Source organism: Phycisphaerae bacterium, assembly GCA_035275405.1.
GTDB lineage: Bacteria > Planctomycetota > Phycisphaerae > UBA1845 > UTPLA1 > DATEMU01.
Genome location: DATEMU010000007.1, coordinates 346,027 through 459,279, shown reverse-complemented (window position 1 = coordinate 459,279; position 113,253 = coordinate 346,027). Strand labels below are relative to the sequence as shown.

Annotated in this window: 104 protein-coding genes and 2 tRNA genes (1 of these 106 only partly in view); 37 read left to right on the top strand and 69 right to left on the bottom strand. The window is 60.0% G+C overall.

Features of this window, described 5'->3' with window-relative positions:
* Together VJZ71_11160 and VJZ71_11155 are read right to left on the bottom strand one after the other, a co-directional pair.
* Nucleotides 1-961, bottom strand: a 961-nt coding sequence (locus VJZ71_11160; GenBank protein HKQ48619.1) for a hypothetical protein, incomplete at its 3' end; no start/stop codon positions are given.
* Nucleotides 951-1,187 carry a hypothetical protein gene (locus VJZ71_11155; GenBank protein HKQ48618.1) on the bottom strand — a complete coding sequence of 79 codons (237 nt, stop codon included), beginning with the start codon at nucleotides 1,185-1,187 and terminating at the stop codon, nucleotides 951-953. The genes VJZ71_11155 and VJZ71_11160, both read right to left, overlap by 11 nt.
* Before the next feature lie 204 nt (nucleotides 1,188-1,391).
* Between VJZ71_11155 and VJZ71_11150 the strand changes: the two genes are divergently transcribed.
* The 5 genes from VJZ71_11150 to VJZ71_11130 all read left to right on the top strand — a co-directional run bounded on the left by VJZ71_11150 (nucleotide 1,392) and on the right by VJZ71_11130 (nucleotide 3,370).
* The gene (locus VJZ71_11150) at nucleotides 1,392-1,577 is read left to right on the top strand and encodes a hypothetical protein (GenBank protein ID HKQ48617.1); all 186 of its coding nucleotides are present in this window, start codon (nucleotides 1,392-1,394) and stop codon (nucleotides 1,575-1,577) included.
* Nucleotides 1,578-1,588: 11 nt separating this feature from the next.
* Nucleotides 1,589-1,939 carry a hypothetical protein gene (locus VJZ71_11145; GenBank protein ID HKQ48616.1) on the top strand — a complete coding sequence of 117 codons (351 nt, stop codon included), beginning with the start codon at nucleotides 1,589-1,591 and terminating at the stop codon, nucleotides 1,937-1,939.
* A gap of 24 nt (nucleotides 1,940-1,963) precedes the next feature.
* Complete coding sequence (locus tag VJZ71_11140; protein HKQ48615.1) at nucleotides 1,964-2,191, top strand: hypothetical protein; 228 nt, start codon at nucleotides 1,964-1,966, stop codon at nucleotides 2,189-2,191.
* A 57-nt stretch (nucleotides 2,192-2,248) separates the two neighbouring features.
* Nucleotides 2,249-2,587, top strand: a complete 339-nt coding sequence (locus VJZ71_11135) for a winged helix-turn-helix domain-containing protein (GenBank protein ID HKQ48614.1) — start codon at nucleotides 2,249-2,251, stop codon at nucleotides 2,585-2,587.
* A 144-nt stretch (nucleotides 2,588-2,731) separates the two neighbouring features.
* On the top strand, nucleotides 2,732-3,370 hold the full coding sequence (locus VJZ71_11130) for a DUF998 domain-containing protein (GenBank protein HKQ48613.1): 639 nt from the start codon (nucleotides 2,732-2,734) through the stop codon (nucleotides 3,368-3,370).
* On the opposite strand, the gene VJZ71_11125 is transcribed toward VJZ71_11130, so the two are convergent.
* The 5 genes from VJZ71_11125 to VJZ71_11105 all read right to left on the bottom strand — a co-directional run bounded on the left by VJZ71_11125 (nucleotide 3,280) and on the right by VJZ71_11105 (nucleotide 8,853).
* Nucleotides 3,280-4,704 (bottom strand): DNA modification methylase, encoded by a 1,425-nt coding sequence (locus tag VJZ71_11125; protein ID HKQ48612.1) that lies wholly within the window; start codon nucleotides 4,702-4,704, stop codon nucleotides 3,280-3,282. The genes VJZ71_11130 and VJZ71_11125 overlap by 91 nt on opposite strands.
* 26 nt (nucleotides 4,705-4,730) lie before the next feature.
* A complete protein-coding gene (locus VJZ71_11120) occupies nucleotides 4,731-5,303 on the bottom strand; it encodes a hypothetical protein (GenBank protein HKQ48611.1) in 573 nt (190 codons plus the stop codon).
* A gap of 404 nt (nucleotides 5,304-5,707) precedes the next feature.
* The gene (locus VJZ71_11115; GenBank protein ID HKQ48610.1) at nucleotides 5,708-5,947 is read right to left on the bottom strand and encodes a hypothetical protein; all 240 of its coding nucleotides are present in this window, start codon (nucleotides 5,945-5,947) and stop codon (nucleotides 5,708-5,710) included.
* Nucleotides 5,938-8,397 carry a bifunctional DNA primase/polymerase gene (locus VJZ71_11110; GenBank protein ID HKQ48609.1) on the bottom strand — a complete coding sequence of 820 codons (2,460 nt, stop codon included), beginning with the start codon at nucleotides 8,395-8,397 and terminating at the stop codon, nucleotides 5,938-5,940. The genes VJZ71_11115 and VJZ71_11110 overlap by 10 nt, the downstream gene beginning before the upstream one ends.
* A gap of 120 nt (nucleotides 8,398-8,517) precedes the next feature.
* Nucleotides 8,518-8,853: a DUF1580 domain-containing protein gene (locus VJZ71_11105; GenBank protein HKQ48608.1), complete on the bottom strand. Its 336-nt coding sequence runs from the start codon at nucleotides 8,851-8,853 to the stop codon at nucleotides 8,518-8,520.
* 776 nt (nucleotides 8,854-9,629) lie between these two features.
* On the opposite strand from VJZ71_11105, the gene VJZ71_11100 reads away from it, so the two are divergent.
* From VJZ71_11100 to VJZ71_11090, 3 genes are all read left to right on the top strand, one after another.
* Nucleotides 9,630-10,040, top strand: a complete 411-nt coding sequence (locus VJZ71_11100) for a hypothetical protein (GenBank protein ID HKQ48607.1) — start codon at nucleotides 9,630-9,632, stop codon at nucleotides 10,038-10,040.
* Between the two features lie 273 nt (nucleotides 10,041-10,313).
* Complete coding sequence (locus VJZ71_11095) at nucleotides 10,314-11,030, top strand: DUF3800 domain-containing protein (GenBank protein HKQ48606.1); 717 nt, start codon at nucleotides 10,314-10,316, stop codon at nucleotides 11,028-11,030.
* A gap of 291 nt (nucleotides 11,031-11,321) precedes the next feature.
* Nucleotides 11,322-11,525, top strand: a complete 204-nt coding sequence (locus VJZ71_11090; GenBank protein HKQ48605.1) for a hypothetical protein — start codon at nucleotides 11,322-11,324, stop codon at nucleotides 11,523-11,525.
* Between the two features lies 1 nt (nucleotide 11,526).
* Here the strand turns inward: VJZ71_11090 and VJZ71_11085 are convergent, their stop codons facing one another.
* The 8 genes from VJZ71_11085 to VJZ71_11050 form a co-directional block, all read right to left on the bottom strand.
* Complete coding sequence (locus VJZ71_11085) at nucleotides 11,527-12,708, bottom strand: site-specific integrase (GenBank protein HKQ48604.1); 1,182 nt, start codon at nucleotides 12,706-12,708, stop codon at nucleotides 11,527-11,529.
* A gap of 538 nt (nucleotides 12,709-13,246) precedes the next feature.
* Entirely contained in the window at nucleotides 13,247-15,367 is a 2,121-nt protein-coding gene (locus VJZ71_11080; protein ID HKQ48603.1) for a hypothetical protein, read from the bottom strand.
* Nucleotides 15,368-15,410: 43 nt separating this feature from the next.
* Nucleotides 15,411-18,398, bottom strand: a complete 2,988-nt coding sequence (locus VJZ71_11075) for a DEAD/DEAH box helicase family protein (protein ID HKQ48602.1) — start codon at nucleotides 18,396-18,398, stop codon at nucleotides 15,411-15,413.
* A gap of 213 nt (nucleotides 18,399-18,611) precedes the next feature.
* Complete coding sequence (locus tag VJZ71_11070) at nucleotides 18,612-19,712, bottom strand: toll/interleukin-1 receptor domain-containing protein (GenBank protein HKQ48601.1); 1,101 nt, start codon at nucleotides 19,710-19,712, stop codon at nucleotides 18,612-18,614.
* Between the two features lie 16 nt (nucleotides 19,713-19,728).
* Nucleotides 19,729-21,609, bottom strand: a complete 1,881-nt coding sequence (locus tag VJZ71_11065; GenBank protein ID HKQ48600.1) for a site-specific DNA-methyltransferase — start codon at nucleotides 21,607-21,609, stop codon at nucleotides 19,729-19,731.
* Between the two features lie 48 nt (nucleotides 21,610-21,657).
* On the bottom strand, nucleotides 21,658-22,725 hold the full coding sequence (locus VJZ71_11060) for a DUF3644 domain-containing protein (protein ID HKQ48599.1): 1,068 nt from the start codon (nucleotides 22,723-22,725) through the stop codon (nucleotides 21,658-21,660).
* Nucleotides 22,722-25,595, bottom strand: a complete 2,874-nt coding sequence (locus VJZ71_11055; protein ID HKQ48598.1) for an SNF2-related protein — start codon at nucleotides 25,593-25,595, stop codon at nucleotides 22,722-22,724. Before VJZ71_11055 ends, VJZ71_11060 begins: the two co-directional genes overlap by 4 nt.
* Nucleotides 25,592-25,879 carry an HTH domain-containing protein gene (locus tag VJZ71_11050; GenBank protein HKQ48597.1) on the bottom strand — a complete coding sequence of 96 codons (288 nt, stop codon included), beginning with the start codon at nucleotides 25,877-25,879 and terminating at the stop codon, nucleotides 25,592-25,594. The genes VJZ71_11055 and VJZ71_11050 overlap by 4 nt, the downstream gene beginning before the upstream one ends.
* Nucleotides 25,880-26,341: 462 nt before the next feature.
* Here VJZ71_11050 and VJZ71_11045 point away from each other — a divergent pair, with 462 nt between their 5' ends.
* Nucleotides 26,342-27,010 carry a hypothetical protein gene (locus VJZ71_11045; GenBank protein HKQ48596.1) on the top strand — a complete coding sequence of 223 codons (669 nt, stop codon included), beginning with the start codon at nucleotides 26,342-26,344 and terminating at the stop codon, nucleotides 27,008-27,010.
* Nucleotides 27,007-28,626 carry a hypothetical protein gene (locus tag VJZ71_11040; GenBank protein HKQ48595.1) on the top strand — a complete coding sequence of 540 codons (1,620 nt, stop codon included), beginning with the start codon at nucleotides 27,007-27,009 and terminating at the stop codon, nucleotides 28,624-28,626. Before VJZ71_11045 ends, VJZ71_11040 begins: the two co-directional genes overlap by 4 nt.
* 16 nt (nucleotides 28,627-28,642) lie before the next feature.
* Here the strand turns inward: VJZ71_11040 and VJZ71_11035 are convergent, their stop codons facing one another.
* From VJZ71_11035 to VJZ71_11020, 4 genes are all read right to left on the bottom strand, one after another.
* Nucleotides 28,643-29,008: a hypothetical protein gene (locus VJZ71_11035; GenBank protein ID HKQ48594.1), complete on the bottom strand. Its 366-nt coding sequence runs from the start codon at nucleotides 29,006-29,008 to the stop codon at nucleotides 28,643-28,645.
* A 1-nt stretch (nucleotide 29,009) separates the two neighbouring features.
* Nucleotides 29,010-29,684: a hypothetical protein gene (locus VJZ71_11030; protein HKQ48593.1), complete on the bottom strand. Its 675-nt coding sequence runs from the start codon at nucleotides 29,682-29,684 to the stop codon at nucleotides 29,010-29,012.
* Between the two features lie 26 nt (nucleotides 29,685-29,710).
* Nucleotides 29,711-30,511: a thymidylate kinase gene (locus VJZ71_11025; protein ID HKQ48592.1), complete on the bottom strand. Its 801-nt coding sequence runs from the start codon at nucleotides 30,509-30,511 to the stop codon at nucleotides 29,711-29,713.
* A gap of 605 nt (nucleotides 30,512-31,116) precedes the next feature.
* A complete protein-coding gene (locus VJZ71_11020) occupies nucleotides 31,117-31,329 on the bottom strand; it encodes a helix-turn-helix transcriptional regulator (GenBank protein HKQ48591.1) in 213 nt (70 codons plus the stop codon).
* Nucleotides 31,330-31,472: 143 nt separating this feature from the next.
* Between VJZ71_11020 and VJZ71_11015 the strand changes: the two genes are divergently transcribed.
* Nucleotides 31,473-33,527, top strand: coding sequence for a hypothetical protein (locus tag VJZ71_11015; protein HKQ48590.1), 2,055 nt, complete (start codon nucleotides 31,473-31,475; stop codon nucleotides 33,525-33,527).
* Between the two features lie 157 nt (nucleotides 33,528-33,684).
* Here the strand turns inward: VJZ71_11015 and VJZ71_11010 are convergent, their stop codons facing one another.
* Nucleotides 33,685-38,673: a DEAD/DEAH box helicase family protein gene (locus VJZ71_11010; protein HKQ48589.1), complete on the bottom strand. Its 4,989-nt coding sequence runs from the start codon at nucleotides 38,671-38,673 to the stop codon at nucleotides 33,685-33,687.
* Nucleotides 38,674-38,792: 119 nt separating this feature from the next.
* A complete protein-coding gene (locus VJZ71_11005) occupies nucleotides 38,793-39,080 on the bottom strand; it encodes a hypothetical protein (GenBank protein ID HKQ48588.1) in 288 nt (95 codons plus the stop codon).
* Nucleotides 39,081-39,822: 742 nt separating this feature from the next.
* On the opposite strand from VJZ71_11005, the gene VJZ71_11000 reads away from it, so the two are divergent.
* The gene (locus VJZ71_11000) at nucleotides 39,823-40,473 is read left to right on the top strand and encodes a replication/maintenance protein RepL (GenBank protein ID HKQ48587.1); all 651 of its coding nucleotides are present in this window, start codon (nucleotides 39,823-39,825) and stop codon (nucleotides 40,471-40,473) included.
* On the opposite strand, the gene VJZ71_10995 is transcribed toward VJZ71_11000, so the two are convergent.
* From VJZ71_10995 to VJZ71_10970, 6 genes are all read right to left on the bottom strand, one after another.
* The gene (locus VJZ71_10995) at nucleotides 40,461-40,760 is read right to left on the bottom strand and encodes a hypothetical protein (protein ID HKQ48586.1); all 300 of its coding nucleotides are present in this window, start codon (nucleotides 40,758-40,760) and stop codon (nucleotides 40,461-40,463) included. The two genes, VJZ71_11000 and VJZ71_10995, sit on opposite strands and share 13 nt — an antisense overlap.
* A 12-nt stretch (nucleotides 40,761-40,772) precedes the next feature.
* Nucleotides 40,773-41,423 carry a division plane positioning ATPase MipZ gene (locus VJZ71_10990; GenBank protein HKQ48585.1) on the bottom strand — a complete coding sequence of 217 codons (651 nt, stop codon included), beginning with the start codon at nucleotides 41,421-41,423 and terminating at the stop codon, nucleotides 40,773-40,775.
* 656 nt (nucleotides 41,424-42,079) lie between these two features.
* Nucleotides 42,080-42,304 (bottom strand): hypothetical protein, encoded by a 225-nt coding sequence (locus tag VJZ71_10985; GenBank protein ID HKQ48584.1) that lies wholly within the window; start codon nucleotides 42,302-42,304, stop codon nucleotides 42,080-42,082.
* A 4-nt stretch (nucleotides 42,305-42,308) separates the two neighbouring features.
* The gene (locus VJZ71_10980; protein HKQ48583.1) at nucleotides 42,309-43,031 is read right to left on the bottom strand and encodes a hypothetical protein; all 723 of its coding nucleotides are present in this window, start codon (nucleotides 43,029-43,031) and stop codon (nucleotides 42,309-42,311) included.
* A gap of 10 nt (nucleotides 43,032-43,041) precedes the next feature.
* Nucleotides 43,042-43,662, bottom strand: a complete 621-nt coding sequence (locus VJZ71_10975) for a hypothetical protein (protein HKQ48582.1) — start codon at nucleotides 43,660-43,662, stop codon at nucleotides 43,042-43,044.
* A gap of 60 nt (nucleotides 43,663-43,722) precedes the next feature.
* Nucleotides 43,723-43,935, bottom strand: a complete 213-nt coding sequence (locus VJZ71_10970) for a hypothetical protein (GenBank protein ID HKQ48581.1) — start codon at nucleotides 43,933-43,935, stop codon at nucleotides 43,723-43,725.
* A gap of 531 nt (nucleotides 43,936-44,466) precedes the next feature.
* Here VJZ71_10970 and mobF point away from each other — a divergent pair.
* Together mobF and VJZ71_10960 are read left to right on the top strand one after the other, a co-directional pair.
* Nucleotides 44,467-47,109 (top strand): MobF family relaxase, encoded by a 2,643-nt coding sequence (gene mobF, locus VJZ71_10965; protein ID HKQ48580.1) that lies wholly within the window; start codon nucleotides 44,467-44,469, stop codon nucleotides 47,107-47,109.
* A complete protein-coding gene (locus VJZ71_10960; GenBank protein ID HKQ48579.1) occupies nucleotides 47,099-47,515 on the top strand; it encodes a hypothetical protein in 417 nt (138 codons plus the stop codon). The genes mobF and VJZ71_10960 overlap by 11 nt, the downstream gene beginning before the upstream one ends.
* Before the next feature lie 37 nt (nucleotides 47,516-47,552).
* On the opposite strand, the gene VJZ71_10955 is transcribed toward VJZ71_10960, so the two are convergent.
* The 3 genes from VJZ71_10955 to VJZ71_10945 form a co-directional block, all read right to left on the bottom strand.
* On the bottom strand, nucleotides 47,553-49,034 hold the full coding sequence (locus VJZ71_10955; protein HKQ48578.1) for a hypothetical protein: 1,482 nt from the start codon (nucleotides 49,032-49,034) through the stop codon (nucleotides 47,553-47,555).
* A gap of 298 nt (nucleotides 49,035-49,332) precedes the next feature.
* On the bottom strand, nucleotides 49,333-49,545 hold the full coding sequence (locus VJZ71_10950) for a hypothetical protein (GenBank protein HKQ48577.1): 213 nt from the start codon (nucleotides 49,543-49,545) through the stop codon (nucleotides 49,333-49,335).
* Nucleotides 49,546-49,667: 122 nt separating this feature from the next.
* Nucleotides 49,668-50,657: a tyrosine-type recombinase/integrase gene (locus VJZ71_10945; GenBank protein ID HKQ48576.1), complete on the bottom strand. Its 990-nt coding sequence runs from the start codon at nucleotides 50,655-50,657 to the stop codon at nucleotides 49,668-49,670.
* Nucleotides 50,658-50,858: 201 nt separating this feature from the next.
* On the opposite strand from VJZ71_10945, the gene VJZ71_10940 reads away from it, so the two are divergent.
* The 12 genes from VJZ71_10940 (at nucleotide 50,859) to VJZ71_10885 (ending at nucleotide 61,593) form a co-directional block, all read left to right on the top strand.
* On the top strand, nucleotides 50,859-51,770 hold the full coding sequence (locus VJZ71_10940) for a hypothetical protein (protein HKQ48575.1): 912 nt from the start codon (nucleotides 50,859-50,861) through the stop codon (nucleotides 51,768-51,770).
* Between the two features lie 83 nt (nucleotides 51,771-51,853).
* Nucleotides 51,854-52,510: a hypothetical protein gene (locus tag VJZ71_10935; GenBank protein ID HKQ48574.1), complete on the top strand. Its 657-nt coding sequence runs from the start codon at nucleotides 51,854-51,856 to the stop codon at nucleotides 52,508-52,510.
* Between the two features lie 13 nt (nucleotides 52,511-52,523).
* A complete protein-coding gene (locus VJZ71_10930) occupies nucleotides 52,524-53,363 on the top strand; it encodes a ParB/RepB/Spo0J family partition protein (protein ID HKQ48573.1) in 840 nt (279 codons plus the stop codon).
* Nucleotides 53,364-53,539: 176 nt separating this feature from the next.
* Nucleotides 53,540-55,048 carry a TraM recognition domain-containing protein gene (locus VJZ71_10925; GenBank protein ID HKQ48572.1) on the top strand — a complete coding sequence of 503 codons (1,509 nt, stop codon included), beginning with the start codon at nucleotides 53,540-53,542 and terminating at the stop codon, nucleotides 55,046-55,048.
* Nucleotides 55,049-55,062: 14 nt separating this feature from the next.
* Nucleotides 55,063-55,653 (top strand): hypothetical protein, encoded by a 591-nt coding sequence (locus VJZ71_10920; protein ID HKQ48571.1) that lies wholly within the window; start codon nucleotides 55,063-55,065, stop codon nucleotides 55,651-55,653.
* Between the two features lie 22 nt (nucleotides 55,654-55,675).
* Nucleotides 55,676-55,972, top strand: coding sequence for a hypothetical protein (locus VJZ71_10915; protein HKQ48570.1), 297 nt, complete (start codon nucleotides 55,676-55,678; stop codon nucleotides 55,970-55,972).
* A gap of 55 nt (nucleotides 55,973-56,027) precedes the next feature.
* On the top strand, nucleotides 56,028-57,056 hold the full coding sequence (locus VJZ71_10910; GenBank protein ID HKQ48569.1) for a TerB family tellurite resistance protein: 1,029 nt from the start codon (nucleotides 56,028-56,030) through the stop codon (nucleotides 57,054-57,056).
* Nucleotides 57,057-57,118: 62 nt separating this feature from the next.
* Nucleotides 57,119-57,358, top strand: coding sequence for a hypothetical protein (locus VJZ71_10905; protein ID HKQ48568.1), 240 nt, complete (start codon nucleotides 57,119-57,121; stop codon nucleotides 57,356-57,358).
* A complete protein-coding gene (locus tag VJZ71_10900; protein ID HKQ48567.1) occupies nucleotides 57,351-57,698 on the top strand; it encodes a DUF1580 domain-containing protein in 348 nt (115 codons plus the stop codon). The genes VJZ71_10905 and VJZ71_10900 overlap by 8 nt, the downstream gene beginning before the upstream one ends.
* A gap of 724 nt (nucleotides 57,699-58,422) precedes the next feature.
* Nucleotides 58,423-59,799 (top strand): 7-cyano-7-deazaguanine synthase, encoded by a 1,377-nt coding sequence (locus VJZ71_10895; GenBank protein HKQ48566.1) that lies wholly within the window; start codon nucleotides 58,423-58,425, stop codon nucleotides 59,797-59,799.
* Nucleotides 59,799-60,983, top strand: a complete 1,185-nt coding sequence (locus VJZ71_10890) for an XRE family transcriptional regulator (GenBank protein ID HKQ48565.1) — start codon at nucleotides 59,799-59,801, stop codon at nucleotides 60,981-60,983. The genes VJZ71_10895 and VJZ71_10890 overlap by 1 nt, the downstream gene beginning before the upstream one ends.
* On the top strand, nucleotides 60,958-61,593 hold the full coding sequence (locus tag VJZ71_10885; protein ID HKQ48564.1) for a hypothetical protein: 636 nt from the start codon (nucleotides 60,958-60,960) through the stop codon (nucleotides 61,591-61,593). Before VJZ71_10890 ends, VJZ71_10885 begins: the two co-directional genes overlap by 26 nt.
* Before the next feature lie 96 nt (nucleotides 61,594-61,689).
* Here VJZ71_10885 and VJZ71_10880 read toward each other — a convergent pair whose 3' ends face one another.
* From VJZ71_10880 to VJZ71_10855, 6 genes are all read right to left on the bottom strand, one after another.
* Entirely contained in the window at nucleotides 61,690-62,862 is a 1,173-nt protein-coding gene (locus tag VJZ71_10880) for a site-specific integrase (protein HKQ48563.1), read from the bottom strand.
* Nucleotides 62,863-62,984: 122 nt separating this feature from the next.
* Nucleotides 62,985-63,056, bottom strand: a tRNA-Gly gene (locus VJZ71_10875).
* A gap of 241 nt (nucleotides 63,057-63,297) precedes the next feature.
* Nucleotides 63,298-63,489, bottom strand: a complete 192-nt coding sequence (locus VJZ71_10870; GenBank protein HKQ48562.1) for a hypothetical protein — start codon at nucleotides 63,487-63,489, stop codon at nucleotides 63,298-63,300.
* 3 nt (nucleotides 63,490-63,492) lie between these two features.
* The gene (locus tag VJZ71_10865) at nucleotides 63,493-63,942 is read right to left on the bottom strand and encodes a hypothetical protein (GenBank protein HKQ48561.1); all 450 of its coding nucleotides are present in this window, start codon (nucleotides 63,940-63,942) and stop codon (nucleotides 63,493-63,495) included.
* Entirely contained in the window at nucleotides 63,939-64,211 is a 273-nt protein-coding gene (locus tag VJZ71_10860; protein HKQ48560.1) for a hypothetical protein, read from the bottom strand. The genes VJZ71_10865 and VJZ71_10860 overlap by 4 nt, the downstream gene beginning before the upstream one ends.
* Entirely contained in the window at nucleotides 64,211-64,774 is a 564-nt protein-coding gene (locus tag VJZ71_10855) for an isochorismatase family protein (protein ID HKQ48559.1), read from the bottom strand. The genes VJZ71_10860 and VJZ71_10855 overlap by 1 nt, the downstream gene beginning before the upstream one ends.
* A gap of 172 nt (nucleotides 64,775-64,946) precedes the next feature.
* Here VJZ71_10855 and VJZ71_10850 point away from each other — a divergent pair, with 172 nt between their 5' ends.
* Complete coding sequence (locus tag VJZ71_10850; protein HKQ48558.1) at nucleotides 64,947-65,636, top strand: SDR family NAD(P)-dependent oxidoreductase; 690 nt, start codon at nucleotides 64,947-64,949, stop codon at nucleotides 65,634-65,636.
* A 45-nt stretch (nucleotides 65,637-65,681) separates the two neighbouring features.
* Here VJZ71_10850 and iscX read toward each other — a convergent pair whose 3' ends face one another.
* The 9 genes from iscX to VJZ71_10805 all read right to left on the bottom strand — a co-directional run bounded on the left by iscX (nucleotide 65,682) and on the right by VJZ71_10805 (nucleotide 73,170).
* Nucleotides 65,682-65,897: a Fe-S cluster assembly protein IscX gene (gene iscX / locus VJZ71_10845; protein HKQ48557.1), complete on the bottom strand. Its 216-nt coding sequence runs from the start codon at nucleotides 65,895-65,897 to the stop codon at nucleotides 65,682-65,684.
* Nucleotides 65,898-66,010: 113 nt separating this feature from the next.
* Complete coding sequence (locus VJZ71_10840) at nucleotides 66,011-66,454, bottom strand: 2Fe-2S iron-sulfur cluster-binding protein (protein HKQ48556.1); 444 nt, start codon at nucleotides 66,452-66,454, stop codon at nucleotides 66,011-66,013.
* A 22-nt stretch (nucleotides 66,455-66,476) separates the two neighbouring features.
* Nucleotides 66,477-68,387: a Fe-S protein assembly chaperone HscA gene (gene hscA / locus VJZ71_10835; GenBank protein ID HKQ48555.1), complete on the bottom strand. Its 1,911-nt coding sequence runs from the start codon at nucleotides 68,385-68,387 to the stop codon at nucleotides 66,477-66,479.
* Entirely contained in the window at nucleotides 68,384-69,025 is a 642-nt protein-coding gene (gene hscB, locus VJZ71_10830; protein ID HKQ48554.1) for a Fe-S protein assembly co-chaperone HscB, read from the bottom strand. The genes hscA and hscB overlap by 4 nt, the downstream gene beginning before the upstream one ends.
* Nucleotides 69,026-69,068: 43 nt before the next feature.
* Nucleotides 69,069-69,401 carry an iron-sulfur cluster assembly accessory protein gene (locus tag VJZ71_10825; GenBank protein HKQ48553.1) on the bottom strand — a complete coding sequence of 111 codons (333 nt, stop codon included), beginning with the start codon at nucleotides 69,399-69,401 and terminating at the stop codon, nucleotides 69,069-69,071.
* A gap of 65 nt (nucleotides 69,402-69,466) precedes the next feature.
* On the bottom strand, nucleotides 69,467-69,874 hold the full coding sequence (iscU, locus tag VJZ71_10820) for a Fe-S cluster assembly scaffold IscU (protein ID HKQ48552.1): 408 nt from the start codon (nucleotides 69,872-69,874) through the stop codon (nucleotides 69,467-69,469).
* 65 nt (nucleotides 69,875-69,939) lie between these two features.
* Nucleotides 69,940-71,154 carry an IscS subfamily cysteine desulfurase gene (locus VJZ71_10815; protein ID HKQ48551.1) on the bottom strand — a complete coding sequence of 405 codons (1,215 nt, stop codon included), beginning with the start codon at nucleotides 71,152-71,154 and terminating at the stop codon, nucleotides 69,940-69,942.
* A complete protein-coding gene (locus VJZ71_10810) occupies nucleotides 71,151-71,633 on the bottom strand; it encodes an Rrf2 family transcriptional regulator (GenBank protein ID HKQ48550.1) in 483 nt (160 codons plus the stop codon). The genes VJZ71_10815 and VJZ71_10810 overlap by 4 nt, the downstream gene beginning before the upstream one ends.
* A 148-nt stretch (nucleotides 71,634-71,781) precedes the next feature.
* The gene (locus VJZ71_10805; protein HKQ48549.1) at nucleotides 71,782-73,170 is read right to left on the bottom strand and encodes a family 1 glycosylhydrolase; all 1,389 of its coding nucleotides are present in this window, start codon (nucleotides 73,168-73,170) and stop codon (nucleotides 71,782-71,784) included.
* 296 nt (nucleotides 73,171-73,466) lie between these two features.
* Between VJZ71_10805 and VJZ71_10800 the strand changes: the two genes are divergently transcribed.
* On the top strand, nucleotides 73,467-74,018 hold the full coding sequence (locus tag VJZ71_10800; GenBank protein HKQ48548.1) for a hypothetical protein: 552 nt from the start codon (nucleotides 73,467-73,469) through the stop codon (nucleotides 74,016-74,018).
* A 69-nt stretch (nucleotides 74,019-74,087) separates the two neighbouring features.
* On the opposite strand, the gene VJZ71_10795 is transcribed toward VJZ71_10800, so the two are convergent.
* Nucleotides 74,088-74,573 carry a DUF1801 domain-containing protein gene (locus tag VJZ71_10795; protein HKQ48547.1) on the bottom strand — a complete coding sequence of 162 codons (486 nt, stop codon included), beginning with the start codon at nucleotides 74,571-74,573 and terminating at the stop codon, nucleotides 74,088-74,090.
* A gap of 253 nt (nucleotides 74,574-74,826) precedes the next feature.
* On the opposite strand from VJZ71_10795, the gene VJZ71_10790 reads away from it, so the two are divergent.
* Both VJZ71_10790 and VJZ71_10785 read left to right on the top strand, forming a co-directional pair.
* A tRNA-Met gene (locus VJZ71_10790) sits at nucleotides 74,827-74,899 on the top strand.
* A gap of 384 nt (nucleotides 74,900-75,283) precedes the next feature.
* Nucleotides 75,284-76,204, top strand: a complete 921-nt coding sequence (locus tag VJZ71_10785) for a hypothetical protein (protein HKQ48546.1) — start codon at nucleotides 75,284-75,286, stop codon at nucleotides 76,202-76,204.
* A 162-nt stretch (nucleotides 76,205-76,366) separates the two neighbouring features.
* Here VJZ71_10785 and VJZ71_10780 read toward each other — a convergent pair whose 3' ends face one another.
* The 9 genes from VJZ71_10780 to VJZ71_10740 all read right to left on the bottom strand — a co-directional run bounded on the left by VJZ71_10780 (nucleotide 76,367) and on the right by VJZ71_10740 (nucleotide 82,569).
* Nucleotides 76,367-76,684 carry a hypothetical protein gene (locus VJZ71_10780; protein ID HKQ48545.1) on the bottom strand — a complete coding sequence of 106 codons (318 nt, stop codon included), beginning with the start codon at nucleotides 76,682-76,684 and terminating at the stop codon, nucleotides 76,367-76,369.
* Nucleotides 76,685-76,714: 30 nt separating this feature from the next.
* Nucleotides 76,715-77,200 (bottom strand): hypothetical protein, encoded by a 486-nt coding sequence (locus VJZ71_10775; protein HKQ48544.1) that lies wholly within the window; start codon nucleotides 77,198-77,200, stop codon nucleotides 76,715-76,717.
* Nucleotides 77,201-77,475: 275 nt separating this feature from the next.
* Nucleotides 77,476-77,718 carry a hypothetical protein gene (locus VJZ71_10770; GenBank protein HKQ48543.1) on the bottom strand — a complete coding sequence of 81 codons (243 nt, stop codon included), beginning with the start codon at nucleotides 77,716-77,718 and terminating at the stop codon, nucleotides 77,476-77,478.
* A 67-nt stretch (nucleotides 77,719-77,785) separates the two neighbouring features.
* Nucleotides 77,786-78,130 carry a hypothetical protein gene (locus tag VJZ71_10765; GenBank protein ID HKQ48542.1) on the bottom strand — a complete coding sequence of 115 codons (345 nt, stop codon included), beginning with the start codon at nucleotides 78,128-78,130 and terminating at the stop codon, nucleotides 77,786-77,788.
* 29 nt (nucleotides 78,131-78,159) lie between these two features.
* On the bottom strand, nucleotides 78,160-78,825 hold the full coding sequence (locus VJZ71_10760; GenBank protein HKQ48541.1) for a hypothetical protein: 666 nt from the start codon (nucleotides 78,823-78,825) through the stop codon (nucleotides 78,160-78,162).
* Between the two features lie 464 nt (nucleotides 78,826-79,289).
* Nucleotides 79,290-80,255, bottom strand: a complete 966-nt coding sequence (locus VJZ71_10755) for a hypothetical protein (protein HKQ48540.1) — start codon at nucleotides 80,253-80,255, stop codon at nucleotides 79,290-79,292.
* Nucleotides 80,256-80,359: 104 nt separating this feature from the next.
* Nucleotides 80,360-81,220, bottom strand: a complete 861-nt coding sequence (locus tag VJZ71_10750; protein ID HKQ48539.1) for a hypothetical protein — start codon at nucleotides 81,218-81,220, stop codon at nucleotides 80,360-80,362.
* A 36-nt stretch (nucleotides 81,221-81,256) separates the two neighbouring features.
* On the bottom strand, nucleotides 81,257-82,093 hold the full coding sequence (locus VJZ71_10745) for an adenylate/guanylate cyclase domain-containing protein (protein ID HKQ48538.1): 837 nt from the start codon (nucleotides 82,091-82,093) through the stop codon (nucleotides 81,257-81,259).
* A 20-nt stretch (nucleotides 82,094-82,113) separates the two neighbouring features.
* Nucleotides 82,114-82,569 carry a phage protease gene (locus VJZ71_10740; GenBank protein HKQ48537.1) on the bottom strand — a complete coding sequence of 152 codons (456 nt, stop codon included), beginning with the start codon at nucleotides 82,567-82,569 and terminating at the stop codon, nucleotides 82,114-82,116.
* 174 nt (nucleotides 82,570-82,743) lie between these two features.
* On the opposite strand from VJZ71_10740, the gene VJZ71_10735 reads away from it, so the two are divergent.
* A complete protein-coding gene (locus VJZ71_10735) occupies nucleotides 82,744-82,962 on the top strand; it encodes a hypothetical protein (GenBank protein HKQ48536.1) in 219 nt (72 codons plus the stop codon).
* A gap of 89 nt (nucleotides 82,963-83,051) precedes the next feature.
* Here the strand turns inward: VJZ71_10735 and VJZ71_10730 are convergent, their stop codons facing one another.
* From VJZ71_10730 to VJZ71_10705, 6 genes are all read right to left on the bottom strand, one after another.
* Nucleotides 83,052-84,017: a hypothetical protein gene (locus VJZ71_10730; GenBank protein HKQ48535.1), complete on the bottom strand. Its 966-nt coding sequence runs from the start codon at nucleotides 84,015-84,017 to the stop codon at nucleotides 83,052-83,054.
* Between the two features lie 37 nt (nucleotides 84,018-84,054).
* Nucleotides 84,055-85,386, bottom strand: coding sequence for a hypothetical protein (locus tag VJZ71_10725; protein HKQ48534.1), 1,332 nt, complete (start codon nucleotides 85,384-85,386; stop codon nucleotides 84,055-84,057).
* A gap of 77 nt (nucleotides 85,387-85,463) precedes the next feature.
* Nucleotides 85,464-86,813 (bottom strand): aspartate aminotransferase family protein, encoded by a 1,350-nt coding sequence (locus VJZ71_10720; protein HKQ48533.1) that lies wholly within the window; start codon nucleotides 86,811-86,813, stop codon nucleotides 85,464-85,466.
* A 572-nt stretch (nucleotides 86,814-87,385) separates the two neighbouring features.
* The gene (locus VJZ71_10715; GenBank protein HKQ48532.1) at nucleotides 87,386-88,462 is read right to left on the bottom strand and encodes a hypothetical protein; all 1,077 of its coding nucleotides are present in this window, start codon (nucleotides 88,460-88,462) and stop codon (nucleotides 87,386-87,388) included.
* A 319-nt stretch (nucleotides 88,463-88,781) separates the two neighbouring features.
* Entirely contained in the window at nucleotides 88,782-89,609 is an 828-nt protein-coding gene (locus VJZ71_10710) for a hypothetical protein (protein ID HKQ48531.1), read from the bottom strand.
* Nucleotides 89,606-90,256 (bottom strand): RNA polymerase sigma factor, encoded by a 651-nt coding sequence (locus tag VJZ71_10705; GenBank protein HKQ48530.1) that lies wholly within the window; start codon nucleotides 90,254-90,256, stop codon nucleotides 89,606-89,608. Before VJZ71_10705 ends, VJZ71_10710 begins: the two co-directional genes overlap by 4 nt.
* 139 nt (nucleotides 90,257-90,395) lie before the next feature.
* Here VJZ71_10705 and VJZ71_10700 point away from each other — a divergent pair, with 139 nt between their 5' ends.
* Both VJZ71_10700 and VJZ71_10695 read left to right on the top strand, forming a co-directional pair.
* A complete protein-coding gene (locus tag VJZ71_10700; protein HKQ48529.1) occupies nucleotides 90,396-93,956 on the top strand; it encodes a TIM-barrel domain-containing protein in 3,561 nt (1,186 codons plus the stop codon).
* A gap of 204 nt (nucleotides 93,957-94,160) precedes the next feature.
* Nucleotides 94,161-95,213, top strand: coding sequence for an NAD-dependent epimerase/dehydratase family protein (locus tag VJZ71_10695; protein HKQ48528.1), 1,053 nt, complete (start codon nucleotides 94,161-94,163; stop codon nucleotides 95,211-95,213).
* Between the two features lie 189 nt (nucleotides 95,214-95,402).
* Here the strand turns inward: VJZ71_10695 and VJZ71_10690 are convergent, their stop codons facing one another.
* The 3 genes from VJZ71_10690 to VJZ71_10680 all read right to left on the bottom strand — a co-directional run bounded on the left by VJZ71_10690 (nucleotide 95,403) and on the right by VJZ71_10680 (nucleotide 101,603).
* Entirely contained in the window at nucleotides 95,403-95,783 is a 381-nt protein-coding gene (locus tag VJZ71_10690) for a hypothetical protein (protein ID HKQ48527.1), read from the bottom strand.
* A gap of 867 nt (nucleotides 95,784-96,650) precedes the next feature.
* Complete coding sequence (locus tag VJZ71_10685; protein ID HKQ48526.1) at nucleotides 96,651-98,564, bottom strand: AAA family ATPase; 1,914 nt, start codon at nucleotides 98,562-98,564, stop codon at nucleotides 96,651-96,653.
* Nucleotides 98,565-100,673: 2,109 nt separating this feature from the next.
* Nucleotides 100,674-101,603 carry a hypothetical protein gene (locus VJZ71_10680; protein HKQ48525.1) on the bottom strand — a complete coding sequence of 310 codons (930 nt, stop codon included), beginning with the start codon at nucleotides 101,601-101,603 and terminating at the stop codon, nucleotides 100,674-100,676.
* Between the two features lie 343 nt (nucleotides 101,604-101,946).
* On the opposite strand from VJZ71_10680, the gene VJZ71_10675 reads away from it, so the two are divergent.
* Entirely contained in the window at nucleotides 101,947-102,321 is a 375-nt protein-coding gene (locus tag VJZ71_10675; protein ID HKQ48524.1) for a hypothetical protein, read from the top strand.
* Between the two features lie 11 nt (nucleotides 102,322-102,332).
* Here VJZ71_10675 and VJZ71_10670 read toward each other — a convergent pair whose 3' ends face one another.
* Nucleotides 102,333-105,173, bottom strand: coding sequence for a pitrilysin family protein (locus VJZ71_10670; GenBank protein ID HKQ48523.1), 2,841 nt, complete (start codon nucleotides 105,171-105,173; stop codon nucleotides 102,333-102,335).
* A gap of 1,023 nt (nucleotides 105,174-106,196) precedes the next feature.
* Here VJZ71_10670 and VJZ71_10665 point away from each other — a divergent pair.
* Complete coding sequence (locus tag VJZ71_10665) at nucleotides 106,197-107,474, top strand: MFS transporter (GenBank protein ID HKQ48522.1); 1,278 nt, start codon at nucleotides 106,197-106,199, stop codon at nucleotides 107,472-107,474.
* Between the two features lie 198 nt (nucleotides 107,475-107,672).
* Here VJZ71_10665 and VJZ71_10660 read toward each other — a convergent pair whose 3' ends face one another.
* Both VJZ71_10660 and VJZ71_10655 read right to left on the bottom strand, forming a co-directional pair.
* Complete coding sequence (locus VJZ71_10660) at nucleotides 107,673-108,887, bottom strand: ABC transporter permease (GenBank protein HKQ48521.1); 1,215 nt, start codon at nucleotides 108,885-108,887, stop codon at nucleotides 107,673-107,675.
* Between the two features lie 4 nt (nucleotides 108,888-108,891).
* Nucleotides 108,892-109,824: an ABC transporter ATP-binding protein gene (locus VJZ71_10655; GenBank protein HKQ48520.1), complete on the bottom strand. Its 933-nt coding sequence runs from the start codon at nucleotides 109,822-109,824 to the stop codon at nucleotides 108,892-108,894.
* An 85-nt stretch (nucleotides 109,825-109,909) separates the two neighbouring features.
* Between VJZ71_10655 and VJZ71_10650 the strand changes: the two genes are divergently transcribed.
* Nucleotides 109,910-111,616 carry a hypothetical protein gene (locus VJZ71_10650; GenBank protein HKQ48519.1) on the top strand — a complete coding sequence of 569 codons (1,707 nt, stop codon included), beginning with the start codon at nucleotides 109,910-109,912 and terminating at the stop codon, nucleotides 111,614-111,616.
* Here VJZ71_10650 and VJZ71_10645 read toward each other — a convergent pair.
* Nucleotides 111,606-111,866: a hypothetical protein gene (locus VJZ71_10645; GenBank protein ID HKQ48518.1), complete on the bottom strand. Its 261-nt coding sequence runs from the start codon at nucleotides 111,864-111,866 to the stop codon at nucleotides 111,606-111,608. The two genes, VJZ71_10650 and VJZ71_10645, sit on opposite strands and share 11 nt — an antisense overlap.
* Nucleotides 111,867-112,132: 266 nt before the next feature.
* On the opposite strand from VJZ71_10645, the gene VJZ71_10640 reads away from it, so the two are divergent.
* Nucleotides 112,133-112,753: a hypothetical protein gene (locus VJZ71_10640; GenBank protein ID HKQ48517.1), complete on the top strand. Its 621-nt coding sequence runs from the start codon at nucleotides 112,133-112,135 to the stop codon at nucleotides 112,751-112,753.
* A 75-nt stretch (nucleotides 112,754-112,828) separates the two neighbouring features.
* Here VJZ71_10640 and VJZ71_10635 read toward each other — a convergent pair whose 3' ends face one another.
* Nucleotides 112,829-113,253: the 3' end of a nucleotide sugar dehydrogenase gene (locus tag VJZ71_10635; GenBank protein ID HKQ48516.1), read on the bottom strand. The gene runs 922 nt beyond the window's last position; 425 of the gene's 1,347 nt are visible here — the last part of the coding sequence; its start codon lies beyond the right edge, outside the window; the stop codon is at nucleotides 112,829-112,831.

The window sequence follows — 113,253 nt, the reverse complement described above, 5'->3', positions numbered from 1 at the left end:
TGGCCCCGGCGAGGATGCGCTCTCGCGTGGCGCACTGGGAGGGTGACTTCGCCGATTCATCCGTCTGCGGGTCATCGATCAGGACCAGGGAGGGCCGAATCGCCGCGCCATCCACCCGCTTGTGTTTCATCCCGCGGATCCTGCCCGTGATGCCGGCGACGCTGATGGAGGCGCCCGAGGCCGGGGAGTCCGGCATCGTCGGCAACACGACCTGGCGTGCGGTCCAGCCGATGTGGGTGGGTTTGCCCACGTAGAGTTGGCCCCCGGCACGCTGGTGGATGCCCTCGAGGCAGCGGATGGGAAAGACGACCTCGGGGAAATCCTCGAGCAGCAGGTCGTTGTTCTCCAATTCGGATTTGATGGAATCCAGCATTTTTGCGGCATGCGCTTCATCCGCGCCGATGAGGGCCACGAACTCCCGGTGTCCATAGACCAGGGCCCAGAGGCAGGCCATCTCGCACATGGAGGTCTTGCCGCTCCCCCGCGGCATGGCCATCGCAAAGAGGCCGCCCAAGAGCACCGCCAACTCAATCTTGCGGACCACCTTGAGGTGATCCGGCGACCAAGACAGGTAGAAGGTCTGGGGCAGGTACTGTTCACAGAAGAATTGGAAGTTCCGGGACGCTTTTTCCCTCCGCTCGGCGTTCACCACAGCAGGCAGGTCGCCGATGTTCCGGCCGGAGAGGGACAGTTCGAGGTTGCGCTGCCGGACGCGGTCGCGATGGGCCTCGTAGCCGGTCAGGCCCGGGGGCTCGGGCCGGGGCCGGTGGCGCTCGAGGACCAGCCAGGCCAGATACCGCAGTAGATCGACCTTGGACGAATCACCGGCAGCGACGATCCGCAGACCAGCCCGCTGGCGGTGGTTGTACAACTGCCGGTCGCCGATGACCTCTCCCAGCGGCGTCGAGTTGAGCAGCTTCACGAGCTGCGTCGGGCGCAGGCACCGGGGATCAATCGTCACCGCCGGCCATCTCCTTCACCTGCCAAGCCGTGTAATGCACGAGATTGAGGGTGCCGTCGCCGTTAACGGGCGCGCCGGCGGCGATGTCGGCCTGGATCATCTCTGCCGTGATGAGTTGGCCGCCCGCAGCGCTGAGCAGGCGCGCGGCATCGGCGATGGACAGCGCGTTGGGATTCAGCGCTGGCTTGGCCGGTGGGGCAGGCGGGCTAAGGACATGTCCTGACATTACGCCGCCTCCAACGCCGGGGCGCGTGGCCAACGGCCGCAGCCATGCAATCCGCGCGCCTGACGGCTAGGCGTTTGGCGTAAATAACTGGAAAAGATTGTTGGAATTCCGGCCGGAATGATGGCCCCCGGGCCTTGCTTTCGGTCGCCGAACTTGCCCTCATGTGGATGTACGCATGGGGCGTACGCCGTAGGAGACGCGAACATGAAAACGACGAACGCCAACGACTCGAAACCGATCGCCCTCGACCGCGACCTGCGGGCGTTCTTACGCGAATGCCTATCGTGCCAGAGCCTGGCGATCGGCGCATGGGCCAGCCGCATTCTGCGGGCCGGCACGATGACGCTGAAGGACCTCGAGCGATGCCTGAACCTCGGATTCGAATTTTGAAGGAGCCAACCATGACCGCAGAAAACATCGACACGACCGAACACGAAGACGACGCCCTCGACCTGATGGACTCGCTGGCGCTCAAAAAGATCGCTCGCCGCACCAACGCGGGCGGCGCATGGGTCTCGGGAACGATCGGCGGACACTGCTTCGAGGCCCTCGTATTCGCCGAGCATGCGGAGAACCCCGCCTACGAGATCGACGACAGCCGCATCTCGAAGTTGTGGCTGCGGCGGAGCGAGGACCGAGTGACGGTTTTCAATTGGGACAGGGGCGCGGACATCCCCGCCGCCACGCCGGTCGCCCAGAAGATCGTCGACCTCTTGGCGGCGGGGCTGGCGGAGTTCGTTTTCGGCTCGTAGGCCACGCGAAACGGAGAGACGACCATGACCCTTGAATTTGAAGCCATCGAATTTGACACAGCCGACGAGGCCCTCCAGCACTTTTGCGCCAGCGGCTACGGCGATGCCGTGATCACGCTGAGCGGCAAGTCCTACGTGATCCGCCAGGCCGAGGCCGATCGCCTCGCCGCCGCCGGGTGCGAGTTCGCCTACCTGTGCGACCACGAGATGCCCGACGGCACCTTCCGGATCATGACCGTGCCGGTGAACTGAATGTGAACAACGCCGCGCCGCGTAGGCGTGGCAAAACCTTTTGTAAGGAGTAGATCGATGAGTACGAGCAAGAAAAACAAGAGCACGAAGAAGGCAACCACCAAGCCCAAGGACACCAGCGCCCCCAAGGGCAAGGTGAAGAAGGTCAACGCCGCGCCCAAGCCCAAGCGCGTCAGCGCCCTGGACGCCGCCGCGACGGTTCTGGCCAAGGCGAGCAAGCCGATGCGCAGCGTCGACCTGATCACGGCGATGGCCGAGAAGGGCCTGTGGAAGAGCCCGGGCGGCAAGACGCCGCACGCCACGCTCTACGCCGCGATCCTGCGGGAGATCAACGCCAAGGGCAAAGAGGCCCGGTTCAAGAAGGTCGAGCGGGGGCAGTTCGCGTACGCAGGCTAGACACATCTTCAATCACTTCTCCAACGCCTCGGCCCCGACCGGGGCGTTGCTCCGGTGTGAGCACCAACCAAGCAGACTTCCTAAACCAAACTTGGCGCTTCTCGACTCTTGCGCGTAGAATGCCGCTGGTCCCGAGATCCGATCATGGTCGCACGGCACTCTAGGAAGACGCCCCGCTTCACGTCCAGGTTTTTCGCGACCACGGCCATCGCCTGCTTCGCGTACGCCCTTTTCGCCCTGCTCCTGCTGCATGTTCTCCGGCCCGACTTTGCGCCGGCCAGCCACATGATCAGTGAATACGCCATCGGTCGGTACGGCTGGGTCATGACCACCTGCTTCCTGGCCATGAGCTGCGGCTGCATGATGCTGCTGCTGGGACTGGCCCGCAGCGGCCCCGGTTCGGTTGTCGCTTGGGTCGGCACAATTCTGCTGGGGATTCCCGCGATTGGCCTGGTGGTCTCGGCGTTCTTCCCGATGGACAGTCCGGGTGCGCCATCGACCCGCTCGGGGGAAATCCACGACAACAGCTTTTTCGTGAACGTGATTACCATCTTTCTCGTAACGGTGCTCCTGTCCGTCGGTTTCGGGAGGCACCCGCGCTGGCGCACCTTCCAGCGCACCGCCGTCCTCATGTCCGCCCTGATCGTCGTCGCATTCGTCCTTCAGTTCCTCACGCTTCACCGGGGGATGCCCTATGGTCTGGCCAACCGGTTCTTCTTCTTGGTGCTCACCGTTTGGTTCTTTGCGACAGCGCTTCGGCTGCGCGCGCTGGCGAGCGAGTGAGGCGAAGACGCGGGACACTTCGGATGCACCGGACCGTCATCTAGTCGCAGAGGCATGGACTGCCCGCACTGAGCATCCGCCGTCGTGCATTTGTTCCCAATTCCGGGTAAGAGAGCCCTCTCCGCCTTTCGTCCCGTGAAATTCTCCCACCGCTCCACGCACACATGAACGTAAATCGGGCTGATCTCGATGGCGAAGCAGCGTCGGCTGGCCTGCTCGGCGGCGATGATCTGCGAACCGCTTCCGGCAAAGGGCTCGTAACAGATATCACCGGCCTTCGTGTGTTGGCAAATCGGGATGGCAAACAACTCCACCGGCTTAGACGTCGGATGATCTGTTTTCGCTCCAGGCGGAATCGTCGGAACATTCCATACCGAATGCGGGTGGTCCTTGGCGAAGCGCTTGGGCTTGTTCGGGCGCACCCAGCCGAAAAAGCACGGTTCGTGCTGCCACATGTACCACGACCGGGTGAGGATCGGTCGGTCCTTCGCCCAGATGATTTGCTGGTGGACGAACGCGCCGTGCTTTTCCCACACCGCTTCAAGCATGGCCTGTCTACGCGAGGCGTGCCAGCAATACCACGCCGCGTTCGGTAGGATCGCGTCAGCCACGGCGGCGGCGACAAACTTCTCATAGAGTTCCGGGTTGGCAGCGGCCTCATCCCAGGTCGCGCCGTAGGACTCGGACCAATCCTTGTTTTTGTCCGGCTCGCCCCATTTGTGGGGATGGTTCGTGCCGTCGTAGTCGACGAGGTAGGGCGGGTCGGTCGCGAAAAGCGCGGCGCGCTGACCGTCCATCACGCGGCGTACGTGTTCGGGGTTCGTGCAGTCGCCGCATAAAAGGCGGTGATCCCCCAAAATCCAGATGTCACCAGGTTTTGTCGTCGCCTCGTCGGGCGGCGCGGGCACGTCGTCAGCATCGCAGAGTCCCTGTTTCACGCCGGGGTCGAGCAAGGTCGCCAATTCATCGACGTTGAAACCGAGCAGCGACCAGTCGATGCCGGCGTTCTTCAATTCGCCGATCTCCGCAGCCAACAGTTCGAGGTTCCACTCCGCCAATTCGGCCGTCTTATTGTCAGCGATGCGGTACGCCCGGATCTGTTCCGGCGTCAGGTCCTTGGCGATGTGAACCGGCACTTTCACGAGGCCGAGCTTCTGCGCAGCTCGGTAGCGGGTATGACCGCATACGATGAGGCCGTCGTCATCGACCACGATGGGTTGGCGGAACCCGAACTGCTTGATCGACGCGGCGACGGCATCGACCGCCGAATCGTTCAGGCGCGGGTTGTTCTCGTACGGTTTGATGCGGTCCAGCGGCCGCTGCTCGATCTTCATCGTCCGACCTCCCTGTCAGTCGTGCGCTATCTCCGCCGTCCCCTTTGCCGTCGCCTTCGGGCGGCGTACAGGAGCAAGGCCGCTGCTTGCCCCGTCGAGACGTTGGGCCTGGGAACCGCCTCGATGATCAGCTGCGGCTCGTCCAGCGTGCATTGCCGGGTGCCGGCGCCAAACTGGTAACTCCAACCCAACCCTATCGATCCCCCGGCTTGAGCCGAAATCTGGAGGACGTCGATCACGGGGGACAAATCCGTGCCCTGTGGGCCAACGACCGGAAGGTCGGCAGCGAGGGGTGTCGCGTTCCCGATGGCCGCAAACAGCGTGGCATCCGGTGCCAATAGCACTTCACTGATCACCCCGACCTGCATTACGCCGCCGGCGTTGGAGATGCTGGCGATTCCCCATGCCAGGTAGGCTGATTGGATTTGAAAGTTCCGCAGGGGTTCGAGGGAGAAATAGGAAAAGGCATGGATCACCAACTGGCCCGAACGCCGGACCAAGATGGGCGCGGTCACATTGCGGAGGTAAAAACCAAACTCGTTCGAGATGTGCCCAAATCCCGCCGTCGTGGGCGGCAGGTTGAAAACCTCAGGGTTCATGTTCGTCACTCCCTTGTCGGCCCCTCAGGGCTCGCCCTACCGCCGCCAACTCTCGCCCCCAACGCCCACGTTCGCCCCCGTTGCGACCGGGCGACCTGGGCGACGTTGGGCACGCCCTGCCGCGCCGGGTCGCCCACGGCCCAACGGGCCGCGTCGGGGGCCGACCCCAAAAAACCGGCCAGGACCGGAGGCCCAAATCGCACGCAAGTCGCGATGGCGGCGCGGTTTGTAAAAAACCGGCTAGACGAAAGAATGTGTGTCCATTCCCTCGGCTATTCCCACGGGCATCGAGCGCGCATCTTCGCCGGGAAGGAACCATAGAACTCCCAGGTGCCATGCATGCGGCACTCCGCGCGGTCCTCGGCGGCCGTATCGGCCAGGTAGGACTACGGCCAAGCGTGAGATCAGGCATGCGCCTCTCCATTTGCACTTGCCACGGCCTGGCGCAGTTCGCGGAAGGCGACTCGCTCCGCATCAGCCCGGCTCAGGCCGCCGTCGTATTCCGCGACCGCTGCCCGATGCTCGAAAAGCTCCCGCAACTCCGCCCGTTGGTCCGAGTCCGTTTGTTGCTTGATCAAGACGATTGCCGCGCGAAACCAAAGGTCCGGCGGGATGACTTCCTTGCTGATCGCAATCATTTCCATGGCCCCCGATTCGTGGGATTGATTCCTGACAACGTCTCACCCAAGAGTGCCTTCGCCACGGACGCATCCTCAATCAGATCCGGGTCCAACTCCGCGGGGACCGCTGATTCCGACGAATCCGGCGTGGTGATACTTTTTTCGCTTATTTCGCTTTCTTCGCACCCCATGGACGTGGCTTTTTGGGGTTCCTGATTAAGTCCATGTGAAGAGTTCTTAGGTAATGTCCCCTCCATCTGGATGTTCGCGTCTGCTGGTTGCCGTGCCATGGGTGGCGAATTAAGCGAATTATGCGAATTAAGCGCCGCCGACTCGGGACTTATTTCGCTTTTTTCGCTTTGTTCGCACGGGGCAGCCGTGGCAATCCAGAGTTCGGCTGGCCGGCCGCCAGTGTGCCGTTGGACACATCGGGCCATTCCGGACTGGAGAAGGACTCCCAGCGCCCGATCGATCTCCCCCGCCCGGCGATGCCGTCCAAACAGCTCGTGGATTTGCCGTCGTTCCAATCCACTCGGGTTTTGGCGAAGCGCCCCCAGAATCGTGTCCGCCACGGGATCGCCCAAGGCGTCGCCGAAGGTGTATTCCGCAGACCGCTCGCAGAACTCCCAAAGGGCAAGGGCCGCTTCAAGATGCTCTCGTCGGATTACTTCCGATTGGTCCTCGAGGGCATAAAGCACGGACAACCGCATGACCTGTGCCTCGGCCCTGGACAGCGCCGCACCGAGGAGCCCTGGACGTCCTTCCGATAGAGCGGGGTAAACTTCGTGCCAGAGCTTCCGCGCGTTGTCGTCCCGCCGGACCTCGTCCACATTGCGGGCAAACTCGATAGCCTGACGCAGCTCGCCGACCACCCGCTCGACACCGGACATCGCGCCGCCGCCATCGGGCAGGCACTTGGATCGCCGGACGACGACCCACAGAAAACGATTGCCGAGCCCATTCAGAATCTCCGTGTCGTCCAGATGCCGGAGGAGTTCGTCCTTGGTGATGTGCCCGACAATACTGATGTGAGCGCCTGTCGACGTTGCCGGCGAATTTTTAGTGATCGACTTCAGAATATGTGCACCGTCCCAGGCTCGCCGCATGACCGGCGACAGCGTATTTCCTTCGCGCGACATGACTTTGAGCACTCCGCCAAATTCGGATTCGACGATCAGCAGCCGTTTGTCCGGTTCTCCCGCATCAATCTCGACGTCGTCGTAGCGGACGATCCGGCGTTTGGCCCCGCTCCCTTCACGAACCGGTTCGCGCTTTTGGATTGGATCGCGGACCGCCCAGATCAATCCTTCGCCCGACGACATGCCGCCAGCGGCAACCCGGTTTTCCCGCCAGGCGTTATCAATCGATCCGAAAAGTGCAAACGTCCGTCCGGCGCTGGTTCCTTTGCGGCCCTTCGAGGTCGGCCCCACAAGCACAGCGTACATCGTGGTAAAATGCTGATCCCCCTCGACGCGGAAATGGGCGCTCCGGCCGATGACGCTACCGAAGGCCACGTGAAACTGAACCAGGATCGCCGCCGGGTCCGCCTCGGTGTGCGGCTCGACCATTCGCACGATCTTTCCGGCGAGACCGTAATACGCGGCGGCCCCGGGAGGCTTCGGCCATGCCCTTTGCCGCGTGGCAAGCACCGGAGATCTGGCTTCCGCCGGCACGGCCGGCGTGCGATGTTTACCAAAGGCTGACGCGACGGTGTTTTTGAATTCCTTTTGGTCCGTTAGGGGTGGACTACACGCAGCGCAGCCGGTTAGAAGCTTCTCTGTTGCTTCCTCAAGGGTCCAACCGCACCCCGCCATGTCGGCGGCTGCGCGGAATAACTCGTCGTTGCGCTTCCCCTCGGCAGCACCGTTGACGATGAAATCGAGTGTTCGTTTGGACAGTGCAGCGACTGGGCGGCCGTTCTTCTTCGAGTCGGCTGACGTCACAGGCAAAGGTTCGGCGAGTAGATTCACCCACGCAGGGGGGAGGTCGGCGAGGTTCGGCTCTTCGCTGCACCATTCATAGCGTCCCCCATTTGGATGAAGCGATGGCGGGGCGACAACGTATCCGCCGTCGCCCCGGATATCGACGCCCGAGGCCCCCGCCAGTCCAGCCTTGTTGCGAATGGCCGCGTCCTTCGGATACTTGAAGTAACGATGTAGCCCGCCACCAGGCGTCTTCACCATGACGGTTGGAGGCAAAGTTCCGTAGCGCTCTTCAAGTACGACGAGGCCGGCGTCGCCGCCATGACGTGGGTCTGTATCGATGACGACGAGGTCCGAGGCTGCGCCGCAGGCGATCCCGATTCCACCTTGACGGTACGCCTTGGCCCACCATTCCCGAACTTGCTCGGTGTCAGTAGTCGCGGCCGTGGGCCACGCCTTGACGAGCGGCTTCTTGTCGCGCCCGACCGGAAACACGCGCCAGCCGCGTTCTGCGAGAGCGAGGGCATGGGGCAACGTTTCGTCGATCGTCATGATCCAACCTCATTCAGCGTGATTAGTTACGTCCTTCACTTCGCCCATCTGTCACTCTGCCGTGCTTGGGCCGTCAACCTCAAAGCTGTTTCTGCTGCGTTATTCGTGGCTGTGGCCATATCAGATGCGTGCCCGCTCAAGGATGCGATCTGCATCGTCGAGCATTCGCTGCCGGGCGCGCGGTGCCGGCGCCAGGGTCTCTCGAACTCGTTCAAGCTGCGGTTGTTCCGGGGGTACGTCTGCGGCCGCCAAGGCATTGACGAATCGGTTTAACGCTTCTCGGCTCGTGGCGATGTTGCGGCCGACGCGGACGTATTCGAGCTGCACCCCGCCCAGGCCCTTACGGCACCACCGCCAAAGCGTGGCGATAGCCGGCCGCTTGCCGTTGACGGGCGGGAGGACCTTCGTCGCCTCGGTCAGGCTAAGGAGCGTTTCGTTTGTGATGTCGATTGGCATGGCCTGTTGCTCCGTTTCGTTCTGAAGCAACTATGCCACACGATTTCATTGCTAGGGGGCGCGCAAGGGGCGCTTAAGGGTCGACTAAGGGCCGTGTAATGCTCTATTCGGGTTGAGGCTTGCCGGCTCCGCAAAGTGGAAGCGACCGCTGCCACGTCCAGCTTGACGGCGTGGGCTCGCCTCCCAGCCTCGCACCCGTTCGGGCTTGGAGGAAAGCTGCTGGGGTGGCAAGCACGCAGAGTAAATGCCGATTCGAGGTCTACCCGTGTTTGAGTTGTCGGCGGACTGAAATTGGCTCTGGCGTATGTAGTTGCGTCCGGACGCCGAGATCCCCCGTTCAAGCGTGGCACCCGCAGCGCGATCCACCCCGTAGTCACGGGGCACTAGGTCCGACGGAATTATGCACGTCACTAACCACACCGACGGTCCAAATCGCGCTAAGTTTTGATTAAGAACATCGACGACGGGGCGGCCCTACGTGCGACGCTTCGCTCTGCGCCGTCGCGGTCTCTGCGGTTTCTTCGTGATCTGGAATGAAGCCCGCAGGATGTCGTCGAGTGACGTCCTGGTGGTCCTGATGATGCCGGTATTCACAGGCCTTCGTGGTTTTTTCCGCTTTGCCATACCCCCAAGCCTATCTTTAAGCCCCAAAATGGCAAGAAAAACTCTTGTTTTGTAGATATCTACAGGGCTTGACATACATTCACAGAAACGATTGTATACGTCGGCGGTTTCCGTGAATCGCGGGTTTACCGTGTAAAAAGAAGCGAGGATTTATGAAAGTTAAGATCGGCAACATTGAATTTAGCGATTTGACCCCTGAAGAATTGGATGAAATCGTTGCTCGCTACGGCTCTATTGAATTAGCAAGCGCGGCTACGTCCAACCTAGATTCTTCGCGATCCGGCTCAGGGCGATTGACCGGCGCTGGTCACGCCGATACAGTGTTGTTGCATAAGTTTGTCGAGTCTGCGACGACAGGGCTTTCGACCAATGAAATAGCCGAAATGCTCCAACGTCGCGGACGCGCGCTACCCAAGGCTGTAGAGGCATGGGCGCGGCGCGTCGGACTAAAGGAAGGAACCTTAGACCCCTTCGAGTATTGCCGCGTAGGGACGAAGCGGCACATCCGTATCAAACAATCCGTCCTAGAGGTCGCCAAGCGCCTAGCGGCGCACAACAGATAGGAAAGGTGGTGGTGCTAATGCGATGGCAACCAACATGAGCGAGGGCCGTAACTGATCGGCCCAGAAAAAAGAAGCCCCGGCTAGACTCTTGCGGAGGGCTGCCGGGGCTTCAATCAGTCATTGTGGGCGTGGCGAAAAGAAACGCGCTGAAGTTGGCCTTCGGTGGGGTGCTCGCGCACCCTTTGCGGGTATCAAATCCCGTCGCCCACATCTCATTATAAACATCGACAATTGGCCTGTAAAGTCGGCATTTTCTTGTGGTTTCGGTGGGCTATGGCTGTTCTACACGCATTCTGCGACGAGAGTAGAGACTTCACTTGTGAGTACATGGTCTACGGAGGAACTAGGCTGTCGGATGTCGATCTCGTTTTGTTTTTGGATCGGATGCGTGAGTGGCGAGAAGAAAACAACATGACCGCCGAGTTGAAGTGGAAAAAAGTATCTGCCTGCAAGTTGCCGCAATACAAATCTCTGGTTGACTTGTTTTTTGAGCTTGCCAGCAGCCACAAAATATACTTCAAGTCGCTTGTCGTTAACACTAGCGAAATCGACTTTAACACCTATCACGAGGGGGATAGGGAGTTAGGATTCTACAAGCTCTATTATCAGCTCCTGCTGCACAAGTTCGTCAAATTCGTTCAACCAGGTACGGGGCTTATTGTTCACCTAGACCAGCGACCGCGCGCCCCGTCCTACGAAGAATTCAAAACGATTCTCAACCGTGGTGCTCTTGCAAGGTTTGGAATGTACAATCCGGTTAGAAATGTTGAGGCGATCCGGTCTCACGATTCGGATTGCATTCAAATCGCCGATGTGCTTATGGGGGCAATTGGCTGGGAGTGGAATTCCTTAGGCGCTCGTCCTGACGCGCGGCCAGCGAAAAAAGAATTGGCTGCCTATATAGCAAGGAAGGCTGGTTTGCTTTCACTAAGACAAGCAACTCCCTACAGGATGAGAATATTCGATATCTGGAAAATGAAATTCTATTGAAAAAAAATGAGCGCCCTACTGCCTACACCCCCGAAGGGGTACACCCCGCCTTCGCGGGGGTCTCCGTGACTCATCACGGTCTTCGGCGAGTAACGCGCTCGGTAAGATGATAGCATGCAAGTTGTGGCCCCGTCAAACACCCCATAAATCAAGCCTTTTAAGCTGTTTTTAAGCCTGTTTGTACATTAGCCGCGTCCCTGGCGCGCATCGCAAGGCCGCTTCCGTCCGCTCTGAGTCCGATACCTTGTGGTGGGTGAACCGCCAAGCGAACTCATCGCAGTAGCGGTTTAGGTGTTGCTTGCCGACGTGGTGAAACGTCCCGTGGATTCCTCTATTGAAAAGGGCGAAGAGCGACTCGGTCGTGTTGCAATGCGCATCACCGCGAGCTTACTCTCCGTCGCTGTGGTTCACCGAATGATGCCTGCCCTTGAACCGCTTGGCGATCTTGCGATACGCCTGTATCTCATCGGTCATGAGCGCAACGTCCGGCGATAACCTAACCAGCCCTTCCCATAGCTTCAATGGCCTTCTGCTGATCAGCCTCGGCATAAATCGTCGTGATCGCCGCGCTGCGGTGACCGAGGATGATACGGGCGGTCTCCAAGCCGAACTCCTTTCGCAGGAAGGTCGCGGCGTTGTGGCGAAGTTGGTGCGGGTGCCAGGAGGGAACGCCTGCGCGTTTGCAGGCCCGCTCTATTGCGCGCCGATAGACGCTCACACGGTACATCTTTCCAGGAGTTCGCTTCGGCCTCTGACTGCGGTTCGTGCCCGGTCGATTGCCGCACGACATCGGAGTCTTCCGTATCGAGTGCAGGTCGGCGCGCCTTGCTTGATCTGCTTCGGCCGGGGAGAAGCAGTAGGCGTCGACACGGCGCTTTAGGAACGGGCGAAGCACCGCCTGCCCTCGTGGGCCGATGTACACCCTTCGCTCATGCCCGTGGTGGGCCGTCTTGTGGCTGGCGGGGGCGTAAACCCAGATCCGGCCACCCATGTCGATTTCGACCGGGCGCAGGGTCGCGATCTCGCCGGAGCGAGCCGCCGTGAGCAACTGGAGCTGCACCATCGCCCACACTTGTTGGCTCACGAAGGGACGGATTGCGTCGATGTGCTCCTGTGCTGCGGGCCGGACGGGCTTGCTTTCCTTTGCCTCGCAGCGACCGCGTCGAAGCCCGTCGACGGCCAGCAATGCGTGGAACGCCTCACCAGGAATCAACTCCTCGCTTGCGGCCCATTTGAAAACCCGCCTGATCCGGCTGATTCGACAGTTGATGTTCCGCCGGCACAGCTTCGCCTCGATCATTTTCTGACGGATGGTGCGCAGGGCTCGTGGTCCGAATTCGACGGCGCGAGCCATTCCATAGAGCTCCTTCACCTGCCTGAGGGCGTCGCGAATATTGTCCAACTCGCGAGAAAGCTGCCCTTCTGAATTGCGGTAATACCTCTCCGCGTGCAACCAGTAGCGCGCGATCAACTCCTTGACCGTAATCTGGTCTTGGGCTACGCGCAGCTGCCGCCCGTTGGCCATCCATTCAGCGACCATCGCGTGGTACTTCCGTTTCGCCTCCGGCGCCTCGTGGAAGCCGAGGTAGAAGCGCTTGCCGGACAACTCGACATACGCCTGCTGGGTGGCTTTGTGGATTCGGAACTTGGGGACTCGTTGAGATGCTTGGGCCTTCACGACCGTGCTCCTTGGGTGCCGCGTGTACACTACACGCGTCTTGCCTCGGGTTACGGCCGCTCCGCCCAATAGGCGGGTCCTCGCAACTAGCGAGGTCGGCGTTATTTACGAGTATAGCGGGCGATGGGATTCGAACCCACGACGTCCAGCTTGGGAAAATCCTGGGAATCCCGTGGCGGAAATCCCGAAAGTTCTTTTCTGCCAGCAGCTTAGCAACCTGATTCGCGTTTCGCAATCCTTCGCACGGCATCGCGTTTTTTCGCGTGAGAACGCGGTATCGAAAGCTAAAAGCGGTATAAAAACGGTAGAGCCTTTTGGGTGCAAAACCGACAGGTCACGGACGCTGATCCGCGTCACGGCGGGAGCCGTCTAGCCAACAGCTTCTGACGGCGTCGATGAGCAGCCGGCTCCCGCAGGTCCCTTCGGGTTGATAAACGCTCGGGCGAATGCCCCGAGCCGGAGCGGTCTGCATCCCGAAAAGGCTGCCCGGCGCTTTGCGCTGACAGAGTGAGCCATCTACTCAGGGTGAATTTGCCGCTCATACATCGACTACGGAACTATCCGCGCTTTGGTCGGCAGGCACAACTCGATGTTGAGTGTCGCTCGTTTCAGTCTCCGTCGGCGCCGGCTTCTTCAGATCTGGCGGAAGTCCGAGCTTGTGAAACAGGATGGCGTTCCGTTTGCGCGCGTCGGATATCGCTTTTTGATACGAGATCACCTCAAGGTACACCTCATGGGTCGTATTGAAGCCGATGAATCCTTCGTCATCGGGAGTGACTTTCAAGCCGGCATCCTCAGCGTATTCTCGCATTCTTGCTGTGAGATCACACAGAATGTAAGCGTAGAAGGGTGTCCCTGGTTTCACTTTGAGCGTGCGGCCGTCCTTCGTCACGGTTCCGGTGCGGATTGTTCGGACATAGCCGAACACTTGACGAATTGGGTCGCGATCATCGGTCATCGGCCGTTTGAACTCGATGATTACTGCAGCTCCAATATCGACGTCCCCTTCACCAAAGAAGAATGGCCGATCGAAAATAAGCAAATCCAGCTCCTTGCCGCTGTCGATCGTGATGGGGTCGATAGACTTCAACGGTTTGTCGGACGCTAGGTAGTAGTGGAACGCCAGCCGCTCATCAATGATCCAGAGGTTCATGCGATCAGGCTCCACGTCGTCTGACGTGGCGCGCATCGGAAAAATGACCTGGTGGATGTCCTTCTCGAAATGATGTTTCCCATCGGCCCGCAGCCTAAGTCGGTCAAATAGAAACGAGAGGATTGCCTTTCGATGCGCTACGTACTTCGCGAGTTGATCCCGGCCAACATCACCGAACTGCTCAAGGAATTGATCCAACTTCTTACGGTAGTCGTCAGGATCGTCGGCGGCCTCGCCAGCCTGGAGCAACTCACTTGCCTGTCTACGTAATTCAAATTCGATGGCTTTGGATCCCTGATATAGGGCGATGTCAATGTCGTTGGAAGATGCGCCGGGCGGTATTGCCGCGACGACTTCGGGCTTCTGTGTGACAACATGCCGATACCAAGGGGCCTGCGTTTGCACATATTCTGTCACGCGGCGGTCCTTCTCGGCCCTGATCGTCTGCGTGTAGGGATCAAGAAACTTGGCCGCCTCCGCGACGGAATGATCCACGATTGCGTTCCACGGAATTGCGCCGGAATGCGGGAGTGTGCTGTCCGCGATTTTGTCGAAATCTGTTCGTTCGGGGTTCACAGACTCATCGAGGGTAGAACTTGAAATATATCCGTGGTAAATAACGGCGGTGCCTGCCTCAGAAAGTGGCGAGCGCAGATCGGGAAGACGAGCATCCAGTGCCTCAGTTGCAACCGCTTGCTTATGAGCGCAAAAATGGAGTTCGTGCTTAAGGTCGCCTTGTTTCTTAAGAAGCAGGTGATTCAATTCGAAGTCGTTGTCATTGACCCTGAAGTGCGTGTGTTCGTTCTTGAGCTTGAGGTTGTCGAACCAATCATTCAGGACGATCTGAAAGCTCGTGTCGTCGTCTGTAAGCAACATCGTGGGCGACGTTGGAAGCGCTAGATACTGCACGAAGCGTCGAACTATGTGTCCGGCAATTGCTTCGGTGTGTTTGGGGCAATGATCCTTGAAGGGCGAGAGCATCCGCTCCAGCCTGACGACGGTCTTTCGGTGTGATCCCTTAGCCGACGTTGGAGTCTTGCCACCTGTACAGCCATCCTTCAATGTAAATGTGAACTTGCGATGTGCTTGTTCGCCATCATGGGAAAAGATACTGTCCACATGTGCGCGAGCGAAGACCTTTAACCACATGAAGCGGCCACGTCCTTTGGCACCCAAATGGCGTTTCAATTGTGAGAATGCGGTCTTGAATGAGTCGAAATTAGCTGTGTCGAAACCAATTCCGTTGTCAATAATCGTGAACCCTTCGATTGGGTGAAGATCGATTTTCTGCTCATCCTTGTGCCGTAACACTCCTTGGCTCTTGTCCCGGTGAATCATGATCTCGATCCGGCCCCTGACTTGACGATTGTCTTTGTGAAGCGTATGGATGCTGTGGATCGAATTGCTGATGGCCTCGTACAGAGGCAGCAGGCATTTTTGGGGCGGCGTAGGAGCTAGGGGAACGCTTCCCTGTACGAATCCCTCAAGGTCCATCTCCATCGACATACCTCGTCTCCCACGATTTCGGAGAATCCACAGCGAGCCTTACCTATACGTCGTCCGCCGATACGACCACGTTAAACGGCACGCCGAGCGTCTCGAAGTGCTTCTGCCCACAGCGGACTTTGTCGGCCTCGCTGGTGCGGAGTTTCAGGAAGTCCTTGGTTCCCTTGGTCTCGCGCACGAGGTACAGGGCCTGGCCGTCGTGCTTCACGATGGCCCAGTCGGGATTGTACTTGCCGACGGGCGTGTCAATCTCGAACCAGTTGGGGAGCTTGACGAACACCTTGATGTCCTCGCGCTGGTCCAGCTTGCGGGCGAATTCCCTTTCGACTTCAGAATCATAGACGACGTACTCGTACACCGAGTGCTGGACCTGAAGCGCCGTGAGGTAGTTGATTAGCTCCTCGTTCTTGAAAAGCAACATCTCCCACTCGGCGTCCGGACCTTGCCCGCCGATTTTCTCGTATTTGATGCCGTCCACAAGCAGTCGGTGAAGTTCGTGCTTGAGGATGCCGGCGACGGCGTCCATGAAGCGCTGCGGGTCCACGAAGAATTCAGACAGCCGGCCGGATTCTTTGAGAATCCGGACAAGCGACGAGCGGGTCAATTCCGTCTCGTTCTGGAGGTACGCGAGCACGTCCGGCACTGGCCGGTTGCCAAATGCGACCTGCTCCTCGGCGGCGCTGATGGCAGTCGCAGTCACGCCGCCCCGCACAACGCCCACCTGCCCGGCCGTCACACGGATTCTCGCCGCCTCGATCCTGGGCATCTTCTTGATCGTGGCGACGGCGGCGCCGACAAGCTCGTCGGTCTTGAACTCAACACGGTACATCGTCTTGGGCTTGATTCGATCCCACAACGCCTTGAATTCCGGGCTGATTTGCACTTCCTTGCGAAGCCGGTTGGGGCCTTCCTGCTTCTCGCGGCGGATGTGCCGCTCGATCTGGTAGCTCGCGAGCAGGTCCACGACAGCGGGGGCAAGTTCCTTGTGCGGCGCGGGCAGTTCGATCTTGAAATCCGGCCGCTTGGGGTCGAATGCCGGCTGCAAGCGCCCTTCCCCGTCGATCATCTTCTGCCCGACGAGCGACTTCTTGATCGCCTCGGCGGCCTCTCGGCCGATGGGCTTTTCTTCGCCTTCGATGACCTGAGTCAACCGGGCGATGGCGGTAATCGGCACCTTGCCAAACGTAACGCCGCAATCGTCCTCGTATTCTGTCTGGAGCGCCTTCGCGAAGTCCTCATAGCTCTCGTTCGCCATGACGAACAGTTTGTTGATCGAATCGTCGAACACACGCTGCCCGTGTTGGTTGACCGGCAGGCGCAGGCCGCGGCCGATCTCTTGTCGCTTCTTGAGCGCGGAGCGCGTCTCATTCAGCGTGCAAATCTGAAAGACGTTGGGATTATCCCAGCCCTCGCGAAGCGCCGAATGGCTGAAAATGAAGCGCAGCGGCTCTTCTTCTGCGAGTAGCCGCTCCTTGTCCTTCATGATGAGGTTGTAAACCTCGTCGTCGGCTTGGGTATCGCCGCGCGTGTCTTTCAGCACGCCCTTCTTGTCCTGGGCGAAGTAGCCGTCATGCAGCTTTTCGACAGCGTGCTTGAACAGCGGCAGTCCCTTGTAGCGTTCCTCCTTGGCGAATTCGGCGAGCGCCGCTTCAAACGCCTCGGCAAACTTTCCCATCACCGGCTTGCCGTCTCCGTTGTAATCGCGGTAGTTGGCGACTCGGTCGATGAAGAACAGGCTCAGCACTTTGACGCCGCGGTCGCGTAGTTGAAGTTCCTTCTCCAGGTGCTTCTTAATCGTGTGCTTGATCTGTGCCCGCCATACGTCGTCGCGGAGGCCGCCGATTTCTTCGCCGAGCCGCATTACGCGGCCGCTGGTGAAGCGGATGTACTCGCTGCCCGGTTCGGCGTTGATCTCGGCAATCTCGAATCCCTGCCGATAGGCGGCGCGCTCCTCGGACACCGAAAACAGGTCGGCTCCGTTCTTCACCGTGACCGACTTTTCCTTCGGGCCGTCTGCCGACTGGACGTGGATGCGGAGCTTGGCCTTGATGCCGGGCTTGTAGTCAATCTTCTCGACCCGGACGAAGGCATCGTTGGCGCCGCCGTCGGCAACGGCGCTGCCGACCACGATCTGCTTTACGAGCCGAAGCTCGAAGGCCCGCACAGGGTCGAGCCGGTACACAAGGTTGTACGGATTGCGGTGGGTCGCAGAGTAGCGGAGCGTGCAAAGCGGATTCAGCGCCCGGATGGCCTCCTGCGCCTTCTCGGTCGAATCGACGCTTTGCGGCTCGTCGATGATGACGATGGGCCGTGCCGCCTGGACGAACTCGATCGGCTGCCGGCCGGAAAGCCGGTCGCTTTCCTTGTAAATGACGTTGCTCTTCTGCTCGGCTTCGGTACCGGTGAAGTTCTTGCGAAAGGCGTCGATGTTGATGACGAGAATCTGGAGCGTGTTGCTGATGGCAAACTGCCGTAGCTTATTGACTTTCTTGGCATCGTAAACGAAGTGCTCGAAGGGCAGATTGTTGTAGATCGCCCGGAAGTGCTCGGCGGTAATCTCGATGTTCTTGAGCACTCCCTCGCGGATCGCCACACTGGGCACGACGATGATGAACTTCTGGAAGCCGTAGCGGCGGGAAAGCTCGAACACCGTGCGGAGATAGACGTATGTCTTGCCGGTGCCGGTCTCCATTTCGACCGAGAAGTGCGGACAGGCCCTGGCGGCATTTGCCGGGCCGTCAAACAAGTCCCACGCCTCCAGGGGCGCAGCCGTGTCAGGCACCTCGATATCGTTGCGGGCTTGTATGGTGCGGACGTTTTGCAGCAGCTTGTCGGCCGACAGGAGCATCTGGTTTCCGACGCCAAGCTCGGTCCGCTCCTGGCCGGCAAGCAGGTCGCCCGCCGCGCCCCAATCGCCCATGTTGATGACGGCGTATTCCGGCGCGCCCTGCGGCTGGCCGTCAAACACGTCGGTGAGCGCGGCAATCGCGTCAAGCTGGAACGGCTGGTTGGCGTCGAATTGCAGTTTCATGGGCTTCAGCTACCAGTTTTCTGAGGCAATGGCCAGTTCGGCGTCGAACTTGAACTCTCCAATTTTCTCGGAGAGTTGGCGAAGCGCCATGCTCCTCGAACTATTCGAATTCTTCGAATAGTTGCCCTTGGCCTCAATCGAGCTTCCCTGAGATTGTCGAATTCGGGCATCGGGTCCTCGCGGGTCACTTGTGAATAATCATGCAGTGAGCCATCAGAATGGAATCTCCGTCTCGGCAGGCTGCGGCAATACCAGCTCGTTGTCGCTTACGATCCAATCTTTCCCAGTCCATTGCTTCAGGAGCGGACGTAGCAAGTCCATTCCATCAAATGAGTATTTGTTTTGGGGGTTCGCGCGATATGCGGCGAGCAGCCGATCAACCTGAGTTGCGGAAAGCTCCCGAAACGTTGCAAGCAGATGCTTGATACTCCACGCCGATTCTGCCCAACTACGCGATTGAGAATAGGCAGCAATGGCGCACTCGAACAAACGCGATTGGTCCGAGAGGCGCTTGCCGAGCAAGTCAAACACCTTGAGCGCAATCGCGTCGGTCTCCTTCCAGGAACAGCCGCCAAGTCCTTGTCCCTTTCCCATGAGTCCGTACGGGTCCAGGCCAAGTCTCACGGCGATGAGGGGAACGCCGCGGCCGATTGCGACTCCCACCTCCTGATCGGTCCAGTTGCTGTCGTGGAAATCGGCGGACAACAGGGCTACATGGGCATCCATGCTGAATAGCGCTCGCTCAATCTCCTTTTGCCATTCCTGCGTCGGCTCGATGTCCTCATGCGCTACAAAGGCGCCGATCCCGCATTGGGCAAGGGATTGTTTCAATTGAGAGGTCTCAACCTTGACGGTCGCCTTGTGGCTCAGAAATACGCGCACGTGATACGGCCCCCAAATGCGCTTGAGCGCGTCTGCTGGCACAGAGTGTGAAGCCATCGGCGGCCGATAGACTCCCGACTCCTCCCGCCATCGATCCTGCTCAGCGGTGCTCATCTCGATGAACACCTGGCTCACATGCTCATTCCGGGTGTTGTCGAGCTTGTTCAGGTCTGACGCGATCCGCGACTGAGCCTCGTCCTTCGTATCAATGAGGCGCAGGAAAATATCCTCGGGAACGGTAAGAGTGACGGCATGGCCGTAAGTGCCGCCATCCCAGTTGTCATAGTCCCAGCCTTCATGAATTGACAGGACACCGTTTACGACGATCTCGCGCAATAGCGGCTCATTGGCGCGCTCGTATAGCCTATTCAGAGTTGCAAGATATGCATCCACGCGGCCTGGAAGGTCGAATTTGGGTTGCTCTTGTGCCATTATCAACGCGCCCCTCCTACACGGTCTTGAAGCTGGTGACGCCCTTGGTCTTGAACGTCTGGACGGCGTTGGCCTTCAACTGGTCGTTGCCGGCGAAGCCGGCGTCCAAGCAGACGACGCGCTCGGGCTTGGCGTCGGCGATGGCGCGGATCAGTTCGAGCGTGAGCGCCTGCTCCAGGCAGATAATCAGCGCGCCGCCGGCGACGATGTAGACGGACTTGCCGGCAATCGCCTTCTTCTCGACCGGCGTCGTCAGCGGGAAGCCGCTCTTCAGCAATAGTTCATACAGAATGTCGTCCCCAGTGCGCCCATCCCGAATGTGCTCGACGTGAAGTTCAAGTTGTTCTTGAAGTGCTTCGGCCTCGTGCTGAACGCGGGCATCCCATTCGGTGAAGCTCGATTCCGCCAGCTTGAAGATACGGAATCCAAGATCTGGCTTTGTGCCGGCGTCCATAGCAAGTCTACCGGCGTTCTCGTCGCTCACCTTCTTGATGACACGCTGAACGCGCTCTTTGCACATGTCGGCGATAGTTTTCAACGTAGGCTCTGGTGTCGGGAGCGGCTCGGGGAGTTGCACCAGGATGAACTGGCGATTGCCACCGTCTTCTCGATTCTGCTCAATGACCGCTTGGCCGGTGGGTCCGCTGCCGGCGAAGAAGTCAAGAACGATATCGGGTTCTGATGTGCTGGTTGCGATCTTGATGGCCTGCCGCAGGAGTCTGGACGGCTTAACTGAGTTGAGGACGTTTTCGCTGTGTTCGAACTTGACCAGGCTGAGCAGTTCTTCCTTCGCTTCCTGCGTATGTCCAACTAGCTTGTAGTCCCAGAGCGTTTGCGGGACGACCCCTTCCTTTACTTCAGTAAGAAACCTCTTCAATCGTGGGACGTTATCGCCGGACTCGCCCCACCAAATCCGTTTGTCACGATTCAGTTCATCAAAACGCTCACGCGAAAACCGCCAATATGTCCCTTTCGGATTCGAGAACTTCTTTCCGGTCGGGCTAACAACCTCGTACTCGCCTTTGCTGTAATAGTTGCGGGCCTGCAACGCCCCCGAGAGCCACGGCCCACGCGGATCGTTGTCGGGGTTCATGTACCGTGCTTTGATCTCCTCAGATCGTGGCAACAGGCTTGGCTCCCATGAGTCCTTTGACCGTGCGTAGACGACAATGTAGTCATGGTCTTCCGAGAAATAGGCTGCGGTGTTTTTGGGGGAGAACATCTTCTGCCAAATGACCGTCGCCAGGAAATTTTCCTCACCGAACACTTCATTACATAGCTTGCGAAGATTGTCGTATTCCTGGTCAGCGATACTGATGAAGATTGCGCCGTCATCGCGAAGCAGATTCCGGGCGAGATATAGCCGCGGATACATCATGTTCATCCACTTTGAATGGAAACGTCCATCCGTGTCGCTATTTGTCCCGAACTTGCGGCCCTCCGTATCGACCTGACCTGTGAATTCGAGGTACGTCCGGAGCGATTCCGAGAAGTCATCTGGGTAAATGAAGTCGTTGCCGGTGTTGTACGGCGGGTCGATGTAGATCATCTTGACCTTGCCGAGATACGACTTCTGCAAGAGCTTGAGGACCTCCAGATTGTCGCCTTCGATGATAAGGTTCTCGCTCGTCTCGAAGTTGACGCTCTCCTCCGGGCACGGGCGAAGCGCGGCGACGCTCGGCGTCTGAATGGTCTTGAAGCAGTCGGCTTTGCCCGGCCAGTTCATGCCGTAGCGCTCTTTGCCCACGTCCACGCTTTGGCCAAGGGCGAGCTTGAGCCGCTCGAAGTCGAGCTTGCCGCCCTCGGTGCGTACTTCCGGGAAGAGCCGCAGCAGTTCGGCAATCTTCTCGCCCGCGATGTCGTGCGAGCGGAGGTCGAGTTTTTCCGGTTCGGTCATTTCCCAGTGTCCCCTGTCATTGTCGTTCTCACTTGTGGCTACCATACATCATGCGCGCTTGCGCGGTCGGTGCTTCTTCCATACGTCATCAATGGAAATCTGTGGAAGAGCATCGAGAACCCGCTTGATAGCCTTTTGCGAATAGCGCTTAAACGTTGACTTGCCAATGGTGATTTGCTTAAAGCACTCAGCGTCACTTTGGAGGTCAAGCTCTCGGATCACCGCGGTAGTCTTGGGCGCTGATAGCCCGACACTCGCTGCAAGTTGGTCCAGCCCGAGATTATAAAACCCGAGTTCATCCACGCGCTTGACAGCGACGACGGACGCGCCTGGCGTTCCCTCTGGAACCAGCTGAACAGGTATTCCTTGCTTTTTCGACAAGCGCAATGAAAGGGTTGGGCCATTGCCAGTCGCCGAGAGCTGCACGGCTGCCGCTCCATGAAAGACCTGCTGCCAATTGGCAGCGCGTGACAAATCTCTTCCCAGCTTCCGCAGGTCTGACGGCGATGGCTGGCTCTTCTCGCCTTTAATTGTCGCGTCAAGAATGGCCAATGGTCGAAGACGAGCCTGTGCCTCAATGCCTCGACGACTGTGTGGGCCAAGGAGCTTCTTGATTTCCGCGATTTCAGAATCAAATAGCGCCGTTAAATCAGTCGGTGGGGATGTAGATACGGGGAGCACTCGTTCAGGAAGACAATCGCGTAATTCTTGCTCAAAGACTGCCTTCAGTAGATCGCGAAATAGGGTCACGCCGGCCTGTGCGTGCATGTAGAGCTGGCCTTCGGAAACGTCCAACAAATGATGTTGGGCTGCATCACGGAGCCCATTGATGGTTTGCAGCACAAGGGCTTGCTCATCGGAAAGAAACTTGATATCGCCATCGCTGAGACCTCGGCGCACGCAAGCATCGAAACCTATCGTCTCTCGTGCACGCTTATCCCGAATGCGACCACCTTGCCGCAGGATGCTTGCCTTCAATAGCATTTCAAATGCGTGGTCCAACAGGATCAATACCGCTTCAGTTCGGCCACGATCGTGCGGCCTGTTGAAGAATTCAATGCTCAGCAAGAGAGAGTCACAAGCCTTTCCGAGCAATAATGAAGCCTCCCGTTTCATAGAATCCTCCAGCGGAGCGAGAACAACTCGGCGCATTCGGTCTTCTGCTCCAGCCGCCGGCCGATTTCGTCGAGCAAGCCGTCCTTCTGTCGGTCCACCTCCCGGCTGGCGGCGTCGTACGCGCGCCACGCTTCGTCGCGTTTGGTCTCCAGGCCACGGAGCTTGCGCTGAAGTTCGAGCTTTTCCGGCAGGTTGGGCGCAAGCCGCGCCGACTTCTTGGCTTCCTTGATGCCTTCGTCGAGTTCGTCCAGTTCCGCCTTAAGCGCCGTCCGGCGATCCTCGGCCCAGCGATCGAGCTTGTCCATTTCTGCGTCAAACCACTCGCCACTTTTGGCGGCGAGGCTTGAGAGAAGTTCGTTTTGCCGGCGAGCGACGGCATCGGCCAAGGCAGCCTGCGTCTTGGAAGGGACTGCCACGGCGCTGCCCGCTCGGCCCGGCAGGTCGAACAGCCGCCGGCATTGGCCGTCATCGAGCGACTCGCCCGCCTCGGTGAATCCGGCGAGTATCAGGTGCTCCTCGCTGTCGAGCGAACTGACGCTGAGACGCGAGCAGGTGAGCCAACCTGTCGTACCGACTAACGGGGTGAGGACGGCGATGTTTTTTCCGCCATTCGTCAGGTCGAACGTCACCTCGGCCGGCGCGACGGCAAGGGCCTTCGCCTGGGCAAGGATGCGCTGTGCGAGCGGATGGCCTATGCGGTAGGTGTTGGCATCTTCGACATGCTTGCCGAGTCGATAGGGACCGGGGTGGATGGTTTCACCGGGGAACGGGTTCTTCGTCAAAAAAAAGCTGTACTCGTTTCCGTCGAAGCGGGCGAAGCCGTCCAGCAAGTGCTGCGTCAGAATCCAAAGTCGTTCGTTGAAGCGGTTCAGCAAGCCGCTGCTTTGGATGCGGACCTTTTCGACGACTTCCTGGTCGAAGTTGTCGAGCAGTTTCTCGCGGGCATCCTGCTGGCCGGCGGCGATTTCGGTATCAAGCTCCTGTTGTAGCTGGTCAAACTCGAATTGAATCTGCATCGGCGTGCGGCATTTCTGATAGATGCCAGCGATGCGTTTCTCGAAGTCCACGCCGGATTCGACGGCGCCGAGCACTTCGTCGCTGGCGCCGAACACGCCGCTGAACAGGCGGAATTTCGTGTCGAGCAACTCGTACACGCGTTGATCGGCGGCGTTGTTCTTATTCAGGAAGTTGACGACCACCACGTCGAATTTCTGGCCATATCGGTGGCAGCGGCCGATGCGTTGCTCGATGCGCTGCGGGTTCCAGGGCAGGTCATAATTGACGACGAGATTGCAGAACTGGAGGTTTATGCCCTCGGCCGCGGCCTCGGTGGCGATCATGATCGATGCTTCGTCGCGGAAGTGGTCCACGAGTGCGGCCCGCAAGTCGGACGCAGGGGAACCGGATACGCGGTCGGTCCCTGTGTGGCGATCAAGCCAACGACGGTAAATCTCCTTGGAGCCGGGGTCGCTGTTCGTGCCGTTGAAGACCATCACCTTGCCGGCGAATTCCGTTTCTTCCAGGATTCGGAACAAGTATTCCTGCGTGCGCCGCGATTCGGTGAAGATAAGGGCCTTTTGCTGGATCGCGGCGTCGCCCTCTTGCGCTTTGGCGGCGGCAGCGAAACCTCGGCGCAGCGCCGTGAGCAGCACTTCGCCCTTGGAATTCTTGGCAATCGACTTGGCTAGCGCGTGAAACTCTCGGAGTTTCGCGGTTTCTTTGCGCATTTCGTCCAATTGGGCCGACGTGTATTTCGGCTTGTCGGGCTGCGGTTCTTCGTCTTCGTCCGGCTCCCATTCGTCGGCCAGTTCGTCGATTTCCTCCCAATCGTCAACCAGTTGCTCCGGCGGCGCTTCGACGGCTTCGGCATCTCGCGCCGCCGTTTCCAGCTTGAACGCTAGGCCGCTCAGCGTGTCGGAAATGGCGTAGGTCGAAGAGGCCAGCAGCTTCCGTAGGATCAGCGTCATGAGCGTTCGCTGGCTGGCCGGCAGCGCGTAGAGCGCAGGCTGCTGGAGGTATTGCGTGACAAGATCGTAGAGCCGTTGCTCCTCGGGCGTGGGCACGAATTCCTGCACGAGCGCGTGCCGGTTCGTGTACTTGACGTATTCGAGAACCTGCTTGCGGAGCGTGCGCTTGCAGATTGGCTTTAGGCGTTCCTTCAGGTTGGCGAAATCCTCATCATTGCCGAGCCGCGTGAAGCGCGTGCGGTACGTCTTGATATCGCCGAAGGAATACTCGTCGATGATGCTGACCAGGCCGTAAAGCTCCAGCAGGGAGTTTTGCAGCGGCGTCGCGGTCAACAGCACCTTGCGGAACGGTAACAGGGATTGCTTGATGGCGTTTGCGATCTTATTTGTCGGCTTGTAAACGTTGCGGAGCCGATGGGCCTCGTCGATCACGACAAGGTCCCATTGCGTCTGCCGAACATACGGCTCCATCTTGCGGGCGAATTGATAAGAACAGATTACGACGGCATCCTGTTGAAACGGATTGAGATTTCCGGCGCGGATGCACTCGTTGAACGTGCGGGCCTCGAGGATCATGGAAGGCAGGAAGAACTTGTCGGCAAGCTCCTGGCTCCACTGCTTGCGGAGATTGGCCGGCGCGATGACGAGCAAGCGGCGGCGCAGCTCGGCCCACTTCTGTGCGATTAGCAGGCCGGCTTCAATGGTTTTGCCGAGTCCAACTTCGTCGGCGAGTATCGCTCCGCGCGAGAGCGGATTGCGAAAGGCGAATAGCGCCGCCTCGATCTGGTGGGGATTCAGGTCCACCTGGGCGTCGGAAAGCACGGCCGTGAGCTTCTCCACGCTGTCGGAAGCGCAGCGGCGGGTCAACTCGTGGGCGATGTACTTGGCGTGGAAGTTGGTCATGCGCGGTGCGCCTCCGCGGCCGTGTGGCCAGTGCCGCGCTGCTTCCGCGCCTTCTTCCGTTCGCTGGTCGCTGATTCCTCAAGCCAATACCGCCAGCCGTCACCACCACGCTCGGAGCGAATTTCGTGCCCACGCTGGCGGAGTGCCGTCACGTCACGGGAAATCGTGGGTATCGAGACGCCGATCTCCTTGGCAATCTTTGGCGTCGAGAACTTGCCTTTGCGGATCAGGCGAAGCACAGCCTCAAGTCGTCGTTCGATTTCATAGGATCGCTGATAGAACACCCTGCCGGCCTCCTGCTCCAGAATCTATCTATCGGAGCATGATAGACATGTCAACCGCCGCCTTGAATCGGGATTCACGCGATGTTCGTAGCGCTGCCCCAGCACGAAGAAACCCCGGCGGGTGCGAGCCGCCGGGGTGCGGTAAAGAATCAAGCGGCGTGCGCCTGCTGTTCGGGCGCGTGCAGCGCCGCGATAATGTCGGTGGCGGTGCGCTGTATGCGGTCGATCGATGCGGCCAGCGTGTCTGTATTGCCGTCCCAGACCTGGATGAGTGCCTCTACCGAGTTGAACGTCGCTAGTGAGCTTGTGAGCTAACCGGTAAGACCAGTTGGTAAGAATCGCGGTCGAATCGCCCTTGAGAAATGTTTTGGCTAGAACCACAATGCAGCGCAATCCGCGCGGTCCGTCAAGACGTTTCGCAACTGGCGATCGTGGGTTGAGGCCATCTGGGACAACGGAATCATGATAGCGCCTGACTCCCGTAGCGGTGGACGCCTTCTTGCCTTCATGGGTCTGCCCGGATCTGGGAAATCAACTACCGCCGCGGCGCTGGCGCGACTGATTCGTGGATCAACACTGTACCTTGAGCCGGAGGAGCCTTCCTGGCCCACGGCGGTCATGCGACGCGATGTACTCGGCTGCTTCTCGGCCATAACGTGGTTTCGGGCCATGCGGGTTCCCCAATTGTATACTGCCGCCACTGATAGACGAGATGGTAAGTTTGCGATTGTAGATTCCTACTACGATAAGCTGATCTCCTATTACATTGAACACCCCCATCTGAAGTGGCTTATTCCTCCTACGGAGCCCTACTTGCGTGTACTGAAAGAGATGAGCGCCATCGACTCCCAACTTCTGCCGGATGCGGACTGTATTATATTCTTGCAAGTGACACTCGATCAATGGAAGGCGCGACTACGACAACGCGGGAGAGAGATGGATTCCGATGCGTTGTTCCTCTCGAGCTTTCCCACTCAAGAGGCGTTTCTCGCGGCATCAAGGACCTTTTCGGTGAACTCTGGGGCATCGCTAGTGCTAGTTGACGAGGGGCTGGATTCACCAGAGACCACGGCCATCCATATTATTTCGCAACTGCGTCGCCTCAAGCTTGTGGAGGACGCGGGTTCATGAACTCCCAATGGATCATGGATGCCTATCAGGAATTAGATTCCCTAGGCGAGCTATCGCCACAAACAACCGATGCATTTACGGATACGTGGATTTCCGACGCACAGTGCATGACTCTTTGCGTGAAGCTTCTCCGCAAGAATCGCACAGTTAACGAGGATCGGCTGTTCCAGCGTCTGATGGCGCAGTACGATTTTGTTAGACATTGCCTTTGCTTCGCTTATCCAGAACTACTATCGCCATCACATGATGCTCCCACACTTCCCGTGTTGAGCGCTTTGGTCCGCCCGAATGAACTTGATCTCCTCAAACGTCTTGTACTTCATTTGGAAATCGGCCACACCTGCTTTTCTACGTTCTTGCATGGGTTTCTGAACGGCAATACTCCACCGTCTGTCGTTTCTCTGGTTCTTGCGTTGATTTGCGTTGAAGGACTTTCTGATAGCGACACGGCTGCTCTAACGCTGGCGATGACGGGTACAGGTCTTGTTTTCGACGCGCGACCATTTGCGGAGCGCGCTCGCACTCGAATAATACGTAGATATCCCACGGGAGGGATCTCTGAAAAGGTGTCATTGATACTGCCGAGCCTGCTTGCCGCATCACAGGAGAGATTCCCCGTAATGACTTCAACGCTTGTGGGGCGATCATTAGGCCACACAGGGGGGACATGGGACAAACTGAGCGTGATTCCCGGCTTTTCGTTTGCGAGCCCCGGTGACGATATGGAACGGCTACTCCAAGAGTGCGGGGTAGCAATGTGCACTACTGGACCTAGGGTGTGCCCGGCAGATCGCGAGCTTTACCTGCTGCGCGGCGAAACGGGAACGGTGGCCTCAAAGCCGCTTATTGTCTCAAGCATAGCAAGTAAACATCTTGCGTTACCCGTTCATCGAATATTGTTTGACGTAAGGTTCGGCGCGGGGGCATTTGTTGGTCCAGAACGGGAAGCAGTGTCGATCGGGGATAGTTTGGCGCAAGTCTGCTCGAATTCGGGAATGGCCATTGACATCAAGTGCTACTCTAATGACCAGCTGACAGGTTCGGGGGTTGGGAATTCCGTTGAACTTTGTGAAGCACTTGTACTAATGGGTAGTCAAGGGGACGATTTATTCGACGGCGAGTTGCTCGAAGTGCAACGACAAAGAGTGCTGGACCAGGCGACATTGCTGCTACATGCGGAGTGGCCTAGTGTCAGCGCACCCGACACAAGGGATTATCTCAATTCGCTCATACGCGATGGAGCCCCACTTCGGGCGTTTCATCGGCTTATGATGGCTCACGGAGTTAGTTGCTCGAATGCTGATAGGATTTGTGCCAACCCGCGATCGCTTTTGGAAGGCCTCGAATTTCGTGAAGTATCGGCGCGACTAAGTGGAACGATCGGCGTCATCGATCAAGTCAAATTAGGGAATGTCGTGAATTTTGGCTTTCGCGAAACTCCCATAGCGGGCGAGGCAGGCTCCAATCGGGGAGGCGCTGTCTTGAGAAAGAGGGTAGGGAGCACGGTCACCAAAGGCGAAACGATTTGTTTGGCGCTGGTTCCGCCCTCAACACTCGGTCAGAGCTCGCCCGAGCAAGCCCAAGAGGCTCTGGCTGATTGCTTTGTGGTGAAGTAGTCGCAGAGGTCCAAACTCATATGCTCCCGACTTCGAAAAGCACATGCGTTAAGCGATCTTCATATACTGTCAGTCTTGTGGCCTCTTCATAACGAATTCCAAGCTCATGACATGCGGCCCGGAGATTCTTCAACTGTATTGGCTTCTGACTGGGGTCGTGTAAAGAAACGTTCGTTGCGACGATTGCCATCAATGCTGTACGCAGCAACCTAATGTCAGCGGCTGGGCCGCTTTGGATTTGACTGAGGGTGTCGCAATTGACAATATTCCGAAGGTCGCTTATTCGCTCTCGAATCTGAGCCTCGATTGATTTGATCGTGACAATAATTTGCGCGGGATCAGCATTCACTAATCGGCGGAGTTGGTCAAGTACATCGCTCATTTCAGGCTCCTCTCTTCTCATGCAAGACGCGCGGGTTCCACAGTGCATCGAATTCTCGCTCATACGCGTGAAAAAGCCATGCATTCTTTCCCTTTTGCATCTCAAACGTCGGTGTGGCTTTACTTGGAAGGGATTGAAACTGCGGCCCGACAAACATCACATCGTCAATGCGGAAGACCATGGTTGTAAAATCCTCTTCCAGTAGGCGGATTTCAATGTTGGCGACCTTATTGTATTTCACTTTCATCGCTTCGATTGCCGTCGCAAAGGTACCAGCTGCGTGGCCTTCCGCTGCTTCCTTGGCTTTCGATTGTGCGGTGGCTGGGTTTACAACTAGAATTCGTACGCAGATTTTGCTATCTGCCTGCGCGCGATCAAGGAGCGTCTGTCCAAAACTCTCATAGAAGTTTCTCAAGGAGTATCCCAAGATGTCAAGCCTTTGCCATCGCTCGTGCATGAGCGTGTGGTAACGATCAAGGTCGCGGTGATCGAAGATAGAAAAAAGACCAGCCGCGGTCATAGCGTCGGTTCGGCGAGTGTCCTCGCGCACGACATATCGATAAACTAGCTCGAGGAACCCAACAAATCCGCTGGCAAGCAACGATGTTCCGATCGCGGGCTTAACCTGACCGCCAAGCAGAACGAAAATGGTTCCCGCTGCAAGAATTACGATCACGATTAAGCCAAACACTAAATGTCTGCTCAGAGGCATGATTCGGCCTGTGTTTTGAGAATCTGTGAATCGATCAGTAACGTAAGCACATCTTGGTGAATCTCTGCTGGGCTGCGCATTGCGCCGTTTGCCCCCATGCAAGTTATGGTACAAAATGCCTTTTCGCGAACGCTAAGAGTGTGGTACTCCGCTGCCACCATGGCTTGCAGATCAGTGGCAGATTCGTGTATATCTGTCATGCCGTTTAAGTACGAACGATCTTCGCCTCGCCGAGCATCGAGATTTCGACGCACAAACTCGAATGGAACGTCGAAGAAGACTGTTAGGTCGGGAACTGGAAGCTTGTTACACTCCCACTCAATGTACGAAATCCACTCCCGAAATCGATCCCTTGCAGTCGGGTCGCGGAGCTTCGCGGCTTGGAACGCAAGATTCGAGTACACGTACCTATCGATAACGACGAGCTTTCCAAAAGCCAACGAGCGATCAATGTGTCGTTTGGCTTCAAGCCGGTCGCCGGCAAAAAGCGCGGCGATCAAATATGGATGCACGGATTCGACGGTACCGAATTCGCCGCGCAGGAACATTGCTATCGCCTCGCCGTAGCCGCGTTCGTCGGTCCGAGGAAAGCTGAAGAAGTCATGCGGAGTGGTTCGGGAGTTCAGTGCGCGCAACAGCATCTTGACCTGCGTTGACTTGCCCGAAGCGTCAATGCCTTCGAATACCACTAGCTTGCCGCGCCGAAGGCAGTTTTCACTATCGCTTTCCATGGAATTACGATCTCCGACGATGAGTCCCTGCAATGTCCCAAGACCGGCCTTGATCATCATAGCAGCGTCCCAAGCGAGCCCTTCTGCTGCCGCCCAAAGGCGTTCGCTGCTCCCCGTGCAGCGTACGTTGCTGATGCCCTAACCGCAAGTCATGACTGCCCTTAGAACGATGTTGATTCCCTGCATGTAGTGCGATGCGGGCGTTCCAATCGCTATTGTTCTGATGGTGATGATGATGCGAGCGGACGGTCCATTGCGATCCTTTGCCCTGCTTCGTCAGCGTTAAGCCAGATTGCGGGTTTCCTCCCTTGGGTGGCCACCGCCACCCCGCACCAAACTGCGAGCTCTGCCGGGTCGATGCGGCAGGTGCCGATCCCTGACCCGGAGGCAAGGATGCTGGAAACCCAAGATTATCACGGGAGATTGTTTTGCGAAATGCCCCGTCAGCAAAGCGCGGGGGCTGTTGAATTCTGCCCGCACCGCTTAGTGAAAAGACGAAGCAGGCGCCACATCAGGGCATCACCCCGACCGACCATTTCGCCGGAGTCGGCCCCATTTGCGCGGCGTCAGTCCAAAAATCCGACTGGGTCGAATCGGCGATCACTTCTAAAAAATTGCCTGCTGGAAATAGGTGGCGGGTTCCGGCAAGCGCGGAAACGGGGCCGCTACAACCCGTCGCGCGGCTCGACGCGGGCGATCAGGGCGGACGGCCGGACGCTGAGGACGCGGCAGAGCCGGAAGAGCATCTGGACCGTTGGCGACTTCTCGTTCAACTCCAGCAGGCTCACGTAGTTGCGCGAGACCTTGGCCCTGGCGGCAAGCTCTTCCTGCGTCAGTTTCGCCTTCAGCCGTTCCTTGCGTAATTCATCGCCTAGCACATTGTAAAGGCTACGACTTGCATCCGGGGCGGTCTGCCAACTATAGTTGGAATACAGGCCTGTGCTTTCGGGTCCGGTCGATGATTCCGGTGATGGGAAACGGCCTCCTTCGGCCCCGCGGCACGCTGACGAAGGGTCTCCCCATGAATAAACCCGGCTTGAGCCTCCTTGGCGTCCTGATCGCTTCAACCATCGCTCCGTCTCTCTCGCTCGCTCAGCAAGGGGACTGGGTCCAGAGAATGCCCGTCCGCCGCGAAGGCTGCGCGCTGGCCTATGACAGCGCTCGCGGCGTCACGATCCTGTTTGGCGGGTTCACAACCGACGGGCTTGGGACCATCGGATATTTGCACGACACCTGGGAATGGAACGGCAGCCGGTGGACCGAGCTTCATCCGGCTTCGAGTCCTCCCGAACGCGCATATCACGCGATGGCTTACGACTCCGCGCGGGGCGTTGTCGTGCTGTGTGGCGGGCGTCAGGGCGGCGCCGGCTACTTCGGCGACACCTGGGAATGGAATGGCTCGACGTGGACGCAGCGAAATTCCGCGAGCAATCCGTCGGCACGCGCCAACCATGCGATGAGTTTCGATCTCGCCCGCGGCGTGACGGTCCTGCATGGCGGCGGGACATTCTCCTCCGCGCTGAACGACACATGGGAGTGGGACGGAACCGCATGGTCGCAGCGCGCTCCTGCGACGAATCCGCCGGCTCGGACAAATCACGCACTGGTCTTTGATCCGACGCGAAACGTCTCCGTCATGTATGGCGGGCTTGATCCCGGCACATCGTCGTATTTCGGGGATACGTGGGAGTGGAACGGAAGCACATGGACGCAGCGCTTCCCGCCGAACAGTCCTCCGGGAAGAGCGTTCCATGCGATGATCTTCGATAGCGTCCGCAACGTCACGACGGTTGTCGCGGGCAGGAACAGCGCGGGATATCTGAATGAAGCCTGGGAGTGGAACGGCTCGACATGGACGATGCGCAATCCGTCCACGCTTCCGGTCGCAAGAGGCTATGGCGCGATGGCGTTTGACTCGTCGCGCGGCGCCGGGGTTCTTTTCGGCGGGTACAAAGACATTCAGTTCACCGTGCACATCATGCTGTCCGACACCTGGGAATGGAACGGCAGCGATTGGGCGCTCAGAGTGCCGGATGCACCCCCGGCACGGTCGCAGCACTCGATGGCCTACGATGACGCCCGCGGGCGCGGTGTGCTTTTCGGCGGCTACAACATCAATACCGGTGTCATATTCTCGGATACATGGGAATGGGATGGGCGCATATGGACTCTTCGCGTTCCCGCTGCGAGTCCATCCGCGCGCCGATGGTCAGCGATGGCCTTTGACAGCGCCCGGAATGTCGTTGTGCTCTTCGGAGGTGGAGGGATTGGAGGCGGGAATAACGAAACATGGGAGTGGAACGGAACAAACTGGACGCTGCGAACTCCCGCGGTGAAGCCGTCCGCGAGATGGCTTCATGCGATGGCATTCGATTCAGCAAGAAACGTTACCGTGCTTTTTGGTGGCGGCGGGAATGGGAGCCCAGTACTTGACGACACCTGGGAATGGAACGGCACGACGTGGACACAGCGAAGCCCTGCGAACAAGCCTCCTTCCAGAGGGGGGCACAGCCTTGCCTTCGATAGTGCTCGCGGCGTCACAGTGCTGTTTGGAGGCGAGGCTGCAACATACTTTGGCGATACCTGGGAGTGGGACGGAACCAATTGGATACTGCGCGGCCCCGCGATTAGCCCCTCCGCTCGCTCTCGCCAAGCGATGGTTTATGACGCTTTTCGAGAAGGCACAAGGCTATTCGGAGGAGTCGGAGCTTCCGGTCTGCTGTCCGACACGTGGGAGTGGGACGGCATCATCTGGACAAATGTCTCGTCCAGCGAAGCGCCTCGCGCTCGCAATGGGCACGTTATGGCTTACGACAGTACTCGGCTGAATACAATCGCCTTCGGCGGGTGGACAGGCGGGAATTCCAGCGACACATGGACGTTTCCGTTGCACCTCCCGGACGGGGACATGGATGGCAACGGTGAAGTCGATGGTCTTGATATTTCGCCCTTTGTAGCCGCACTGTTCGCGGGCTCGAGCACGCCAAGTGACCTCTACTACGCCGACTTTTCTTCAAACGGAATCATTGACGTTGGCGACATCGAGGGCTTCGTGCAGGGGCTATTGAATCCCTGATTTTGAATAGGATGGCTCAGGAAGGCATCGAAAATGGATTCATGCTCCTTGGCACGCTGAACATAGCTTCTCCGCCTATACGGGCTTCCTATTGCGAATGAAAATGGTCTGGTGGGTTCTCTCCCCATCAACCGGTGTTTCACGCTTCCTTGAGGCCTCAAAACCCGATTGAAGGGGCATTCGCCTTCGGCGTGTGGAGTCTGCCCTGGAACGTGCTGTGCGACTTCTCATCCGCAATCGCGGTCGCGTCCGCTGCATGGCGGCGGCGGATGCGGGCGGTGACGGGTTCCTCGGCATCGAACCGGCGAAGGCCGGTGCGCTCCGGCGCGGCTTCAACGTTGTTCGAATCGGTAAGCATCTGGATTTTCTCGGCAATCTCGGCGGCGGACGGGGGCGCGGCTGTCCCCGGTTCCGCGGCGATCCCTGCGAGGGACGCCTTGAGCTGGTCGCGGAGCGCGGTCAGTTCGGCCTGGTATTTCTCGTGTGCAAACGGCTTTCCGATGCGTGCCTGATAGTCGCGGAGCTGCGACTCGGCGATTGAATGGTCCTGCTTCACACCGGCAATCTCGTTGCCGTAGGCGTTGCACAGCCGCTCCAGCGCGTTAAGTACAGCGCGCGGGCCGTGGCTGCCGCGAATGAGTCGGTCGTAGCGCGTTGTCTCCCCTTCAATGTACGCATCGGGCGGGAAGTCCCGATGCAGCACGAGTCCGAAGCGCATGCCGCGATACGTGCCGATCGGGAATCGCTGCTCTTCTCGCACGTCGCGCGGCAGCCTGTCCAGTTGAGCGCCGAGCGCGGCGACGGCCTCGTCCTTCGCATATTCTCGCCTGTAGATCGTGACCGGGTCGCGCGCGTGCGCAGTCACTCTCGTTTGATCGGCCGTCAAACTGGACAACCGGTTATTCAGCCGGGTGATTTTCTCGGGCAGGTCCTTCACGCTGCGGCGGGCAACGTACTGCTCATCGACGTGGTTTTTCTTGAGCAATGCCAGCCGCTGCAATTCAGCGTCGGCCTCGGCGAGCGTCAGCACCGCCGGGTTGCCGGAGGCAATGGCCTTGACCTCGGCGTAGGACAGTTCCTGGCCGCCGACATCCTCGGCGCGGCGGGCGGCGTTGTCGCCAGTGATGACCTGGCCGATGAATCGTGCCTTGGTTTCAAGGGCCTGCCACATGTAGGCGTCGAACGATCCTTCGGTGACGTAGCGATAGACGGCGACTTCCTCGTTCGTGTTGCCCTGGCGAAGTATGCGGCCTTCTCTCTGCTCAACTTCCGCCGGCTTCCATGGGGCGTCGAGGTGATGCAGGGCAGTCAATCGCTGCTGCACGTTCGTGCCCGTGCCCATCTTCTGCGTGCTGCCGATCAGGACGCGCACCGAGCCGTTGCGGACCTTTTCGAAGAGCGCCTGTTTCTTGGCATCGGAATCGGCTTCGCCGATGGCGGCAATCTGTGAACGGGGTATGCCGGCCTTGACGAGTTTCTCGGTCACGTCGTTGTAGGCGGAATAGCCCCACGGGGTCTTATGGACGCCCATGTCGCAGAAGATCATCTGTGTGCCGCGCTTTGCGGCGGTGCGCTCCCAGATGGTATGGACGTTCTCGACCAGGCGGTTCACCTTCGAGCCGGGGAAATCGGCCACGGCAGCGGAAAGCAATCGTGCGTCGGTGGCGAGCTTGCGGCCGTCGGTCGTGATGTTGAGCGCGTTGTCCTCGCGCGGGTCCACCTTTTCCTTTCGCAGGCGTTCGTAGCGTTTGACCAACTCGTCCTGCAGCGCGTGCTGCTCGGCGGACATCGGACATGCGACGATGATCGCCTTTCCCGTCTCCAGCCTCGGCGTCGGGAGTTTGAGCATTTCGGCCGTCTGCACGTCGGAGAATGCCCGGAACATCTGCTGCAATTCCGGGAGGTTGGTGAATTTCGCAAAGCGGCTGCGCGGGCGGAGCGATGCCCCGTCGGGCGAAATCTCCATCGTGTCGATGACTTCGCCGAAGGTCGCCGCCCAGGCGTCGAAGTGTTCGAGGCCGCGGCTCCTGAGTCCGGCCGGATCGAGGAACCGCTGCATCGTGTACATCTCGACCATCGTGTTTGACACGGGCGTGCCGGTGGCGAACGTGACGCCGTGGCCGGCGTGCTGCTCGCCCAGGTAGTTGGCTTTCATGAACACGTCGAAGGCGCGTTCGCTGCCGCCGGTCTGAATGCCGGCGACGCGGTCCATCTTGGTCGGCGTCTCCAGATTCTTGAAATAGTGCGCTTCGTCAATGAACACGTGATCGACGCCGAGCTCGTCGAATACGAGACCGTCGTCTTTCTTCTCCTCGGCGAGCAGGTTCTTGAGCCGTTCCGCCCTCGCGGCCTTCTGTTTCTCGATCTGCTTGATGATGTTCCGGTTCGATCCTTTCGCGCCGGCGTGCTCCAGCAGCAGGTCGTCATACTCGGCGATCTGCTCGGTCAGGAATCTCTCCTGGTATTTGCGGGACATGCCGATCCGCTCGAACGAGGAATGCGTGACGAGGATGCCGTCCCAGTTGCCGCTGGCGATCTTGGCGGTCAGCAGTTTGCGGCGGTCGCGCGAGAGGTCCTCCTTGCTGGCGACCAACAGTTTCGCGTTGGGATACAACTGCATGAATTCACGAGCGAATTGCTCCAGCAGGTGATTGGGCACCACGTACATCGGCTTCTTGATGAGTCCGGCCTGCTTCATCTTCATGCCGGTCGCCGCCATCGTAAACGTCTTGCCGGCGCCGACGCAGTGCGCCAGCAGCGTGTTGCCGGCGCTCATGCCGCGCCACACGGCGGCCGTCTGATGCGGCCGGAGCTTCACGGTTTGGTTCATGCCGGGGAAGTCGAGGTGCGATCCATCGAATATGCGGGGACGGAGGTTGTTGTAGGTGTCGTTGTAGATGCGGACGAGGCGCTCCGTGCGCTCAGGGTCGGTGAAGACCCATGCGCGGAACCGCTCCTTGATGAGCTTCTGCTTTTCCTTGGCGGCGAGCGTCTCCTCCTGGTTGACGACACGCTCTTCCTTGTCGCCGCGGTCGATCACGTCGTAAATGACCGGCGACTTCATGTTGAGCGCCAGTTCGAGCAGCGTCGTGCCGTTGGCGCGGGCGGTGCCGTAATCGGAAGTCGCGGCGACCGATTGCCTGGCTGCGTAGCCGGCGTCGAGGCTCCACACTGCGTCCTTTTCCAGATGGGAAACCGGTACGGCCTCGGGCGGAACCTGGAACAGCTCGGCGGCAAAGCGTTGCACGTCGGATGCGGGAATCCACGGCGCGCCGAGATTGGCGTCGATATCGCCGGGCAGCACGTCCTCGGGTTGCACCCGGCGCAGGGCCTCGGCGTTGCGGGCGTATTTCGGGCCGGCCTTCTCGGCGCGGGCGAGCCTGGCGCGGACGTTGCCGGAGAGGTAATCGTCCGCCGTCTTCCACTCCTTCGATTCGGGGTCTTGGTAGATCAGGTCGCCCAGTTCGGCGATGACCGACTTCTCGGGCTTGCCGTACAGTTCGGCGATAACCGGCAGGTCCACCCTGCCCTTCTGATTCAAGGCCACGAGCAGTCCTTCCTCGGCGCTTCGGACCACGGTGACGGGCGGCGTCCGGCCGACCACGTCCCGGCTCATGATCGCGGCCTTCGCCGCTTTCTCCGTCACCTCGTCGTAGTCTTCGAGGGACATCACCAGCATGGCATCGGGGTCTTCGATAAACTTGACCAGGTTGGGCCGGCGGCGGACGACGCTGCCGTCTTTGGTTTCACTGAAGCTGGTCTTGTTGATCGGGCCGTAGGCTCGGACGAACCGGTCATACACGCGGTTCAAGTCGCGCCGCGCCTCGTCGCGGTGTTCGCACGGCCAGTCTTCATTCTGCGATTGCAGCACGCGGCGGGCACAGTCGCGCAGTCCGATCAGCCCGGCCATCCGTCTGCCGGTCATCGTCCCGTCGGCCTTGAGCGCGGTGCCGCCGTACACCACCGGCACCGGCTTACCGCTTATCAGCTGATGGATGCCCTGGTTCTTTCCGACGAAGAAGCTCCCCTCGCCGACGTGCTTTTCGAGCGGCGGCGGCGTGAATGCCGGCGCGTCCGTCCCGGCTGCCCTGGTTGACTGTGCCGGCGAGAACTCCGGCAGTCGGCCGATTGCATCCTTCAGTTTCGCGGACAGATCTCCGTCGCCCTGGAGGCTGTAGCCTTCTCCACCGTAGAGCGTGTCCTTGCGGCTCCACCGACCGAGCACCATTTCCGGGTGATTGAGGAAGTAGCGATTGACCGGAACTTCGACGCCTTCGATTGCAAGCGGGGCGACGCGAAGCCAGTCGGTATCCGCGTGATGTTCCGGCTCGCCGGGAGCGCGTTTGCGCAGAAAGATGATGTCGGTAACGACCGCCGTACCTTCACGCTTGAAGGCGTCGGACGGCAGGCGTATCGCCCCGACGAAGTCGGCCTTGGAGGCGAGATACTCGCGGACGGCAGCGTTCTGCTTGTCGAGGGTGAAGTGCGACGTGACCATCGCCATGACGCCGCCTGGCTTCAGCGCATCGACGGATTTGGCGAGGAAGTAATCGTGCAGCGCGAGCTTCTGTCCCTGGTAATCGAGACGCAGGTCGGCGAACGGCACGTTGCCGACGACGGCGTCGATTCCGTCCGGCAGCTTCGTGTCGCGGAAGCTCTCGATGCGGATGTCCTGATCGGGATGCAGCGCCCTGGCGATGCGCCCGGAGATCGAGTCCAGCTCGACGCCGATGAAGCGATGGCGGCTGCTCCCCTGGCCAATGAAGTTGCCGATGCCGCAGCCGGGTTCGAGGATCAGCCCGTCCTGCGGCGCTCCGAGCCGCGTGATGGCGTCATGAATAGCGCCGATGACGATCGGGGATGTGTAGAAGGCGTTGAATGTCGTCCGCTTTGCACTGTCGTACTCAGAAGGCGTCAGCAGCGTTTTCAGTTCATTGCCGAGTTTTTCCCAGCCGGCATCCTTGTAGCGGCCCTTCAGAGGGTCGGGGAATATCGACAGCGCCACGGGACCGAAGCCGGCGAACCGCGCCATCCCGTTTTTTTCGTCGGGCGTGGCGGGCCGCGCTTCCCGCTCGACGGTCTGAAGCGTTCGGATTGCCGCGATCAGGTCGCGGGCCTTCTCCTTCTCGCCGCTTGCTATCTGCACCGGCGCCAGACGTTCGGCCGGTTCTGTTGCCGGGGTTTGCGGATCGGCCTTTGGCGTCGGATGCGGCGTTTCAGTCGAAGTTGGAGACAGGTCGAAAAGCGTCGCCTCTCGAACCCACTTCAGCCGCGCCGCGTGCGTTTGCGGACGCGCGGTCTGCGCGCCTGCGACATGAGCCGTAAACGATGCTCGACTTCCTTCAAGCCGATCTCCAGCGCCGCGCCCGGCGCCTGCACCGGATCGATGCCGACCCGGCCCATCGTCAGCGTCGTCGTCAGTTCCTCGTGGCGAGCCTTCAGGTCGCCGGCGAGGCGATTCACCTCGGCCAGCAACTGGTGTTTGCGGCGGAGCCGGGCGTGAAGCCTGGGTCGCTGGCGGATGAGTTCGAGGACGATCGTTTTGTACTGCATCGTGATCTCCTTTGGATTTTGGGGGTTCTTCGAGGGCAGCGGGCGGGTCGTCGGACGACGGGAACGGCAGGAGCGGACCTTGTGGGGGACGCGGCCGGCGGGCCATGCCTACGGCCGTTCCTGGCAGCGGGGTTGATTTGCCATGCTCTGGCAGGCTCGCGTCATGCGTGTTCCCGAATCGTGAATACTCAACTGTCGGATAACACGCTCCGCGAATCAGCGCAATTGAAAAGCGACAACGGTATTCGTCACCGCAGATATCGCTGATTGGGTCTTTCGCGTCTGTACGGGCTTCCTATTGCGAATGAAGGTGGTTCGGCTGGCTCGAACCTTCTCCTGAATGCCCAAACGGCCTTTCCGCAAGCTCGAAGTCACGGCTCCTGTGTCAATCGCGCAACACCTGTCATATCGGTGTCGCCTTCTCGTTGCGATCTGGCCTCTTATTCACTGAGTTATCCACAGGTTCGTCCTGTTTCGGGGCGGTTCTTGTCATGGTTGCAGCGGGCCGCCGCCGTCGCCAGCGCTTTGGGGGCGCGCGCCGTCGGCGGCTCATGTGCCCTATTTAGTAGTAAGAAAGAGCAAGGGCGCAAGTCGTTGATTTTCCTGAATCGGAAACGTCACGAATTGACGGGCGACCGTCACGATCGGACGGTGAACCGTCAAAAAGCACTTGCGCTTCTGTCGCTAATCTGCCAGTGTGCTGTCTGTTTACAGACAAATATGGAGGCTGAAAATGACGGAAGTGCGACAGATTGCGGCCCTGCCGGATAACCAGGTGAGCACCAAGCGTGGATTCCCGGTCTACCGGACGAATCCAAGTGTGCCGACGACCAATGGCATCACGACTCGGACCAAACGGTTTCAGGTGCCGGGTGGCAGGGGTTCGGTCATCGTTGATAACAGTAGCGGCGAGATCAAAGGCATCGGCGGCATGGGCTTCTGGTGGGAAGAGGAAGTGGACAGCAGCCGATTCGTAAAGATGTTCCTCGATGGCATCAAGCAAGCGGCGGACCTGTCGAAGACTGGTTTGCAGGTGTTCGAACTCGTCTATCACGAAATGCGCGCCAATCCGGGATCTGATGAAATCAAGCTGAATCAGTACGTCGCCAAGGATCACGGGATCAGCGATCGCACCTATCAGCGGGGTGTGCGGGAACTTCTTGAAAAGGAATTCCTGTACCGCAGCCCTTCCGACGGCGTGTTCTTCGTCAACATCCGCTTCATGTTCAATGGGGACCGGCTCGCATTCGTGCGGACATATCATCTGAAGGGTGCGAGTCGGCAACAGGAGCTTCAACTCGGGGATACGGCCGCCCTGCCCTCGCCTGTTACGGAAGCTGCGGATGCGCCTGTCATCGTGGGTCCTGTGATCGACGGCGATCAAGACAGGTAGCCGTTCGCCTTGAGCCACGGCTCGATGGCTTCTTCGAGAATATCCTGAAGCGTGTTCGGCTCCCTGCCCTCAAGCTGCCGCTCCAGCGATGCGCGCTTCAGCGCCCGCGCGAAGTCGTCGCGGATGCGCGTGCTGATCGGCACGCGATTGAGTGTCGCCGCGGCAACGACGGGCGCGGCCGGCTTGGGTTGTTCCTTCTCGCCGAAGACGAATGCCTTCTCCTTGGCCGTGTCGATCGGCGGCGGCGTTTCCTTGAGTCCTTGCGTGAGCGTGCGTCGTTCGGCCATGGCGATCACGTCCTATGCCTTCACGGCCTGGCGTGCTGCCGGCGCGACGGCGTCCGGCAGAATCTCGCGGAAGAGCGCTTCGGCCTCGTGCGCCGCCTCGCGGGCGCGGGAGCCGAGATTCCATACGACGGACCCCTGCCCCGGCGCGTCGGCGTAAATCTGGCGGAGTGTCATCGCCGTCGTTGCCATCGGCAGCGACAGTGCGGCGGCGGCATCCTTCATGTCCTGCGTCAGCCGGTAGTTCTTTCCGACCATGCTGAGGACGATCACGGCCTTCGGGATTCCGCCGCGAATGTCCTGGGCCTGGCGCAAGACTTCGGTCGCTTTAGCAAGCGCCCGGACCTCTAACATGCTGGCTTTGCAGGGAACAATCGCAAGATCGCCGCGCAGCAACAACGCGCGGCTCGTCTCGGTCTGGCTGCCCGGTCCATCGGCCACGACGTAGTCGGCATCCTGGGCAAGAATCGGCAGTTCATTCAAGATGATGTCGGGGTTGTCGAGGCGGACGGCTTTGATGTCCGGTATCGCCTCGCGTATCCATTCGGAAGATGACTGCTGCGTGTCGCAGTCGGCAAGCGTCACTCGATGGCCCTGCTCATGGAGCCACGCGGCAAGGTGAACGGCGAGCGTCGATTTCCCGACACCGCCTTTGGAATTCGCCACGACGATAATCATGTAAGACGGATAGCATGATTTCATGCAGGCTGGCAAGCACTATTTGCTGCCGGCATGCAAGCTCGCCGTCCTGCAAGCAACCTGTCAGGATTACCTGCCTGCAATCAGGCAACCTGACATGCCTGTCTGCTTACATTCAAGCAATCAAGACAGGTTGCTTTCCATGCGGCTTGCACGCCTGCCGTCCTTCCTGCTGTCATGCCAGCATGATGGCAAGCTGACATGCTTTCATGCAGGCTTTCACGGTGAAAGATTGCCGTAGCAGTGCTACGGGGAGACGTCTGACAACATTTTTTCGTGCGGTCTTATTCGGTGTACCACGTTCTTTAGCGCTTGAAAACGGATTCGATTCGAGCGTGATTTCAGGCGGTTCGTAGGCAGGGATTGCCGGGTGGTCGTTCCGTTTCGGAACATGGGGAAGGGCCGGATTGACTGCCGTATAAGGCCGTCGCCGTCGGGTTCTCACCGGCGGCTGGGACCCGACGCGACCGGCCGGGAGGCGAGGCGCTTGGTCACGCCTTCGCCGCACCCATCTGCCGGTCAGGCTCCGAGCCGGAGGGATTCTCTTTGTATTTCAAGGGCAAGCGGCGTGACAGGCGCGGTCACGCCTGGCGCGACCGTTGCGATCCGCACGGATGGTCCGATCAGGATTTGTCGGCGAGTCTTTCGGCGCAATTCTGCTGTCGCATGGCAGCCTCATCGATAATGGCCTGCATCAGGTCGAGATATGCCTCACCCTCCGGGCCGCCGAGTTCTTCGGCGTCCTGCATTGCGGCGAGCACTTCGTTGAAGACAAACCTCGCGGCGGGTGTCAGCTCGCGGGCACGCACCTGCGTACAGTAGGAAATCCGTTCTTTGTTGTCGGTCATAGGCTTACCTCTGAAACACCATGCACACGTCGTGCAGGCCGGGAATGAAGGATGATCGGTACACCTTCCGGCTGCTCGACGCCCCGTGGCTGAAACGGATGATGTCGGTGCAACACTGCCGCAAGCCCGCGTCGAAGGCAAGTCGTTTCGTGTGATAGACGAGGGACACGAACCCGGCCTGGCGGTCGCAGTAGTCGCCCATCAAGACGGCGAGTTTTCCGTTGGGCGTCAATGCGTTGGCGCAGTTGGCGATCACCGCCGCGTAGCGTTCGAGGAACGCATCGAGCGTCGGCGTGCGCGACAGGTCGCGCGAATCCGCCGCGTAGAGCTTCTGCCGCCAGTACGGCGGATGAATCCACACGAAGTCGAAGCGCTCGGCCGATAGCTGTGTCGGGTCGGCGGCATCGAATCCGCCGTGGATGTCCCTGGAATCGCACGGGATTTCCAGTTCTCGACACACGTCGCGGCAGGTGCCGCTGCCGCTCATCGGGTCGAAGACGGTTCGCGGCCGGAAGTAGAGCAGCAGGTCGCGAATCAAGTTGCCGCCGCAGTTGCCGGGATAGCCGCGGTCGCCGTATTCGCCGGCGCGGTCGAAGTGATACAGGCTTGTGAGCCTGGGCACCGGACTGCGGTTGACCGGAGCGAGCGGGAGTTTCGCATAGCGAGGCGGGGCGACTCGCGGCACGGATGCCGGAATTCGACGGGAGTAGAAGGGGTTGATCGTCATGTCGGCCTCCCTAAATGTGTGCATCGACGATGACGACGCGGCAGTCGGAATGGCACTCGAAGATGGCGCGGGCCTGGTCGTCCCAGTTCTCGTTTTCGGTCAACAGGATGGCCCACCAGCCCATGCGGCCGCGCTCGTGCCACGTTCCTTCGGGTGTGATGATGGCGTGCGGTATCTTGCCGCGCTCGATGGCCTGCTGCGTCGTGGCCGTGTTGTCCTCGACGCGCTCGCCGCCGGTCTCGATGTCGTTGATCCAGCCGTCCCATCGGCCGCCGATGACGTACCAGTCCCATTTGCTGTCCGGGTTGTACGTCGATAGCGGCTCGCCCTGGGCGTTGAAACGCTCGTGGACCTTCAGCCGCTCGCGGTAGCGCTCCTCGGGCGTCGTGCGACGCAGGTCTTCGATTTCCTGGCGGCACTTGTCGAGGTCGTAGTGCGGCTCCTTTCGGCTGACGATCAGTTCCAGCCGGCGGATGGTGTCGGCAATCTCGGTCGCGGCTTCCTGCGGCGAGTAGCAGACGTACGGGGGGACTTCGATGTGCTCGCAGAAGCGGTGCATCTGGCGTTCGATGAAAGCGGGAATGTCGGCCACGAACTGCGGCACGAGTATCGCTACGGTGTAATGGGTCATGTGAGAATCCTTTCTCGAAAAAGGGGGCGGGCCGCGAAGCCCGCCCCGGTTGAACAGCGGTTATTCCTTGTTTTCCGAAACGACACGCAGGGTGATGCGTCCGTCGAGCGGCACGGCCTCGATCTGAAGGTTGAAGCCCTTGCCGTCGGCGTGCGCCCAGGCGGCGCCGATGCGGGTCCAGATGGCCTTTGCGCCTTCGCGGTCGCGCACCTGGTACGCAACGTGCGTCGGGGTCTTGGACGGTTGTCCGGAAGTGTTCTTGGCGTCAGTCATGATTCGTCTCCTTTTCAAAGTGTCCGGCCGCGCCCATCGCGGCCTGATGGCACTGCAAAGAAAGCCGCGACAGTCCGGGGGCCTCGGCCAAGCGCAGCGCACCGGTCACAGCGGAAAATGGTGGGACCCTTCAGGGGAAACGATTTTCTGCTTGACCGGCCCGGCGGCGGCTTTAAGTGCCCATCAGCAAGGCCGCGCGGCGGGGCTGGCACGAAAAGGAAAAGACGAAGCCCTGATGACAAGGCACGACGGCAGTTCCAAGCGAAGCCCGATGCACGCTACAGGTGCAAAGCGAATGACAGGCGTCTGGACTCGCTCGCGGTGAGCCATGCGTCCCGCGCAGGCAGGGGTTGCAACCGGCGCATGCCGTGCATCAATGCGGGACGGACGCGCCTGCCTGTTAACGGGAAACGAGTGCTGTTCACCGTGGGCGGCCGCGGCTTGACACCTCTCGCGTGAAAGCCGTGAAAGAAACGCGCGACTCGTGCAGGAAGTAACTAATTCTCAACCATTGCGAAGTAGAATTGAGGCATGCTTCGCATCAATCAGAACACCGCGCCCGATGGCGCGAAGAGCTACTATTCGACCGCCGACTATTACTCGGAAGGTCAGGAGCTTACCGGGCACTGGCGCGGAGAAGGGGCGAAGCGCCTTGGGCTGTCCGGCGCAGTCGAGCAAAAAGACTGGGATGCGCTCTGCGACAACATCGACCCGAATACCGGCAACGCACTGACGCCGCGGCAGAATTACGGGCGGCGCGTCGGGTACGACTTCAACTTCCACGTGCCGAAAAGCGTGTCGGTGCTCTACGGTCTCACGAAAGACGAGCGAATCCTCGAAGCGTTCCGCGAGTCGGTCGATGCGACCATGCACGACATCGAAACGGAAATGAAAACCCGCGTGCGGCTTGCCGGCAGGAACGAGGACCGCACGACCGGCAACATGGTGTGGGGAGAGTTCATCCACACGACGGCGCGGCCGGTGGACGGCGTGCCGGACCCGCACCTGCACGCGCACTGCTTCGTGTTCAACACGACCTGGGACGGCATCGAAGAGCGGTGGAAGGCGGGCCAGTTCGCGGGCCTCAAGCGGGATGCGCCGTTCTTCGAGGCGGTGTTTCATTCGCGGCTGGCGCGGCGCATGGAGGAACTGGGCCTTCCCGTGCAACGGACTCGGCACGGCTGGGAGCTGGCCGGCGTGCCGAAGGCGGCGCTTTCCAAGTTCTCGCGGCGAACGGCGCTCATCGAAGAACAGGCGCGGGAGAGGGGCATCACCGATGCCGAAACCAAAGGCGAGCTTGGGGCGAAGACTCGCGAGCGCAAGCGCAAGGATCTGACCTTCGATGAACTCGGCCGCGAATGGAAGTCGCGGCTCACGCCGGAGGAACTGGCGGCGCTTGAAGGGATCAAGGCACGCGTTGGGATGGACAGCATCGCGGAGGATGACCGCGCCGCGGGCGACGCCGTCGCCAAAGCAATCGAGCATTCCTTCGAGCGCAGCTCGGTGCTGTCTGAACGCAAACTCGTGACGGCGGCGCTCAAACGCTCGTACGGCGCGGCCTCGGCCAGGACCGTCCTGCAGAAGCTCGGCGGCGCGAACCTGGTGCGCGGCGAACGTGACGGGGAGCAGCTCGTCACGACCGGCGACGTGGTCGCCGAAGAGCGGCGCATTATCGACTTCGCGCGTCAGGGCAGGGGCACTTGCCGCAAGCTCGGCAAGGGCGAGCACGTCTTCACGCGCGAATGGCTCAACGCCGACCAGCGAAGCGCCGTGCTGCACGTCCTCAACTCGCCCGACCGCGTCATGCTCATTCGCGGCGGCGCGGGCACCGGCAAGACTTCGATGATGTCGGAAGCCGTTGAAGCGATTGAGAAAAGCGGCAAACACGTCTTCACGTTTGCGCCTTCGGCCGACGCCAGCCGCGGCGTGCTCAGGGATCAGGGCTTCGCCGACGCGGAAACCGTGGCGCGGCTGCTCGTCGATGGCGAGTTGCAGGCGCGGGCCAGGGGGCAGGTGCTGTGGATCGACGAGGCGGGACTTCTCGGTACAAAGACAATGGGCCATGTGTTTGAACTTGCGAAGCAAATCGACGCCCGCGTGATTCTATCCGGGGACCGAAGGCAGCACGGGTCGGTCGAGCGCGGCGCGGCACTCCGGCTGCTCGAAGAACAGGCCGGCTTGGTGCCGGCGGAAATCCGCGAGATTCAGCGGCAGAGCGGCGCCTACAAGGAAGCGGTCAAGTCGCTGTCGCAGGGCCGGACGGAAGAGGGGCTTCATGCGCTCGACCGGCTGGGTTGGGTGCGCGAAGTCACGGATACCGATCGATACAAGATGATGGCAGAGGATTACGTCGCGACGCTGAAGAAGGGCAAGACAGCGCTCGTCGTAAGCCCGACGCACCGCGAGGGCGACTGGATCACCGATGAAATCCGCTCGAAGCTCAAGCAGACCAAGCGTCTGTCCGGCCGCGAGCGGCAGGTGCTGACGCTCCACAACACCCACTACACCGAAGCCGAGCGTGGCGACCCGATCAATCTCGAAGCCGGCGACGTGCTGGAGTTCCACCAGAACGCGAAGGGTTATGGCAAGGGCGAGCGCGTCATAATCGGCGATGAACCGCCGCCGATGGACGAAGCCGCAAAATACACGCTTTACAAACCCGGGCTGATGCCGATCGCACCGGGCGAGCTGATCCGCATTACGCGGAACGGAAAGACTGCCGACGGTCTGCACAGGCTCAACAACGGCGCGACCTACACGGTGAAGGGCTTCGACGGAAACGGAAATATCATCCTCGCGAACGGATGGAGGGTTGCGAAGGACTACGGGCATCTGAAGCATGGGTATGTTGTGACGAGCCATGCTGCACAGTCGCGCACGGTCCAGCGCGTCCTGATCGGCGAATCGGCGACCAGTCTCCCGGCGGCGTCCCGCGAGCAATTCTACGTCTCCGTCTCCCGCGGCCGCGAGCGGGCGACGATCTACACCGACGATAAGGCGGCGCTCAAGGCGGCGGTCAGCCGCTCGGACGCGCGGCTGTCGGCCACGGAACTGGTGAACGACCGCTCAACGAGGCAGCGTGCGATGACGATGGAGCGGCTGGAGCAACTGCATCCGGCCGTCGCCACAAGCGAAGCACAGCGGCAACAGGAAAGGCAGGATTATGAGCGGTAACGGTAGGCTTCTCGAAAAATACGTCGGCCGCGCCAACGGCAACGTCGATGCGGCGATCTCGCCCGACGAACCCGGAATCGACGACCTGGGCTGCTTCGGCTGGCTTCGCGGCATCCGCGACCGCGCGCTTGCTGTCGAGCTGCGGCAGGCGAACGGCAACATCGTCGCCATTCCGTATCACGGCATCGAGCGATTTGCGTTCGATCCGTCGGAAGGCATCGTGCTCACGGTGTCAGGCGGTAAAGTGCAAGTCAAGGGCCGGAACCTCAACGCCGAAGTGCAGCCGACAATTCGCCTCTTTGAGGGCCTCGCCCGTCACCGCGTGCCGTGGATTCGGGAAGTGCCGGATAGCGAGAGCCTTACGGCGGCGGGAAATGCGACGGTCGTCGATTCAATTCAGTGGTAAGTCTCGGTCAGCGATGCCGGTCGCGGTCTTCGCCCATTCACAACGAATGCTCCGGCTGCGCCTTTGCACCCCATAGCTGACACAATAAGGCGAGCAGCAATGGGACCGCCGAGGCGAAGATGACGTACATGAAATAGATGAGGTCAATGGCCGTGTGGATGCGTGTCCAGGCAATGATGTGCGGGACGAGCGCACACAGGAAATAGCCCGCATGCAGCAACGGAAAGAGCAGCGCATTGCGCCAAACATCGCGGCTCAACTGACACAGGACAAGCGCCATGCATGCAATGGCCTGCAACAGAATATAGTAAGGAATCCGGTCGCGCGGGGATTCGATATTGATGTTCAATGCGTCTTTCAGGGTGGGAATGATATGTTGCGGCTTGTAGTAGAAGAACGCCTCAAATGTTTCCTTCGGGTATTCGCTGGCGATATATAAGAACGCATTGCGCAACTGCCGCTCATACTCGGTGTGGAACAGCTCCCTTCCCACCTCATGTTCGGGGCGGTTTCTGTTTTCGGGCAGGCTGACCCAGACGCAATGGCCGTTACGGTCGCCGCCGTGCTGGTGCAGGCCCTCCTTGAAGATGTGCGTACAGTCGTACTTCTCGGCAAGGCCGGGATAGACCCATTTGGGATGCGCGCTCTGACTGATGAACACGCGATGCCAGAACCCGCCGTTGAGCTGCCCGGTCCAAATGTAGCTGAAGGGCATGGAAGCCACCCAGATCAGATTGGAAGCGACATAGAGTCCGACGATCATGGCGCCGAACCGGAGTATCAGGCGCTTTTGGACCGAGTCCCTGCGATTGGTCCACCACAGGAGCGCGAGGCCGAACCATACGGGCCAGAGCAGATACGCCGGCGTGCCGCGCACGTAAATGGCTAGCACCAGCAGCAGCATTTGAAAACCTGACAACGCGATGGCACGGCGGTCGATAGTTCGCCGTTTCGAGAAGGAGAGCAGCTCATAAAAGAGATGGATACCCGGTATGATGCCCAGTATGAAGAAATAGCGAAGCCCGCCGATCGACACCTGACCTACAACACTCTCCGTAGAGGTAAGCGGCGTCAGCAACATGATGGTAAGCGCGATCAGGGTAAGCTGGATTCCAATCAGCCGCCGGTCAGGGAATCGCAGCGCAAACGCCAGCGTGGAAATCCCCATCAACAACAGCATTCCGTAATGCAGCGATTTGAGGTCGGTTCCAAACAAGGCGAAGGAAAGGCTGGCAAAGATTGGGCAACCGATTCCGTTGCCGTCCGTTGTGGTCCGCAACATGTCGCCAGGCGGCAGGTGTTCTTTCAGAATCTGCTTTATCACATCCTGCGGCTTGGCGCCGGGCGTGCGGATCATGGCATAAGGCGTGACATTGACCCTCCCCAAACGCGTGCCGTAATGGGCGAAGGAAATGCCAGCCGCGATGCAGTCCGTTTCGGGGTAATAAGGCGCGTATTCGTATTGCTTCAACGAAAGCACTGAAAGGCAATAGCCCAGGAACACCAGAATGGTTGTCAAGTGCGCAATTCTGTGAACCACGGTGAGCCGCATCAATGGAGATAGAAGATGCCGAGGTGAAAATAGAGGAGGAGCATTTCCGCCATAACGAATACAGCAAGTCCAATTACAAGATATAGAAAGCGCACGGCGTCCTCAGATGTTAGCGTGTGAGGTGTACATTAATTGTGACAATCGCGCGGCGCAAGAAGTATTGTGGGAAGGGCACTCCGTCAATCTGCACGTCGTGAGAATGGTCCTCGCGACGCCAGGCCAGCTCGAAAGGGAAGCCAATCTGTGAGCGATGGGTGCGGTTGTGCTAGCGGTGCCGGCCGTGGTGGGAATCGCGCTCCGTGTCTTTCTTCAGCAGGTCGCGCAGAAGCGGGTGCAGCATCTGCACGACCGATGATGCGGCCATGACGCCCATACAGACCATCGCGATCTTGTGGAAAGCAGTGGCATCGCCGGCCGGCGCGTTGCGCGCCATATTCTGCGCCGAGTTGGCAAGGTGAAGCGGGTTCGGGTTGGTCATGAAGCCTCCAAATGGTTCGTCAAGCACTGGATCTGATCGTACCACAAGAGTGTGACAGTTTGATGACAAACATGTGTTTTAAGTGGGCCTTCGGCAGCCGTACCGTAGCAACCTGTTGTGAATCAAATGGAAATCCTTTCGACGACGTTCCGTGTTACGGTGCGATCCCGACGATCGTAGAGCCGCGTCGTGCGGGGATCGGCGTGACCGAGCAGTTCCTGCACGTCCTCCAGCGGGACGCCCTGTTCAAGCAAATCTGTCGCTGTCGTCGCACGGAAACTATGACAAGTGAGGATTGAAGGAAGCCCGGCGCCTTTTAGCCGGCGTTTGACCATGCGATGGATGTCCTTAGCCTGAAGCGGACGCTGGCCGATTTTGAGCGTCCGGCCGAGCGCGGCGCGAAAGAGCGGCGCGTCAGAGCCGCAGGGCGCGGCCGCGATGAACTCCTCGATGTAGCCCTGCAAGTCATGCCGGCACGGAATCTGCCGATCCGCGCCACCCTTCTCGTCGAATCGCAGGTAGTACTGACGGCCGTCGGAGTAGAAGTCGCGAAGCCGCAGCTTCGAGACCGCGCCGGCCCGGCAGGCCGTGTACATTAAGATGGCGAGAATTGTACGATCGCGCAGACCGATCACGTCGGACGTGTCGATGGAATGCAGCAAGGTGCGGGCCTGGGCGGGGTCGGTCGCCGGCGTCTTACCAGTGACGTTTCGCACGACCGGGCCGCGAACCGTTGATGCTGGATTTATCGCGACGGCGTGTCGCTGCACAAGGGTGTCGAAGAATTTGCGGATGGCGGCCAAGTGGAGCTTGCGCGTCGGTTTCGACGCCGGCCTGCCGTCACAGGTCGTCAGCGTCCTGATGTAGTGGCCGACGCCGCCCGGCGGGATACGGGCAAGCTCAAGCCCTTCGCCCTCGCACCACAGCAGGAAACGGTGGACGGCGTGGCGATAGGCCCTGCGGGTATAATCGCTGGCGATCTGGTCGCCGAAGAATTCGGCGTAGGCGAAGCGGGCGTTGCCGCCAGCTTCGGTGACGATGACGGGAACCTCGACGCGATCAAGGGGCGTCAACTCGCGAGCTGGTTGAAGAAGTATGGAAGTTTCACTCAAGCGACCTCCGAGACTCGAATCGTTGACGAAGCGTTAACAGGCGACGTGGGCATTAACTCGTGGGATATAACTACTTTTGTGTACCATATGAACACGGCATGGGCAATTAGAAAGTTTGCAGACAACAGACATTGACCCGTGAGGATCGTCAGTTTCAGGCGTAGGTGACCAATCGGTCATGGATAGGACGGCGAAGAGCAAATGAACGAGAAAGGTGACCGCACCCACAGTCGGCGCAATTGGCCAGGCCGACAATCGTCGGCAAAGCGCGTTAGCGCCATTGTGGAAGTCGCCCCGAATCACTTCGGCGACGTGGCGTATTCCTCGCCGACGCCGGTAGTGGTTGAGCAGCTTGTCTCTGAAGCAATGAGCGACCTGCCGGTTGATCGTTCAGGTTTTGTCGCTATCGCGCTGGCGTCCAAGCAAGGGCTTTCCGGCGTATTGGAATCGCGGTTTTATCAGGTGCGAACATCGCTCCGGAACCGTTTGTGGGACGCGCTACGGGATACGCAAGGCTCGACTCAATCGAGTATCAGTTGGCGAGATCTTTGGATTGACGTTTCTCTCCAATCAGACTACTTGTCAGCGGAACGTCGCGCGGCAAATACAGAAAGTCAATTCAGTGACGCCATATTCCGAGCGACGAAGAAGCTAAGGGAACAGGAAGTCTTCAGCTTCGGGCCTTATGAAATAAGACTACAGCTACCGGACAATGTGAAGGAAGAGAGTCGTAAGGAATACGAACAAGCGCGAAACCGTGCCGTGGCCATGTGCGACAAGGTGAGGATTGATGCCGCCCGGCTTCTTGAGCCAGCTCTGGCCGCTGAAGCTTCGCGACAGCCGCAGAGAACTTATGACGAAAAAAAGACTCTTGCAAAGTGGGTCAACGCGGAGTTGCGTCGAATCGGCCTAGCGATTCGCTGTCCCCGTACCGGCCGTCCGAGTTTGCTTCTCGCCAATGCCGGCGGGCAGCCAGGTATCGGGCGGTTTCATCTTGAGCACACAGACGCGGAGGGCCGCCGGCATCGATCCGTTACCTCGGTGGCCTTGCCTGAATTGAAGCTCATGCCTGACGAATTGACGCGCGCCCCGTACGGGGAACGTACTCGCTGAAGAATGGTAAAAAAAAATCGGCTTCGCGCGCTTGACTTCCACCCCGACGGTACACATAATGTGTACGTACGAGGGATGGGATCATGGCGCAGAGTGGTAATCAGGAGATTCGACAGGTCGGCGGAGCCAGCGGTAGCGATGTCTATCGGAGTATTGCGCAACATCAAGAAACCGAAAACTGGTTCGGCCGTGAACTTTCGGGAGTGCTCCAATCGTGGGCGGAGCGATTCATTGGTGAGTTTAAACTGGAAGTTCCTGAAGTAAGCCTCTGCATCGAAGAGCTTCCATTCTCCCGCTACGCGCATTTTCGTTACGGACACAACGGATTCGGCCTGAAGGGGGAAATCGCGTTCAACACGCGATACCTGCAAGGCCAACGGGAACAATGGCAGGTGCTGGGGACGCTCCTTCACGAGCTCCTGCACGGCTGGCAGCAGGCCCACGGCACGCCCGGCAAGGGCAACTATCACAATCGCGAATTCCGGCGAAAGGCTGCCAGCCTGGGCCTCATCATTGATACGCGAGGGGCGACGGGGTACGCGGCAGACAGCCTGTTCAAGGAAATCCTTCGCCGTTACCACGTCGAAGTTCCGACCGTCGAGACTCCGGCGGTGACGCGCCGCCATCGCGGCAATTCAAAGATGAAAAAGTGGAGCTGCGGATGCACCAACGTGCGGTGTGCTGTGACGCTGCACGCTCAGTGCCTTCAGTGTGTGCAAGTGTACCGGCTTTGCGAATAGGGAGCGGTGAGACGTGGTATCCAATCTCGATCAACACATAGCGATCAGTCGAATCGAAGTCCGCTCAAACGTCCGCGACCGAGTCGTCGAGGAAGAGCAAATCGCGCTTGCCCAGAGCATTCGTGCCAACGGAATCCTCGTGCCGCTGCTCGGCCACCGCGAAGGTGATGCGGTCATCGTCGATGACGGGCATCGCCGGCTTGACGCGGCAACTCGCGCCGGGCTGGAAGTCGTGCCGATGATCCTGACCGAGCGAGCGCCCACGGCGTCCGAACTCCTGACGCTCCAGCTTGTGGCAAACTGCCAGCGATCGAGCCTCAAGACGATGGAGCGCGTCCGTGCCATTGCCAAGTTGATGACAGAATCGGGTTGGTCTGCATCGGAAGTGTCCCTCCGGCTCGGCGGGCCGTCGGAAGCGACGATCTCAAAGTTGCTGGCGCTGCTGGTTCTGCCGCGGGAAGTGCAGGACTTGATCGATGCGGCCCGCGTTCCCATGAGCAGCGCGTACGCCATTGCGACCGTCGAGAGCGCCGACGAACGCGAGCAGCTTGTCGCGGGAGTACTGGATGGCAGCCTGAAACGCGACGGACTCGTCACGCGAGTCAAGTCGCTCAAGCGCAATCACCAGCAGCCGCGACGGGCGAAGCGACCGGCGCGCGAACGGTTCACGATTCGGGTTGGCCCCGGTCGCTCGCTGACTGTCTCCGGACCGAATCTCACGCTCACTTCGTTGATTGAGTGGCTGCAAGCGCTGCTGAAACGTATTGGCACGCTGGAGCCACAGGACATGGCGCTTGCGGACGCCGCCAAGGCGCTTTCCGCCGACGCCCCAAGCAAAGGAGTTGTGTCATGAAGTTGTTCAAGATCGCACTGGCCGTTCTGCTCGCAATTCTCAGCGGTTCGAGCGGAGGTTCGTCAAGCAGCAATAGCTGACGAGCCTGGGAATGCGGCGCTTCGTTCGCCGACGAAGCGCCGCATTGCTGATGGAGCAAACGACATGGACGGCAAAGACGACAGACGGGAGGTGGCATGATGTTCGGACGATTTCTGCGGCCGTCGCTTTTTCGCCGCAAGACGCAGGATACAAACGGGCTGTCCACAGAGCTGTTGCGCTGGTCGCGCAACGACTCCTGGACCGTCCGCGACGCGGTTGAGGGAACACTGATCCTCGGCGCGACCGGTGCCGGCAAGACAACCGGCCCTGGCCGGGCGATGGCGCTCGCCATGCTCAAGGCGGGATTTTCCGGGCTCGTGATGACCGCGAAATCCGACGAAGCGGCATTGTGGGAGTCCTACGCTCGCGCTGCCGGCAGGTTGGACGATTTGATTCTGGTGAATCCATCCCAGCCCTGGAAATTCAACTTTTTGCAATACGAATGTGAGCGAAAAGGCGTCGGCGCCGGTCTGGTGCACAACGTGGAGAATCTTCTCTGCACCGTTGCTGAACTCGGCGACCGCGGCCAATCGCAGAGCGGCGGTATGGAAGGCGACCGCTACTGGCGAGATGCAATGAAAGAACTTGCTCGCGCAGCGATTCACGTGCTGATGCTGGCCAAGGGTCGCGTCAGCGTGCCCGATCTGTATCAGTTGATCGTTTCGGCCCCGTCAAATGAAGCTGAGAAATGTTCCCGGCAGTGGCAGGAAACTTCATTCTGCTACGAGTGCTTCACGGAAGCGGCGCGACGCGAGAAGTCAGCCGACGAGGAACGGGATTTCCTGACGGACTGCGACTTTTTTCTCCAGCGCTTTCCGCGGCTCGCGCCAAAAACGAGAAGCATCATCGAATCCGTCCTGATGTCGATGGTCGATCTCCTGAATCGCGGAATTCTGCGACGCCTGTTCTGCACGGAAACAAACTTCACTCCGGAATTCCTGGATCATGGAAAGATCATTGTCGTGGATCTGCCGATTTTTGAGTACGGCGCCGTCGGTCTCTACGGACAGGGTGTCGTCAAGTACTGCTTCCAGAAGAGCCTCAAGCGCCGAACGTTCTCTTCTCATCCGACGCCGGCGTTCATCTGGATCGACGAGTGTCAATATTTTCTGATGGGCCACGATGCGATGTTCGCATCGACGTGTCGCAGCGCGAATGTCGCCTTGTGTCTGCTTTCCCAGAATGTGAGCAACATCTACGCCGCGCTGGGCGGCGCTGCGAAGGCTCAAAACGAAGCGGACTCGCTGTTCGGAAACTTGAACACCAAAGTGCTCCTGGCAAACGGCGATGCCGTCACAAATAGCTGGTCGGCCAATCTCATCGGCCGCTCGCGGCAGTTTCTCGCCAGCGGCAACAGTTCCTACGACAAAGATCATCGATGGGCGGCGGCCGTCGGGCTGGACTGGCTGGACGGCGGCGGTTCCACGTCGGCCGGATTCAGCGAAACATTTGAGTACGAGATTCAGCCGCGCGAGTGGACCACGTTGCGCACGGGCGGCCCTGCTCACGGTTGGATGGTCGATGCCATCGTTTTTCAGCATGGCCGACGTTTCAAAGCGAGCGGACGAAACTGGATCAGGACTTCATTCAGGCAGCGACCGTAACGGAGGGCATTGCCATGCACGACAACCAGTCCGGCGGAACGTTGGAAGGCTATCGCCGATTCCTCGGCGGCATCGCGTTCGTTGCGAGGACATTCGCGGTCTCGGTCGAGGTCTTCCTGCATCGAGCGGATTCATTCGGCGAGCGATACCTCGGCCTGCAAGCCGGCGCGGCGCTGCTGCTGATTTTCTTCTGGCCTGTCTTCTGCGAGTCGCACCACGACCCGACACCGATGCTCTGCTTCGCCGGGCTGTTCGTCCTGTCGTGCATGCTCGTTCGCGTGCGGACCTTCATTCGCCGGCGGCGCGGCGGTCCGCAGCCTCACACGAGATACAGCGGCACTCCCGATCTGGTGCATCGCTTCAAGCGCCTGGATGAAGTGAAGGTCAAGCAGACCGTCGAGCCGTTTCTGACGTTCGCGGTCGGGGCCGTCATGCTCAATTTCAGCCCGCCGCTCGGCGGGTATCTGATGATCGCCAGCGCCGGCTTGCTCATCTCGAACGGGCTGGCTGCGGAATACGAACGGCGTCGCGTTTCCGACATGCACGACGCCTACCTGGAACAATGCGGCGTCGCGGAACGGTTTCGCGACATGCGCGGAGAGTAATCGACGAATGTGAGGATGAATCATGGCTGACAAGAAACCGCAACCAAAGATCGGCGCCGGCCACGCTGGAGCGATGTTCCGCCAGGGCCTTGCCGAGCTTCGCGCTGCCGTCACGTTGCCCGAAGCAAATGTGCCACAGCCAACGGTACATGGGATTGCGGGCACGCGCACCCCTGGAGAGGTGATGTTGGACAAGAAACTGGAACTGCGTGATCCGGACGAACGGCCGGCGATTCTCGACAAGTACTTCAAACAGCCAGAGACCGACCGTGAATCAAACGTTCGCGAGCCGGAGCCGCGGGAACCGGAAAGGGATTGAGTGTCTTGCTTTGCAGGCTTCGGCGCTGCTTGCGCCGACGCTGGAGGTGTGAACAATGGTGACCATTCCAGAATTGGCAATCGATTGGTTGTTCCGCAAGGCAGGCGAATGGCTCGCTTCAGCCAACGGCAAGCCGGACGAACCGTCGGGACCGGAGCCTGAAGTCGGGTTTCTAAATGATGACCTCGGTCGCCGGGTTCGGATCACACTGCCGCCCGGGACCGGTGACGGACTCTACGCCTCGGTCATGATGATGACGACGGACGGAGATTATGTGAAGGCGGTCAACGAGTATGCCGACAGCGACGGCGATTTTTTCCAGTTGGATAGATTCGATGACGATGTAGCCGCGATGTACATCCCGTTCTCCGCGCTCATCTATCCAAGGGCCGGCGAATACGAGCTGCGCGTCGCGATTGTCTGTCTCGACAACGACGGCGACATCGCCGATTACCTGGGGCGCTGGGTGTACAAGTTTCGACTGCCGGCGCGCAAGAAGTGGAACAAGTGTGCGTACCTGCGTCCCCTGATTGAACTCTGCATGATCGTCGTCCGCGCCAACGGGAGCGCCGTTCCCGAGAAGGTCCGGCAGATGAGAGTTTCGCTCACCAAGTTGTTTGACATCACTCCCGCTGAACTTCCCGCGTTGCGCGATGCGGTGAAAGGCGCGTCGGCGACCAATGTACGGTCGCTGGTCGAGCAAACCTGGTTACGCTGCTTCAAACTGAAGGGTGCTGTCCTGCTCGAACTGCTGACGCTCATCGCCAAGAGCGATGGTGATCTAACAGCCGCGGAATTGACGATCATCCGCGATACGGCGCTGGCCCTCGGCGTGAAGGAATCTGAGTGGCCGTCGATCGCGGAGGAGTTGGGCCTCGCGCTCGATGATCCCTGGGAGACGCTGGGCGTACCGCGCGGCGCTTCGTTGGACGACATCAAGACCGCCTATCGCCGCAAGATATCCGAGTGTCACCCCGATCGATTCGGGCAGGTGCCGAAGGAATTTCAGGCACTTGCAACGCAGCTGACGGTCACTCTGCAATCCGCATACGAACGGCTCAAGAGCCGCTGCGAAGCATCCTGAATACTGCCGGCGGTCGAACTGCCCGGAATTCCCAGAGAGTCTAATAAGAGGAAGACAGGCTAATGGACACGATCATTGATTGCCTCGCACTCGTGATGACGTTGTGGATGCTCTACTGCTTCATCCGTCATGGCATCTATCCGGCGATTCGGCTCGTTCTTCGCATGATCGGCGCCGTTGTGCGCTTCGTCACAAGTTATCTACAGCGAGAGCATTGCGATGCGACTGCCGAGCACGTCGCTGAGGTGTGCGCCTCATCACTCATCGTGGCACCAGGCTCGCAACGGCAAGACCATGATTGATACGGGCGTTGAAAACCTGATTCCCCTCCGCGCCGTGCCGCAACTGCTTCCGTCGCGGCCGAACGGCAAGCGGTTGCACATCAGTGCCGTCTATCGCTGGACGCTGCGTGGCGTGAAAGGTATCCGACTGGAAACCGTGAGGATCGGCGGCACGACGTACACGAGCCGAGAAGCGATTCAGCGATTCTCTGAACGCCTATCCGGTTCTGAACAGTCGCCACAACTCGTCAATCCTGTCAGCCGCTCGCGGCAGCGCCAACTTGAAGAGGCGAATGCAGCGGTTGCGAAGGCGCTCGCGCATGGACCGCCCTTACAGCGTTTCGGTGCAATTAAGCACTAAACAGCGCATCGTACTCGGTGTCACCAAGTCCATCGGCGTCGCCAAACGCAAACGTAATATATTGTGCTCTCTACACTTACGAATCCACAATTTCTTGCTGCTTTCCCGTTCCCGAATCGAGTTGACATTGTCACGCCTCATGCGATACAATTCTGACATCGGAGAACCGCATGAGCGATGGGCCACACAAAAGTCTCCCTATGCGAAAGCACTGGAAATGCCTTGCAGAACGCGCTGGGACCCCGTCTTTTTGCCCCGCCGAAGTACAGGAGGCACTCGTTGTATCCCTGAAGCAAGAGTTCAAGGAAGCACAAATCGAGGAAGTCCGAGCGATTCTTGGGGGCGGCGACCAACCGATGCTTTGGCTCGATGAACGAATATCCAATCTCGACGCAGCGCGAGAATCGTGCCGCGGATCCGCAGCCGGCAACACGTTCATCGACTGCGCGATTGAAGCAGTCGCGAACGGCATGACGGGCGACACGGCGTGTGAACACGCTCTTCAAATTGCACTTGGCACCCACGCCCAAAGCTGCTGCCGGCAGATTGAGGAGCATCATTGCCGAAAGGAGCCACGCGGGGGTCCTCAAGTCCGCGCTCGACTGAATCAGGCCCGAATTCAGCTTCGCCGCGATGAACTTTCTGCGGAGCTCATGTCCAGCCGTTCTTCGACTGTAAACGCGCACTTGTCGAAGCGGTCGGGAATCGACGAGGGACCCTCTCTATGACTTTCAGCGACACCGAATCAAACGGCATTCCCGAATTAGGGATCGATGTGGTTGAGCCTGGACGCCGCGCAAGAAACGGTCGCGCGAAGCTCGAACTTAATCGCGACATCACGTTCTCGACGGCAGGGCTTGAATCCTACGCCTTTGCACGATGGGAGCCCCTGATCTACGACGCAATGGTGGTGGCCGCAACCGTTGAATGTGGTGACAGGATGCTTAAACGTCCTCAACAGGGTTGGCCGCGAAAGTTATCGCTTCGCATCCCGGTCCACGATCCAGACCGATGGCAGGCCGATTCAGTGGTTAAACCGCTTCGCGATGCGCTCGAATTCCTGACCGGAGACAACTGGTCTATTTGTTTTTCTCGGCGATTTTCCAAGGCTCAATCTCCATCGCAAGAGTATCTCAAGCTCTCAACTGATACCAAGGCCGTCATTGCATACAGCGACGGTATGGACTCTCGCGCCGTTGCATGCATCCTAGGTCAGTCACTCGGGGATGGCCTAGTACGAGTTCGGGTCGGTCCAACGAAATGGGATTGCTCGGTACATAGCTCTAAGCGTATCCCGTTCGCAACGGTGCCATATGAGACGTCCAGCACTGTGTGCAAACGAGAATCCACTGCTCGCGCTCGTGGCTTCAAATTCGCCCTAATCAGCGGCATCGCGGCCTACCTAACGCATGCGAACGAAGTCGTGATACCTGAAAGCGGACAAGGCACAATTGGACCGGCATTGGTCAGCGTCGGCCATGGATATCCTGATTACCGCAATCATCCTCTATTCACTGTTCGAATGCAGCGTTTCATCCAGGCGCTGCTCGGGAGACAGATAAAGTTCCTTCATCCGCGCATTTGGCATACGAAAGCTGAAACGCTTCGCGCAGCGGTGTCAATCTCGAATGACCGCAACATCGGCGATACAAGATCCTGCTGGCGGGACAACAGATGGAGTTCCATCAACGGTGTACGGCGCCAATGCGGTGTTTGCGCTGCGTGCATGCTTCGACGTGTAGCTGTTCACGAGGCGCATCTTAGCGAACCAGCCGACACCTATATTGCTTGTGCGATGAATGCAGCCAGCCTTGATAAGGCTGTTGTCTCTAAGTTCACCAAGCTGACAAAGGCGTTTCGCGAATATGCAATCGCAGGATTTTTGCACATGGACCATTTAGCTGAAATGGCAGATGACTGGTCACTGCCATCCACCAACACGCACGGGACGCTTTTGGCGCCGGCGCTGGGTTTGTCGGTAGAAGACGCGTGTCGGCGACTGCGGGCCATGTTATCGCGGCACGCTAACGAATGGAAGAAATACCTAGAGTCGCTTGGACCTAATTCTTTCCTGATGAAGTGGGCGCGGGGTCAATCATGATGAGGATGCTAGAAGAACAACTTCCTAACGCCGTGATCGGAGAACGGTTGCGCCTTGCCAGAGAGACGGCGAAGCTCACCCAAGCAGCGGCAGCCGATGCCATTGGTGCGGTTCGGACTACAATAGTGGCAATTGAGCAAGGTCAACGACGCGTTAGGATGGACGAACTTCAGCAGTTGGCAGTCCTTTATGGTACTTCCGCAAACGCGATTCTTCGGCGTGAGGCCGTGCATATCGATATGGTCCCACGATTTCGAAAACTCCCGCAGAGTTCGAGTCGTTCGATCGACGATGCGGTCCAACTGCTAAACGACCTCGTACGCGCCGAAGTGGAACTCGAGAACGTACTTGGCATCCGGCGGCGATTGAATTATCCACCTGAAAGGCCGCTCCTTCCAGGTGATGTACAATCGCAGGCCGAACAAAACGCACAGGAACTCCGCGACTGGCTTGGATTCGGAGCCGGCTCTATTGTGGACGTTGTCTCAATGCTTGAGCTTCAACTCGGGGTGCGCGTTTATCTTCGCCCAATGAGCGGCAAGATCTCGGGCTTGTTTGCGTATGATGAAACTGTTGGTGCTTGCATACTTCTGAATGCGAATCATCCGGCGGAGCGACTCCGACAATCTGGCATACATGAAACTGCTCACTTCTTGTCCACGCGGTTTCAACCTGAAGTTCTTACTGAGGACGAACAATTCGCCTCTCGCGAAGAAAAGTATGCCAATTGCTTCGCGCGGTGCTTTTTGACGCCCGCACGCGCCCTTAGGCAGCGATTCGCGGAGATCACAGCCGGACAGACCCATCTGACGAGGCGCCACATCATCCTCCTTGCACATGCCTTTGGCGTGTCCCGTGAGGCGATAGGCCGACGGCTTGAGGAACTTTCCCTTGCACGTGAGGGCACCTGGGACTGGTTCGTTGCCAATGGCGGCATTAGCGATGAACAAGCGACGCAAGTCCTGGGCGAACTGCCGGATAAGTGGGGCCATGCGGTAGGCAGCCGTGGGCCGGTACCGCAGCGACTGGCTTTGCTCGTGCGAGAGTCGTGGAAGCGAGAGCTTTACAGCGAGGGGCAGCTTGCGAGCCTTTTGCACCTTGACCGCCACGAGTTACGTGAACTTTTGGACGGGGCCGAAGGGGAGGAAACGGAAGCCAATGAGCTCTTCAAACTCACTCATTGATTCGTCCTCCATCTTTGTGGCCGATGCAAGTGTAGTGATCAACATTAACGCCACCAAACATGGATTGGATATCCTTCGCGCGATGCCCAACTCGCTCATCGTGACTGAGAACGCGATTGCGGAGTTGGCGCGAGGCAATTACCGAGGGCATACTGACGCCGATGAAGTCGGAAAGTTCATTGAAATCGGAGCAATTCGTTCGGCGCGCTTGGTAGAAGGGGCGATAGGAGTGTATACCTCCTTGGTTGAAGGCTCCGCCCTACGCACACTCGACGACGGCGAGGCTGCGACGATAGCACACGCGCATGCAATAAGCGGTATTGCACTCATCGACGAACGCAAAGCTCAAAGGATTTGTAATCGTGAATTCCCAAGTCTTCGAGTGGCATCCACAATCGACATTCTAATCGATGACACGATTCGTGTGGCCCTCGGCGCTCAAGGTCAAATTGCTTCGATTGTGAATGCGCTTCGTTTCGCTCGGATGCGAATTCCTCCTCAACTCGTCAGTCGGGTTGTAGATTTGATCGGTGCCGAAGTTGCTGAGACCTGCCACAGCTTGCCACGAGCATCAAGGAAAACAAGAATAGACAACGCGGCCGGGCAATAGGGCGGCGCCTTTAGATAAACGATTCAGGCTCCGGCTGCCCGCATGGGACAGCCGGAGCCTGCTCGGCAGTTGCCTGCCGGTATCGTGCTGGTCAGCCTACCCGACCTCCGCCATGATGTCAGCGGCCTTCGTGCGGTCCAGTTCCGCGTACACCTCGGTAACGGCGCTTGAGCGATGCCCCAGCACGACGCGGGCCGCTTCGATGCCGAAGCGCTTCCGCAGGTACGTCGCTGCGGAATGCCGCAGACGGTTGGGTCCCCACACCTCGATGCCGGCCTTCTCGCAGCCACGCTTGATGGCGCTGTAGTAGCTCCGCCGCGTGTAGCGGTTGCCGGGAATGCGTTTCGGCGACAGCCGGCGCTTTTTCGGCGGGTTGTTGCCCCTACGCAATCGGTCGCGGGACTGCTTCACGGCGTCCTTCGGGCTGAATAGGTACGAATCGGCCGGCCGCAGCAGATAGGGCGTGATGATCGCCTGTGCCCTGGGGCCGAGATAAATCAACCGCTCGATGCCGTGATGTTCGGTCTTGTGGCGGGCCGGCCGATAGATCCATGTCGCTTGGCTACGGTCGATGTCCACCGGCCGCATGGCCGTCACTTCGTTGGGTCGCATGCCGGTCAACTGCTGAAGCTCGATCATCGCTCGCACTTGCGGCGTCACGAACGGCAGGATCGCACTCACGCTCTCCTCAGAGACGGGACGGACCGGCCCGGGCTCGCGGGCCTCGGTGCGGCCGGCGCGAAGCGCCGCGACGGCCTGGAGGGCATGAAGCACGCCGGGAGCGACAAGCTGATTCTCGACGCCCCATTTGAACACGCGGCGGATGCGGTTGACGCGGTAGTTGATGACGCGCCGCGAGAGCTTGGCCTCGATGAACTTCTGCCGCACGGCCTTGAGCGCCATCGGGCCGAACTCGACGACGGGCGTCATGCCGTAGAACGCCTGCAGAAGGCGCGTCGCGTCCTTGATGTTCTTGGCCTCGCCGGTTGGCTCGCCGTCCTTGACGTAGTAGCGGTCGGCGTGCTCATAGTACGCGGCCAGCAGTTCGCAGATTCGGAAATCGGCGCCGGCTTTCGTCGCGGCGACAGTCGCTGCGGTCGCCGCCGGACCGGCGGCGCTCCATTCGGAAATCAAACGCTTGTAGGCGTCGATGCTCTCGGGCGAGCCGTGTGTGCCGAGATAATGGTCCTTTCCGGCGAGCGTGACGACGGCATGGCCGGACACTTTGTGAAGACGATACGACGGCAGTTTCTTGGTGAGTTTCGGCATCGTGCAGCTCCTTCTGGCGGAGCCAAAACGGTATGTACCGTTTTGCGCTCGAACCTTCGGGCTGCACTTTCCGACGCGGAAAGGCTCGCTAACTTGCGATCAGCCACTGAATTATATCTCAAAGCGGGCGATGGGATTCGAACCCACGACGTCCAGCTTGGGAAGCTGGCATTCTACCACTGAATTACGCCCGCGTAGCGTTGTGGCTTTAATTATCGAGGCTTACGCCCGCGCGGACGCGGAGCCTACATGGCCACTACTTGATTATCCTGCGGGGTGTTGAAATCGTCAAGGCAATAGCAGGACCAGCTTGAAGCCGATCCGAGGCGTAGCGGGCAGGTTTGATCGGGTTACCGAGAATCCGAGGCCGGCATTTGCAGCGGGACTCGCGAAAACGGAGCGGCCGTTTTCTGGCGCACCCATCTGAACCACCGTTCAAGACACGAATCGCAGCATCGCCAGCAGCAGGAGCATGACCGCGACGGCGAGCCACCATTTTTTCCAGCCGCCGCCCGCTGCTAAGACGGCGCGCCGGCAGACGCGCCCTCCCTCGCTGCGAATGGGTAGAACGGATTTCCGGCCCAGCACTTGGAGCGGCGGGTCTCGAAGACTCGAGCTGACATACAAGTTTCATGCTTGAGGCAGCGAATTCGCCGAACCGCATTCAGGGCAAACAGAATTCGGCTTGCGTTCGAGCATATACCCACAGGTAGAGCAACGGCCCATTGATTGGAGGATGCTGGGAAGGAGCTTCCGTGCTCGAAAGAGCATCCACTTGTTAAGTAGCCAATCCCAGACGGGAAATGCAAATAACCCGGAAATCCAGATACCGTTTGGGCCCCAACGACGAAGTAATGCGAAGTGGAAAACGACACCGAAAACACCGCCGCCCAACATGAGCAACAAAGCATGGCCCAGGCCACTGTATCGCCGAAGGGCCTCCCGCCTAATCGCGCGTTCGATTTCCGGATCATCAATACCCCAAAGAGGCGCAAAGAACGACGCCGTGCGCTTGGTCACGCTTGTTGATTTCAGTTTGCTCACGTAACCTACCGGATTGGCGGATTCTTCATAGTTCAAAAGATAAATCGCAGCATCGCCAGCAGCATGAGCATGACCGCGACGGCGAGCCACCATTTTTTCCAGCCGCCGCCGGGAGCGGTCGGCGTGATCCAGTTGCCGCAGCGCGGGCACTTCTGCGTATCTTCGGTCACGCGGGCGCCGCACTCGGGGCAGGCCATTTCCGGCAACGCGTCGTCTACATCGTCGTCATCGTTGTCAAGATCCGAAGACAACGGCGCGTCGGGGTCGCTCCCCGCGTCGTCCCACGAATCGTCGCCTTTCGGCATTACTTGACAAGCCTGAGGATGTCTTTGAAGCGCGGGTGATCGCAGCGCTCGACCATTTCGAAGATCAGCGCCTCGACCGTGGAGATCGTGACGCCTGCCTGGCGCATCCGCGCGAGCGAGGTGCGCATGTCGTGCGTCCGCCGCGAGCCGACAGCGTCGACAGCGACGAACGGCGTGTAATCGACGCGCAGCAGGTCGAGGGCCGTCTGCTGGATGCAGACGTGGGCCTCCAAACCGGCGAGGATGACGTGCTCGCGGCGGGTCTGTTGCAGGGCCTCCCGGAAATTCTCGTCGCGCCAGGCGCTGCAGGTCGACTTGACCAGGGGGCCCTGCGCGCCAGACAGAACATCCTTCAACTCATGGTCGGTGCGGCCCAGCCCGGCCGGATTCTGCTCGGTATAAAGAATGGGAATATCCAGCATCTTGGCCGCGCTGATCAGCTTGACGATCCCCCCGACGAGTTCGTCGGTGCGGGTAGTGGTGACCGCCCCGAGCATCCGCTCCTGCACGTCCACGACGACCAGGGCCGCCAGTGACGATTCCAGTACTGATACGTGCGGCATTGGTCGGTCCTCGAAGCAGCCAGGAGCGGCTGATCTACAAAAGGCGAGTATAACCCGCGCCATATAACCCCTCAAACCGGGTGCATTTGCGCTTGGAATTGCCTGACCAAGCCGGTAAGATGGTAGGCGTCGGGAATTCCTCGCCTATTCTCGTCGTGAGGGAGGTGGGCGTGTGTCGGTTCACGGTAAGGTCGTTCTGATCACCGGGGCCACGACGGCCATGGGCCGCCAGCTCGTGGGGCTTTTTCTTAACCAGGGGGCTTCGCTGGCCATCGGGGTCCGGCGCGTGTCCGAGTTGACGCCGCTGCGCCAGAGTCTGGCGGCCGAGGAAGAGCGGCTCTTCATCGTGCCCTGCGATGTGCGCGATGAGGGCGACGTGGTCCGCACGGTCCATCGTGTTATCCGGCGGTTTGGCCGGATTGACGTACTCATCAACGCCGCGGCGATCACCGGGCCCAAGACGCCGGTCGTGGATTATCCGATCGACCCCTGGCGCAACGTCATCGCGACGAACCTGACGGGTACATACCTGCTCTGCCGCGAGGTCCTGCCGTGGATGACGCGGCAGGGGTGCGGCTCGATCATCAATGTGACCAGCAGCCTGACGACGTCGGCGCGGCCGGAGTGGGGGGCGTATCTGGTTTCCACGCACAGCATCGAGGGGCTGACGCGGCTCTTGGCCACGGAGTTGAAGGGGTCGGGCGTCCGGGTCAATTCCGTGGAAGTTGCCGCGCCCGCCGGGACCGGTCGGAGCGACGAAAGCGAGTGGCTCCAGGCGTTCTTGTGGTTGGCCAGCGATGAGTCGGCGGCAAAGAACGGCGAGCGGATTCGGGCGGCGGATTTCGCCAGCGCCGCGAGCTAAGGGCTGAATCAAGAATCACACCGGCTATTAGCCGGTGCCACACGATTAGTCCGCAGACTGAAATTCTTCCAGCCACGCCATTTGGATCGCTTCGAGCTTGGCCTCGTTTGACGCCTTGGGGTCGTCGCCGAATTCGTCCAGAGCGATGACCCAATCGTGCAGGTCGGTGAACCGTACCGTCAGCGGGTCGGTCTCCGGCCTCTGCTCGTGCAGGAGGATGCCGATGTCTTCAGAGTCGAGCCAGGTGAGTTTCTTGGGCATGGGTGCGTCCCTTACGGGACGAATAGCAAATTACTAATAGCGAATAGCGAAAGAAGAGAAGCGGGATCGCCGCCTTTGTGTTTCGCTATTCGCTATTCGCCATTCGCCATTCGTCATTTTTCTTTCGTCGTCATTCCTTCCGCACCGTGCGGTTCGCGGGCGAGGTTGCGGTTCCAGTTGGGGATGCGGATCTTTACCGACTTCTTGCCGCTCGGGACGCACTGGCAGCCCAGGCGGCTGTTGGCCTTGAGGTCGTAGGCCTCCTCCAACTCGTCCTCCTCCTCCTCGGTCGCCTCGCTGCACGAGTCCAGGCCTTCGAGGACGTGCACGTGGCACGTGCTGCACGCGCAGACGCCGCCGCAGGCGTGATCCAGTTCAATGTGATGGCCCATGCAGATGTCCAGGATCGAGCCGGGCAGGCCGTGATCCTCATAGGGGATCTTCGCCGGGTCGATCTCCAACACGTGCTCCGTGCCCTTTTCGTCGATGACCGTGAGCGTGTATTTCTGTTCCACGCGGTGATCGGTGTCTTTGATATAGGGGTTTTGACCGCCCATGATGTCATCCTCTTTCGTTATTTTACTTCGTCCCGACCGGCTCGCGAAGCGACTGGGTAATCGCCAGATTGGCCAGCGGGAGCGTCATCTTTCCGAATTCATCCAATGCCCGGTGTAGCTTTTCCGCGTCGTCCGTCTTCACCGCCAGGTCGCGCAGGACGCGGATCGATTCTTCCAGGGCGATTCGCTCTTCCGGCGGCAGTCGGTCGCCGAACCGCGCCAGGGTCTGCTCCGTCTTGTGCGTGTCGAACTCGACCTGGTTGCGGAGATCGATCAGGCGGTGCGCCGCCATGTCCTGCCGGGCGAAGCGGATGGAGTCCTGTTCGATCCGCCGCACTTCGTCGCTGGTCAGGCCGTGCGTCGGGATGACCTGGATGGCGGCCTCGGTGCCGCTCCGCTCTTCGCGGGCGCTGACGATCAGGATGCCGTTGGCGTCGATGAGGAACTGCACGTCGATCTTCGGAATGCCCGCGGGCATCGGCGGGATGCCGCGGAGGTCGAAGGTCGCGAGGCTGCGGCAGTCGGCGGCAAGTTCGCGCTCGCCCTGCAGGACGTTGATCTTGACGTTCGACTGACCGTCGATGAAGGTCGTGAACCGCTCCGTCGCCTGGCAGGGGATGCGCGTATTGCGCATGATGAGCTTGCCCATGGCGCCGCCCATGGTCTCGATGCCGAGCGACAGCGGCGTCACGTCGAGCAGGAGGGCGTCGTCGCGGCGGCCACTGAGAACCTGTCCCTGCACCGCCGCGCCCAGCGCGACGACTTCATCGGGGTTGAGAGCTGTATACGGCTTACGCCCAAACAGCTCCTCGACTTTGCTGCGTACAAACGGGATACGGCTCGATCCGCCGACGAGGACGATCTGGTCGATCTGGCCGGGCTGCAATTTCGCATCGGTGAGCGCCTGTCGGCAGGCCGCCAGCGTCCGCTCCACGAGCGGCGCGATCGTTCTTTCGAACTCCTCGCGACTGATAGATCGGCGATAGGTCCGCCCGGAGCCGAGGTCCAGTTCCAATTCGGCCGACGGTTGATCGCTCAATCGAATCTTGACGTCTTCGGCGAAGAGCCGCAGGGCCTGCCGCGTCGCGGGCGAATCAATGTTCAGCCCGAATTGGTCGGCCACTTCACGCTGCACGAGTTGGATGATCGTCCGATCGAAGTCGTCGCCGCCCAGGTGCGTATCGCCGTGCGTTGAAATGACCTCGAAGACGTCGCCGGACAGACGCAGGATGCTGACGTCAAACGTCCCGCCGCCCAGGTCATAGACCGCGATCGTCGACGTTCCGCCCGCAGGCGCCGAATCGGCCGCCGGACCGCCCGTGCATTTGGTCTTGTCCCCGATCGGGAGCGAACTCGCGGGCGTCGTCACGCTCGGCGACCGCAAGCCGATGCCGTACGCCAGGGCCGCTGCGGTCGGTTCGTTGATGATCCGCACGACTTCCAGACCGGCGATTCGCCCGGCGTCGCGGGTCGCCTGGCGCTGCGCGTCGTCGAAGTAGGCCGGGACCGTGATGACGGCCTTGGTGATCCGCCGCCCAAAGTGTTTTGCGGCGCGGTCGGCCAGTTCGCGGAGGATTAGCGCGGAGATTTCCTGCGGCGTGAGGAGTTCGCCGTTGACTTCGACTTTCACGACGTCGCGCTGTCCCTGCACGACGTGGTAGGAGAGGTGCGGCAACTCCGTCTGCAGGTCGTCGATGCCCAGGCCCATGAGCCGCTTGATCGAATACACCGTCGACGTGGGGTTCTCAACGGCGTGCCGCCGCGCGTCCCAGCCGATCGTGACCTTCCCATCCCGCGTGAAGGAGAGCACGGACGGCAGGCGACCTTCGCCGCGCTCGTCGCGGATGATCTGCGGACCGCGCTCGTCGGCGTAGGCCACGAGGCTGAAGGTCGTGCCCAGATCGATGCCCAGAATGACGTCGCCCGTCTTCATCTTGTCTCACCCGCCGGCGTTGGCGCGAACTGCATCAGCAAATTATCCAGGTACTTCAGGGCGTTCAGTTGTTGCCGGAGCTCGTCGCGCGTGTCCGGCGACCCGCCCGGTAGCGCGGCACACAATTTGGCGATCCGCGCTTCCGTCTCACCGCGCTCGCGCGACACCTGCCCCTGCAGCGTGTCCAGTGTCGCGGTATCGCCACCCGCTTTGGCGTCCTCGATCTCCTCACGCAGCAGCATGACACGGCTGAGAAAATCCGTGGGCACTCGCTTGTCCTGGGCCGCCGACTGGCCACCGGCCGTTTCCAGAAGGTACTCCGCGCGATGCCGCGGGTCGCCGAGTACTTCGTACGCCCGGTTCACGGCGGCCGACGCCCGAAGCGCGAAGGCCTGCATGGAGGGATCGCCTATCGCGAACTTGTCGGGGTGGATATTGCGGCTGATCGAGAGATACCTGCTGCCGAGGTCGCGCGCGTCGATGTCATACCCCCGCGGGAGGCCAAACAGCTCGAAGTAGTCCGCCCCCTGAACGTGGGCCAGGAGCTGATGGCAGTCCTGGCAGACCAGAGGCGTCTGCGCGAGGGCCTCGCACGTGTTGCATTTCGTGGGAACTGCGACCGTTTCCATCCGGGTCATAGCGTGGTCCCCCAGACGAGCGGCACGGCCGCCGGCTTCGGCCTTAGGCGCTGAAGCTGCTGCCGCATCCGCAGGTGTGCGTGGCGTTGGGATTGTTAAAGACGAACCCGCGGCCCATCACCTCGTCCTTGAAATCCACCGACACGCCGGCGAGGTAGATGTGGCTCTTGGGGTCGCAGATCACCTTGACGCCGTGGACATCGAACTCTTCGTCGCTCTCGCTGCGATGTTCGGTCAGATCGAGGGTGTACGAAAAGCCGCTGCACCCGCCGCCCTTCACGCCGACGCGCAGGAAGGTCTTATCCTTGTCCAGCTTCTGCTGGTCGATGATCGTCTTGACTTCGCTCGCCGCCCGTTCTGTCAGTTCAACTGCCATGCTTTGACAACTCCTTATCAGCGAATCCGCTTAATCCTAATATTCGGCTATCGCGACCGGCTGGATCAGCCCGCGACCGCCTCGGCCGGCACCTCGGCCTGCTTCTTCTTGTAGTCGTTGATCGCCGCGCGGATGGCGTCTTCGGCCAGCACGCTGCAGTGGATCTTCACCGGCGGCAGCGACAGCTCCTTCACGATCTCCGTGTTCTTGATCTGGAGCGCCTCGTCCACCATCTTGCCCTTCATCCACTCTGTCGCGAGGGAACTGGAGGCGATGGCCGATCCGCAGCCGAAGGTCTTGAACTTGGCGTCGACGATCCGCCCATTGTCGTCGCACTTGATCTGCAGCTTCATCACGTCGCCGCACTCCGGCGCGCCGACGATCCCCGTGCCGACGTTGGGGTCGTTCTTGTCGAGCGATCCGACGTTTCGGGGGTGCTCGTAGTGGTCCACAACTTTTTCGCTATAGGCCATGGTGTTCTACTCCTGCCTCTCGGCCAGTCTATTCTAAGGTCTACTACCTTTAACTTGAACCTTCGTTAGTGGGCTGCCCACTGAACCTTGCTCAAATCGATGCCTTCCTGAGCCATTTCGTAAAGCGGGCTCATTTCGCGCAATTTTTCCACCGTCGCGGATACGCGCTCGATCGCGTAGTCGATTTCTTCCTGCGTCGTGAACCGCCCGATCGAAAAGCGGATCGAGCTGTGGGCCAGGTCGTCGCCGCGGCCCAGGGCCTTGAGGACGTAGCTGGGTTCCAGCGAGGCGCTCGTGCAGGCCGAACCGCTGGAGACGGCGATGTCGTGGAAGCCCATCATCAGGCTCTCGCCCTCGACGTAGAGGAAGCTGATATTCAGGTTGTTCGGAATCCGCTGCGTCGGGTGGCCGTTCAGAAAGATCTCGTCGAGGCGGTTGAACAGACCGTCTTTCAGGCGATTCCGCAGCCGCGTGATGAGTTCGATCTCTTCCTTCTGGCTCTGCACGCAAAGCTCGGCCGCCTTGCCCATGCCGACGATGCCGGGGACATTCAGCGTGCCGCTGCGCATGCCTCGCTCGTGGCCGCCGCCGTGAACGACGGGCTCCAGGCGGACGCGCGGGCTCTTGCGCCGCACATAGAGCGCGCCAACACCCTTCGGGCCGTAAATCTTGTGACCGGAGCAGGACAACATGTCGATCCCCATCGCCTCGACGTCGATCGGCAGCTTGGCAAAGGTTTGACAGGCGTCGGTATGAAACAAGACGCCCTTTTCCTTGCACAGCTTGCCGATCTCGGCGATCGGGTTGATCGACCCGACCTCATTGTTCCCGTGCATGATCGATACCAGGATCGTCTTGTCGGTCATGGCCTCGCGCACCTGCTCGGCGCTCACCATGCCCTGGTTGTCCACTTCCAGGAACGTCACTTTAAAGCCGTTTTGCTCCAGGTATTTACAGGGGTCGATCACGGCCTTGTGCTCGATCGCCTGGCTGATGATGTGGTTGCCCTTGTCGCGGTACATGTTGGCCGCGCCCTTAAGGGCGATGTTGTTGGACTCCGTCGCACCACTCGTCCAGATGATCTCCTTGGACGAGGCGCCGATCGCGGCGGCGATCTGCTCGCGCCCCTTTTCCACCGCTTCCTCGGCCTTCCAGCCGAATTCGTGGTTGCGGCTGGCGGCGTTCCCGAAATCGCCGCGGAAATAAGGCAACATCGCCTCGACCACGCGCGGGTCTACCGGCGTCGTCGCGTTGTAGTCCATATAGATGGGCAGCTTCATAAGACCGACTCCCTCCTCACCTCATGCCCTTCGACCGAAACCGGCACACGTCCGTTGCCGTAATCCCGATCGTAAGCAATGTCGGCGAGGGTCACTTGATTCAAAAACCCTTTCAACTTCTCATGCACCTTTCGCACCGTTCGCGTCACGGGGCACACTTCCAATAATTCGCAGGCCGACTCATGCGGCTCCGGGCTGCCGGCGCACTGCACGAACCGCACCGGCCCCTCGATTGTCGCGATGATCGCGGCCAGCGTGATCCGATCCGCCGGCATCGCCAGCGTGTACCCGCCCTTGACGCCGCGGATCGATCGCACCAATTCGCCCTGACTCAGGACCTTCAGGACCTTGATCATGAGCGCCAGCGGCACATGAAACCGCTCGGCGATTTCGCGGGCGTTGCAAATCACGCCGGGGCGCTGGGCCATGTGCGCCAGGGCGATGATCGCGTAGTCCGTCTTTTTCGTCAGCGCAAACATAGGCCGAGCGCCGGCCAGCACAGGGCTTTACCGGCGTTCAGGACAATATAGTACCAATTCGGTACCATATCAATGGCAATTCCGACCTGCCTCGTTCGTTTGGGCCACTCGCCCGTAAAGGTATTTATCTATGTAACTTAACGAAGGGTCATTTCGGGCTGATTTGGGAATCCACCACTTTTTCCGTCGCTGCTGGCAACTCAGGGAACGCCACGTCCGGATTCATCACACGACCAGCGATCAGCGAGCGATAGAGTTCGGCCGAGGCCTTGGGGACCAGCGGTTTCGATGGCGCGGCGACGGCGAAGAGCCCGAACTTCGCGTCATAACCGTGCATCCATTCATAGTTGTCGACGAGACTCCAATGAAAATAGCCGCGCACGTCGTATCCCGCGTCCAACGTCCGGCGAATCGCCTTCAGGTGGCCATGGAGATAGGCGGGCCGCTTTTGATCGGTCGCGTCGGCGATTCCGTTCTCCATGATCACGATCGGCTTCTTGTAGCGCCGGCTCAGGAGCACGATCTCTTCTTCCAGCGCCTCGGGGTCGATGATCCATCCCAGATCGGAAACGTCATCTCCCTTGCGGTGCGATTGCGCCCACGGAGCCAGAGGCGACGCCACCTCGCGCTGGTAGTAATTCATGCCGACGTAATCGACGGCGGAGGCAATTCCGTCCAGGTGCAGATATTTCTGTTCCTGCGCCATGTCGAACCAGGTTCCCAGCAGGTCGAAGGCGTCGCGTTCGAAGTGAATGATGTTCTGAATACTGAGCATCTTCGCGTCCGGGCGGGACTCACGCACGATGGCTGCGGCGCGCAGGAACATCTCGACCTCGCGCGCGGTCAGTCGATCGTAATACGATTTGCTCCTGGAGCGTCCCGGCGGAAATATTCCCATCGCGACCGCGGTCGCGTACATGTTGGGCTCGTTCTGCGGCGCGAAGAGCTGGACGTCGGCGGCCAAACGCGAGGCGACCGTTCGGACGAACCGCTCCCAGGCGGCGGGCGCATCCGGGTGCAGCCATCCGTGGCGCGAAGGGTGGTCGAAGTCGCACAGCCAGCTTGGGAAGGTGAAGTGCCACAGGCAAACGATCGGTTCGATACCCTCCTCCCGAAGCCGGCGAGCCATGGTGACGTAGTGGTTCAGCGCGTTCTCGTCGGTGACGCCGGGAGACGGCTCCACTCGCGCCCACTCGACGCTGTAGCGAAAGTGCGTGACCCCCAGGTACTTCAAAGCGGCGAGGTCGCGTTCGAATTGGCTGAAGCTGGCGACGCGCGCGTCGCGGGCGGGACTGCCCTTCTTTTTTTCAAAAAGATCCCAGTCCGTCAGAACGGCGTTGCCACCATGATCGCTCGGCTCTTCCGTCTGAAACGACGAAACCGCCACGCCCCACCAGAACGGCGGGGGCGTCGCTGGTCGCACGGCGTCAAGCGCGGCGTCGGCAGGCTTCAGAACAAAACCAGTACTCGTGTTACAGGCCAACGCGGGCAGTGCGACAAGTATCCAGAGGCTTTTGCGATTGCAATGGAGAGTCATACGGCGCGCCCCTGCCTTCCGCCGCCCGACTCCCATCGCCGATTCATCCGGCAACTCCGAATTGTATGCCCGACCTGCTTCCCCGCGCGCGCCTTTCTCTTCCTGCCGCTCTGCGTCATAAACGAGCCGTAATGAGCAACGTAATCTCATCGCGCGCCGCTTCGCAGGATTTTACCCCCATTTCATGTCCTAGTTATACGCGCAGGGTAGCATTGTTGAGCGTCACGGGTGATCCAGGCACACATATTCCGGTCCCTGCCATTCAGAGCTTGGACTTATTTTGAAGGAGTGCTTCCATGCAACGGTTTAGGAAGCTTGCGGTCGCATGTCTATTCGCGGGTCTTTTCGCGGGTTGCGGCGCCGACATCGATGCGGATATTGAAGGGCTGCTGATCAATGCGGTGGGCGACATTCAGACACGGCCGCAGGAATTGCCACCGGTCCTGGTCGATCAGGGCGATACCATCCTCATCGACACCGATGTGATTATCATCGACGACCCGTCGGAGGACCTCTTTCCCGAGGATCTCCCCAACCTGACCGTGCTGGGGTTTGAGAATGACACGGATTGGGACATCTACATCACCTATTTCGCGGACGGAGAGCTGCAGGGCATCTACGTTTACCAGGGCGAGGCGCTGCTTCTGGGATATCCGTGCCTGGAAATCGTCGAGCTCATCAGCGAGGACGATATTGATCCCTTCACCGGCGAACTGGTGGATTCGTTTGACCTGACGGGGGCGGATTTTTTCAATCCTGAGGACTTTCTTTGCGGCGACGCCCTCATCCTGACGTTCGATCCGTTTTCGATCACCGCCTCCGTGGAGGTCGTGGACCTCGCACCGTAATTCACATTCCGATGGTAATCTGAACGTTTCGACGGCTCGGGGCTCGCGCCAAACACCTCTCATCGCTCATTACTTCTTGGCGCGCGACTTTTTCTTTTTGCCGCTCGTCTTCATAACGGATTCGTAATCAGCGATGTACTTTTTTGCGGGGACCCGCGCGATCGCCTTGCCGATCACGTCCACCGCCAGATCGTCCAGCTTCTTGAAGCGGATGCAGGACTTGCCCATGTCCAGCTTCTTGCCGGTCTTGGCCCATTCCTTGCGAAACCACGACTCCTGGTCAGTGCTTCCGTAGATGCACATGAGATAGACGGCCATATGGTTCTTCTGGGACGCGAGGCCCGCAAATGGCAGCGGCTGCTTCGGATCGCAGTGATAACCGGGCGGATAGACCTTGTGGGGCACGTAATAACCGATCGCGCCGTAGCTCATCCCCTCTTCATAATCCTTGTCGAGGTTCTTGAGGATGACTTTGCGCACCGCCTCCATCGCCGCGCGCCGATCCGCCGGCAGCCCGGCAAGGTACTCGGCCACCGTTTTGGCTTTGCTGGTCATCGGCTCTCTCCTCCGACTTCAGATTGGAAAATGACTTTCGCCCGCCCGTCCGTAGGCCCGAACACCGCCGACGATGATACCCGTGGACGGTACGTCCGCGAAGTCAAACCGCGTACGCGAGCCGACACGGTGCCCGTGACACTTGCCGAGCCCGCCGCTCGCCGGCGGACGGACTGGCCTTCCGCAGAACCGGCGGTCGGTGTTGAAAAAATCCCCGCCGCGTTCTATAACTATCGTGGTTTATCGCGAATGCAGCGGCGTAGCTCAGTTGGCAGAGCAAGGGATTCATAAGCCCTGGGTCGCCGGTTCAAGTCCGGCCGCCGCTAATAGCCTCACTCAAGTTCACCGGTCAGCGCCACACCGGCCTCGCTCAACTCACGAATCTCGCGCATGAGGCGATCGCCGGCGCGCACGGGCAATTCAGAATGGACATTTCGAGCGGTCGCGACGGCGGCAGGTCAGTGGGCTGAAATTGGCCGATCGAATCGCGCCTTTGCTCGTCGTTCCGGCCCCTGCGATGGCCAAAAAAGGATCGACGGGCGGGCATTTCGGCTCCCAAAGGCTTGGATCGTCGCCACGAAGTCATTACACTAAGAACCGGGTGTTCGGGCCTGGCCGAGTGCCAGGCTCTGTGGGAAAGTTGAATCACAATGACGCGTGCGGGGAACACCGTCTCCTTATGACCGCCGCCCAACCAGAGGAGAAAGAAGATGAATGCGCTCACCCCCCGGGTTCGCTATTGGGTCCTCGGCCTGGCCCTGACGCTGACGGCCGCGCGGGCACACGCCAGCCTCCTGGTCACTAGCGACGCCTTGGACATCGTCAACGACTACCACTCGACGACCGGCGCGCTGCTCGGCTCCCTTGCGACATCGGTCAACGGGACGGGACAGCTCGCCGTCCACCTCAACGCGGCGCAGGACCGCATGTTGGTCGGTCACTTCGGCGGCGGAGTTGATGAGTTCGACGCCAATACCGGCGCTTACATCAAGACCTACAACGGCGGCGGCGGCATCGGAACGCAGTGGGCCGGCATCTATGCCCCCACCGGCGGCGTCTACATCGGCAGTTGGGACACCAACGATATTCGCGAATACGACGCCACCACCGGGGCCTTCATCCGTGTCGTCACGCCGGTCGGCGGGCCCTCCGACATGCGCATCGGCCCCAACGGCAACCTCTTCATCTGCGGTTACACCACTTATCTGGTCACGGAGGTCGATGCCATTACCGGCGCGTTTGTGAACCAGTGGTCCCTGCCGTTCGGGGCGCGGGCGAACGACATCGAATTCCTGCCCAGCGGCGAGCCGCTCGTCACTGCCATGGGCTTTAACATGGTCTTCCACTACGACACGTCGTACAACCTGCTCGGCTCCTTCGCCGGCACCGGCTGGGCCCGCCCGCACGGCATTGAGATCAGCCCGTTCGACGGCAACATCTACGCCATCGACGGCGTCACCTCGCAGGTGCACATTTTTGACCCGGTCACATTCGCCGAACTCGACGCGACGTTTCTCTCGCCCGGCCCCGGCGACAAGATCGTGGACCTCACGTTCCGCACGGTCCCCGAACCGGCGACTCTGGGATTGATCGTATCGGCGCTTTTACTCATGCGCCGCCGGCCGCGCTGACTCCGCTGCGCGGGGCAAAAAGAATAGTTGGGTGAAAGGTAACTGCTTTTCTGGGGCGTCGCCCCAGCCCCCACCAGGGGCCCGCTGCCCCTGGACCCCGCCCGCAGAAGAGACCATCCGCGTTGGGATGTTGAGCGCTGCCGCCCTCTCCGGCACCTCATTTCATTCCGTAGGGACTCCCGCTCTTGTCGCTTCCTGCTTTTCGATCGCCTTCCACTTTCTATAGTTGGATTCGTCTTGTGCCTGCAAATAAGCAGCGGCAACGAGACCGGCATGAACATAGGCATCTATGGCAGTTCCACTTCGCTTAGCAATTTCGTATTGCTTGACAGCATCGGCAGCAACTTGTTGTTCAATCTTGTTCAAGTCTTTTGCTGTCTGTTTCTCAAGACCACCGCCGAAGAAATACCAAATTGCTCCTATTGCGACGAGCAACCCAATGATTGCACCGCCCGTATTGGGGTTCTTTTTCTCGCTCATCTGGTTCTCCTTACAATCTACGCCGCGTTGCTAAGTTGTGGTTGCGTTGGCAATTCGACTGATAAAATCGCTCAGAGCCTTTTGTAGTTCCTCTCTCTCGCTCTGTCGAATGGCTCGCGCAGAAGGATCGTCCTTTGAACTCCGTTTGCGTATTTCAGATGTCATCTCTGACATTCGAACTACTTCATCCCGGACCCAGTCTCTTCGGCTAACTATCCGAACGCAATTCTTTGCAACATCCAACCGCCGACCGGATTCGTCAGCTTTGTTCCAACGCTCACGAAAAATCTGTTGGCGCATATCATCCGCGCCTTTTGACATCGTGTTTAAGCTGACTGAAAAGGCTTGATAGATCGCGATCCACTCCTCAAAAGCCGTCGCCCACGCGATGATTGCCTCGCGTTCCGAGTCCGATTGCTTGTTGCGCCGACCCAGCCTATCAGCAATAATAATTGCAGCCGCCCCAGATATTGCGGCGATGAGGCCGCCCGCGACTGTGTCCCATGAAACAGACATCGAGCGCTCCTATCGTTTGTACTATCTCCCGACCGTCACGCAAACCGCTTCACTACAGGGGCCGGGTTCTCGAGCATTCTACCGCAGCCGGGCAGGGCGTGAAAAGCAACAAGAATTGCAAGCCAAGGCCGTAATGAAGCAGGAGTCCGGCTCCGGCAACGAATCAAAAATCAGGGGCAACGCTCTCGTCCGAATGCGACGTTGGTCCCTGCGTTCGTTTCCACCGGAGCCGACTCCATTCTCCGGCTTCCACTCCGCATATCGCCCCGCGCCGCCTACGGGTACGGCAACAGCAGGTCGAACGGCGCGACCGGCGCGCCATCCACACCCGTCACCAATACGCCCGTCGCCAGGTAGACCACGCGGGTGGCCGTCGCGGCCCCGCCGGTCTGCACAAAAAGGGTGTCGGCGGCCGTCGTCTGCACATTAGAAATCGCCTTCAAGCCCGCCCCGGCATACACCTGCCAGCCCGCCGGGCTCTGCGGGGCGATGGCCTGAATCGGAAGATCGAACGTCACAAAGACCCGGCGGGTGGAAAACTCGTAATGGGCTTCAATCGGCAGGGGCGGGATCGGCGGCGGGATGTCAATTAACGGGAAAGCTTCCCTCGGTCATGTAACCTCCTGACAGCGAGCGGATGTTCGGCTCCATCGCCGGGATCACCAGCACCGAATCGACCGCCGGTGGGGCGGCGAAGGTGAGCGTGAAACCGGTCGGCGTTTTGGTCGTGATGCCCGTCGGGGCGACATCCTGCGGCATCAGCCGGTACTTGGGCAGCGCCTTGATCGTGATGATCATGTCGCAGGTCACCACGACGGTGCTGCCCACCACCTCAAAGGTTGCGGTCAGGTCAGCGCCGCGCGGGCGCTGGTTGGGCTGCGGGCGATTGCGTGACTGGGCGGGCCGTTGTCGGCGAGTTTGACGAATCATGGTAAGACCCCCTTTCAAGGGACAATCGTTTACGAAGCAATGGTAAAGCTAACAAACGGGCTCCACGGGCCGACTAATCCGCGTCGCGTCACCCAGCGGCCGAACAGGGTGGCGGTCTTGCCGTTGTCGGCGGGCGAGTATTGCACCGCGACCGGATTGACCGTCGCGACCTTGATGAACTTGGCGGTCAGCGGATTGCCGTCCGGTTCGTCGGCGATGTTGGCAAAGATGAGGATCATCGCCGCCCCAAAGGGCTTGGCCCGCTTGTCCGGCGTGTTCTGGTCGGCGTAGCGGATGGTATGCTCGCCCTGCGTGGCCCCGACCATCGAAAGCAGGGGGTTGGTGCTGGGGGCGGGGATCGGCGTATTGCCGGGATTGTCGAGGTTGAGCCCGAGAGCCACCTTGTCCTCCGGGGTCACACCGAAATTGGCCTTGATGAACATGGCGTAGGTGCGGATGGTCGGTTCGACCTGCGCCCGCACCACCGCGAACTGGGCCACAGTCACCGGCGTCCGGGTCTCCGGGGCGGTGGCCACCGTGTAGGAGGCATCCCACTCCGTGAAGAGGTCGGCGAGATACTGCCCGTCGCTGGGGGTCATGGCGTAACGGGGCGGGTCGGCGGCGATGAGGGAGGTGAAGTTGTCGAACCAGGCCCGCCGGTCGGCGAGCCGCGTGGGGATGTAAGGACCGGCCATGGGACCGATGCTCCTCTCGGACGAGAGGGACATTAAATTCGTACGCAGGCCCCACAGCGAAGTCAAGCGCCGCCGGGGATCAAAGTGCATTTTTCAATCGCCAGGGCGGAAATGCCCCTTCATCCCTGCCCGCATTCGCGCGAATGCCGTGCTCATTCGCGCGTTTGGCGCGCCCATTCGATCAAATGCGGCGCTCATTCTGTCGTTTGGCGCGCCCATTCGCGCGAATGGCGCGTTCATTTGGTCGTTTGGCGCGCCCATTCGATCAAATGCGGTGCTCATTCTGTCGTTTGGCGCGCCCATTCGCGCGAATGCGGCGCTCATTCGGCTGTTTGGCGCTCGCATTCGATCGTTGGTCGAGCCCATTCGACCGTATGGCGGCATCCGGCCAATGGGGTGATCGCAATAGACGACCTATCGCCGAAATGGTGCCGGTCCGTCGCTGGCCACCTGTTTTGATATCGTTAGCAATACCACGGCCGTATTCTGATCCATTCGTTCAAGCCAGCCAATGCACCCACATGCGGGCCACACATATACACAGAATAACCCGGGGCAATATCCGGCGGGAACTGAATGACTTGCGGAAGTACCGTGGCAAACATTTCACATAATCCAATAGTCGTGTGTACGATGAAGGCGAGGACGGAGAGCAGCGATCCCAACTCATTCGGCAATGAGTTCGTCGGGCACCAAATAGGCATCCCTGAGAACGGCTTATCTGGCGTCCTTATCGCAAACCCCTTCTCCGTGGTAAAAACGTACCCGACCGTACGGCCGGAATGAGATACCAAATCCCGAAACTCACGAAGCCATTGAAAGAACAAACTGCTTTGCGCATATACGGATGCCAGCTGCTGAGGAATTGAGTATCGCTCCGCAATTTGGTCAGTAGATTGCGGCGAGTTCGCGCGAAAGAGCATGTCAGCATAACTCTTGGGAAGTTCCCTCTTCTTGATAGTGCTATCAAACAGTCGGACGTTTTTCCACAGGCCGCGCAAGGTCTCCTGGAGTAAATCGAACAGACTTCGGCAAGTCGCGAAAATGTACTCAATTTCGCTCGTCACCATTCGCGCGCTGCCGGAGTTGTCATCACAATGATCGAAGATAAGCCGGAGCTTTTTAAAACTCGCCCCGATGTTATTTACATCATCGTAAATCCCGGTTACGAAGGATTCAACCGATGGCCAAAGCGCCCGTTGATGTAGAAAATTGAGCAACGCAAAACAAACGTGGTCCGGAGCAGCAGGTCGTTTTGCGAAGTAACACGACTCGACTGGAGTGCCTGCTAGGCGAATTGCTTTGGCTCCGGGGACGATCCACATTTTCCATTCGTTGTCTTCGTGTAGCGGATGCAATGCTATCGTTCGGCCTTGAAGATTAGCAAGGTCGAGGTGCGTTAGCTCGCTGAGTGCGTCGATGGTTGGCACAGCTGCGTTTACCGTATCTACAATTTCTCGGCGCTTTCATCTTCTGCACGTGGTGCTCGTCGAGGATTTCCTGGACGGTGACGTGCCTAATAACCCGCCCGACACTACGGCGTCTGCCAGCGGACCTTGCCGTCCGGGCCAAACAGCAACAGCGACGATTCGGAGTAGCTGGTGACCTTTCCATCTGCTGTCGTAATCTCGCTCGCGCCTAGCATGGCTCGCATGGTGCTATTCTCGTCGAACAGTTGCAGGCATGGATGGTTTTCAAGCACGGCCAGTCCGACGCGTGGCTTGCCCTTCTGGTCCGTGAGCAACAGGTGCGACCCGTCCTTGTGCAAACCTACCGTTGCGCGAACTTCGCCTTTTTCGTCGGACAGAGCTAGGCTCGCCCCATCCTTCTCAATCGCCAGCCCAATACGAGCCGTGCCTTTTTTGTCGAGAAAGTCCAGTCCTGGTCCATTTTTACCCACGAGCAGCGTGATACGACTGGTGCCATGTTCGTCGGACAGAATGAGGTTCGGCGCATCCCTGACGACACTGAGAGTAGTGCGGGGAATGCCTTTCTCATCGGACAGGGAGAGGCCAGTCACGTCCTTAGAAGAGCTAAATGTGACGCGGGCCTTTCCATTTTCATCGAAAAAGCCCAGCCAGGGCCCATCCTTACTCACGCCCAGCCCAGCGCGCGTTGTTCCTTTCTCATCGACTAGCCGGAAGCGCGGCCCGTTGTTGTCCACGGCTAGCTCGGCGTGGGACTTGCCCTGCTCGTCCTCAAGGACGAACCGGTTGGCGCGAACCTCCTTGATTGCGTTCGTCGCATTCTGCGCGAGCAGTGTTTGCGGCGAGAGAATCCAGACAAGCAGGACAATCCCAGGGCAAAGCGCCAATCCCACCAACAGGCGACGGTTGCGACGATTGGCTCGGCTCAGTGCCTTCTCCAAGTTCTCCAGTCGTTCTTCAATAGTCACGAAAGTCTCCTTTCTATTTTCTCGTCGGCCGGTCCTTTACGGGGGTGCAGAGATAATCTGCCTTGGTCGGTAGAGGCCCGCATCGCGAAGTAATCCAAGGCTTTCGCGCGCTCGATCCTCTGCCGATAACGGTTGGTAGTGAACCAGCACCATGCCCGGTTCGCGTTGGGAAATGCTTTTGTGAATCTTCCGCAATTCAGTCTCAGGCAAGTTTTTTAGGACAGCTTTGTACGACGGACAGAGTTCCCACGGTAGAAACATCTCTGCCGTCTTGCCGTCGGGTGTCTCGTAGGTGCGGGGTTTGAAGATGTCCGCAAACGACCGATTTCGCCAAGCGCTTTCCGGGAATACGATTGAAGACGGTCCCGCCTCTGATGCACAGCGCTTCGCCATGGTTACGGGTATACCGAAGACCGAGCAGTCGTATTTGAGCGGAGTCCCCACAATGCCGCAGGTAACAGGTCCGTAGGCAATTCCGATTCTGGGACAGAACTCCAATTCGTCCCGCTCGGCCATCCAACGCGCAGCGTTCAGCGCATCAAGAAAAGGGTCCTCGGAACCAAAGTCCTGCGAGAACACAACCATGATCTCGTCACCAATGTACTTGTCAACGATACCAGGCCCGCCCTTAAGGGCTTCGGCTGTAATCCAAGACAGGAAGTTGTTAACGAAGATGAGCGTCTCGGTCGAGGACAATTCGCTCGTCCGCCGCGTGAAACCGGAAATATCGGCGAAAAGTATTGCCGCGACAGTCTCGACGCCTTTCACCACGACATTTGCGCCCCAGCCATCGTCGACGGTGCCCTCAACTGACAGGGGGAATGACAAGACGTAATCTTGGAGTGAAGCAAACTTGTAGGTTACGCTGCCCATGGATTTTTTGCCTATCCAAGCTAATCACGGGTTCGATATTGGTCAACTCTTACTTGCCATCGCTCCGCCGCCTCCGGCGTCCACTGCACGTCGGCCCACAAACCGGCGTCGCGTTCCGCCCCGCCCGCGCGGGCCTCGTCCGGCGTGACGATCGCCAGCGCCTTGATCCAACCCGCCGCCGGCGCCTGGCCGGTCGGCGAGCTGTACGCGCCGCCCAGCGTCTGGTGCTCGTAATCAACGGGCAGGTCGGTCCCGTGCGCGGCGAATGCGGCGATCGTCGCCGCCGCGGCCTCGTCATCGACGACAAAGTTCCCCGCCGCCGTCCGCACCTCGCCCCACGGCGCGATCAGAATCCGCCCCGGCGGCTCCGCCCCGGAAATCGCCGCCGCCGTCATCACCACCTCGTCCGTCTGCGCCTCTGCATCCACGCTCGCTGCGTCCATCGGTCCTCGCTCGACATTCACCTTGACTTGCATGATCTCCTCCATTTTTCTTTTCCCTACGCCCCTACCCTTGCTCAGCGCTCCCTCTAATCCGGCGAGTCGGCGGAAAAAAAACGTAAGCCGCTTTCCTTCCTGGACTTGAAGTGACGGTAGAGGTTGGTTCGGCGCGGCGGGTGCGCTTATCGAGGAAGCGGCGGTGATCGGGCTATGGGAAAAGCCGGCGGCCGCGCCAACAGCATCACCGGCGCGGATGCGGGCGGATCACCGCACACGAAGGTATTCAGTGGAACGGATGGCGCGGAACTGCTTACCTTCTTCGCCTACGACGCCGCCTTCACCGGCGGCGTCCGCGTCGGACGGTCGTACGCGCAGCACGAGCAAAGCACGTCGAACGAAACCGCATCTCAGTTCGTACCGTCAGGTTGAAGCTTGTCTTTGTCCGCCGAGTCGGCAGAAGAGACGATTATGGGTGTCGAAACGACCCCGGCCTTCCGATGGAGGGACGGCATTGGGTATCAGCCTAAAATCCCTTCCTCAATCGCCGCCACGACAAGATTTGCCGTCGCCAGCATCAGAAGTCCGACGAGCGCCGCGGTCATCCCCAGAATCGCCGCATGAGGAAGGTGCAGGTAGTGCTTGAACCCCCGCCACAGGTACCAACTGAACACGCCCCAGGCAAAGACCGCGAACGAGAACTTCAGCACCGTCCTGAAGTGCGTGAACCGGAACAAGCTCGGCAACACGTAATAGGTCGCCAGATACGCCGCGGCGCACCACAGGCACACCGGCGTCGCTGTGTATGCGACAACTCTCAGCACTTGAACGAACCGGACGCGATACCGCCGCATCGTCTGCCGCAGCGCAATGAGCAGCCCGACCGCGCCGGCCAGCGGCAGGGCGACCGCGACCCCCATCCAGAGCAGGTAACTCCCGCCCTCCGTGTATGGCAGCAACGCAAACTCGCCAAGCCGGTAGGCCACGTCCAAAAAACGTCGCCGGACAACAGAGATACTCATCGGACGCATTCTGCGAACGGGGGCAACCAGGTAGATCGCTCGGCTCATGATCCACGCCGATCCATGCAGGGCGACAAAAAGGGTCGTCATGGATAAGACGATCGAGGCGAACAGGGGGATCAGCTTGATATCCTCATGCAGCGAAACGTTGGCCCAGAACCGCCGAGGCCATAGCGACTGCCACACGGTCGCCCCCCACGACCGCAGCGGTCGCCTCAACCAATGATGCTCAAAAAGAAACTCGCTCCGGCGCGTCGCGTTGTCCAGCACAGCCCGCCAGTCAAAATCCAGCCCGCATTCCGTACACTTCGGCCGCGTCAGCGTCCGCAGGTTGTAACCGCACCGCGAGCACAACACGTCGAACGAAATGGCGTCCCAGACCGGCGTGCCATCCGGCTTAAGGGACCCTACTTCGACGTCGATCGTCGGCCCTGCGCTCATGGTGGTTTCTGGAGCGGCTGGCATCGTACCGCCTTCCCGAAGCGATGGCGATTCGGCGCACTCACTTTGTCGCCCGAGGCCAGAAGACGTAGTCCCCGCCGTTCTCCTCACCGAACTTAGGATCGTGCTTCCCGCCGTCGTCTTTGCCATCGACACCCACGGAGTACAGGAGGGGTTCGCCATCGTTCAAGCGGTAAACAAACATCTTTCCCGAATAGGGGTCGATGGCCAATGAGGACCGCGTCTTGACTTTGAGTTCCTTCGTAATAGGCGTAAGCGATTCTGGCCACTTTCCCTTCTTCGCATACTCGGCATGAAGCACCAGAACGATCAAGGTACCTCGGCGCTCAGCTTCGATTCTTAGGGCGAGTTCATAAGAACGGATTCGATTCGGGGCAACCAGCTTAACAAAGGAGTTCTTCGCGATCTTCGGGCGCAATTCCGAGATGGCGTCGCGCAGCCGACGAAGCCCCTTGCGCGTTGGCGAATTGCCCGATGAAATAGCGATGTCGGAGTTCAATTCGTCGAACAACTCCGCACTAGCTTTGAAATCAAAATCCGGCTTGAAGTCATCACCGATGTTCATACCTAATGCCTCTAGGTAAGGGCGATAGGACTCCCATTTCTTGACGTCCCCTCCGGTCTTTTGGTAAAAATGCTGCAAGAAGTTAAGTTCCATGGCCCACTCGACCAAACGGATTCTCTCCTGGCGAAGCGCGCTTTTCTCGAGCGTGGCAAGCTCATCAAACAGTAGAGCGCATTGATCCGCGGGGATTGAACCCGAGCCGAGCGCTCGCAGGATATCCTCGTGAACAAGCGTTCGGAGCGAGACGGCCACGAACCCCGTGATGATCATCGAACAGCTTTCCATGTGCGTTGCGTGCCGGAGAATGCTCCGCCAAGCTTCGATTTGATTCTCCATGCGCCCCTCGCCCTCCTTCCAACCCTTCACCAGCATGGCTTTAGCGATCGTTCGAGCGGAGGCAAGAAACGGAATCGTGATTTCAACCAAGTTTGGGAGCGTTGGTGGGGCCGGCACCCAGCAGTACTTTCGGCGGAGCGCTTCCTTTAGAATATTTTCGTATGGCTCGCAGTCCTTCAGGTACGAGGCCAACTCAGGAAATTCTTCCGCAGTCCATACCCGACCTATGGCTCTATCGAATTGTTCCGCCGCCTTGCCCTCCGGCGGTTTGATCCCGTCGCAGTCCTTGCCGGGACACAGTTTCATGTAGACGTGATAGGCGTTGTCCTTCTCATCCCGCCCGCGTCGAACAAAATCGTTGTACCACCCAACGTAATCAACCGGCTTGTCAAACGTCAGTCGCGGCGGTCGATCAGGAATGTCTTTCGGCCCGGACCACGCGCGATCGGACAGAGCGAATACTACAGCCACACCAATAGCGCCTATCAACCTCTGTCGCAACATGACTCCGGCCCCTCTTCTTTTCGCTATTCGCTATTCGCTATTCGTCATTTCCCCACCACCCCGAACACCTCATCCAAACACCCCACCATGAACTCCGCATCCGCCCCCGTCAGGCACATCGGCGGCTTGATCCGAAGCACGTTCCCGTACAACCCGCCCTTGCCGATCAGGAGACCGCGGTTCTTGGCCTCCTCCAGAACCTGCGCCGCCTCCGCCGTCGCCGGCTCCTTCGTCACGCGATCCTTCACCAGCTCCACGCCCAGCATCAGCCCCAGTCCGCGGACCTCGCCGATCAGCTTGTGCTTGTCCATCAGCGCCGTCAGTCCGTCCTTAAGCTGCGTCCCCACCTTCAGCGCGTTCGCCTGAATCCCCTCGCTGTCGATCATGTCGAGCGTCGCCATGCCGTACGTCGCCTGCACGGGATTCCCCGCGAACGTGTTGAAATGAAGCTTGCCGGTCAGCGCCTTGGCGATCGTTGGCGTCGTCGTGACCGCGCCGAGCGCCGTCCCGTTGCCGATCCCCTTCGCCATGCACACCATGTCCGGCATCACGTCCCAATTCTGAAAGCCCCAGAAGTGGGTGCCCGTCCGCCCGAAGCCCGTCTGCACCTCATCCGCGATGCACACGCCGCCCGCCTTGCGCACCTCCTCGTACGCGATCTTGAAATACTCCTTCGGCGGCGTGACCGACCCGCCGACGCCCATGATCGGCTCGGCGATGAACGCCGCGACTTTGCCCGGCGTCGCGAACTTGATCAGCTCGCCGATGTCCTGCGCACACTTCACCTCGCACGACGGGTACGTCAGCCCCAGCGGGCAGCGATAGCAATACCCCGGCATCCCGTGGTGCACGCCGAACGAATGCGGCGTCGCGTACTTCCACGTCGAATGCGCCGTCAACCCCATCGTCGTCTGCGACCCGCCGTGATACGCGTTGCGCAGGGCGATCACGTCGAACGCCCCCGTGTACATCCGCGACGTCAGGATCGCCAGGTCGTTCGCCTCGCTGCCGCTGTTCGTGAAGTACGTCACCTTCAGATCGCCCGGCATGTGCTCGGCCAGCTTCTTGCCATACTGCCCGACGGTCGGGTGAATGTAGATCGTCGTCGTGTGTTGGAGGAGTCCGACCTGCTCGCGGACCCGCTCGACCACCTTGGGATGGCAATGCCCCACGCTCACGGTCACGATCCCCGCGAAGGCGTCGAGATAGCGCGTGCCCTTCTCGTCCCACAGGTACTGCATGTGCCCCTCGACGGCCATGAAGGGCTCTTTGTAGTAAGTGATGAGGGCAGGCGTAAGATACTGCTGCCGCAGCGCCAGCACCTCGGCCTTGCTCGGGCCGGTATAGGGCCGCGGCTTATGGTTGCAAACCGGTAGCGAAATAGACTTGGGCATGGGATCGTTCCTTTCCGCGAATATTGTCTCTGAGCAGCGATCGGTGGTCAAAGGAAGCGTTGGGCCATTCGGACGCCCATTGGCGCCGCGTCAGACACATGGTGAACGGTAATAATTTGGGTGATGACCGGCACGGCCACCCGAAACTCGAAGGTTCTTCGGAAGACTAGCGTTGTTCTCTTAGGCCTTTGGATTATTATCCTGCCGATCAGAGTCGACGTTCCGATCAAAGCGAACGTTGCCGTCGGTCTCGTATATGGGAGCTTCGTAGTATTCAACTGCTCCGGACGCACCTGTTCGATGCGTGCAAAATTTGAAATTGGCTTCGATCCTGCGGTTATACCTGGAGTCGTGTCAGTTGGTAGCAGAGGCTGTCAATACCAAACAGCCTACTGTCCTCTCTGGATACTTTTGATCATCATATTGTACTTTGTTGAACGATCCCGGAAATCGCTCAGCGAGGGACACTGCGTCGCATGCGATTACGACTTGACCGGCAACGTCTCCGGCCGCTGCCCCGAGTGCGGCAAACCCATCGTGAATGCAAGTAGACAGACTTGTTAAACGAAAAGCTACGGCCCCGCCACCCGCTCATACTCCCCATGCTCCGAATGAAACTTCTTCTGCGCCGCCCGGTCCGTCGCCGCGAATGTCCCCCCGATCTTCACGATCGACTCGTTGAACTCCTGCAGGTGTTTTGATGTCACGCGCTCCGGCGGGATCGGCACTAGCATCGACCAGCGTGTCGGCGGCACCAGCGCGACCGTCGTCCGCAGCGTCAGCAGCTTGCCCACGCCGTTGCGATAACCCTTCCACGACCGGCCGATCTGCTCGCGCTTCCAGAAATACTCGACCCGCGCCCGCCGGCCCGTGCAGTAACGCGGGTTCCAGTCCTGCGGCCCGGCCAGCACCGCCAGGAACACGAGCTGCGAAAGGTCGGCGTGCCCCGCCTCGTGCTCGCCGCGCGCCGCGGCCAGTTCCTTCTTGAGCGGGTCCTCGCGGACGACAATCGACTGATCCAGGCTGAAGGTCACCGGCGCCAGCAGCGTCGCCTCAATGCGCGTCCCCGGCACGCTTGACTCCCCCGGCAGCGGCTTGCCGTCCGGCCCGTCCGCCGGCACCTTGTGCAGCGTGTACAAAATCCGCGCCGTATCGTCGCTCACCAGCTCGTGAAAGTGAATCCCCACGACATCCTGCAAATCCGCCGCCATCCACTTCTTCCACACGGCGTCGGGCATCTCGATGAGCGGAATCGAATCCGGGTTCTTCGTCGCCTCGTCCGGTCGGCGCCGCTCGCGGGCCATGGTCGGCATCGCCGCGCGCCGCTCCGCCAACTCGCCCGCGCGCCAGTTCCCCGCGTTTTTCTCGCTCGGTGTGACGAACAGCTCCCACGGCACGCCCTCGCGCGCGGTCGCGGCCCTCCCCGCCCGATAGGTCCAATCCCCCATCTCGATCGGCGGCCCCGGCTCCGGTCTGTTCTTCGATACTTCGTTCAGCGGCCACAACTGCACGGCTCGCCGTCCGCTCCGGCCTTTCAATCTCGCCGAATCATCCCCCACGACAAATCCCGCGGTCAAAAACAGCGCCGCCGCGCAAGCGCCGACGACGGGCCATAACGCCCGGCAAGGGTTTCGCGGCGGAAGTGACATGAACGGCCTCCGAGGAGGGTCGAGGGTGTGCAGGCTCGCGTGCCCTATTGTATCCCGCCGAACCGCGCCCGGCCAATCAGTCCCCGGTCGCCTCTGCGACTCGACTGGGCGAGCCGCGGGCCGGAGATTCGCCGTTGCCGGGCCGGTCTTCAGCCGGCCAGCTTTTGCCACGCATTTCAATGCGTGGTCGGCGTGTTCAACCAAATCTCTTTTTCATTTTGAACTTCAGCCGGCTTCAGCCGGCTTGGTCCCGCGAAGTTAACGCCGCAACAAAGGGACCAGAAAAAGGCGAATTGTTGGCGGACTCACACGAACGACCTCACGGTCGATAGGTCGCGTTCTTGATCCACTCCGAGGGAACATCAATCTCCTGGAAGTAATCGACCACGGACGGCCGATCGAGCGGCGTCACTTCAAAGAGCATGAGCTTCCCGATCTTCCGCCGGAAAAGGTTCAAACCGCAATCCCCCGCGAGCGTCTGGCCCGCATCCTTCGACGCGTCATCGACGAGCACGATCACCTCTTCGTCGCGAACCTGAGCCAGGAAAACGACCGTCGCCGGGCTGAGGCAATTCGCATACGACAGCCCAACCATCGCAATCCCCTTCGGCGCATCCACAAACGCCAGCCCCTGCCCGAGCCGCAGATAAAACGTCGTGGCAAACTCCTTTTCGTCGTCGCACACCCACTTCGGTTTGAATCCCGTCGCCAACAGGTCCTGATACACCTGTTCCATCCGCATTTTCGGAAGGACCGCGGCGATCGGCGCTCGCGTCAGACTGCTCTCGTCCTGCCACGTCAGCCACGCCCACCATCCGCCGGCCGCCAGCAGCAGCGCGGCCGCCGCGACCGCCGTTCCCCAGATGATCGGGCTGATCTTCGCGCGGCGCCGCGGAACCACGACGACCGACGCAGGCGCGCTCTTCGACGGCGTACCAAGTACCCGCGCCAGAATCGCCTCCACCGGCGGCGGCGCGAAGACCCGCCGCAGCGCCGCGTCGATCAACGCCTGCCGATCCAGCTCCGCGCGCAGCACCGCGCTCTGCGACCGCATCTGTTCAAACGTCTGCCGCTGCCCCGCGTCCATCAGCCCGTCCACGTGAGCGTTCACCCATTGCGCGATCTGTTGATACTGATTCTGGTTCATGCTGGCTTTCTGACCGCCGCGGTGGTCCGTGTCGCGGCCGGTTCATGACTCGTCGGCGGTTGCATTCCGCCCAGTCGCTGCCTCAAAGACTCTCGTGCGCGGTGCACGTGACTCATCGCCGTGCCCGCAGGGATCCCCATGAGCTTCGAAATCTCCGCATATTCCAGCCCCTCCAGCGTGCGCAGAAGCAGGCACGCCCGCGCCGTCTCGCCGACCTCGCCCAGCGCCCGCATCATGCGGTCATCGAACATTCGCTGGTCCGCCGGCAAACGGCCCTGCGCGATCATCGCCAGCCCGGCGGCGTCTCCATCCGCCGGCCCGGCGTTGGCGCGCTCCTGTTCGGCGAGCTTCAAGCCCGCGCGCTGCCGCTGTTCTTTCCGCGCCGCGTTCAGCGCGACATTGCGCACCATCTGTCCCATCCACGCCGTGAAGCTGGTCCCCTCCTGAAATTGCTCGAACTTGCCCAGGCCGATCAGCGCGGCTTCCTGCACGACATCCTCTGCCAGGGCCCGATTCCCCACGATGCCCGCCGCGATCGTCCACAAGATCGGGAACGATTGGGAGAAATGCTGCGCGAACGCCTTCCGGGCTTCCTCTGTGGAGAAAGCAGATTCCCCGTGCCCGGGCGTGGCGTCCGGCTTCGACATCGCTTGAAGGATCCTCAACTATCCATGTCGCCAAACAGGGCTATTCTTGCAGATTCTCGCCCCGGATTGGCCTTTTTTCTCAGACAAACTACCATCGTCGGTTTGCTCACGGATACGTTTTAGACTTCGGAGGTGCAGGATGCCGGGCAAAGGCACAAAACTCTGGCCGCCGGCCCAATGGGCGGCCCATTCCCTTATTTCCATTGGGTTCGTTGGCAGCGCCCCTGCCGCGACCCCTGACGCGCACAATCCCCTCGCCGATCCCAAGGCCGTCGTCATTTCCGGCAACGCCCGCTTCACTCTCCTCTCTCCTTCGATGGTCCGCCTCGAGTGGTCCCCCGACGGAAAGTTCGAAGACCGCGCCTCCCAGGTCATCATCAACCGCCGCCTGAGCGTCCCCAAGTTCGACGTCTCCGAAGGCGGCGCGATCCATCCCACCACCCAACCGGACGCCAAATGGCCCGCCGACGGTCACAAGGTCCTCAACATCACGACCGACCGCCTCGTCATCAAATACAAGCAAGACGGCCAGCGCTTCACCAACGACAACCTTCTCGTGAAGTGCCGGATCGGCCCCGGCGAAACCTGGTGGGAGGCCGCCCCGCCGTTCACGCAATCCACCAACCTCGGCGGCACTGTCCGCACCCTCGACGGAATCTCCGGCAGTTGCCCCCTCGATCCCGGCTTGCTCAATCGCTACGGCTGGACCTTCCTCGACGACTCGAACTCGCTGCTCTTCGATCGCGGCGATCCCTCGTCCGTCACCGGTGACGTCAAAGACTGGCCCTGGGCGACTCCGCGCCACTCAAGCCTCAAGCCTCAAGCCTCAAGCCTTCCGGTTGACTGGTACATCATCGTCTACGGCAACGACTACCCCAAAGCCCTCGCCGACTTCACCCAACTCGCCGGCCGCATCCCCCTCCCGCCGCGCTACGTCTTCGGCGCGTGGTGGTCGCGCTACTGGGCCTATTCCGACGCCGAACTCCGCGACCTCGTCAAGCAGTTCCAGCAAAACGACGTCCCCCTCGACGTCCTCGTCATCGACATGGACTGGCATCTCGACGGCTGGACCGGCTACACCTGGAACCCGCAGTACTTCCCCGACCCAGACGGCTTCCTCAAATGGGTCCACGAACAGGGCCTGAAAGTCACGCTCAACCTCCACCCCGCCGAAGGCGTCGGCAAACAGGAAGCCCGCTTCGCCGAGGTATGCAACGCCATGGGCCTCGATCCCGCAGTGACCGACCGCGTCCCCTTCGACTCCACCGGCAAGGACTACGTCGACGCCTATTTCAAGTACCTCCATCACCCCCTCGAAAAACAGGGCATCGACTTCTGGTGGATGGACTGGCAACAGGGCAAACAGACAAACATCCCCGGTCTCGACCCGCTCTGGTGGCTCAACTACCTGCACTGGACCGACCAGATCCGCCGAGAGAAAGAGACCGGTCGCCGCCCGCTCATCTTTTCCCGCTGGGGAGGTCTCGGAAATCACCGCTACCAGATCGGTTTCTCCGGCGACACCTTCTGTAACTGGCCGTCGCTCGCCTTCCAGCCGCACTTCACCGCAACCGCCGGCAACGTCGGCTACGCCTACTGGAGCCACGACATCGGCGGTCACCAGCCCGGTAAAGTCGATCCCGAACTCTACACCCGCTGGATCCAATGGGGCGCGCTCTCGCCGATCCTCCGCACCCACACGACAAAAAACCCCGACGCCGAGCGCCGCCTCTGGGCCTTCCCCAGCGATCACTTCACGGCGATGAAAAAAGCCTTCAAGCTCCGCTACGAACTCCTCCCCTACATCTACACCATGGCCCGCAAGTGCTACGATACATCCCTCCCCCTCTGCCGCCCGCTCTACTACCACTGGCCCGACCTCGAAGAATCCTATCGCTTCACTGGCCAATACATGTTCGGCGACGACCTCCTCGTCGCCCCCGCCACCGAACCCGCGACCTCGCAAACCGGCTGCGCGATGGTCCAGGTCTGGCTCCCGCCTGGCGAATGGACCCACTGGTACACCGGTCGCTCTTACAAAGGCCCGCAATCCATCCTGCAGGTCGTCCCCCTCGACGAGATCCCGCTCTTCGTCCGCGCAGGCGCGATCATCCCGACCCAGGCGCCGATGAAGACCTCCGACGAAAAGCCTGTCGACCCGCTCGTCCTCAATCTCTTCCGGCCTCCCTCCTCAGAAACTCAAGCCCCAAGCCTCAAGCCTCAAGCCTCCGTCTACGAAGACGACGGCCGCGGCAACGGCTACGCAAAGGGCGAGTGCGCCTGGACGCCGATCTCCCACAAACTCGAAGTCCCGGCGCGCCGGGACTGGCACATCACCATCGGCCCCACCGAAGGCTCGTTCCCGGGAATGTCCCCCCAGCGCGGCTACGAACTCCGCGTCCATGACCTCCCCCCCGGTCTCACGCGAGTCGCCGTCAATGGCAAGCTCATCAACGCCAAGAGCGAGCGCACCGAATCCGACACGCCCTACTTCTGGTACGACACCGCCATCATGGGCCCGACGATCTCCATTCCCCCCACGAAGCGCACCGAAAAAGTCGAGATCGTCATCCACGAACCCTACGGCGACGGCTCGCTGGTCGAAGCCATGAACGGCTTCCGCGGAATCGCCCGCACCCTGTGTCAGGCCAACGACCTCTGCAAGACCGAGCTGCTCAGCGGCGGCCGCAACTGCGATACGCTCGACTACGTCTTCAACGTCCTCGAAGACGTGCTCGACCAGTCCGAAGCCATCCGCCAGTGGCGCATCCGCTGGGGCCAGTACATCACCAAGGCCATCAAGACCCCCGCCGAAATCCAGCAGCAGATGAAGACCATCCTTCGCCTCCTTGGAATGCACTATAAGGCCCGGCTCAGCGTCTCCTCCCCAAACTCCCGCTTCCTCAATGCCGACATCGTGGTCGGTTCCGTCCTGCCACTCCCCGACCTCAAGAACATTGATGTCAATGTCCGTCTCCTCCCCATGCCCGGCTGGAAGCGAGTTGGCCCCGGCCAGTGGGACGCCCACGGTCCCAGCGACGCCGCACCGCTCCTCGCCAACCCGGTCCTGGAGAGCGAAGACCCCATCGACACGGGCGTCTTTCGCGCCGCCCTCTCCATCCGCAACGATGCCCTCGATCTCGGCATCGCCTTCCCCATCGAAGTGATCTTCCTCCCTTCCATCAACGCCTGGCACGTCCTCGGACCCTTCGACGCCCCCGAGGCCGACCGCCTCCAGCGCGTCTTCCCCCCGGAACAAAAGCACGATCTCGCCGCCACCTACGACGGCCGCGGCGGCAAGAAAATCGCCTGGCGCACCTTCCGCCGCGACATCCAGCCCGGCGGCGACCTCACGAGCGAATTCTTCGTCGACTTCGACGACGTCTTCGGCGAGCGCGTCAACGACGTTGTCGTCTACGGCTTCACCTACCTCGACGCCGCCGCCGAAACCGACGCCACTCTCGCCCTCGGCAGCGATGACGGCGTCGTCGTCTGGATCAACGGCGAAGAAGTCCACCGCCACGACGTCGGTCGCCCCTACTCCTCCCGCTCCGACCTCGTCCCCGTAAAATTGAAGGAGGGCCGCAACACCCTCCTCCTCAAGATCGCCCAAGGCGCCGGCGACGGAGGCTTCTGCGTCCGCGTCGAAGACCCCAAAACCGCCAAACCCATCCCCACCATCAAAGCCCGCCTCCAGTAGCGCACTGTGGGGCGGGCCTCTGTGCCCGCCATCGCTCCGCCGCCGATCAGAACCGGGCACGCAAGCGCCTGCCAGGAAACCGCTCAACCACACTTGATGCTCTTCTCACTGCGCAACTCCGCCCAACCCGAGCTCGCGATCGGGGTTCTGACTCGCAAACCCCCAATCTTGTAAATCCCGCCCCCTTCCACTAGTTTCTCCCCCATGAACCTCGTCACCGGCGCCACCGGCCTCCTCGGCTCCCACATCGTCGAACAGCTCCGCAAACGCAATCGCCCCGTCCGCGCCCTCGTCCGACCCACCGCCGACACCACCTTCCTCAAAAGCCTCGGCGTTGAACTCGTCCCCGGCGACCTCTCCGACCCGCCCTCCATCGCCCGCGCCTGCCAGGGCGTTCAGTGCATCTACCACGCCGCCGCCCGCGTCGGTGACTGGGGCCCCTGGGAGGACTTCGTCCGCATCACCATCGACGGCTCCCGCAACCTCTTCGACGCCGCCGAGGCCGCCGCCGTGCCCCGCTTCATCCACATCAGCAGCATCAGCGTCTACGGTCACGTCAACCAGCCCGGACTCGTCATCGACGAGACCGCCCCGCTCGGTCAGCAGCTCTACAAGTGGTCCTACTACACCCGCGCGAAAGTCGTCGTCGAGGAGGAGCTGTGGCGCCGCGTCCGCGCCGGCAGCAAAGTAAAATACACCGTCATCCGCCCGAGCTGGCTCTACGGCCCGCGCGACCGCGCCACCATCGGCCGCCTCGTCACCATGATCAAGAGCCGCAAGGCCAAGCTCCTCGGCTCCGGTGACAACCGCCTCAACGTCGTCTACGCCGGCAACGTCGCCGAGGCCTGCATCCTCGCCGCCGACAACCCCGCCGCCGTCGGCCAGGCCTACAACTGCTCCAACGACGGTCAGCTCACCCAGCGCGAATACTTCGACCTCCTCGCCAAGGCCATCGGTGAGCCCCCGGTCACCAAGCGCGTCCCCTTCAAAGTCGCCTACCGCGCCGCCTTCGTCCTGGAGTGCATCGGTCACCTCTTCAAAACCAAAAAGCCCCCGCTGGTGACGCGCTACGCTGTCTGGCTCATGGGCCGCGACACGTTCTTCAGCGCGGATAAGGCGCGAAGGGAATTAGGCTGGAAATCAACAGTGGGGTACAAGGAAGGCATCCCCGCGACAATCCGCTGGTACGAACAATCGCACAACGCTTTAGCCCCCGGTGAATCACCGGGGGCTTCCCCCGCTCCCGTTGCGTCGTGAATCACCGGGGGCCGTCGTCCCCGCAAACGTGTAGCGTCCGTTCAGATCCGAGCCCGGAACGCGAGCGACGGGTATTGTACGACCCACCCCTCGCTGGCCGGCCGGCGGCTATCACGACGTCGCCGCTGGCACCCAACCCGCCCAACTCCCTCAAGTCTCGAGCCCCAGGATTCAGGCTTGTAGCCTGATTTACGATGGCCGGCAGCACGCCTTCCGGCACGTCGGCTTGCAGGGCGACTTGCGGGGCTCCTTGTAGGATGCTTTCTTGATGATCGGCTCGCAGCTCCCCTCGTCCACGTACTCATACTTAATCTTTCCGGGCTCCGGCGGCAGTTGCACCTCTACCACGCGCTGCGGCGGACACGGCAGCTTCGTCCGATGCACCCGCACCACCCGGTCCGGCAGGCGGGGCGCTTTCTTGTAGACGTACTTGGGAGGGGGGCAATTCCTGCACTGGACGGTCTCGTAGCGATCTTCATAGATCTTGTCGTTGTTCGAACAGGCCGACAACCACAGCAGTCCCACCAGGGCGCAGGCGACTGGCGTTTTCGTAAGGAGTGACCGATTCATCAAGGTACCCTCCAAAAGCAAAGACACGAAACCGAATTGAGTGCCGCGCTCGCGGCCCTTCGCTCGTCCCATGATAGATCGCGACGGATTTAGGATTGATTAATTCACGATAACAGGATCGTTACCGCAGTTGAAATTCTGGTCACCAGGGGCTGCATCGAGAATGTCCATGCGCGCCCGGTTCGCCTCTTGTGAAACCGGCTCCCAGCCGGTAAACCCTTTTGGCCCGGCAGGGCCCACGAAGGTTGCCAGGCGTTTCAACGCCTGGAAAACGGCCTAAAGCCTCTCGGCCCGGCAGGGCCCACGAAGGTTGCCAGGGTGTTTCAACCCCTGGAACTGAAATCCCCCTCCCATCATTCGCCATCCCCCACCCACATCCGACCTCCGCGCTTCCCCTATTCCCCTGTCACCTGCTTACCTGTTCATCTTGTCCCCCATCCCCCATCCGACTTCCACCACCACGCCCCCCGCATGCCATCGAACCCCATTTTAGCCCCCGGTGAATAACCGGGGGGCTTCTCCGCCCGCGATTCCATTAATCACCGGAGGCCGCGCGTACGGCGCGTGAATCATCAGAAACCTCACATACCGCCACCCGTGGGACAGCTACGCCCGCGCCCCCCAACCCCCTTAGCCCCCGCTGAATTATCGGGTACCGCTTTGTATACAAACCGCTAGCGTTCGTCCCTCGTGCCAAGGATAGAGCGCAGCGTCACCTGCGCACAGAATCAACGGCGGGACGGAGGATTCCTAAACCGCCTCTCAATTTAACCCTAGTCAATAATCGGGGGTCCCACATCGAGCCCGCGTGCAATGGGCAACACATTACTTGGAGACAATTCTCGCATCAACCAGCCAACCCCTCTCTCACTGTCTAAAGCGACTCTTGATTGACCCGGCCCGGGCCTGGTCTAGCCTTGTAATTACATCGCTCTCATGCCCAACAACACATAAAAATGCCGGTTTAATCGGATCGCCGGAGAAGTATCTCCTCATCTGTTGACAATCCTGCCGGAAGCCGTCCGGCATCACATACAAGTATCGCCAGCAACTAAAGGTGAGTCTCGTTGACCGAGCTATGTACTTTTCAGCAGCCTGAATAGCTGCAAATGCCTCTTCACTCTTCCCGACGATCCAATTTGCTAATGCAAGGCACTGATAATAGTTTGCCCCTTTGAGTTTGTTTTCGATCGCTCCTTGCATGTCCATCTCGACAATTTTTTGGAACAGCTCCTTAGGAACATTTCCCGATGTTGCCCATTCTGCAATTGCGAAATTGAATACATCTGGAATTCCCCACCGTTCGCGAATAGGGTTGTTACCGACGATTTCCTTGATTGCTTCGGAATAATTACCGACGGCAATTAAGGCGAGAACATAGTCAGTTCGCAGGTAGACCTGTTCGGTCACTTTGAGCTCTGGATCTTGCAACAGGTCCTTTAACATTAACTTGCAAGGCAGCGCTCCCTCTCTACTTGCAAGCAGTTCTTCAGCGATAAGCCTTTTTGCATCGTTATTCAGCAACTGAATTCCAACCTGTGTGGGCACCGAAGACAGTAGCCCCGGGCACACATTCACGAGAATTCTGATGCTTCGAGTTGCTTGTTGCGAGGTGAGTCCAGGATTGGAAAGAACATCCTGTACATCTTGCGCCGCCGCCTCGGTGTTCTTTCCGAAGTAACTCGATGCCGCAGCTCGCTCTAGGAGCGCATCAGTATTACGGTACCCGAGTTCAATTGCCTTGTTCAAGAGTTCATAAGCGATTTCGTGTTGGGTTTCACTCGAATAAAGCATTGCGACGTGATAGATAACTTCGGGGTCCTGTTCGTATCGTTCAAGGATACGGTCAATTCGCTCCTCGCGCCGGCTATTCAATACACGGAAGCGTGAAGCGGCAGATTTTTCTGTCATTGCCCGAATAAAGCTAATGACTCCAGCACGGTCGTCGACGTTCGAAGTGACAATTTCATCCAACAGTTGTTTGTATTCTCTTGTGAGGCGGCTCTTGGGGTGTTCCAAGGAAAAAATTGTTTGTTCAATTAGTGAGATGTGCGGATAATGATGTATTACGCTCGCAAGTTTTTGGTACTCAAGCTCCGAGCGAAACTCCTCTCGCCTTGACCGCAGTGTATCTGTCTCATCATCAAGATCGGGGACATTCGACATCGCGAAGTGAAGCTCAACCGATTGACCCGGGCGCTTATCCGATTCCGCGCGAATATCGTGAACGATGCTGCGCAACCCCGCAAGATTCTGCGAATTAGGAAAAAAAAGGACTACAACCGCATCTGGAAGTTGGCGGGTGCATATCCCCTGTACATCGGTATGGCCTGTGCGAGAGTCAATAAGGAGATAGTCAGGATCAAGCGTTTTCTTAATTTGCGCTTTGAGATCTTCCAGAAGCAGATAGCCATTGGCTGCTCGATACAAATACTGCCAATCGATTGAGGATAGTTTTGTATGATAGTCGTCTTGATCACTGAGTCCTGCCGGCATCACCCATAGGCGTCCACCGTTGCGGCCTACAGCGGGGACTTCATAGACGTAGTCGTTTATCTCGGGAGCTTGGTTCGAGGAAACGAAGCGATTTACATACTCGACGACTCCAGGTCGTGGCGATTTCGGTGCAAGAGTAGAAAAAGTGTGCACGCCGGGGGCTTCCAGATCAAAGTCTATGATGGCAACTCGTCTTCCCGTCTGCGCCAATTCGGCCGCGATGTTGACGAGTGCGAGTGTCCGGCCAACACCCCCCTTAAATGAGTAGAATGTTACAGTGTACATGCAATTGCCCTGCACCCGCTCAAGGAAAATTGGTCTGCACGTCGCATAACGTCTTCAGTTATCACGAGTACGCGAAGTTGCGTTTCTTTTTTAGGAGCGAACCCGGATGAAAACTGTGGCGTCGCGCTTCCAGCGCGATCGCGTAGCCGACTTACATTATCATTAAAACCGAGCAAATAAAGATACTGGTCGTAGGCCGAGTTTTGAACTAGTGAACCCCGCTCCCATCGTCCTAGCGTCGCTTCGCCCAACTTTGTTAGTCTAGCGAAGTCTGCGCGGCTGAGATCGTGGAGCTTTCGAAGTCGTTGGATTTGGCGAGGCGTAAGAACCCCCAAGTGGCGACAAACTGCATCATGCTTAATTTCTTCGGATTCAGTATCGAGAAACTCCGCCCCACACGAAGAGCAAGTCCGAACCGGGACCTTTACAGTAAGCGTAGCGGCTTCGTCGCCGCTTCCGTATAGGAATGAATGGTCGACGATGGTGGTCGTAACGGAGTTTTCGCCGCAAAGGCTACATCGGATCGCGTCCGACTCATTAATCGTGCCATTGTCATTAGTTTCATTCATAGGTCGCTCCAACTCTAAGAGGCGCCCTTGCTTTGGTGAAAGCTGCGCCCGTGAATTGTTCCTGAACCTAATTGCAGTTTGATGTATATCTTTTGGGGCGTGGCCTCTACAATCAGAACGTATCCAAACCGTCCAGGAGGCTTTTTCAGCAGCACTTCTTTAAGAGGCGGAATACTGTCCGCCAGTAGCTCCTCAACGAATTCCCACGCGCCGACTTCGGTGAAATATTCTCCGCTTCTGGGGTCGACACATTGCGTGGGTTGCCATTCGGTTGGACACTCAGGACTCCATTTCGTTGTTCGAGCCCCTTTGCCTCTCCTCACAACCGCTAACAACTCTCGGCGAACTCTTGCGAGACGCTGTTCATTCGAATCAGCCGAGTCCGCTGAGAGGGCATCTGTAGATGTCTTGCCGGATGTGGTTTTTTGATCATCTCGCATACCATCGACAGATCATATGATCTAATGGACATATTTGTCAACAACTATTTACTATCAAATGATCTGGTCCCATAATAAAGATTGCTTTGCGATGTATAATGGCAAAGAAAAATTTCCATAACGCCCGTTGCAATAATTAGTTACGCCGGATGAACCATCCTCGACAGTTGCTGGCCTGGAATCCCTAACACCGTCCCCGTGGCAGAGTTTACGCAAGGTCTACTCGCTGGGGCGAGCGGTGCGACGACTCGCCGACGACCCGGTCAACATCCCGGTTCCCCGTTTCCGCCAGAGGGAGCGCTGGGCAAGTGTAGTGGTCAGAGGCAAAAGAGAAGGCAGGCCGTGTATCCCGTCGAAACCCCGACGGCCACGGCCCCGGAGATTCCCCGCCATGAACACGAAAATTCAACAATATCAGCCTGATTCAACCACTTCGTTTTTTTTCGCGCGCCGCGCCCTCAGGCCCCACGCCTCAGGTCTCAAGCCCCAAGCCTTCAGGTTTGCGCTCGTTTGCGCTCAATTGCGCTTCGAGAAAAACTGCGACAGGAGTTTACCCGCTCGCCCTGTCGAGTCGCCGTGGCGACCGGGGCGGGTGGACCACTTTGTTCGCTCAATTTCGCTCAATTTCGGCCCCCTCCCTCTCCCCTGTTCGCCTCTCCCCTGCTCCACTGCTCTGTGGCCCGTTCCGCATGGTCCCCCTGGTTCCACCAAGCAAAAAAACAACTCGTCTCGGTGTCCCTGTGTCTCGGTGGTGCATCCCCATCCGCGTCCATCGGCGCCATCTGCGGACCCGTTCCGCCTCGTTCCGTCCTGTTCCACCAACAAAAAAAGAAACCCAGTTTCGGCCCAGCCCTCCGTGCCCTAGTGCCTTCATCCCCTATCCGGATCTGCGCCCATCTGCGCCATCTGTGGATCCGTCTTGTTTCACCAACAAAAACAATCTCTGTGTCCTCGGAGCCTCTGTGGTGAACCTCTATGGGCGCGCGGAGCCCCCGCCTCGCTTTCGCCGGTCGCTTTTCAGAATTGTGGATCGAACCTTCGCCCGGAGTTCACCCGGTGTTTACCCGCCAGGGCGGGCGGCGAGACTTCCGAGGGGCGTGTCACGGATTCGGGTTATGGACGATCTGGTCCGCCTCGTTCGACACCTGCCAGACCACCTGGTTCCGCGCGTCGTTCAGCGAATCGCTCGCCCGGTCCAGGACCGTCGCGATGATCGTACCCCCCGCCACGAATTGGAACGGCTGGACGACGTCATCGGTGAAGCTCTCATCCAACCGCCACTCCGGAGCGGTCCCCGCCCCCGAGTTGCACACCGTCCCCTGGATATGGTCGGCGTCGACGGCCTTGCCGATCGGCAGGTTGCCCGGTGCGGCGCCCGAATACACAAACCCGCGCTGCGTGCACAGATCGCCGCCGAGGCAGGTGAAGTTCGGGTCCGTATCGCCGAAGACGATCAGTTCCGGCAGCGGAACAAACGTCCCGCCATTGTCGCGCCGGCGAAGCGAGATCGTCGTCGCCGTCGACGGGTCGCCGCCCACATTGGCCGGCAGCGACTGCTCCGGAAGCTCGTTGATCCCGAAATCCATCACCAGGAGCCGATTGCCCGAGAGCAGCGTGATCACGTCGCAGCCGATGTTGAAGGTGTTCCCCGAGCCCGTGGGAATCGCGTCGGTGTAGCCCGCGTTGAGATAGTTCTGCACCTCGGCGTCGCAGACGAATCCGCCCGTCCCGGCGGAGGCGACAAAGGTCATCGCGTAGCGCACGCGCTGTTGGGCCTGATTGGTCAGGGAGACCGTGATCCCCCTGAGCGCCGCATCCAGCTCGCAGACCGACCCGATGGCGTCTCCATCGCCGGGCTGCGTCGTCGGCGGCGGCTCCGGCGGTGGTCCCGGTCGCGGGGTGATGTTCGAGGCGAACTGCGCCGCCAGAAACGGACTCATGCCCCCGCAGCCCCAGACAATGGCGCTGACGGCGGCGATCAGGGCGATGAACACGCCCGGCATCGAAAGTCGACGCAAAAGGGATTTCATTTTCACGCCTCCTTGAAGGCTGGAGTCTTACATCCTCGTTCACGAGGGCGGGCGGCGACGTTCAGCGGCTCACCCCATCGGGCGGGCCTGTCGCCGGTCGCCTCGGCGCGTCCGACCCTGGCGGGACGGACTTCCCAGGCGGGTAGGTCGGTCGTCTTCTCCCCGGAAGGACCTCTTCTCGACCGCTCATCCGATTGTACCGCCTCCCCCGGTGCGAAGCAACGGCCGGGGGGTCGTCAATCGGTGCCAAATCTCAGTTTCTTTGGGGGCCTTCAGCCCGGCCACCAACCAGCGCCAGACCGGTAGAATTATGGGGTGCAGTAATCAACAGGGTGGTCCCAGAATGTCGGAAGACTTTTGGGGAATCGACGACCCGCAAGAGGTGGAGCGCATCGAGCATGCAATCAACGCCCGTACGCAATCGCACTTTCGCGTCATCTTCTACCTCGGCGGCTTCGGCGCCGTGGCGGCGGCAATAGGCAAGCTCCTCGGGCCCCATTACCCCGTCCTTGCAGTCATCGCATCGATCGCGGTGTTCCTCTTTGGGCTACTGACTCACATTGCCTGCGAAGTCTCGAGATACGAGAGGGCCAAGGCGGAAGTCCTGACATCGATGGGCCGCTGCCTGAACTGCGGATACAAACTCGAACCGCACACGGAGTCGTCCTGCCCGGAATGTGGGCGCACCAGAGACTCACCTGCACAGCCCCTTCAATAATCAAAACACAGCTAACCCTGTTCCTCCGTCGGCTCCGCCTCCTTCTTTTCTTCCGGCGTTTGGGTGGGCTGGTTCACCACCGTGACCGGGGCGATCTTCTCGAGGCTCTCCTTGACCTTCGACGCCTCGCCCACGACGACGATCGACAGCTTCTTGGGGTCGATCAGCCTGTCCGCGGCCTTCTTCACGTCCTCGCCCGTCGTCGCCTTCACGCCCGCGAGGTACTTCTGGAGATAGTCCTCGGGCAGGCCCTGCGTCTCGATCATCCACAGGTCGCTGACCGTCGCCTCCGGCGTCTCGCGGTCGCCGGGGAAGGAGCCGCTGATGTAGGTCTTGGTGTCGTCCACCTCCTCCGCCGTCGGAAGCGTGCCGCGCATCTTGTCGATCTCAGACAGGATTTCCTTGACCGTATCGGCGGTCGTCGGCGTCTTGGTGAAGGTGCTCACGGTGAATTCGCCGGCGAAGCGCCGCGCGTTGATGCCGCCGCGGGCACCGTAGGTCAGGCCCTTGTCGACGCGGATGGCCTTGTTGAGGCGGCTGTTGAACCCGCCGCCGAAGATCTGGGCCATGACCCGCGAGGCGAAGTACATCGGGTCCGCGCGGGTGATGCTCAAATGCCCCACGCGAATCTGGCTCTGCACCGAGCCCGGCCGATCGACCAGGTAGATGTGCGTCGCGCTTCGCTCGGGGATCGCCGCGATCCTGGGCGGCGTGAAGTCGCCTTTGACCTTCCAGTCGCCGAGGTGTTTTTCGGCCAGCTTGAACCCGTCGGACGGCGTGATGTCGCCGGCCAGATAGAAAACGGCGTTCTCCGGCCGCACGTGCTCCGCCCACCACGCTTTCATCGCGTCGAGGGTGATATTGTCGAGGTCCTCCAGTTCGCCCGAGGTCGTGCGGCTGTAGGGGTGCTCGCCGTAAAGCTGCCGGCGCAGTTCGCGCTCCGCCAGATACTCCGGCGTCCGCGTGGAGACCAGCAGCCCCATGCGCGTCTGCTTCTGCATGATGTCGAATTCATCCTTGGGGAACGTCGGATTCTCAATCACATCGCGCAGGAGTTCCGCCGCGAGGTCCAGCTTGGGGAGCAGCGCCGACCCGCCGACCCGCGCGCTGTCCATGTCCGCCGAGCCATAAAGGGAGATGGCATTGGATTCCAGGATCTCCGCCAGCTCCTTCGCGCTGCGCGACGTGGTTCCCTTGGTGAGCAGGCCCATCGTCGCACTGGCCACGCCCGGCTTCGTCTCGGTCCATGCCCCGCTCTTGAAGGAGAGCGACATCGATACCATCGGCACTTCATGATTGCTCACCACCACGACGCGCAGACCGTTGGCCAGCGTCTTGTCCGTGTGCGGCACCTCGGGAAAGTCGGCCAGCAACTCCGCCTTCGGCGGTTCGGCGGGAAAGTCGGACGGTCGCTTGGCCTCCGCCTTCGGGCCGGTCCGCTGGGCGACGCGGTTGGTCCCGTCGTCTTCGACCGGCGGCCGATTATCCGGATCGTCCTTTGACTCCTTGTCGCCCTTGAGCAGCGAGCCGATCATGCCGCCGGCGCTTGGTTCGATGGAGACATTGATCACGCCCTCGCGCGGGAGGTACTTCTTAGCCACACGTTTCACGTCGTCGAGCGTGACGGCGTCGATCTCGGCGAGCCGGCGATTGATCCGCTCGGCATCGCCCCAGAGCACGGCGTATTGACCGAGCAGGCGGGCCTTGTTCGCGACGGACAGCGCCCCAAAGACCTCGTCGCGGCGCTGCTGGTTCTTCATCTTCTCCAACTCCGCCCCGGTGATGCCCTCTTCGCGGACATCCTTGATGTGCTTCTTGATGGTCTTCATCAGCTCCTTCTTGTCGCCGAAGGGCAGCAGGACGCCGCCGGCCGCGGCCAGACCGCCTCCCTCGAAACCAAAGGCCCCGGCGAGCGCGACCTGGGCGATCTTCTTGTCCTTGACGATGTCCCAATAGAGCCGGCTGGACTCACCGCCGCCGAGCGCGCCCATGAGAATCTCCAGGGGAAGCGCGTCAGCGTGACTCTCGGGGACCGTCAGGTAGGCGACGCCGAGAATGGGTAGCGGCCCTTTGTCTTCCGGCAGCTTGATCGTCTGTGTCTTCGTCGGAGGCTCGATCTTGCACTGCGGCCGAGGGGGCTGCGGACATGGGGGAATCCACTCGAAGTATTTCCTGGCCAGCGACTGCACGTCCGCGTGCTTGACCGCCCCAACGACGACGAGCGTCGCATTGTTGGGCGCGTAATACTTGTCCCAGAAGGCGGAGACGTCCTCGACCCTGGTTTGGCGAAGGTGCGCGATCTGCCCGCCGGGCGTCCAGCCGTAGCAATGCTCGCCGAAGACTTTTTCAAGAAGGCGCTCGGGCACGCGGCCATAGGGGCGGTTGTGGCCCATGCGGAGTTCTTCTTCGACGACCTTGCGTTCCGTCTCGAAGCCTTTCTTGTCGATTTTGAGAAAGGCCATCCGCTCGGATTCGAGCCACAAGGCGAGTTCAAGCTGGTTCGAAGGAATCTCCTCTACGTACACCGTTTGGTCGAAAGCGGTGTACGCATTGCAGTCGCCGCCGACGCGGCGGATGTTGTCGAAATGCGCCGTCTCGCTCAGCCGGTCAGTCCCGCGAAACATCATGTGCTCGAACATGTGCGCGAAGCCCTGGCGACCTTCTTCCTCGTTCTTCGAGCCGACGTGGTACCAGACCTGCACAGCGGCGATCGGGCAGGAGAAGTCCTCCAGCGTGATCACCTTCATGCCGTTCTTGAGTTCGATCTGTTGGAACGGGTAGCGACGATCGGCGGCGAGGGCGGGGGACGCTGAAAAGACGAGGGCGCACAGGGCGAGAACGAGACGCTTCATGACGAATGACTCCTGAATTAGGCTTCGGTAGATGCCGATGCCGTTAGTTAGAACGCACTGCAGGCGGTCGTTTCACACGTTAGTATGCGACCAGCCTTGAGGCAATGCAACGAGATGGCGAATGGCCGTTCAAGCCCAAGTACTCACACACCCATTACTTGGTGTCATTTTCCGGTGGCCTGAATGCTAATGAGCTCTCTGGAATTGGCTCATCGATGACGGGGTTGAACGTCCGACGGCCCCGCCTTTCGTGCGTGATATAGCTGTTCACGTCCTCGACTCGGCGAACAAGGAATTGCCGACTATCTACCCAAATAGTGGCAGATGTGCTCTTCCCGCGCCCCGCGACAACATAGCAATTGTGGCCGTCTACTGTTTTGTCTTCTAGTCGCATTAAGTTCCTTAGGCCGGAAATGCCTGGGCCATGCACCTCGCCGGGCATCAATAACATCACAACGGTGTGCTCTCCTCCAACGGAGATCGGCGGATCAATTGCCTTATCAAGAGATGCTCGATCAATGATCTTTCTCCCTTTGTTGCCTCCCCACCAAGTCTTGACCTGTTGGCCGTTTCGCCAGATGATTTGTCGAACCTCGTTAGCGCGCTTTTTGTCCCACTCTTGATATCGAAACTGGCCAGGACGGACGAATGCCGTCGTGAACTCCCTTGTTCGTTCCAGCCTCAGAGGGCTTTCTCGACTATTTCCTTCCAAGTAACCGGTGTCCCGATACGTTTTGCACTTGGAGTAAACCTCCCTAGTTCGCCTGAGGATCTCTTCTGCCGTTAGCTCAGATGAGGGCTGGCTGGTTGTGGATTGAGAAATAGGAGGGGGACATACAAACAAAACGATCGCAATCCCAGTCGACGTCAGGCAACCGACTTGCATTTGAAGCATGGGAGGCTCCATCTTGAAAAGATCGTAATACGATCAAGGCAACTGTCCTTACATCTTATCGATCACAGAGCCACCAATCACACCTCCCATGCTTTGACCGGGCGGTCCCTGGCCGATAGCGTCTTACTATGTCCGGTGGCACTCGCACCCCCGAACACGCTTGGCGTTCATTCCTCGGCCTGAACGCCTCCACCTTCGCCCTCCTCGCCGCGATCCTCTTCATCACCGCCAGCACCGAACTCTGGTCCCCGCTGATCCCGCAATACCTCAAAGAGCTTCGGCGGCAGGCTCAATCAGGCGATCCCTGGTTCATCCTCCTGATCGGCCTCTATGGCTTTTATCGCGATGGTCTCGAAGCGATCAACTACTACGCAGGCGGGGCGATCGGCGGTTGGCTCAATACGCGTCGCGCGCTGCTCCTCTTCAACGTCCTCCCCCTCGTCGGCCTGACGATCATCCTGCTCTGGCAAACGCCGCTCGCCGTCTTCGTCGCGATTCCTTTCATCTTCGTCTGGGATTCGATTGCCGGCCCGGCCACGATCACCGTCGTCGGCGACGCCATCCCGCCGGATCGGCGGACAATGGCGTTTTCGCTGCAAGCCATCTTTCGCCGTGTCTCGCGGATCTTCGCCTACTTCCTCAGCGGCCTACTCGTTTGGCAATTCGGCAGCGTCGGCGGTGTCCAAGCCGACATCGTCGTGTCGATCGTGCTCATCCTCCTGGCCATCGGGATGCAGGCCCGCTTCATGCGGACCGCCAGCCGCGACGCGCAGATGTCGATGCACCGACCGAGACATCTGCTGCGCCAGTTTCCCGCCGATCTGAAGCGCCTCCTCGCCGCAGACATCTTCGCCCGCTGGGCCGAGGGGCTGGCCGGGCCGTTCATCATCCTCTACTGCGTGCCGATCCTCTCGGAAAACCTCGCCACCGGCGCGGCCCTCTACCAATCGCTGCTGCTCAATATCCAGGCGGCGGTCAACATCCTGCTCTACGTGATCATCGGCCCTCTCGCCAGCCGCGAAGGCCTCGCCAAGAAACCCTTCATCGGCCTCACCTTCATCTTCTTCGCACTGTTTCCCGTCAGTCTCGCGGTGCTAGGCCCTACGCTCGGAACGATCGGGCTGGCACTCGCCTTCGTCATCGGCGGCCTGCGCGAGATCGGCGAACCGGCGCGCAAGGCGATGATCGCCGACCTCGTTCCACCGGACGTGAGGACCCAGGCCATCGGCCTCTACTGGAGCGTCCGCAGCGCGGCGGTCATGTGGGCCTCCCCGGTCGGGGCCGTCGCGTGGATTGTCGGTGATCGCATCTCGCCGGGCATCGGGCCGCTGGCGACGTTTTCGCTGGCAAGTTTCGTCGGATTGGCGGGGGCGGCCCTGTTTTTTACCCGGTTTGGGCGGTCCTGACAGAACTCCGCAAGATTTTCGCAAATCCGCCTCTCAATCGTGTCAGATTCCGCCACGAACGGGGTATGGGTAATAGAGATTGGAGAAGGTTTCCCTGTCCGGAGGCCCGCGTATCTCGGGCCAATAGGGCCCGGTGGGCGCCGAAGCGCGCGTCGAGCGGAACGACACTTTGGCCAAGGCGCCCACCAAATATTGGCTTCATGCCGTCGGTCCGCTGCGCATTCGTCGGCCCAGGAGCGCGCTGCCAATAATCGCGGAGACCGCCGCGACGGCAAGCAGGACGCCGCAAGGACGCGCCAATCCCGCGAGCCCTTCAAACGACAGCACGCTCATGAACGCGTCGTAGGACTGGCCGTTGATGGTGAAGAGCCCAAACTTCTGCATCCACTCCGGCATGACGTGGCGCGGGACCATGCTCCCGCCGATCGCGCTCATGGCGAGAATCACGATCGTCCCGACCGCGTCGATCTGCTCCGGCGTCCGGCACAGCGCGCCGAGGAACAAACCGAATCCGATCGTGGCCGCCGCCGTGCAGAGCGTGACGGCAAAGAGACCGCCGGTGATCTGCCAGATGGCGACGTCGAAGACGAGCCACGCGTAGATATACATCACGTAGCACTGAATCATTTGCACCAGCAGCATGTTGGTCAGTCCGCCGAGCAGCAGGTGCGAGGAGTGGATCGGGGCAGCCGTCAGCCGGCGAATCTCGCCGCTCTTGATCGAGTCCAATATCCCGCGCGCCGCACCGGCCGCGCTGAAGAGGAGAAACATCGGCACGATCCCCGCGAGAAAAGCGTGCTCTGCCGCGTTCTTCATCCGCTTCACTTGGACCGTTTTCCGGTCGATCTTTACCAGCATCCGCTCATCCAGCTCCGCGGGGCCGCTCGTCGCCGGCTTTTCCTTTCCGATGTTGAACATGCTGGTGAAGAGCTGCCGGCCGGCCGCCATCTGCACCAATCCGCCGACGATCTGCGGCTCGATCGGCTCCAATTCGTCGTAGTACATCACGATTCCCGCGTGATGGTCCGGCCGGTGGAGCATGTTGGGCGACTCGTGAAAGCCTTTGGGAATGACGAGTGCGACGCGATACGTCCCACGGCGGCGAATCGCGTCGATGGCTGCCTCGGCGGTCAGCGGCGGGCTGCCCTCCGTACCATCCATCGTCCGGATGACTTTCATATTGGTCGCGGAGAGCGACTCGATCATTTGCCGCGAGGCGTCGCTCTGGTCTTCGTCGACCACTGCCACGCGAAACGGGCGGCCGGTTCCCGCTGGACCGCTGAAGATGTTGGTAAAGACGGTGTAGAGGACGATGCCGGGCAGGAAGATGACGGCGAGCGTCGCCTTGGAGCGGCCGAGGATGAGCAGGTCCTTGCCCGCGATGATGGCGATGATTCGAAGCGAGCGCAGCACGTCGTTAATCCCTCAGTGCCCGGCCGGTCAGTTCCAGGAAAACGTCTTCCAGATTCGGCTCGGCGAGGCGAAGGGCCGTCGGATGCAGGCCCAACGTCTCCGCGGCCTTGGCCGCCTTCAAGAGCACCTGTTCACCCTGCGGCACGGTCAGGTGCGCAGCAGTCTCCTTCACGGTCCAGGCTACATCACCCAGGGCGGCCGCCAGCTTTTCGGCGGCGGCAGGTGTCATGTCCAGGGCGTCGACGATGAGCGCGACTTTCTTATTCGTCGCCCGGACCAGTTCATCGAGCGTCCCCATCGCCAGGATCTTTCCGTGGTCGATGATCGCGGTGCGCCGGCAGAGCCGCTGCGCTTCTTCCATGTAGTGCGTCGTGTAAAGGATCGCCTTTCCGCCGGCGGCGAGCTTTTCGACGACTTCGAAGATGTACGCCCGCGCCTGCGGATCGACGCCCGCCGTCGGCTCATCCATGAGTATGAGATCGGGATCGTGCAAGAGCGCGGCGGCGATGTTGAGCCGGCGTTTCATGCCGCCGGAAAAGGTCTTGACCAGATGGTCCGCGCGATCGCTCAGCCCCACGTCGGCCAGGGCCTGGTTCGTTCGGGTGCGAAGGAGGGGCCCGCCAAGATCGTAGAGTCGTCCAAGGAAGTGCAGGTTCTCGCGGGCGGTCAGCCGATCCGCCAGGCTGATTTCCTGCGGCACATACCCGATCTTCCGCTTGTACTCCGTCGAGCGGGAGATCGGCACGCCGCTAACCGACACGGCGCCGCCATCGGCCTCCAGCGTCGTCGCGATAATGTTGATGGTCGTGGACTTGCCCGCCCCGTTGGGCCCGAGCAGGCCAAAGATCTCGCCGACATTGATGCTGAAGCTGACCTCGTCGACGGCACGCAGCACGCCATAAGACTTTTGAAGTTGTTGAACATCAAGAATGGGCAAGGCGTTGCTCCCATCGGCAATCGAGGCGACGATTCTAAGGGTTGCTGTTCGCCATGCGAGTGAGAATCCTCGCCGAGGATGGATTGTGCCGACTCCCTCCATTATTTCTTCTCTGACCAGGCTTCGCACGTCTTTCGGTCGAACACAGCGCTCGGCGAAACGGCGATGGCTGGCGCAAGCGTCGCGGATGCCGATCGACGATCCGCGGGCGATCCGTAACTACCACGACGCTTTGCTGTTCGTGATCGCCCATCCGGATGATCGCTCGGTCCTTCGCCAGGTCGATCGAGAACTTCTCCGTATCCGCCGTGTTGTCCAATCCAGGACGAGCGGTCAGGTCCGACGCCTGGAGAACAGCGGAATCGCCGGGTCCCACGTCGTCTGTCCTTTCTCGCTGGATATCTGCCGATGGTTGACGAATCAATTCGGACGCGAGGTCCGCCTCGAATGGGAAAATGACGACGGTAGCGAAAGCTTTGGCGAATTTCTGAATCACCTGGCGGCGCCCGTGGAGCGCGACGGTCTCCTGTGCGAACGGCTGTCCACTCGGGAATGGATTCGCGTGGCGGCGGGTCGCGGTCGGGCAGACTTGTCGTGGCTGATCCAACAGGTCGATGCCATGCCGGCCTCGGAGGTCGTTCGCGAACAGGCGTTCGATACGCTCGATCTCGCCGTCCGTTGGTCGCTGCGGGGTCGGCGATCGTCGAGGACGTTGGTGCGCTTCCCGCCTCGGCCCCTCCATTGGCAGACGGGCGACTTCCTTCGTTCTCCCAACGCCGAAACCATCCTTGAACAAAGCGTGCCTGCGGCCCGTCCCCTGCCCGCCACGAACGCTCGCGCGGTCCTCGACGCCTGCCGCGCGACACTGTGCGTTCGCCGCCGCGAAATCGACACGTTGACCTATGCGAACGATCGGGAGGTCTATTTGTTTCGGCAGGAACACGGCATTGACATCGCCGTTTTCGGCATGTCGCCGGATCGACGCCTGCCGATTGAAAGCTACTTCGGGTTCGTCGTCGCGCGCAACCGGGTGCCCATCGGCTATGGCGGCGGATGGGTTTTCATGGAGCGGTGTGAGATCGGCGTCAATATCTTCGACGAGTTCCGCGGCGGCGAGTCGGCGCTGGCGTTTGCCTGCGTCCTTCGCGTATTTCGTCATCATTTTCGCGCCGGCTATTTTACGGTCGATCCCTTTCAATTCGGGGCGGGGAATACCGAGGCGATCCGTTCCGGAGCGTTCTGGTTTTACTACCGGCTGGGATTTCGCCCCATCGATCCCAGGACGGCCAAGCTGGCCGAGAACGAGCATTGCCAACTTTCAAGCGATCGGAAATATCGTTGTCCGCCGTCGGCGCTGCGCCGGCTGGCCGGGGCCCGACTCCGCCTCGACCTGCGATCGGCGGCGAACGCCGCCGCGCACGCGCCGGAGATCATCGATATCGGTCTGGCGGTGACGCGGTGGATTGGAAAGCGATTCGCCGGCAATCGCAAGACGGCGGAGGCGTGGGCCGTCCGGCGAGCGAGCAAGGTATTGGGCGCCACCGGTCTGTCGCGATGGCCGGTCGAGGAGCGAAGCGCCTTTGAACGACTCAGCCCACTCGTCGCCATGACGACTTGGAGCAACCGCTGCCCCAGCGCCGATCGGAAATCACTGGTTCGCCTGATGCGCGCCAAGGGCGGCAAGACAGAGCGATCCTACGTCATGCGGTTGCAAGCGCACGAAGCCTTCAAAGGGCTGTTGGGGGAAGTCGCTAAGGCGGGCGGGCGCATCGCGAAGGGCGCTAGGCCTTGACGATCTTCTCGCGGCCCTTGCGCACCCCGACCGTCGCGTTCCGCGAGTCGATGACGAGCTTGCTGTGGTGGACGATCATGTCGTTGTCATAAGCAGTGTGGTCCGTGGAAATCAGCACGGCGTCGTAGCGCTTCAGCGTCTTGGGCGACAGCGGGATGGACTTGAGCCCGAGGTCGTGCTCACGGCCGCGATGCGTCCGGGGGATGTGCGGGTCGTTAACATACGCTTTGGAGAGATTACTGACTTCCAAAACAACCAACCGTTCACGACAAATGATAACGGCTCCTCAGCCTAACTCGCGGTTTTCTGTTACGGTCAATGCCTTCTCCATGAGAACTTTCAGATTGCGAACATCTCGTCTACCCTTATGTAATGGGCTGGAGGACGGCGACAACTATCCTCGGTGCAGCGTGCCTCGGAAGCACGGGGTGTTTAATCCCGATTCCCCTCGGAGCACTTCCGGCTCGGTGCGTAGCGAGTGGAGAGACGGTTCGGCTGGTTGATTCGGATGGGGAGGTGATTCCAAAGGATGGCCTGTTGTTAGTCAGCCGACGCCGATACCTGCGCTATTTTGGCGACGTTCCTTTTGGCTCGGTGAACAAGCTCGTGCGCATTCAGAAGGGTGAGGCGATCCTTCCGACGGAGATCGTCCTCGCGAGCCTTTGGCTCATGCCCAACGAATTCGCCATAGGAATGAACATGGCAGGCTTTTCAACGGACCCCCTTAGGGCGACACTCCATAGCCCCTGGATGTTCATCCCCATGCCGGGAGTCAGTCCCGCAGAGGAAGTCTGGCTAGTGCCGCTTGTCCGAGACTATCTCCCAGATTGCCCGCCGTATTGTGGGTCACCGTACGCAACCGGTGGCTATAAAAGCGAAAAGCGAGTCAAGGGAGCAGTCAAAATGCGCGCCGCCAAGAATACACCGACAGCTATGATTGAATTCCTGAAGTTCATTTTATTCGAGATGGAGCAACGACCCAAGAATCACGCTCGCGCATGGGGTCCGGATTTGAAGCTATCGGCAACTGATCGCCGGAGTGTGAGAGACTTCATTGAGCAAGAGTCAGAAAGACTGCTGTCGATGGATAGCCAAGAACAACATCAGGATTTTCCGCATCCTACGTCTTTACCCTAGTTCGTACCCGCCGCAAGCGTGGTTCGCTCTCTTCACGACAGCTAGACCTCGACGGCATGGTATCGCCCGCCGAATTCACGCCTTTACGATCTTCTCGCGGCCCTTGCGCACCCCGACCGTCGCGTTCCGCGAGTCGATGACGAGCTTGCTGTGGCGGACGATCATGTCGTAGTCATAAGCAGTGTGGTCCGTGGAAATCAGCACGGCGTCGTAGCGCTTCAGCGTCTTGGGCGACAGCGGGATGGACTTGAGCCCGAGGTCGTGCTCGCGGCCGCGATGGGTCCGAGGGATGTGCGGGTCGTTGTAATCGACCTTCGCCCCGCGCTCGCGGAGCAGTTCGATTAGTTCGATGCTCGGGCTCTCACGCAGATCGTCCACGTCCTTCTTGTACGCCAGACCAAGGACCAGCACGCGCGAGCCCGACAACGGCTTGCGCCGATGATTCATCGCCTCGGCGAGTTTGTTGACGACGTATTCGGGCATCGCCGTGTTGATCTCGC

Coding starts and splice junctions, on each gene's coding strand:
- VJZ71_10685 (HKQ48526.1), bottom strand. CDS start 98,564: ATGTACACTGTAACATTCTACTCATTTAAGGGGGGTGTTGGCCGGACA.
- VJZ71_10665 (HKQ48522.1), top strand. CDS start 106,197: ATGTCCGGTGGCACTCGCACCCCCGAACACGCTTGGCGTTCATTCCTC.
- VJZ71_10765 (HKQ48542.1), bottom strand. CDS start 78,130: ATGATTCGTCAAACTCGCCGACAACGGCCCGCCCAGTCACGCAATCGC.
- VJZ71_11155 (HKQ48618.1), bottom strand. CDS start 1,187: ATGTCAGGACATGTCCTTAGCCCGCCTGCCCCACCGGCCAAGCCAGCG.
- VJZ71_10935 (HKQ48574.1), top strand. CDS start 51,854: ATGGCGCAGAGTGGTAATCAGGAGATTCGACAGGTCGGCGGAGCCAGC.
- VJZ71_10810 (HKQ48550.1), bottom strand. CDS start 71,633: ATGTTTGCGCTGACGAAAAAGACGGACTACGCGATCATCGCCCTGGCG.
- VJZ71_10900 (HKQ48567.1), top strand. CDS start 57,351: ATGATTGATACGGGCGTTGAAAACCTGATTCCCCTCCGCGCCGTGCCG.
- VJZ71_10940 (HKQ48575.1), top strand. CDS start 50,859: ATGAACGAGAAAGGTGACCGCACCCACAGTCGGCGCAATTGGCCAGGC.
- VJZ71_10975 (HKQ48582.1), bottom strand. CDS start 43,662: ATGACCCATTACACCGTAGCGATACTCGTGCCGCAGTTCGTGGCCGAC.
- VJZ71_10670 (HKQ48523.1), bottom strand. CDS start 105,173: ATGAAGCGTCTCGTTCTCGCCCTGTGCGCCCTCGTCTTTTCAGCGTCC.
- VJZ71_11055 (HKQ48598.1), bottom strand. CDS start 25,595: ATGACCAACTTCCACGCCAAGTACATCGCCCACGAGTTGACCCGCCGC.
- iscX (HKQ48557.1), bottom strand. CDS start 65,897: ATGCCCAAGAAACTCACCTGGCTCGACTCTGAAGACATCGGCATCCTC.
- VJZ71_10740 (HKQ48537.1), bottom strand. CDS start 82,569: ATGCAAGTCAAGGTGAATGTCGAGCGAGGACCGATGGACGCAGCGAGC.
- VJZ71_10960 (HKQ48579.1), top strand. CDS start 47,099: ATGAGCGGTAACGGTAGGCTTCTCGAAAAATACGTCGGCCGCGCCAAC.
- VJZ71_10705 (HKQ48530.1), bottom strand. CDS start 90,256: ATGTCGAAGCCGGACGCCACGCCCGGGCACGGGGAATCTGCTTTCTCC.
- VJZ71_11080 (HKQ48603.1), bottom strand. CDS start 15,367: ATGTCGATGGAGATGGACCTTGAGGGATTCGTACAGGGAAGCGTTCCC.
- VJZ71_10890 (HKQ48565.1), top strand. CDS start 59,799: ATGAGGATGCTAGAAGAACAACTTCCTAACGCCGTGATCGGAGAACGG.
- VJZ71_11025 (HKQ48592.1), bottom strand. CDS start 30,511: ATGATGATCAAGGCCGGTCTTGGGACATTGCAGGGACTCATCGTCGGA.
- VJZ71_10700 (HKQ48529.1), top strand. CDS start 90,396: ATGCCGGGCAAAGGCACAAAACTCTGGCCGCCGGCCCAATGGGCGGCC.
- VJZ71_10805 (HKQ48549.1), bottom strand. CDS start 73,170: ATGACTCTCCATTGCAATCGCAAAAGCCTCTGGATACTTGTCGCACTG.
- VJZ71_11015 (HKQ48590.1), top strand. CDS start 31,473: ATGAATAAACCCGGCTTGAGCCTCCTTGGCGTCCTGATCGCTTCAACC.
- VJZ71_10885 (HKQ48564.1), top strand. CDS start 60,958: ATGAGCTCTTCAAACTCACTCATTGATTCGTCCTCCATCTTTGTGGCC.
- VJZ71_10860 (HKQ48560.1), bottom strand. CDS start 64,211: ATGCCGAAAGGCGACGATTCGTGGGACGACGCGGGGAGCGACCCCGAC.
- VJZ71_11130 (HKQ48613.1), top strand. CDS start 2,732: ATGGTCGCACGGCACTCTAGGAAGACGCCCCGCTTCACGTCCAGGTTT.
- VJZ71_10760 (HKQ48541.1), bottom strand. CDS start 78,825: ATGGCCGGTCCTTACATCCCCACGCGGCTCGCCGACCGGCGGGCCTGG.
- VJZ71_10690 (HKQ48527.1), bottom strand. CDS start 95,783: ATGAATCGGTCACTCCTTACGAAAACGCCAGTCGCCTGCGCCCTGGTG.
- VJZ71_10915 (HKQ48570.1), top strand. CDS start 55,676: ATGGCTGACAAGAAACCGCAACCAAAGATCGGCGCCGGCCACGCTGGA.
- VJZ71_10775 (HKQ48544.1), bottom strand. CDS start 77,200: ATGTCTGTTTCATGGGACACAGTCGCGGGCGGCCTCATCGCCGCAATA.
- VJZ71_11105 (HKQ48608.1), bottom strand. CDS start 8,853: ATGCCAATCGACATCACAAACGAAACGCTCCTTAGCCTGACCGAGGCG.
- VJZ71_10970 (HKQ48581.1), bottom strand. CDS start 43,935: ATGACTGACGCCAAGAACACTTCCGGACAACCGTCCAAGACCCCGACG.
- VJZ71_11115 (HKQ48610.1), bottom strand. CDS start 5,947: ATGGAAATGATTGCGATCAGCAAGGAAGTCATCCCGCCGGACCTTTGG.
- VJZ71_11100 (HKQ48607.1), top strand. CDS start 9,630: ATGAAAGTTAAGATCGGCAACATTGAATTTAGCGATTTGACCCCTGAA.
- VJZ71_11060 (HKQ48599.1), bottom strand. CDS start 22,725: ATGAAACGGGAGGCTTCATTATTGCTCGGAAAGGCTTGTGACTCTCTC.
- VJZ71_11005 (HKQ48588.1), bottom strand. CDS start 39,080: ATGCAGTACAAAACGATCGTCCTCGAACTCATCCGCCAGCGACCCAGG.
- VJZ71_10980 (HKQ48583.1), bottom strand. CDS start 43,031: ATGACGATCAACCCCTTCTACTCCCGTCGAATTCCGGCATCCGTGCCG.
- VJZ71_11145 (HKQ48616.1), top strand. CDS start 1,589: ATGACCGCAGAAAACATCGACACGACCGAACACGAAGACGACGCCCTC.
- VJZ71_10730 (HKQ48535.1), bottom strand. CDS start 84,017: ATGCCAGCCGCTCCAGAAACCACCATGAGCGCAGGGCCGACGATCGAC.
- VJZ71_11135 (HKQ48614.1), top strand. CDS start 2,249: ATGAGTACGAGCAAGAAAAACAAGAGCACGAAGAAGGCAACCACCAAG.
- VJZ71_11150 (HKQ48617.1), top strand. CDS start 1,392: ATGAAAACGACGAACGCCAACGACTCGAAACCGATCGCCCTCGACCGC.
- VJZ71_10905 (HKQ48568.1), top strand. CDS start 57,119: ATGGACACGATCATTGATTGCCTCGCACTCGTGATGACGTTGTGGATG.
- VJZ71_11045 (HKQ48596.1), top strand. CDS start 26,342: ATGATAGCGCCTGACTCCCGTAGCGGTGGACGCCTTCTTGCCTTCATG.
- VJZ71_10920 (HKQ48571.1), top strand. CDS start 55,063: ATGCACGACAACCAGTCCGGCGGAACGTTGGAAGGCTATCGCCGATTC.
- VJZ71_10855 (HKQ48559.1), bottom strand. CDS start 64,774: ATGCCGCACGTATCAGTACTGGAATCGTCACTGGCGGCCCTGGTCGTC.
- VJZ71_11095 (HKQ48606.1), top strand. CDS start 10,314: ATGGCTGTTCTACACGCATTCTGCGACGAGAGTAGAGACTTCACTTGT.
- VJZ71_11125 (HKQ48612.1), bottom strand. CDS start 4,704: ATGAAGATCGAGCAGCGGCCGCTGGACCGCATCAAACCGTACGAGAAC.
- VJZ71_11140 (HKQ48615.1), top strand. CDS start 1,964: ATGACCCTTGAATTTGAAGCCATCGAATTTGACACAGCCGACGAGGCC.
- VJZ71_10950 (HKQ48577.1), bottom strand. CDS start 49,545: ATGACCAACCCGAACCCGCTTCACCTTGCCAACTCGGCGCAGAATATG.
- VJZ71_10720 (HKQ48533.1), bottom strand. CDS start 86,813: ATGCCCAAGTCTATTTCGCTACCGGTTTGCAACCATAAGCCGCGGCCC.
- VJZ71_11065 (HKQ48600.1), bottom strand. CDS start 21,609: ATGACCGAACCGGAAAAACTCGACCTCCGCTCGCACGACATCGCGGGC.
- VJZ71_11110 (HKQ48609.1), bottom strand. CDS start 8,397: ATGACGATCGACGAAACGTTGCCCCATGCCCTCGCTCTCGCAGAACGC.
- VJZ71_11120 (HKQ48611.1), bottom strand. CDS start 5,303: ATGAACCCTGAGGTTTTCAACCTGCCGCCCACGACGGCGGGATTTGGG.
- VJZ71_10735 (HKQ48536.1), top strand. CDS start 82,744: ATGGGAAAAGCCGGCGGCCGCGCCAACAGCATCACCGGCGCGGATGCG.
- VJZ71_10925 (HKQ48572.1), top strand. CDS start 53,540: ATGATGTTCGGACGATTTCTGCGGCCGTCGCTTTTTCGCCGCAAGACG.
- VJZ71_10895 (HKQ48566.1), top strand. CDS start 58,423: ATGACTTTCAGCGACACCGAATCAAACGGCATTCCCGAATTAGGGATC.
- VJZ71_10910 (HKQ48569.1), top strand. CDS start 56,028: ATGGTGACCATTCCAGAATTGGCAATCGATTGGTTGTTCCGCAAGGCA.
- mobF (HKQ48580.1), top strand. CDS start 44,467: ATGCTTCGCATCAATCAGAACACCGCGCCCGATGGCGCGAAGAGCTAC.
- VJZ71_10880 (HKQ48563.1), bottom strand. CDS start 62,862: ATGCCGAAACTCACCAAGAAACTGCCGTCGTATCGTCTTCACAAAGTG.
- VJZ71_10785 (HKQ48546.1), top strand. CDS start 75,284: ATGAATGCGCTCACCCCCCGGGTTCGCTATTGGGTCCTCGGCCTGGCC.
- VJZ71_11070 (HKQ48601.1), bottom strand. CDS start 19,712: ATGGCACAAGAGCAACCCAAATTCGACCTTCCAGGCCGCGTGGATGCA.
- VJZ71_10710 (HKQ48531.1), bottom strand. CDS start 89,609: ATGAACCAGAATCAGTATCAACAGATCGCGCAATGGGTGAACGCTCAC.
- VJZ71_10745 (HKQ48538.1), bottom strand. CDS start 82,093: ATGGGCAGCGTAACCTACAAGTTTGCTTCACTCCAAGATTACGTCTTG.
- VJZ71_11040 (HKQ48595.1), top strand. CDS start 27,007: ATGAACTCCCAATGGATCATGGATGCCTATCAGGAATTAGATTCCCTA.
- VJZ71_10675 (HKQ48524.1), top strand. CDS start 101,947: ATGTCGGAAGACTTTTGGGGAATCGACGACCCGCAAGAGGTGGAGCGC.
- VJZ71_10680 (HKQ48525.1), bottom strand. CDS start 101,603: ATGAAATCCCTTTTGCGTCGACTTTCGATGCCGGGCGTGTTCATCGCC.
- VJZ71_10840 (HKQ48556.1), bottom strand. CDS start 66,454: ATGGGCGGTCAAAACCCCTATATCAAAGACACCGATCACCGCGTGGAA.
- VJZ71_10825 (HKQ48553.1), bottom strand. CDS start 69,401: ATGGCAGTTGAACTGACAGAACGGGCGGCGAGCGAAGTCAAGACGATC.
- VJZ71_10795 (HKQ48547.1), bottom strand. CDS start 74,573: ATGACCAGCAAAGCCAAAACGGTGGCCGAGTACCTTGCCGGGCTGCCG.
- VJZ71_10715 (HKQ48532.1), bottom strand. CDS start 88,462: ATGTCACTTCCGCCGCGAAACCCTTGCCGGGCGTTATGGCCCGTCGTC.
- iscU (HKQ48552.1), bottom strand. CDS start 69,874: ATGGCCTATAGCGAAAAAGTTGTGGACCACTACGAGCACCCCCGAAAC.
- VJZ71_10800 (HKQ48548.1), top strand. CDS start 73,467: ATGCAACGGTTTAGGAAGCTTGCGGTCGCATGTCTATTCGCGGGTCTT.
- VJZ71_10815 (HKQ48551.1), bottom strand. CDS start 71,154: ATGAAGCTGCCCATCTATATGGACTACAACGCGACGACGCCGGTAGAC.
- VJZ71_10780 (HKQ48545.1), bottom strand. CDS start 76,684: ATGAGCGAGAAAAAGAACCCCAATACGGGCGGTGCAATCATTGGGTTG.
- VJZ71_11075 (HKQ48602.1), bottom strand. CDS start 18,398: ATGAAACTGCAATTCGACGCCAACCAGCCGTTCCAGCTTGACGCGATT.
- hscB (HKQ48554.1), bottom strand. CDS start 69,025: ATGACCCGGATGGAAACGGTCGCAGTTCCCACGAAATGCAACACGTGC.
- VJZ71_10695 (HKQ48528.1), top strand. CDS start 94,161: ATGAACCTCGTCACCGGCGCCACCGGCCTCCTCGGCTCCCACATCGTC.
- VJZ71_10985 (HKQ48584.1), bottom strand. CDS start 42,304: ATGACCGACAACAAAGAACGGATTTCCTACTGTACGCAGGTGCGTGCC.
- VJZ71_11035 (HKQ48594.1), bottom strand. CDS start 29,008: ATGAGCGATGTACTTGACCAACTCCGCCGATTAGTGAATGCTGATCCC.
- VJZ71_10995 (HKQ48586.1), bottom strand. CDS start 40,760: ATGGCCGAACGACGCACGCTCACGCAAGGACTCAAGGAAACGCCGCCG.
- hscA (HKQ48555.1), bottom strand. CDS start 68,387: ATGAAGACGGGCGACGTCATTCTGGGCATCGATCTGGGCACGACCTTC.